This is a genomic window from Pseudomonas monachiensis (assembly GCF_047345015.1).
In the GTDB taxonomy this organism is placed as follows: domain Bacteria; phylum Pseudomonadota; class Gammaproteobacteria; order Pseudomonadales; family Pseudomonadaceae; genus Aquipseudomonas; species Aquipseudomonas monachiensis.
In genome coordinates this window covers 5,848,405-5,961,076 of record NZ_CP178857.1, presented here as the reverse complement: position 1 = coordinate 5,961,076, position 112,672 = coordinate 5,848,405, and the positions used below count along the sequence as shown (strand labels likewise).

Sequence of the window (112,672 nt, the reverse complement as noted above, 5' to 3'; positions counted from 1 at the left end):
GTCGACGCACTGGTCAGGCAAGCCCTGTCCCACGCCGAAGCCGGCGCTCAGGTCGTGGCGCCATCGGACATGATGGACGGTCGCATCCAGGCGATCCGCGAAGCCCTCGAAGTGGCCGGTCACGTCAACGTGCGGATCATGGCCTACTCGGCCAAGTACGCCAGTGCCTATTACGGCCCGTTCCGCGATGCGGTCGGTTCGGCGCTGAACCTGGGCAAGGCCAACAAGGCCTCCTATCAGATGGACCCGGCCAACAGCAACGAAGCCTTGCACGAAGTGGCGGCGGACTTGTCAGAAGGTGCAGACATGGTCATGGTCAAGCCGGGCATGCCGTACCTGGACATCCTGTGCCGGGTAAAAGAAGAATTCAAAGTGCCGACGTTTGTTTATCAAGTCAGCGGCGAATACGCCATGCACATGGCGGCGATCCAGAATGGCTGGTTGAGCGAAGGGGTTATCCTCGAGTCCTTGACCGCTTTCAAACGTGCAGGGGCTGATGGCATCCTGACGTACTTTGCCGTTCGTGCCGCTCAATTGTTACGAGAGCAAAAATAGCCCTCCCAGGAACATTCGATGAATACCGAAGTACTCACTGAAGTTGCCGTAAAAGACGCTCAACCTGTGGTGGAGCAAGTCGACGAGACCCCGCCGGAGCTGGAGCCAGCTCCGCCCGCGGCGGTCGTCGAAACCGCCGTGACAGCGCCAGCGCCAGCGCTGGCCATTCCCGGCCTGGATGACAGCAGCCTGTACATCCACCGCGAGCTCTCGCAACTGCAGTTCAACATCCGCGTGCTGGAGCAGGCGCTGGACGAGTCCTATCCATTGCTGGAGCGGCTGAAGTTTCTGTTGATCTTCTCCAGCAACCTGGACGAGTTCTTCGAAATTCGGGTCGCCGGCCTCAAGAAGCAGATCACCTTCGCCCGTGAACAGGCCGGCGCCGATGGTCTGCAACCGCATCAGGCGCTGGCGCGCATCAGCGAACTGGTCCACGGTCACGTCGATCGCCAGTACGCGATCCTCAACGACATTCTGTTGCCGGAACTGGAAAAACATCAGGTCCGCTTCATCCGTCGCCGTAACTGGACGACCAAGCTCAAGACCTGGGTCCGCCGCTATTTCCGTGACGAGATCGCACCGATCATCACCCCGATCGGCCTCGACCCGACGCACCCGTTCCCGTTGCTGGTGAACAAGAGCCTGAACTTCATCGTCGAACTCGAAGGCATCGACGCCTTTGGCCGCGATTCCGGCCTGGCGATCATCCCGGCGCCACGCCTGCTGCCGCGCATCATCAAGGTGCCGGAAGAAGTTGGCGGCGCTGGCGACAACTATGTATTCCTGTCGTCGATGATCCACGCTCACGCCGATGACCTGTTCCAGGGCATGAAGGTCAAGGGTTGCTACCAGTTCCGCCTGACCCGTAACGCCGACCTGGCGCTGGACTCCGAAGACGTCGAAGACCTGGCCCGCGCCTTGCGCGGCGAACTGTTCTCCCGTCGCTATGGCGATGCGGTGCGTCTGGAAGTGGCCGACACCTGCCCGAAGCACCTGTCCGATTACCTGCTCAAGCAATTCAACCTGAGCGAGTCGGAGTTGTATCAGGTCAACGGTCCGGTGAACCTGACGCGACTGTTCAGCATCACTGGCCTGGACAGCCAGCGCGAGCTGCAATACCTGCCGTTCACGCCGCAGATTCCGAAACTGCTGCAGAACAGCGAGAACATTTTCAGCGTGATCAGCAAGCAGGACATCCTGCTGCTGCACCCGTTCGAGTCGTTCACCCCGGTAGTCGACCTGCTGCGCCAGGCCGCCAAGGACCCACACGTTCTGGCGGTGCGCCAGACCCTGTACCGCTCCGGCGCCAACTCGGAAATCGTCGATGCGCTGGTGGATGCTGCGCGTAACGGCAAGGAAGTCACGGCGGTGATCGAATTGCGTGCGCGGTTCGACGAGGAATCCAACCTGCAACTGGCCAGCCGTCTGCAAGCGGCCGGTGCGGTGGTGATCTACGGCGTGGTCGGCTTCAAGACCCACGCCAAGATGATGCTGATTTTGCGGCGCGAGGCCGGTGAAATCGTGCGTTACGCGCACCTCGGCACCGGTAACTACCACGCCGGCAACGCCCGCCTGTATACCGACTACAGCCTGCTGACCTCCGACGACGCCTTGTGCGAAGACGTCGGCAAACTGTTCAGCCAGTTGATCGGCATGGGTAAGACGCTGCGCATGAAGAAACTGCTGCACGCGCCGTTCACCCTGAAGAAGGGCATGCTCGACATGATTGCCCGGGAAACCCAGTTCGCCCTCGACGGCAAACCGGCGCACATCATTGCCAAGTTCAACTCGCTGACCGATCCGAAGATCATCCGCGCGCTGTACAAGGCCAGCCAGTCAGGCGTGCGCATCGATCTGGTGGTGCGTGGCATGTGCTGCCTGCGGCCGGGCATCGCCGGGGTTTCCCACAACATCCATGTGCGCTCGATCATCGGCCGCTTCCTGGAGCACACCCGGGTCTTCTATTTCCTCAACGGTGGCGACGAGCAGATGTTCCTGTCCAGTGCCGACTGGATGGAACGCAACCTCGACAAGCGCGTCGAGACTTGCTTCCCGGTGGAGGGTAAGAAGCTGATCATGCGGGTCAAGAAAGAGCTGGAGTTGTATCTGACCGATAACACCCACAGTTGGAGCCTGCAGTCGGACGGTCGTTACATCCGTAACACACCGACCGGCAACCAGAACCCGCGCAGCGCCCAGGCGACGTTGCTGGAGCGTTTGGGCAGTCCGATCCTGGCGGTTCGTTAACTCGGAACCTGTGGGAGCGGCACAAAAAAGGCCTTCCGAAGAAGGCCTTTTTCAGTTTCAGCGAGCGCTCAACACGATATCGACCCGGGTCAGCCATTGCGCTTCGATTTCGAAGTCGGCCTGGGTCAGCTGGTTTTCGTCCAGCCAGTTCTCCGGGAACACCACTTCGAGGCTATTGCCGTGGGCGTTCAGCTCCACCTGGGGCATTTGCTGGGTGCCACGGATGTGGTGGAACAGGATCGCAAAGCGCAGCAGCACGCACAGGCGAATCAGCTTGATGCCGTCATCGCCGAAATCGGCGAACTTGTCCTTGGGAATGTTGCGTCGGTGGCCGCGTACCAGCAGTGCGAGCATCAACTGGTCTTCGCGGGAGAACCCGGCGAGGTCCGAGTGCTCGATCAGGTAGGCGCCGTGCTTGTGGTACTGGTAGTGAGCGATGTCCAGGCCCACCTCATGGACCTTGGCCGCCCAGCCGAGCAGTTCGCGCCAGACGCCGTCTTCCAGGTCCCAATCCTCGGCCACCTGGTCGAACGCATGTAGTGCCTTGCGCTCGACCCGTACCGCCTGTTCCTGATCGACGTGGTAGCGCTCCATCAGCGAAGTGAGCGTACGTTCGCGCACGTCTTCGTGATGATGACGGCCCAGCAGGTCATAGAGCACGCCTTCGCGCAGGGCACCTTCGCAGTGGTCCATGCGCTGCAGTTCGAGGGAGTCGAAGATGGCTTCGAGGATCGCCAGGCCCGCTGGAAAAATTGCCCGGCGATCCGGTTTAATGCCTTCGAAATCGATTTTTTCGACGTCGCCCAGCTTGATCAGTTTGCGCTTGAGCCAGGCCAGGCCTTCGGCGTTGACCTCGCCGGTGCCGTGGCCGCCGGCCTTCAGCGCCAGACCGATGGCGCGGATGGTGCCCGAGGAGCCGATGGCTTCATCCCAGGTCAGGCGGTGCAGGGCGTGCTCGATGCTCATGATCTCCAGCCGCGCCGCAGTGTACGCCTGGGCGTAACGGGCCGGAGTGATCTTGCCGTCCTTGAAATAGCGCTGGGTGTAGCTGACGCAACCCATCTGCAGGCTTTCGCGCAGCAGCGGCTCGAAGCGCTGGCCAATGATGAATTCGGTACTGCCGCCACCGATGTCGGCCACCAGGCGCTTGCCGGGGGTATCGGCGAGGGTGTGGGACACGCCGAGGTAGATCAGGCGCGCTTCTTCACGGCCGGAAATGACTTCCACCGGGTGGCCGAGAATTTCTTCGGCGCGACGGATGAATTCGGCGCGGTTGCGGGCTTCACGCAGGGCGTTGGTACCCACGATTCGCACGGCGCCGGTGGGCATGCCGCTGATCAGTTGGGCGAAGCGCTTGAGGCAGTCGAGCCCGCGCTGCATCGATTCTTCGTTGAGATGGCGCTCTTCGTCGATGCCGGCGGCCAGCTGAACCTTCTCCCCGAGACGCTCGAGAATACGGATCTCGCCGTTCTGGGCCTTGGCCACGACCATGTGAAAACTGTTGGAGCCCAGGTCGATTGCGGCGATCAGGGACAGATTCTTGGCTTTGGATTGCGGCATGGTCTGGGGTCTCGGTCGATAACCTCGACATCGTGCCACGATCAAAGGCTGGCGCCAACGCGTAGGAGCTGTCGAAGGCTGCGATCTTCTGCCGCGGGAATATTTGCGGTGCTGCTGATGGCCTCTTCGCGAGCAAGCCCGCTCCCACATTTAACCGCGTACCTCAGTAACAACGCGGTCAACTGTGGGAGCGGGCTTGCTCGCGAAGGCGGCCTTCCGGTCAACAAAGATCTATCAGCCCACAGCCTCAACCGTCCCGATGAAATTCGCCAGTTCCGCCGTCTGGGGGTTGGCGAACAGTAGTTTCGGATCCCCAACCTCATGCACCTTACCCTGGTGCATGAACACCAACTTGTCCCCAACCTCCCGGGCGAAGCGCATTTCGTGGGTGACCATGATAAGCGTCATGCCTTCGCTGGCCAGTTGCCGGACCACGCTCAGCACTTCATTGACCAGTTCCGGGTCCAGCGCCGAGGTGATTTCGTCGCACAGCAAAACCTTCGGCGACATCGCCAGTGCCCGGGCAATCGCCACCCGCTGTTGCTGCCCACCGGACAGCCGATCAGGAAAGGCATCGAACTTTTCCCCCAGCCCGACCCTTTCCAGCATCTGCCGCGCCAATTCGGCGGCCTTGGCTTTCGGCACTTTCTGCACCACTTGCGGCGCGAGCATGACGTTCTCACCCACGGTCAGGTGCGGGAACAGGTTGAACTGCTGGAACACCATGCCGACTTTCTGCCGCAGGCTGCGCAGGTCGGCGCGGGCGGCGTCGAGGTACTCGCCGTCGACTTCGATCACGCCGTCGTTGATCGACTCCAGGCCGTTGAGGGTGCGCAGCAAAGTGGACTTGCCCGAGCCGCTGCGACCGATGATCGCCACCACCTGGCCTTCCTCGATGCTCAGGTCGATGCCTTTGAGCACATGGTGATCGCCATAATATTTATGCAGGGCGGAAATTCTAAGCAGAGGCATGCAGTCTCCTTTCCAGGTAGCGCGCACTGAGCGACAAGGGGTAGCAGAGCAGGAAATAGCCGAGGGCGACGAGGCCGTAGACCATGAAGGGTTCGAAGGTGGCGTTGGCGAGCATGCCGCCGGTCTTGGTCAACTCGGTGAAGCCGATGATCGAGGTCACGGCGGTGCCTTTGACCACCTGCACCGAAAACCCCACTGTCGGCGCCACGGCGATGCGCAGGGCCTGAGGCAGGATCACATGGCGCAATTGCTCCAGAGGGGTCAGCGCCAGACTCGATGAGGCTTCCCATTGGCCGTTTGGAATCGAATCGACGCAACCGCGCCAGATCTCCGCCAGATAAGCGCTGGTGAACAACGTCAGTGCAATCGCCGCCGCCATCCACGGCGAAATCTCTATCCCGGCCAATGCCACGCCGAAAAACACCAGGAACAGCTGCATCAATAGCGGTGTGCCCTGGAACAGTTCGATGTAGGTACGGGCGAAACTACGCGGCAGGGATTTTTTCGAGATACGCATGACCATGATCAGCAAGCCAATCAGCCCGCCGCCAATGAACGCCACCAGTGACAGCGCCAGCGTCCATTGCAGTCCCATGAGCAGGTTGCGCACGATGTCCCAGAAGGTGAAGTCGCTCATCGGCTGCTCCTTGCAATGAAGCGGTGGCCTATCCAGTTCAGCAACTGGCGGATCAGCAGCGCCATGCACAGATAGAGCAAGGTAGTCAGGGCATAGGTTTCAAAGGCGCGGAAGTTGCGCGATTGAATGAAGTTGGCGGCGAAGCTCAGCTCCTCCGTCGCAATCTGCGAACACACCGCCGAGCCGAGCATGACGATGATGATCTGGCTGCTCAGGGCCGGCCAGACCTTGCCCAGGGCCGGTAGCAGCACCACATGGCGGAACGCCTCGAAGCGCGTCATCGCCAGTGCTGCCGCGGCTTCCAGCTGACCCCGGGGGATCGCCTGGATGCCGGCGCGGATGATCTCGGTGGAATAGGCGCCGAGGTTGATGACCATCGCCAGCACCGCCGCCTGCCATTCGGAAATTTGCACGCCCAGGGACGGCAAGCCGAAGAAGATGAAAAACAACTGCACCAGGAATGGCGTGTTGCGGATCAACTCGACGTAGACCGCGAAAATTCCCGCGAAAGGCCGAATGTTCCACGCCCGCACCAGCGCCCCGACGATGCCCAGTCCCACGCCGAGCACAGCGCCGATGGCGGTCAGCTCAAGGGTGAACAACGCACCGCGCAGCAACAGGTCGGTGTTGTTCACCACCGGCAGGAAATCGAACTGATAAGCCATAAAACGTCTCCAGCACGCCGAATCAGAGATCGGCCGGCAACGGCTCTTTCAGCCAGGTCAGGGCGTTCTTTTCCAGCGCGCCGTCACTCTTGGCGGTCACGAGGATCTGGTTGACCTTGTCCAGCAGCGCCGGCTCGTTCTTGTTGACGCCGACGTAGACCGGCGAATCCTTGAGCTTCACTTTCAGCGCCGGCACGCGTTTCGGGCTTTTCTCGCTGATCGCGACCATCACCACGTTGCCGCTGGCGATCAGGTCGACTTGCCCGGCCAGGTACGCGGCAATGGTCGAGTTGTTGTCTTCGAAACGCTTGATGGCCACGCCTTCGGGGGCGACCTTGGTCAGCTCGATGTCTTCGATGGCACCACGGGTGACGCTGATGGTTTTGCCCTTGAGATCGTCCAGGCCCTTGATGTCGGCGTCTGGCGGACCGAACACGGCGAGGTAGAACGGTGCGTAGGCACGGGAGAAGTCGATGACTTTTTCGCGCTCCGGGTTCTTGCCGAGGCTGGAGATCACCAGGTCGACCTTGCCGGTGGTGAGGAACGGGATGCGGTTGGTGCTGTTGACCGGGGTCAGTTCGAGCTTGACCTTGAGCTGATCGGCCAGCAGTTTCGCGGTGTCGATATCGAGGCCGCGGGGTTTCATGTCCGGGCCGACCGAGCCGAAGGGCGGGAAGTCCTGGGGCACGGCCACCTTGAGGACGCCGCGCTTGACCACATCCTCCAGACCGTCGGCGTGGGCGGGTGCCTGGTTCAGCATCAGGCTGGCAAACAGGGCGGCGAGGAGGGCGCTGTAACGCTGGGTCATGGCAAATCTCCGGATCGGCAAGAAGTGATTTCTGCGGATCGACAGAGCATGGGCCATGCCAACATGGGGTCTTGAGGGCGCCAGGGCGCGGTTTTGCTGGTGTCGTACGGTCTTACTGGTCTGAACAGTCGGGTTGCGTTTCGCACCCCGATGGCGCAGCCGTGAAAATCACCGAACCCCCATGGGGCACGACTTGCCGGGCGTCGCGAATAGCTTTACAACTGAGCGCACATTGGCCTGGTTCGTCTGGAAAACCATGAACTCGATCTCCCGCGCCGTACCTGAAGTGGCGCTGCAAGCCATCCGTAAACTGATTACCGAACAGGGCTTCGGGCCGGGGGATGCCTTGCCTTCGCAACGGGACCTGGCGGTGCAACTGGGGGTCAGTCGGGCGTCGCTGCGCGAGGCGTTGTCATCGCTGAGTGCGCTGGGGGTCATCAGCATCCAGCCGGGCAAAGGCGTATTCGTGCAGTCGCCGGTGGAGCTGCCGCGTGGCGATGCAGCGCCGGGCTGGCCGTTCGCGGCGCAGGCTTCGCCGCTGGACATCTTCCAGTTGCGCTATGCGCTGGAAGGGTTTGCGGCGGGGTTGGCGGCCGTAACCTTGAGCACCGACGAACTGGATGCGCTGGAAGACAATGTCGCCGCCATGCGTAACGAACTGAAGTCCGGCGACTTCGAAGCCGCGGCCCGCCTGGATTTCGAATTCCACCGCCGCATCCTGCTGGCCAGCGGCAATCAGGCGATGCTGAGCATCCTGACTGCCAGCGCCGACATCTTCCTGGAGAGTCAGAAGCTACCGTTCATCCGGGTCGAACGTGCCATGGAAACCTGGCAGGAACACCGTAAAATCCTTCGTGCGCTGGCCCGTCGAGCGTCTGGCGCCGCGCAAAAGGCTATGCAAGAGCACGTACGCAATGCCGCGCTGCGTACCGGAATCGCGTTCATCGCTCCCGTCGCTTCATGACCTGAGCTATACCCAAACTCATGAATCACCATAGCGAGACTCAATCATCTGCACCTTCCTGAACGAGGGAAGGACCGCTATGATGGGCCACGTTTTTTTGCTTACAACCTGGAGAATTCCATGAGCAGCGATCTTATCAAACACGTTAGCGACGCTAGCTTCGAGGCCGACGTACTCAAGGCCGAAGGCGCTGTACTGGTCGACTACTGGGCTGAATGGTGCGGCCCTTGCAAAATGATCGCTCCGGTTCTGGACGAAATTGCCGAGACTTACAAAGGCAAGCTGACCGTTGCCAAGCTGAACATCGACGAGAACCAGGAAACCCCGGCCAAGCACGGCGTGCGCGGTATCCCGACCCTGATGCTGTTCAAGAACGGCAACGTTGAAGCGACCAAGGTCGGCGCACTGTCGAAGTCGCAACTGGCTGCCTTCCTCGACGCCAACATCTAAGCGTCGCTGCAAAGTGTCCTGAAAAAGCCCCGCAAAATAGCGGGGCTTTTTGCGTATTCAGGGCTAGACGCTCCTAAACTCAGGTGGTACATTCGGCCCCGCACTGGTTTCTCCATTGCCCCCTGCTAGCCGTCGCCGACGCACTCCTTTTCGAATAAGTACGCGATCCTGTCGCCTTCTCTGCGGCGCGGCCTCATTAAGCCAAAAGCTTAATTTCCCCCCTCCATAAATGATTACGTCATTCCTATATGAATCTGACTGAACTCAAGCAAAAGCCGATTACCGAACTGCTCGAATTGGCCGAACAGATGGGCATAGAAAATATGGCCCGTTCGCGCAAGCAGGACGTGATTTTCTCCCTGCTCAAGAAGCACGCGAAAAGCGGTGAGGAAATCTCCGGTGATGGCGTGCTGGAGATTCTCCAGGACGGCTTCGGCTTCCTGCGCTCCGCTGACGCTTCCTATCTCGCCGGCCCAGACGATATCTACGTCTCGCCGAGCCAGATCCGTCGCTTCAACTTGCGCACCGGTGACACCATCGTTGGCAAGATCCGCCCTCCAAAGGAAGGCGAGCGTTATTTCGCGCTGCTCAAGGTCGACACGATCAACTACGACCGTCCGGAAAACGCGAAGAACAAGATTCTCTTCGAGAACCTGACCCCGCTGTTCCCGACCGTGCGCATGAAGATGGAAGCCGGTAACGGCTCCACCGAAGACTTGACCGGTCGTGTCATCGACCTGTGCGCCCCGATCGGCAAAGGCCAGCGCGGCCTGATCGTTGCACCGCCGAAAGCCGGCAAGACGATCATGCTGCAGAACATCGCGGCGAACATCGCACGTAACAACCCTGAAGTTCATCTGATCGTATTGCTGATCGATGAACGTCCGGAAGAAGTGACCGAAATGCAGCGCACCGTGCGCGGCGAAGTGGTTGCCTCGACGTTCGACGAGCCGCCAACCCGCCACGTGCAGGTTGCCGAAATGGTGATCGAGAAGGCCAAGCGCCTGGTCGAGCACAAGAAAGACGTGGTGATCCTGCTCGACTCCATCACCCGTCTGGCCCGTGCCTACAACACCGTGATCCCGAGCTCCGGCAAGGTACTGACCGGTGGTGTCGATGCCCACGCCCTGGAGAAACCGAAACGTTTCTTCGGCGCCGCGCGGAACATCGAAGAAGGCGGCTCGCTGACCATCATCGCCACCGCGCTGGTTGAAACCGGCTCGAAGATGGACGAAGTGATCTACGAGGAATTCAAAGGCACCGGCAACATGGAGCTGCCGCTGGATCGCCGTATCGCTGAAAAGCGCGTCTTCCCGGCCATCAACATCAACCGTTCCGGCACCCGCCGCGAAGAGTTGCTGACTGCCGACGACGAGCTGCAGCGCATGTGGATCCTGCGCAAGCTGCTGCACCCAATGGATGAAGTGGCTGCCATCGAGTTCCTGGTCGACAAGCTGAAAACGACCAAGACCAACGACGAATTCTTCCTGTCGATGAAACGCAAGTAACATCGCCCGTTGAGTTCAAGAGAATGGCGCCCCGGTGGGGCGCCATTTTTTTTGCCCGCACTTTTTTGCCCGGGCCATGGGAGGTTTTTGATTGGCCAAGGTCAGTTACTTGGCAATTCAACCAGGCGCGTTTGCAGTCATCTCCGGGGACGATGCCCAAGCGCGCTGAAAACAACGATCTGAATGGTTTAATGTTTATGAGCTCACTGGCTTATCGACGGGATATCGACGGCTTGCGCGCAGTGGCGGTGATCGCTGTCGTGCTGTTTCATTTTGGTGTTCCGGGGTTTACCGGCGGCTTTGTCGGCGTGGACGTGTTTTTCGTGATTTCCGGTTACCTGATCACCTCGATCATCTGGAATCAGCGCCAGGCCGGACAATTCAGCTTTGTCGATTTCTGGGCCCGGCGTGCGCGGCGGATTTTGCCGGCGTTGTTCGCGATGATCATCGCGGTGCTGGCGGTCGGCTGGTTTTTGCTGGCACCGAAGGATTACGAAGAGCTGGGGCGATCGGTGCGTTACCAGGTGATGTTCGTGTCCAACATCCTGTTCATGCGCCAGGACGGCTATTTCGATGTCGCCTCCGATCTCAAACCCCTGCTGCACACCTGGTCGCTGGCCGTGGAGGAGCAGTTTTACATCGTCTTCCCGTTGCTGCTGACACTGCTGTCGAGCCGTCTCAAGCATCGGCGACTGACGCTGTTCGGCGTATTGCTGCTGTCCTTTGGCTTGAGCGTGTGGGCCGTCGCCCATCATCCGGAAAAAGCCTTCTTCCTGTTGCCGATGCGTGCGTGGGAGCTGTTGGCCGGAGCGATGCTGGCGGTCGCGCCCAAGTCTGCGTGGCGTCTCAAGCCGATGGCGGCGCAGTGGCTGAGCCTGCTGGGCATGGTGCTGATCCTGCTGGCGGTGTTCGGTTATGACAAGGCCACGCCATTCCCGGGCGTTGCTGCGTTGTTGCCGGTGCTGGGTGTGGTGCTGCTGATTCTGGCCAACGGTCATCGTGAAACCTGGATTGGTCAGTTTTTGAGCAGTCGGATAATGGTCGGCCTCGGCCTGGTTTCTTATTCCTGGTACCTGTGGCACTGGCCGGTGTTCGTATTCTCCCGCTATGCCAGCGTCGGTGAGCCGAGTGCTTTCGACAGTGCCGGGTTGATTCTGCTGACGCTGTTGCTGGGTTATCTGTCCTGGAAATTTGTCGAAACCCCGTTTCGTGAGCGTCGCCTGATTGCCGGACGCCGGCAGATCCTGCTCGCCAGCGCATGCGGTGTCCTGGTGCTCGGCCTGGCCGGGCAGACCTTGCGCTGGACCGACGGCTTGCCGTGGCGTCTGTCTGACCAGGCCTTGCAATACGCCAAGGCTCGCGAATGGCGACCGGAGCTGATGGCCTGCCTGGCCGATGACAAGACGCCGGATGACAAGTTGTTCTGCCGTTATGGCGCACAAAATCGCCTGCCCCCAGCGCTTGTCTGGGGCGATAGCCATGCCACGGCGTTGATTCCGGTTTTCGACGAGGGTGCCAAGGCCCATGGCGTCAACGTGATCCTCGCCAGTTCTGCTGGTTGTTTGCCAGTCGATGGCCTGGAGCACGATGCGCGTTGTGCGCGGTTCAACCGGCGCGTTGAACAGGCCTTGATGCCGCAAGCTGTCGGCGATGTGGTGTTGGTCGCGCACTGGAGCCTGTACCTCTATGGCGACGGCAAAGGTGACTTGGGCCACGCACTGAAAAGCGCTGACGGGCACTACGACCGCGCCAGCGCCGAACAACGTCTGGCCGATGGCTTGCGTGCACGAGTCGCGCAATTGCGTGCAGGCGGGCATCGGGTCTGGCTGGTAAAAGAGGTGCCGTTGCAGGCCTTCAGCCCTCCGTATCGCCTCACCCGCCTGGCAATGCTGGACCGCCCGGTCGACGATGTCGGGCTGGCGCTCGCAGAGCACCACAAGCGCCAGGCATTCATCAGTCGATTGTTTGCACAACTGGCGCAAGACCCGGCGGTACAGGTGGTGGACCCGGCGCCAAGGCTGTGTGACGCGAGCGGCCTGTGCCGCGCCGAACGCAGCGGCTACTCGTTGTACACCGATGACAATCACCTCTCGGAAGTCGGTGCGCGGTTCGTGGCGCCGATCCTCGAACCGCTGTTTGTCAGTCTGCAGCCGGGGCAAACCCGGGGTAATGCATCCAGATAAGCAGCGATAAGCTGCCAGCGGCCAGCAGAGCAGGTAGGATGTACGCCTATTTTTCGGGTGCCATCATCAAATGAAATTCAAGGATCTTCGGGATTTCGTGCAGCAGCTTGAGCAGCGCGGAGAGTTGAAACGCATCCAGATCCCCGTCTCTCCAGTGCTGGAGATGACCGAGGTGTGTGATCGCACACTGCGTGCCAAAGGCCCGGCGCTGTTGTTCGAAAAGCCGACAGGCTATGACATCCCGGTGCTCGGCAACCTGTTCGGCACCCCCGAGCGGGTCGCCATGGGCATGGGTGCCGAGTCGGTCAGCGAGCTGCGCGAAATCGGCAAGCTGCTTGCGTTCCTCAAGGAGCCCGAGCCGCCGAAAGGCTTGAAGGATGCCTGGTCCAAGCTGCCGATCTTCCGCAAGATCATTTCGATGGCGCCGAAAGTCGTCAAGGACGCGGTGTGCCAGGAAGTGGTCATCGAAGGCGACGACGTCGACCTGGCCATGCTGCCGGTACAGACCTGCTGGCCGGGCGATGTCGGCCCGCTGATCACCTGGGGCCTGACCGTCACCAAAGGCCCGAACAAGGATCGCCAGAACCTCGGCATTTATCGTCAGCAGGTGATTGGTCGCAACAAAGTCATCATGCGCTGGCTGAGCCACCGTGGCGGCGCGCTGGATTACCGCGAGTGGTGCGAGAAGCACCCGGGCCAGCCGTTCCCGGTTTCCGTGGCCCTGGGTGCGGACCCGGCGACCATCCTCGGTGCCGTGACCCCGGTGCCCGACAGCCTTTCCGAATACGCCTTCGCCGGCCTGTTGCGCGGTAACCGCACTGAGCTGGTGAAGTGCCGCGGCAACGACCTGCAAGTGCCGGCCACCGCCGAAATCATCCTCGAAGGCGTAATCCATCCGGGCGAGATGGCCGATGAAGGCCCATACGGCGACCACACCGGTTACTACAATGAAGTCGACAGCTTCCCGGTGTTCACCGTCGAGCGCATCACCCATCGGATCAAGCCGATCTATCACAGCACCTACACCGGCCGTCCGCCGGATGAGCCGGCGATCCTCGGCGTGGCGTTGAACGAAGTGTTTGTGCCGATCCTGCAGAAGCAGTTCCCGGAGATCACCGATTTCTACCTGCCACCCGAAGGCTGCTCGTACCGCATGGCCATCGTGACCATGAAGAAGTCGTATCCGGGCCACGCCAAGCGGGTAATGCTGGGTGTCTGGTCGTTTTTGCGACAGTTCATGTACACCAAATTCGTTATCGTCACCGACGACGATATCAACGCCCGGGACTGGAACGACGTGGTCTGGGCCATCACCACGCGCATGGATCCCAAGCGCGACACGGTGATGATCGACAACACGCCGATCGACTACCTGGACTTTGCCTCGCCGGTGTCCGGCCTGGGGTCGAAAATGGGCCTTGATGCCACGCATAAATGGCCGGGCGAAACTACCCGCGAATGGGGCCGGGTCATCGTCAAGGACGATGCCGTGACCCAGCGGATCGATGCCATCTGGAATCAGTTAGGAATAGATTGATGCGTGTAACCTTGCAGCCCTCCGGAGCAGTGCTTGAGATATTGCCCGGCGAGCGGATTCTCGATGGCGCACGACGTCTGGGCTACGAATGCCCGCAAAGCTGCCGCAACGGCAATTGCCACGTGTGCGCGGCGCTGCTGGTGGAAGGCCGGGTCGAGCAGGCCGGCAATGTGCGCGACCATGGCGAGTTCTACACTTGCATAGCAGAGCCGCTGGAAGACTGCATCGTGCTGTGGGATGGCGTGCTCGCGCTGGGAGAACTGCCGGTGCGCAGCGTGTCGTGTCAGGTCATTGAGTGCAAGGGGGTGGGCGGCGACACCTGGCGCGTGCGTCTGCGGGCTCCGGCCGGTAAACCACCGCGCTACCACGCCGGCCAGTACTTGATGATCGAGCGCGAGAACGGCGAAAAGTCCGCCTTCTCCCTCGCCTCGGCCCCGCATGCGGGGCGCGACCTGGAAATCCACGTACTGGCGCGCGAATCCAGTGCGCTGAGCCTGATCGAACAGCTCCAGCGCAACAGCATGGTGCGGGTCGAATTGCCGTTTGGCGATACCCACCTGGAGGAGTTGCCGGACGGTCCTCTCGTGCTGATCGCCGCTGGTACCGGCATGGGCCAGATCCACAGTCTGATCGAGCATTGCCGGGCCTCGGGGTTCAAGCACCCGGTGCATCTGTATTGGGGCGTGCGTCGTCCTGAAGATTTTTATCAAATCGAGCATTGGGACGAATGGCTGAAGCTGCCCAACCTGTTCCTGCACAAGGTCGTCAGCGATCAATGCGGTTGGGGAGGGCGGTGCGGCATGTTGCATGAAGCGGTCTGTGAAGACTTCCCTGACCTCAAGCCGCTGCACGTGTACGCCAGCGGCTCTCCGGCCATGGTCTACGGCACGCTGGATGCGCTGGTGGAAGCGGGGATGGACGCCCACCAGATGCGCGCCGACGTTTTTGCGTATGCGCCGCGCCCTTGAGCCGCGATCTTGATCCGCGCTCTTTCGTTATAACTCTATATATAGCCAATCGGCATTTATAAACTTTTATAAATGTCGGTAGGTTATATGTCGTTCAGGCATTTAAATAAGTACGGTGCCATGGCATTCAAATTGCCTTAAAACTTATGTGCCTTATTGTTACAGCTGTGCGTTCTATTAAGTAATTCTTCACTCGCGGGGAGCTGAACGCTATTCGCCATGAGCGCCATTGAATCTGCTTTTTTGAATCTGGCTTACCCTCCGCGGCTCGATCTGGGGCCGCAGCTCACGCACGAACAACTGCTCGGCTCGATGCAATCGACCATGGCGCGCCACAAAGGTGGGCCGGTCTGGTTGTTTGCGTATGGTTCACTGATCTGGCGCCCTGAGTGCACGGCGGTTGAGCGGGTTCGCGGCCGGGTGCATGGCTACCATCGCGGGTTGTACCTGTGGTCCCACGAACATCGCGGCACACCGGAAATGCCTGGCCTGGTGTTTGGCCTGGATCGCGGCGGTTCTTGCAGCGGTTTCGCCTATCGCTTGCCCGAAGAGCAACTCGAAGCCTCGCTCTACGCACTATGGCAGCGCGAGATGCCTTTCCCTTCCTACCGCCCGCACTGGCTCAACTGCCGTCTCGAAGATGGCAGTCAGGTTCAGGCATTGGGATTCGTTCTGGAGCGACACCTGCCCAGCTATGCCGGCAACCTGCCGGACCATGTGCTGAGCCATGTGTTCGAAAACGCCTGCGGGCGCTACGGCACCACTCGCGATTATGTCGAGCAGACCGCGCACGCCCTGCGCAGCCACGCCATGCCAGACCGGAATCTGGAGGCGCGGCTCAAGCGCTGTAAATCAACGGCCGATCAAGCGAGTGCTTCGCGGCCCTGACTGGCGATTTGTTTGTGCCGTAGCGTCGGGGCCAGGAAGGCCATCGCCAGCAGGCAGGCGCCGACCAGCAGCACGAAGCCGCCGTCCCAGCCGAAATGGTCCACGGTGTAGCCCATCGCTGCACTGGCCGCGACCGAACCGCCCAAGTAGCCGAACAGACCGGTAAAGCCCGCCGCCGTACCGGCAGCTTTCTTCGGTGCCAGTTCCAGCGCCTGCAGGCCGATCAGCATTACCGGGCCGTAGATCAGGAAGCCGATGGAAAGCAGCGCGATCATGTCGACCATCGGATTACCGGCAGGGTTGAGCCAGTAAACCAGCGTCGCAACCGTCACCAGCGCCATGAACACCATGCCGGTCAGGCCACGGTTGCCCCGGAAGATCTTGTCCGACATCCAGCCGCACAGCAGCGTGCCCGGGATACCTGCCCACTCGTAGAAGAAGTACGCCCACGAGGTTTTATCCACAGTGAAACCCTTGGCCTCCTTGAGGTAGGTTGGCGCCCAGTCCAGCACGCCGTAACGCAGCAGATAGACAAAGACGTTGGCCAGGGCGATGTACCAGAGCATTTTGTTGCGCAGCACGTATTTGACGAAAATTTCCTTGGCGCTGAATTCCTCTTCGTGGCTGGCGTCGTAGCCTTCCGGGTAGTCGTTCTTGTATTGCTCGATCGGCGGCAGGCCAACCGATTGCGGGGTGTCGCGCATGGTCACAAAGGCAAACACCGCTACTGCCAGCGCCACGGCTGCCGGCACGTAGAACGCGGCGTGCCAGTCATTGAACAGGCCCATGCCGATCAGGAACAACGGGCCGATCAGGCCACCACCGACGTTATGCGCCACGTTCCACACGGACACCACGCCGCCACGTTCCTTCTGCGACCACCAGTGCACCATGGTCCGGCCACTTGGCGGCCAACCCATGCCCTGCGCCCAGCCGTTGATGAACAGCAGAATGAACATCATGGTCACGCTGGACGTCGCCCAGGGTGCGAAACCGAAAATGAACATCACTCCGGCCGACACCAATAGGCCGAACGGCAGGAAGAAGCGCGGGTTGGAACGGTCGGACACCAGGCCCATCAGAAACTTCGACAGGCCGTAGGCAATCGCGATGGCAGACATCGCCAGGCCCAGCTGGCCACGGGAGTAACCCTCGTCGATCAGGTACGGCATGGCCAGGGAGAAGTTCTTGCGCAGCAGGTAGTAACCGGCATAGCCGATGAAGATACCGGCGAAAATCTGCCAGCGCAGGCGTCGGTAGGTGCTGTCTATTTTTTCTTCAGGCAATGGAGCCTGATGTGCGGCAGGACGAAAGAAAGCAAACATTCAAGAGCTCCAGGTTTCTTGTTTTGACTGCGGATACGAATGTTACAGTTTCGTTACCGAAAATAGCACCGGTTCTCATCGGCAAAACAGCGGAAATGTTGGATATCGCGCGTTCCTTTATGAACATGTCGGTCAGATGTAAGTGAGGGGCGTTGTAGGAAGCGTTACCTGTTTGGTTGGCAGGCGCTTGATGTGCCTGAAATAGGGCAGGTCTTTAGGAAAGGCCCTTCGTTTAAAGCAGAAGTCATGGCGTTATGCCGAATGACTCAGCGCCTTAACCTTTGTGCTGTTGCCAGGTCTGGCGTTGTAGGCGAAGGGAGAGGGACATGCGGTGGTGGGTATGCGTGCTGTTGTTGGTGGTGTCCCTAGATGTCAGGGCCGGGGAGGTGTTCCTGATTCCCGAGAATAATCCGAAGCCGGTTTATCCAATGGCGCTGCATAGGGCGGGTGTCACCGGGATGGTGCGTGTCAGCATGATTGTGAAGGCCGATGGATCAGTCAGTAATGCCGTGATTGCGCAAAGTGTGCATCCCGAACTCGAAGAGGCATCATTGGCCGCAGTCAACCAATGGCGATTCAAGCCGTGGACAGTTACCAAGGATCAGCCTGCACAAATCATCGTGGTCGCACCTATGGAGTACAGGCTGGACAGAGATCATCCCTTCCACGTCAACAAGGAATTGGAGCGGCTGAAATGCAGTGCTATCGCACGGGCATCGTTGAACATCGCCACTTCCTCGTGGGTGGACCTGCCGGTTTTCAGCTGGACTCGCAGTTACCTGACCCACTCGCTTTCACCGACGCAATTGCCGGAAGAGAAACGTCTGGCTCTGATCGCCAGGCTCAATGCCAGCGTGCGTTCGATTGTGCAGCGGTGTAGCGCACATCCGGCAAGTCGGTATGTGCGGTTTTTGCCGGAGGAGATTCGGGTGTTGCTTTGACGGCAAGAAAGAGCGCGGCTAAATGGCCGCGCTTTTATTGCAGATAGAGATTCAGCGAACCTGCACCACCACTTTCCCCACCGCTTTACGCTGGCCAAGGTCATTGATCGCCTGCGCCGCATTGCTCAGCGGATACACCTGAGACACCAGCGGCTTGAGCTTGCCTTCGGCAAACCAGCCAAACAACTGCTGGAAGTTTGCCGCATTGTCTTGCGGCTGACGTTGGGCGAACGAGCCCCAGAACACGCCGAGCACCGCCGCACCCTTGAGCAGGGCCAGGTTGACCGGCAACTCGGGAATGCGCCCGCTGGCGAAGCCGACCACCAGCAGGCGGCCGTTCCAGGCGATGGCGCGGATCGCCTGGTCGAACAGGTCGCCGCCGACCGGGTCGTAGATCACGTCGGCACCCTGGCCGTCGGTCAGGCGCTTGATTTCGTCCTTGAGGCTGGTTTCGCTGTAGTTGATCAGTTCGTCGGCACCGGCGGCCTTGGCCACGGCGAGTTTCTCTGCGCTGCTGGCCGCGGCGATCACCCGGGCGCCCATGGCTTTGCCGATTTCCACCGCCGCCAGGCCGACACCACCGGAGGCACCAAGCACCAGCAGGGTTTCGCCCGGCTGCAGGTTACCGCGCTGCTTGAGGGCGTGCATCGAGGTGCCGTAGGTCATGCTGAAGGCGGCGGCAGTGTTGAAGTCCATCGATGGCGGGATCGGCAGCGCGTTGTAACCCGGTACAGCGACCTGCTCGGCAAAGCTGCCCCAGCCGGTCAGGGCCATGACCCGGTCACCGACTTTCAGGTGGCTGACCTTTTCGCCCACTGCGCTGACCACGCCGGCCGCTTCACCGCCCGGTGAAAACGGGAAGGGCGGCTTGAACTGGTATTTGCCCTCGATGATCAACGTGTCGGGGAAGTTCACCCCGGCGGCGTGCACGTCCAGCAGGATTTCGTTCTTCTTTGCGACAGGACTGGCGACGTCTTCCAGCACCAGCGATTCGGCAGGGCCGAAGGCTTTGCACAGCACGGCTTTCATCAGGGCTATTCCTTTGGGAGTGATGGCCGATAAGTGTAGGTGTGTGGGTCGATGGGTCAACGAGCATGCCCGACCCTGATAGTCAGCCATAAGCTTGTGCTGGCGTGGCGGGTCGTTATGCTAGGCCGCAAACCGGATAAGGAGCGAATTGTGAAAGCGTGGATCATGTTGATGCTGGCCCTGTCCCTGCCTGTGGCAGCGGTGGCCGAAGAAGCCAGGGAAGATGCAGCGCCGAAAGTCAGTTACATCACCCTGAGCCCGCCGTTCGTGGGTAACTACGGGCTGGATGGCACGCCGAAACTGAAGGTCTACAAGGCCGATGTGGCGTTGCGGGTAACCGGTGACGAAGCCGCCAAGGCGGTGAAGGCCAATGAGCCGTTGATCCGCAATCAATTGGTCGCGCTGTTCGCCCAGCAGACCACCGAGACGATGAACAATGTCGAGGCCAAGGAAAAGCTGCGTCAGGAAGCGTTGAAGCAGACCCAGCAGGTGATGAACGACGAAACCGGTAAGCCGGTGGTTGAGGATTTGTTGTTCAACAACCTGATCATCCAATAAGACTCTCGCTGTCCTGACGGGCCTCTTCGCGAGCAAGCCCGCTCCCACAGGGTTCCGTGGTGGACTTATGATCATGTTCCAACACAAATCCACTGTGGGAGCGGGCTTGCCCGCGAAGGCGTTCTGAAAGACGCTGCAAATCCTACGGCTTGAGCGCAACCACCGCTGCCCACTGCTCCGCCGTCACCGGCATCACCGACAGCCGCGAGCCTTTCTGCACCAGCGGCAACCCGGCCAGTGCCGTCTGCTGTTTCAGATAATCCAGTTTCAGCACCCGGGCAAAGGTCTCGACATGCTCGACATCGATCGCGCTCCAGGCGTTTTTGTCCGGGGTGGCCTTAGGGTCGAAATAATGGCTCTCTGGCTCCAGCGCCGTCGGGTCCGGATACGCGGCTTCGACAATCTTGCCGATTCCGGCGATGCCCGGCTCAGGGCAGCTGGAATGATAGAAAAAGAACTCATCCCCCACCGCCATGGTCCGCAGGAAATTGCGTGCCTGATAGTTGCGAACCCCGTCCCAGCGCGCTTTGCCGAGCTTTTCCAGCCCCTTGATCGAGAGTTCGTCGGGCTCGGACTTCATCAGCCAATAGGCCATGTCTGTTGCTCCTTGCGTGGTGATTGAGCAGCTTGTCGGCGATTTTATGACAAACCGACAGTCGGTTGACGTCAGCATTTGCGCAGCGGTTCACGTTGTCGCAAAATGCCGGCCTTTAGAGCTTGACGCTGCTGCACGGCCTACAAACGGAAACCGCTGCTGTCATCGTGTTGATGTGCCTTTGGGGGGCAATCGATGAAACGCAAACCGGATTTACTATGGATTTTGGTCATTTTGTTTGGCCTTGGCGTCGTAACCACTGGCTATGCCCAAAGCCTGTGGGCCAACAAGACCGATGCACCGGTCGAACTCGCCCAATTGCAGCAACAGTCGACCGCCTTCAAGCGCTGATCCTGTTGCCTCGGCGCCACTGATCGAAGTGGCGTCTAGCCTGCGTAATACCAGGCCTTGTCTGTCACCGTTCCTTGCAGCGGCACATCCCAGCTCGCCTGAGCCAATCGCGCCACTTTCTGACATTCATGGGCCAGCCCCAACAGCGTCGGCTTGCGCCAGTCGTTTCGTCGCGCCAGGTAGGCCAGGCTGCGGTCGTAGAAGCCACCGCCCATCCCCAGGCGCCCGCCGACATCGTCAAAACCCACCAATGGCAACAGCACCAGATCCAGTGCCCAGATCTTGCGCTGCCGGGCGAGGTTGGCCCGTGGTTCGAGAATACGGAAGCGGTTGGGTTTGAGTTTTTCCCCGGGTCGGATGCGCTGGAACACCATTTTGGTTCGCGGCCAGGCGCTCAGCACCGGTAGATAGGTGGCCTTGCCCCGGCGTTGCGCGGCGCGCAGCAACAGGCGTGGATCGATTTCACCGTCGGTGGGCAGGTAGAGCGAGATGTGCCGGGCGCGGCGGAACAGCGGTTGCTGGGCCAATTGCTTGTACAGTCCGCGAGCGGCCTGGCGTTGCTGACTGGGAGTCAGTGCGCGGCGGGCCTTGCGCAGCATGCGTCGAAGTTGCGGGCGGGGGAGCAGCGCAGGTTCGGTCATGTATTCGGGCTTCAACAATGCGGATACGTGAAGCGTACCCGTAAAAACGCCAATGCCGGTATCAAAACCGGCATTGGACTGAAATCAGGCTCCCCGAATGTGCCGCTGTCGACTTAGCCCTTGAACCCGAAAGTTCAAGGTGGAAGATGCAGTAGGCTTTAAGGCTTTCCGTCTAGCGGACATGCACACCAGCCCAACGTGCAACCTCCAGGGTATAGCAAATCGGCTCAGGGACATCGCCAACTGGCAAGCACCCCAGGGAGTTAGGGGATTATACCGCAAGCGGCGGCGCGAATCAGCCTTTGGTGACGTCCGGATCGGTGGCGAGCGCCAGATCGACGCGATCGAGCAGGTCACGCACCTGTTCGCGGGTCGATCCGCTGGCCTGGATATCCGGGCGTTCTTCCTTGTGCAGCAAGTCGTGGGTGATGTTCAGCGCGGCCATCACGGCGATACGGTCGGCACCGATGACCTTGCCGCTGCTGCGGATCTCGCGCATCTTGCCGTCCAGATAACGGGCTGCGCTGACCAGGTTGCTGCGCTCTTCCTGAGGGCAGATGATCGAATACTCTTTGTCGAGGATCTGCACGGTGACGCTATTGCTTGAACTCATGAGTCTTGCTCCAGGGCCTTGAGGCGCGAAATCATCGATTCGACCTTACGCCGGGCGATTTCGTTTTTTTCAATGAGGTGCGCGCGTTCCTCGCGCCAGGTCTTTTCCTGAGCTAGTAAGAGTGCGTTTTGACTCTTAAGTTGCTCGACTCGGGTAATCAGCAGCTCGAGTCTGGCCATCAGCGCTTGCAGGTCGGTGTCTTCCATATTGTCCACTGTGTCTGACGGGGTAGCTGGCGGACAGCCTTTAATAGTCTTGGCGAGTCTGTCGATGTAGGATACAAGGCCTTCATTCTAGACATAGCGCCGTCTGGCGCCTAGCTGCCCATGACCATTCAGAATTCCCCGTACCAAGCCTTCGCCACCCTGCTGACTTCCAGCGGTCACAACGTCTCGCCCGCTGAACTGCACGGGCTGTTGCTCGGCCGCAGCTGCGCCGGCGCCGGTTTCGACGCCGAAGGCTGGCTGATCGACGCCGCTGAACTGCTCGAAAGCGAGCCGCAGGACAACGTTCGCAACGCCCTGACCGGCCTGCAAGAGATGGTAAAAGGCGAACTCACCGGCGATGACGTGACCGTCGTTCTGCTGCTGCCGACTGACGACGCCCCGCTCACCGAGCGTGCCGCTGCACTGGGCGAGTGGTGCCAGGGCTTCCTCAGTGGCTTTGGCTTGAACTGCCGTGACAGCAGCGCCCTGAGCACCGAGGCCACCGAGGTGTTGCAGGATCTGGCGGCCATTTCCCAGGTGCAAGATGCCCTGGAAGAGTCCGACGACGGCGAAAACGACTACATGGAAGTCATGGAGTACCTGCGCGTCGCACCGCTGCTGCTGTTCTCCGAGACCAAAAAAGACGTGCAGGTCGCTGCCAAACCGTCTTTGCACTAATCGTAAGACAGGGAAAACCATCTGCCCATGATTCATATCCCGAAATCGGAATACAGCCGTCGCCGCAAGGCCCTGATGGCGCAGATGGAACCCAACAGCATCGCCATCCTGCCCGCCGCCGCGGTCGCAATTCGTAACCGCGACGTCGAGCACGTCTACCGCCAGGACAGCGACTTCCAGTACCTCAGCGGTTTTCCCGAGCCTCAGGCCGTACTGGTGCTGATGCCGGGGCGCGTGCATGGCGAATACATCCTGTTCTGCCGCGAACGCAATGCCGAGCGCGAGCTGTGGGATGGCCTGCGTGCCGGGCAGGAAGGCGCAATTCGCGACTTCGGCGCCGACGACGCCTTTCCAATCACTGATATCGACGACATCCTGCCAGGCCTGATCGAAGGCCGTGACCGGGTGTATTCGGCGATGGGCAGCAACCCCGAATTCGATCGCCACCTGATGGAGTGGATCAACGTGATCCGCTCCAAGGCCAACCTCGGTGCCCAGCCGCCGAACGAATTCGTTGCCCTGGATCATCTGCTGCACGACATGCGCCTGTATAAATCGGCGGCAGAAGTGAAAGTGATGCGCGAGGCGGCGCGGATTTCCGCCCAGGCGCATGTACGGGCCATGCAGGCCTGTCGCGCCGGGTTGCACGAATTCAGCCTGGAAGCCGAGCTCGATTACGAATTTCGCAAGGGCGGGGCGAAGATGCCAGCCTACGGGTCGATCGTCGCGGCGGGGCGTAACAGCTGCATCCTGCATTACCAGCAGAATGACGCGTTGCTCAAGGATGGGGATATGGTGCTGATCGACGCCGGTTGCGAGATCGACTGCTACGCCAGTGACATCACCCGGACCTTTCCGGTCAGCGGTAAGTATTCTGCGGAACAGAAAGCGATTTACGAATTGGTGCTGGCTTCCCAGGAAGCCGCCTTTGCCGAAATCGCCCCGAACAAGCACTGGAATCAGGCACACGAAGCAACGGTCCGGGTCATTACCGCCGGGCTGGTCAAACTGGGCCTGCTGCGGGGCGACGTTGATGAACTGATCGCCAGCGAAGCCTACAAGGCGTTTTACATGCACCGCGCCGGCCATTGGTTGGGCATGGATGTGCATGACGTCGGCGAATACAAGGTCGGCGGCGAGTGGCGCGTGCTGGAAGTCGGCATGGCGCTGACCGTGGAGCCGGGGATCTATATCGCCCCGGACAACCAGAATGTTGCGAAGAAATGGCGTGGCATTGGCGTGCGCATCGAGGACGACGTAGTGGTCACCAAAACCGGCTGTGAAATATTGACGAACGGCGTGCCGAAAACCGTTGCCGAGATCGAGGCCCTGATGGCCGCCGCGCGGACACAGGCAGCATGAGTCGAGTCAACCTGGCAATCATTGGTGGCGGGCTGGTCGGTGCAAGCCTGGCGCTGGCGCTTCAGGCCGGGGCCAAGGCCCGGGGCTGGAAGATCGTGTTGATCGAACCGTTCGCCCCTGGCGACAGCTATCAACCGAGTTACGATGCCCGTTCCTCGGCGTTGTCCTTCGGCTCGCGGCAGATCTATCAACGGCTGGGCGTCTGGCAGGAAGTCTCGCGCCGCGCCGAGCCGATCAAGCAGATTCATGTTTCCGACCGTGGTCGGTTCTCGACGGCGCGGCTGTCGGCGATGGAAGAGGGTGTTCCAGCGCTGGGTTATGTCGTTGAAAACGCCTGGCTCGGCCAATGCCTGTGGCAAGGCCTGGACAAGGACGTGATCAGTTGGCGCTGCCCGGCGGAAGTCACCCGCATGGAGCCGCTGGTCGATGGCTATCGCCTGACCCTGAATGATGAAACCACCCTGGAATGCGACCTCGCGGTGCTCGCCGATGGCGGCCGCTCCGGCTTGCGCGAGCAGTTGGGGATCGGTATCCGCAAGCGTCCGTACAACCAGAGCGCGCTGATCGCCAACATCACCCCGAGTGAAGCCCACAACGGCATGGCCTTCGAGCGTTTCACCGACGAAGGCCCGATGGCGTTGCTGCCGCTTCCGGATAATCGCTGCGCACTGGTCTGGACCCGCCTGGGCATGGACGCGCAACGCCTGGCGGCCCTGGATGAGCGCAGCTTCCTCAGCGAGTTGCAGGGTGTGTTCGGTTATCGCCTCGGCACATTGAAGCAGGTGGGTGCGCGGCATCTGTATCCACTGACGCTGGTCGAGGCTGAAGAACAGGTGCGCCCGCATCTGGCGATTCTCGGCAACGCAGCGCACAGCCTGCATCCGATCGCCGGCCAAGGGTTCAACCTGTCCCTGCGCGATGCCCAGGCTTTGGCCGATGCCTTGCTCGCCAGCGAAAACCCTTTGGGCGACTTCGCCACGTTGCAGGCCTATCGCGAACGCCAGCGACTCGATCAGGACCTCACCGTGGGTTTCTCCGATCAGGTTACGCGCCTGTTTGGCAGCACCCAGCCGCTGGTGTCCCTGGGGCGCAACATCGGCTTGCTCGGCCTGGATCTGCTGCCACCGGCCAAACGCTGGTTTGCCCGGCAGGCGATGGGGTTGGGTACGCGACCGGATGCGTGACTGGCTGATCCGCGGATTCGGCAAGGCACGATCGATAAAAATACCTGCCTGCAGGTTCGGCATTCATGACGGCTCTTGCCACTGGGTGGCGCGGGTCGGGAAAACCCTTTACGTGCGGCTCAAGCCGCAAGAGAGACAGGCTTAAAGCATGGAAATGCGCGCAGATCTGCTGATTGTCGGGGCCGGAATGGTCGGCAGCGCCCTGGCGCTGGCGTTGCAGGACAGCGGGCTGGAAGTCCTGCTGCTGGACGGCAGCCCCATGAGCGTCAAACCGTTCAACGCTCAGGCTGCGTTTGAACCGCGGGTGAGCGCCTTGTCGGCCGCCAGCCAGCGGATTCTCGAGCGCCTGGGTGTGTGGGACGGCATCGCCGGGCGGCGCAGCAGCCCCTACACCGACATGCAGGTCTGGGATGGCAGCGGCACCGGGCAAATCCACTTCTCGGCGACCAGCGTGCATGCCGAGGTACTGGGACATATAGTCGAGAACCGCGTGGTGCAGGATGCCTTGCTCGAGCGCCTGCACGAATGCGACCTGGGGTTGCTGGCCAATGCTCGCCTGGAGCAGATGCGCCGCTCCGGCGATGATTGGCTGCTGACCCTGGCCGACGGCCGCACCCTGCGCGCGCCGCTGGTGATCGCGGCGGATGGCGCCAACTCGGCGGTGCGACGCCTGGCCGGTGTGGCGACCCGCGAATGGGATTATCTGCACCATGCCATCGTTACCAGCGTGCGTTGCGCCAGGCCGCATCAGATGACGGCCTGGCAGCGCTTCACCGATAACGGTCCGTTGGCGTTTCTGCCCCTTGAGCGCGACGGCCAACAGGATTGGTGTTCGATCGTCTGGTCGACCACACCCGGCGAAGCCGAACGCCTGATGGCGATGGATGAACAAGGTTTCCGCAAGGAGCTGGAGCGGGCCTTTGAAGGTCGGCTCGGCGAGGTGCTTAGCGCTGACCCGCGCCTGTGTGTGCCTCTGCGCCAGCGGCATGCCAAGCGTTATGTGGCTGAAGGCCTGGCATTGATCGGCGACGCGGCCCACACCATTCACCCGTTGGCCGGGCAGGGGGTGAATCTCGGGTTCCTTGATGCCGCCGTGCTGGCCGAAGTGTTGCTGCAAGCGACAACACGTGGCGAACGCCTGGCGGATGTGAAGGTCCTCAGCCGTTACGAACGTCGGCGCATGCCCCACAACCTGGCGCTGATGGCGGCGATGGAAGGCTTCGAGCGCTTGTTCCAGGCCGATCCGTTGCCGGTGCGCTGGTTGCGTAATACCGGGTTGAAAATTGTGGAGAAGATGCCGGAAGCCAAGGCGTTGTTCGTGCGTGAAGCGCTGGGGTTGACCGGGGATTTGCCGGCACTCGCCAAACTCTGAGATTTTCGTTGAGGCTTATGGCCTCATCGCGAGCAAGCTCGCTCTAACAGGAATTCAGGTGTTAATGCAATTTGTGTGAACGCTGGAGAACCCTGTGGGAGCAAGCTTGCTCGCGATGGCGGCATTTCAGTCACCTCATATTCCAGCTCAAGCAACATCTGGTAACTCCTCCACGGCCAGCTTCGATTGAGAAGCTAAATGTGAGTCCTTATCATTTGTCCTCATTTTTCAATCGAGAGACCGCTCCCATGTTGGCACCGAAGCGTCTACTGACTGCACTGGCCTTGACCCTGATCGGCAGCACCGCCGCCCAGGCCGCTGACGAAGTGGTGGTCTACTCCTCGCGAATCGACGAGCTGATCAAGCCAGTATTCGATGCCTACACCGCCAAGACCGGCGTGAAAGTGAAGTTCATCACCGACAAGGAAGCGCCGCTGATGCAGCGGCTCAAGGCCGAGGGCGCGAATACGCCGGCCGACCTGCTGCTGACCGTCGATGCCGGTAACCTCTGGCAAGCCGAGCAGATGGGCATCCTCCAGCCGTTCACCTCGAAAACCATCGACACCAATATTCCCCTGCAATACCGGGCTGCCTCCCATGCCTGGACCGGCCTGAGCCTGCGGGCGCGGACCATCGCCTACTCCACTGATCGGGTGAAGCCGGGTGAACTGACCACCTACGAAGCGCTGGCCGACAAGCAATGGGAAGGCCGCCTGTGCCTGCGCACGGCGAAGAAGGTCTACAACCAGTCCCTGACCGCGACCATGATCGAAGTGCACGGCGCCGGGAAGACCGAGGAAATCCTCAAGGGCTGGGTCAGGAACCTGTCCACTGACGTGTTCTCCGACGACACCGCCGTGCTGGAAGCGATCAACGCCGGCCAGTGCGACGTCGGTATCGTCAACACCTACTACTACGGCCGCCTGCACAAGCAGAAGCCAGACCTGCCGGTGAAGCTGTTCTGGCCGAACCAGGCTGACCGTGGCGTACACATCAACCTGTCGGGTATCGGCCTGACACAACACGCGCCACACCCGGAAGCGGCCAAGGCCCTGGTGGAGTGGATGACCACTCCTGAAGCGCAGAAAATCTTTGCCGACGTGAACCAGGAGTTCCCGGCGAACCCGGCCGTGCAGCCATCGGCTGAAGTCGCCGCGTGGGGCAAGTTCATCGCTGATACCTTGCCTGTGGAAATCGCCGGCAAGCGCCAGGCCGAGGCGATTCGCCTGATGGACAAGGCTGGCTGGAACTGAGCCTGCTGTTTTAAAGGTCAAAAGATCGCAGCCTCCGGCAGCTCCTACAGGGTGATCACCAACCCAATGCAGGAGCTGCCGGAGGCTGCGATCTTTTTGCGTTTTCTCTACACTTCAAAATTTCGCGAGAGATTTTCCTTGGCCCATCCCGCCCAGCGCCGCTGGTATCCCGTCGTCTTCGCCATCGCTGCGCTGGTCCTGTTGCCCCTGAGCGTCCTGCTGCTTTCCTGGCAAACCATCGATCAACAGATCTGGTCCCATCTCTGGGACACACAGATGCCGCGGTTGCTGGGCAATACACTGACCCTGGTGCTAGGCGTCGGTGTCGGCGTGACCGCCCTGGGTGTCAGCCTGGCCTGGCTCACCAGCCTTTGCGAATTCCCCGGCCGGCGCTGGCTGGACTGGGCGCTGATGCTGCCCTTCGCGATCCCTGCCTATGTGTTGGCCTTCGTCTTCGTTGGCCTGCTGGATTTCGCCGGCCCCGTGCAAACCCTGCTGCGCGAGTGGTTTGGCAGTGGTCTGCGGCTGCCGCGCGTGCGCTCCACGGGTGGGGTGATTGTGGTGCTGGTGCTGGTTTTCTATCCCTATGTCTATCTGCTGGCGCGCACCGCCTTCCTCGCCCAGGGCAAGGGTCTGATGGAAGCCGCGCGAGTCCTTGGCCAGTCGCCCTGGCAAGCGTTCTGGCGGGTGGCGTTGCCCATGGCGCGACCAGCCATCGGTGCGGGCGTGGCATTGGCGTTGATGGAAACCCTGGCGGACTTCGGCGCCGTGTCGGTGTTCAACTTCGATACCTTCACCACGGCCATCTACAAGACCTGGTACGGTTTTTTCAGCCTGTCGTCCGCCGCGCAACTGGCCAGCCTGTTACTGCTGGTGGTGATGCTCGTGCTCTACGGCGAACGGCGTGCCCGTGGGGCCAACCGGGCGAGCAACGAGCGACCACGGGTCAAGGCGCTGTATCACCTGCGAGGCATCAAGGCACTGGCGGCCACGACGTGGTGCGGTCTGGTGTTCGCCTGCGCCTTCGTTATCCCGATGCTGCAATTGGCGGTGTGGTTCTGGTTGCGCGGGCGCTTCGATCTCGACGAGCGCTACACCGGGTTGATCGTCCATACCTTGTACCTGGGGGCGATGGCGGCGTTGATCACCGTCAGCGTCGCCTTGTTACTGGCGTTTGCCCGACGACTGGCACCCACCCGGGTCATTCGTTCCGGGATCAGTCTGGCCAATCTGGGTTATGCCTTGCCTGGTTCGGTGCTGGCGGTGTCGATCATGCTGGCGTTCAGTTACCTGGATCGCGAGCTGGTGATCCCGTTCTCGAGCTGGCTCGGTGGCGCGGGCAAGCCACTGCTGCTGGGCAGCCTGTCGGCGTTGCTGCTGGCCTATCTGGTGCGTTTCATTGCGGTGGCCTACGGTCCGCTGGAAAGCAGCCTGGCGCGTATAAGGCCATCTTTGCCCGAAGCGGCACGTAGCCTTGGCGTCAGTGGGCCACGACTGTTTTTCAAAGTGTATCTGCCATTATTGCTACCCGGCACGTTGAGCGCCGCGCTGCTGGTGTTCGTCGACGTGCTCAAGGAAATGCCCGCGACCTTGCTGATGCGCCCGTTTGGTTGGGACACGCTGGCAGTGCGAATCTTCGAAATGACCAGCGAAGGCGAATGGGCGCGGGCGTCTTTGCCGGCCTTGACCCTGGTGCTGGTCGGGCTGTTGCCGGTCATCGGATTGATCCGGCGCTCGGCGCATCGAAACAGCTAGGTGTCAGTCCTACACCTTGCGGCTACAATGCGCGGCATTCGGTGCGGTCAGTCTGACAGACCAGGTAGCTGAAATCGGCTGAAGGCCCTTTGTTTCAAGGCATTCAGTCCGTGCAGCACCTGCCCGCGCCTTCGCCACGCCCGGAAGGAGAAACCCATGGGACAGCGTACGCCTCTGTATGACCTTCATCTCGCACTCGGCGCGAAGATGGTCGATTTTGGCGGTTGGGACATGCCTCTGCATTATGGATCGCAGGTCGAGGAGCACCATCAGGTGCGCCGCGATTGCGGTGTCTTCGATGTATCCCACATGACCGTAATTGATGTCGGCGGCACCCAGGCCAAAGCCTGGCTCCGGCATTTGCTGGCCAATGATGTCGAACGCCTGCACAGCCCCGGCCGTGCTTTGTACAGCACCATGCTCAACGAGCAGGGCGGGATCGTCGATGACATGATCGTCTACCGTCTCGATGAGGGTTATCGCCTGGTGGTCAACGCCTCCACCCGCGATCAGGACATGGCCTGGATGCAAGCGCATCTCGACGGTTTCGACGTGCAACTTCGCGAGCGTTCCGAATTGGCGATGCTGGCCATCCAGGGCCCTCACGCCCGGCAGAAAATTGCCGAACTGGTCAGCCAGTCCCGCGGCAACCTGATCCAGCTCCTCAAGCCCTTCGAAGGCCTGTCCGATGGTGACTGGTTCATCGCGCGCACCGGTTATACCGGCGAAGACGGCCTGGAAATCATTCTGCCGGCCGATCAGGCGCCAGGCTTTTTCAACGATCTGGTCGGTGCCGGGATTTCTCCCATCGGCCTTGGCGCGCGGGATACCTTGCGGGTCGAAGCCGGCATGAACCTTTATGGTCAGGACATCCAGCAGGATATTTCACCCTTGGCCTCCAATATGGCCTGGAGCATTGCCTGGGAGCCCGCCACCCGGAAGTTCATCGGGCGCAAGGCGCTGGAAGCCGAGCAGGCCGCCGGCATACAGCACAAACTGGTAGGGCTGGTCCTTGAGGAGCGCGGTGTTTTGCGTGCTCATCAGGTGGTTCGTATCGCTGATGTTGGCGAAGGGGAGATCACCAGTGGTAGTTTCTCTCCTACGCTAAGCAAGTCGATTGCACTGGCGCGCGTGCCGATGGCAACAGCCGACCGCGCTGAAGTGGAAATCCGTGGCAAGTGGTACCCGGTCCGGGTGGTCAAGCCGACCTTCGTACGCCACGGCAAAACCTTGATCTAATCTTTTCCAGCGGTTAACGACCGCTGACAATTTCCTGAGGACACAGAACATGAGCAATATCCCTGCCGACCTGCGTTTTGCCGAAAGTCACGAATGGGCACGTCTGGAAGCCGATGGCACCGTCACCGTGGGCATCAGCGATCACGCGCAGGAAGCGCTGGGTGATGTGGTGTTCGTCGAGCTGACTGAAGTTGGTAAAGTCTTCAGCGCTGGCGATCAATCTGGTGTGGTGGAGTCGGTTAAAGCCGCTTCCGACATTTACGCTCCGATCAGCGGCGAAGTGATTGCGATCAACGAAGAACTGGGTGGTTCGCCAGAGTTGCTCAACACCGACCCGTACGGCGCGTGGATCTTCAAGCTCAAGCCAAGCGACAAGGCAGAGCTGGAAAAGCTGCTGGATGCCGCCGGCTACAAGGCTGCCATCGGCGAATAAGCCTGACGCAACATCCCAAAGCCCCGATCCGTCGGGGCTTTTTCATTGCGGGCTCAGGCGTCGCGCAAAACCGCTTTCACCGCCGCCACCGAACGCTCGACATCGGCTTTGCTCATCGCCGTGAACATCGGCAGCGAGACAATCAGCCGACCGACCTGCTCAGCGACCGGGAACATGCCCTCCTTGAAGCCGCACTCGCGGTACAGGCTCAACAGGTGAATCGGTGGGTAGTGATAGCCGATCCCGACACCCAATGCCTGCATCTGCTCCATGAAAGTCGCCCGCGCCGGTTTGCCATCCGTGCGTTCCGGTAATACCAGCTGGAACAGATGCCAGTTACTGTTCTCGAAATCCGCTGGCGGCAGTTGCGCTCCGTACTGCGCTTCGAAATCCTCGCCAAAACAGGCGAAATAGTGCCGGGCCAGGTCACGGCGATGAGCGGTGATGGCTTCGATATGAGCAAATTGCCCCAGGCCAATGGCTGCGGCGACGTCGGTCATGTTGAACTTGCCACCCAGCAAGTCGACATCCAGGCCATCGAAGCCGTTGCGGGTAACGCCCTGCAACCGGTATTTCTCCGCCAGTCGTACTTCTTCGGCCGTATTCAGCACCAGGCAACCGCCCTCGGAGGAGGTGACGTTTTTGTTCGCCTGGAAACTGAAGGACACGAAGTCCCCCGTCGAACCAATGCGTTGGCCGTTCCAGCTGGAGCCCAGCGCCTGGGCTGCATCCTCCACGATCCGCAGGCCGTGCTTTTTCGCCAGGGCGTACAAACGTGTCATGTCCACCGGCAACCCGGCGAGGTACACCGGGATGATGGCTTTGGTGCGGGGGGTAATCGCCGCTTCCAGTTGATCGAGATCGATATTGCGGGTCATCGGGTCGATGTCGGCAAACACCGGGGTGGCGCCGACTTCCAGGATGACGTTGGCGGTGGCCACCCAGGAAATCGGCGTGGTGATCACTTCATCGCCCGGCCCGACCCCGGCAATCCGCAAGGCGATTTCCATGGTGCAGGTGCCGGAGTTGAAGGTGCGCACCGGGCGCCCGCCAAAATACTCCGAGAGTTGAGCTTCGAAGGCCTGGACCTTGGGGCCGCTGGTGATCCAGCCCGAGCGCAATACGTCGCCGACGGCGGCAATCGTGGCTTCATCGATAGTAGGTTTGGAAAACGGCAGGAAAGGCAGTTGGCTCATGGATACAGTCACCGATCAGCGGACATTGGGCAGGCGGCGGACATGATGATCCGGATTGCTCGAGCGCGCCACGCCATCCACCGGGAGATCGACTGCTATGCTGGTTTGACCGTGTTGCATCGACGCTGAGCGCCAGTCAAGAGAGAGCCCGTCATGTCCCAGTTGCCGTCCCTGAGCCAGTTACGCGACCCCAATGCCTTTCTGCGCCGCCACCTCGGGCCCGATGCCGCCGAGCAGCAGGCGATGCTCGACAGCCTCGGCCTGGGCAGTCGGGTCGAATTGATCGAGCAGACGGTGCCGCCGGGCATCCGTCTCAACCGGGCGCTGGATCTGCCCCCGGCACTCGATGAAGAGGCCGCGCTGGCCAAGCTGCGCGGTTATGCCGAACAGAACCAGGTCTGGACCAGCCTGATCGGCATGGGCTACCACGGCACCCTCACACCGGCCGTCATTCTGCGCAACGTGCTGGAAAATCCCGGCTGGTACACCGCGTACACCCCTTATCAACCTGAGATCGCCCAAGGGCGGCTCGAAGCGCTGCTTAACTTCCAGCAACTGACCATTGACCTGACCGGCCTGGAGCTGGCCAATGCCTCACTGCTTGATGAGGCCACCGCCGCGGCGGAGGCCATGGCCCTGGCCAAGCGGGTCGCCAAGTCCAAAAGCAACCTGTTCTTTGTCGACGAAAACTGCCACCCGCAAACCATTTCCGTGGTGCAGACCCGTGCTGAAGGTTTCGGCTTCGAGCTGATCGTCGACGCTGTGGATAACTTGAAGCAGCACCAGGTGTTCGGCGCATTGCTGCAATACCCCGACACCCACGGTGAAATCCACGACCTGCGGCCGCTGATCGATCACCTGCACGCGCAACAGGCCCTGGCCTGCGTCGCCACGGATTTGCTGAGCCTGTTGATGCTGACCCCGCCAGGTGAACTGGGTGCCGATGTGGTGTTCGGTTCGTCCCAGCGATTTGGCGTGCCCATGGGCTACGGCGGGCCTCACGCGGCATTTTTTGCCAGCCGCGATGAATACAAACGGGCAATTCCCGGGCGGATCATCGGTGTTTCGAAAGATGCGCGGGGCAACACCGCCTTGCGCATGGCCCTGCAAACCCGCGAGCAACACATCCGCCGGGAGAAGGCCAACTCCAACATCTGCACGGCCCAGGTGCTGCTGGCCAATATCGCCAGTTTCTATGCGGTCTACCACGGCCCCGAAGGGCTCAAGCGGATCGCCCAGCGGGTTCATCGGCTGACCTGCATCCTGGCCGCCGGGCTTGAGCGCAACGGTATCACCCGGATCAACCGGCACTTCTTCGACACCCTGACGCTGGAAGTCGGCGGAGCCCAGACCGCGATCATCGAAAGTGCCCGGGCCGCACAGATCAACCTGCGCATTCTCGGGCGCGGCCAACTGGGCTTGAGCCTTGACGAGACCTGTGACGAAGGCACCGTGGCGAAGCTGTTCGATGTGTTCCTGGGGGCCGATCACGGGTTCAGCGTCGATGACCTGGATGCCGAGGTCTTGCCTGGCGGTATTCCCGAAGGGCTGGTGCGAACTTCGCCTTATCTGCGCCATCCCGTGTTCAGCGCCCATCACAGCGAAACCGAGATGCTGCGCTACCTCAAGCAACTGGAAAACAAGGACCTGGCGCTCAATCAATCGATGATCCCGCTGGGCTCCTGCACCATGAAGCTCAATGCCACCAGCGAGATGATCCCGATTACCTGGCCGCAGTTCGCCAACCTGCACCCGTTCGTGCCCAAGGAACAGGCCGCCGGTTATGGACTGATGATCGAGGAGCTGGAGCGCTGGTTGTGTGCGATCACCGGTTTCGACGCGATCTGCATGCAACCCAACTCCGGTGCCCAGGGCGAATACGCCGGGCTACTGGCAATCCGCAAATACAATGAGAGCCGGCAACAGGGCGGCCGCGATATTTGCCTGATTCCTTCGTCGGCTCATGGCACCAATCCCGCGTCGGCGCAGATGGCCGGGATGCGCGTGGTGATCGTCGAGTGTGACGAGGCGGGCAACGTTGACCTGGATGACCTCAAGGAAAAAGCCGCGCAGGCCGCAGACAAACTCGCCTGCCTGATGGCGACCTATCCTTCGACCCATGGCGTGTATGAGGAGGGAATCAGCGAAATCTGTGAAGTGATCCACCAGCACGGGGGGCAGGTGTACATGGATGGCGCCAACCTCAATGCTCAGGTCGGGTTGGCACGACCGGCAGATATTGGCGCCGATGTCTCGCACATGAATCTGCACAAGACCTTCTGCATTCCCCATGGTGGCGGTGGGCCGGGCATGGGGCCGATTGGTGTTCGGGCGCATCTGGCGCCGTTCGTGGCCAACCATCCGGTGGTGCCGATCGACGGCCCGCTTCCGCAAAATGGCGCCGTCAGCGCAGCACCCTGGGGCAGCGCAAGCATTCTGCCGATCAGCTGGATGTACATCGCGATGATGGGGCCGCAGTTGGCGGACGCCAGCGAAGTGGCGATCCTCGCCGCGAATTACCTGGCGCGGCATTTGTCCGGTGCCTTTCCTGTGCTCTACACCGGGCGCAACGAGCGGGTGGCCCATGAATGCATCCTCGACCTGCGTCCGCTCAAGGCGTTGACCGGCATTACCGAGGAGGACGTGGCCAAGCGCTTGATGGATTACGGCTTCCATGCCCCGACCATGTCGTTTCCGGTGCCGGGGACGCTGATGGTTGAACCGACCGAAAGTGAGTCGAAGGCGGAGCTGGACCGGTTCATCGGGGCAATGCTGAGCATCCGCGCGGAAATCAACGAGGTGCAGAACGGCAATTGGCCGGCTGAAGAAAACCCGTTGAAAGGTGCGCCGCATACGTTGGCCGATATCACCGGAGTGTGGGAGCGGCCATACAGCATCGTGCAAGCGGTCACGCCAGACGCGCACACCAAGGCGCACAAATACTGGCCGGTGGTGAACCGGGTGGACAACGTGTATGGAGACCGGAACCTGTTTTGTGCCTGTGTGCCGGTGGATGATTACCGCTGACATTTCAGGCTGTTCCCACAGGGGTATCAGTGAACATGAGGTTGTGTTCGCAAAGCAAAAAAAATGCCGCTCATATGAGCGGCATTTTTCATTCGCAACGCTTACTCCGAAGCCACGGCATTCTTCGCCAGGATCGCGTTTGCCAGCTCCATGTCCGTGGCTTGCAGGCCCGGGTTGTCGGCGCGGACTTTCTGCATGGCCGCTTCCAGGTACGGGCCGCGGATACTGCCATCACTGGCGACGAAGCTGCTGGCATCGTCCTGGGCTGCGACAACCAGCTTGTTATCCTTGGATGTCAGATAGCTCGAACCGGTGGTTGCGCCGGAGGTGAGAACGTTACGCCAAAAAGTATCGGCCATCGCCGAACCGACAGGCAAAGACAACAGCGCGACGGTAGCGACAGCAAGTTTGAAACGCATGACAGGGTGACTCCACTGGGTTGACTACGCGGTTGGATTGCCAACCCCCAATCGAGTTCCGTGGTCGCCTAATCCGCCGCTTCGACCAGCAGGATCGCGCCTTGCTGGCCGACCACCCGCACGCGACTGCCAATGCCAGCATCCGGCCCTCGGGCCATCCACACGCCGTCGGCCACCTTGATTTTGCCGCGACCGTCGACAATCGCTTCATGCACCACAAAGGTTTTGCCGATCAGATCCTGACCGCGCAGGTTCAGGTGCGGCTGATCGCTCGGGCGCGCCGCCGTGCGCTGACGTCGCCACCAGTACAACGCGGTGGTGATCGACAGCAGGCCGAACAGCAGAAACTGCCATTCCCAGGACAGGTCCGGCAGCAGGAAGGTCAAGACGCCCACGGCGGCCGCAGCCATGCCGATCCACAGCAGGTAACCGCCGGCGCCGAACACTTCGAGAATCAACAGCACCGTGCCCAGCGCCAACCAGTCCCAGAACGAAAGGTGCTGCAAAAATGCCCACATGGCGCGCCTCAGGCTTTCTTGTTATCGAAAGTGGCCTTGACGATTTCGCCAATGCCGCCCACCGCGCCAATCATCGAACTGGCCTCCAGCGGCATCAGGATCACCTTGCTGTTGTTGGCCGAAGCCAGCTTGCCCAGCGCATCGATGTACTTTTGCGCGACGAAGTAGTTGACCGCCTGCACGTTGCCGCTGGCGATGGCTTCGGACACCACTTTGGTCGCCTGTGCTTCTGCCGCGGCTTGCCGCTCGCGGGCTTCGGATTCCAGGAACGCGGCCTGGCGACTGCCTTCGGCTTCGAGGATCTGTGCCTGCTTCTTGCCTTCCGCGGTCAGGATCGCTGCGGCGCGCAGGCCCTCGGCTTCGAGGATCTGTGCACGCTTGATCCGTTCGGCTTTCATCTGCCCCGACATCGCCGCCATCAGGTCGGCGGGTGGGCTGATGTCCTTGATCTCGATCCGGGTGATCTTGATGCCCCACGGCGCGGTCGCTTCGTCGACAGTGCGCAGCAGTTTTTCGTTGATCCCGTCACGCTGGCTGAGCATGGCGTCGAGTTCCATCGAGCCGAGCACGGTGCGGATGTTGGTTTGCAGCAGGTTGCGGATGGCGTGTTCGAGGTTGTTGACCTCATAGGCCGCCTGGGCCGTGTTGACCACCTGGAAGAAGCACACGGCGTCGATTTGCACCGTGGCGTTGTCGGCGGTGATGACTTCCTGCGGCGGAATATCCAGCACGCTTTCCATCACATTCATCTTGCGGCCGATGCGGTCCATGACCGGAATGATGACGTTCAAACCCGGCTTGAGCGTGTTGGTGTAGCGACCGAAACGCTCGACTGTCCATTCAAAGCCCTGGGGCACGACCTTGAAACCCATGAACAGAATGGCGACCACCAGGCCGACAAAAAGCAAAAGCACACTACCGATCTGCATAACGATTCCTTGTTGATGTGTGGATCTGTGGAGTTTCAATCGCTGGAGTGTAGCTGTGCCGATGCCGGATAAGTACAGCCGGGTCTCAGTTCTGCTCGCTCTGGGGTGTCACGCGCAGAACCTCCTCGATGGTCGTCAGCCCGGCGCCGACTTTTTGCGCTCCTGACAGCCGCAGGCTGCGCATGCCTTCCTTGAATGCCTGGCGCCGCACGGCCAGCAGGTCGGTATCAGGACTGATCAGCGCTTTGATGCCATCGCTTAACTGCATGATTTCGTAGACCCCGGCGCGACCGCGATAACCGGTGTCGCGGCACTCCACGCAACCGATGGCTCGCTGGGCATTGGTCGGCAAGGGTGCTTGCCAGGGGCGGGTCAGGGTTTGCCAGTCGTCTTCGCCCAGCGTCAGCGGCGCCTTGCAGTGCGAGCACAGGGTTCGCACCAGTCGCTGGGCCATGACGCCAAGCACCGTGGCCTTGATCAGGTAGTGCGGCACGCCGAGCTCCAGCAGGCGGCTGATGGCGCTGGGTGCGTCGTTGGTGTGCAGGGTCGACAGCACGAGGTGCCCGGTGAGCGCGGCCTGGATCGCCATCTCTGCAGTTTCGAGGTCGCGGATCTCGCCGATCATGATGATGTCCGGATCTTGCCGCATCAGCGCGCGCACGCCGGCGGCGAAGGTCAGGTCGATGTTGTGCTGGACCTGCATCTGGTTGAACGCAGGCTCGATCATTTCGATCGGGTCTTCAATGGTGCAGAGGTTGACCTCCGGCGTCGCCAGTTTTTTCAGGGTGGTATAGAGGGTGGTGGTCTTGCCCGAACCCGTCGGCCCGGTGACGAGGATGATGCCGTGGGGCTGGCGGGTCATGTCTTGCCAGCGGCGCAGGTCGTCGGCGGAGAAACCAAGCTGGTCGAAGTCCTTGAGCAATACTTCCGGATCGAAGATCCGCATGACCATTTTTTCGCCGAAGGCCGTGGGCAGTGTCGACAAGCGCAGTTCGACCTCTCCGCCGTCCGGGGTCTTGGTTTTCACCCGGCCGTCCTGGGGTTTGCGTTTCTCCGCGACGTTCATGCGCCCCAGGGTTTTCAGGCGACTGACGATGGCCATGGTGACCTGGGGCGGGAATTGATAGACGTTGTGCAGCACGCCGTCGATGCGAAAACGCACCGTGCCTTGCTCGCGCCGGGGCTCGATGTGGATGTCGCTGGCACGCTGCTGGAACGCGTACTGGAACAGCCAGTCGACGATGTTGACGATGTGTGCGTCGTTGGCGTCGGGCTCCTGGTCGCTGGCGCCGAGGTTGAGTAACTGTTCGAAATTGCCGAGGGTACTGACTTGCGGGTCGGCGCTGTTCGCCCCAGTGACCGATTTGGCCAGGCGGAAGAATTCGACGCTGAAGCGCTGGATGTCCACCGGGTTGGCCACCACGCGCTTGATCGGCAGCTTGAGCACATGGGTCAGGTCAGCTTCCCAACCGCTGACATAAGGTTGGGCGCTGGCCACGGTGACCGCCTCGCGGTCGATCGATACCGCGAGGATCTTGTGGCGCTGGGCGAAGGCATAGGACATCAGCGGGGTCACGGCAGCGACATTGATTTTCAACGGGTCGATGCGCAGGTAAGGCTGGCCGGCCTGCCGGGATAGCCACAAGGTCAGGCTCTCGAGGTCCAGCGGTTTGCCGGGACGGCTGAGATCGTCCAGCTGTTGGCTGGCAATGAACTCCAGCGGATGCATCTGGCCAAGGGAGGCGTTGCGGCGACGGGCATTGAGCGCGTGTTCGGCCGAATCCTGACTGATAAAGCTCTGGGCGACCAGTTCGCGCAGCAGGTCATTGAGATCCAGCCAGCGGTCCTGAAAGGCGAGATGTACGGACATGCGGGCTCCTTTTGAACGACAGTGCGCAAAGGATAGCCGTGGCCCGGCTGACAGCTGGGCCACTACCCGACAAAGCCGTTTCGGCGTTTTTCAGCCCGCCGCTTGAGCCGCTTCGGCCCATGGGGAATCAGCTTCTTGCAGCTCCACCGAGCAAACGCTGATCAGGTTACGAAGTTTTTCCGCAATCACTTGCGCGCGGTGCCAGCTCAAACCGTCGATGACGATCTCGATGTTCAGCCAGTCGTCCTGGCGCTGTGCGTTGACCTGTTCCGGGGTGAGCAGTTGCAAAGCGAACAGATTGAGGGCACGACACAGCAGGTCCGGTTCTGCCTCGGCCAGCATTTGATAGCGAACCCGGCAATGGGCGTTACCGACGTTCCAGACATCGGAACGGGCAGGTGGGGTGTTTACGGCTTCGAGATACGGCATGGTCTGGCTCCAAAATCATTGGAGAAATGTTTACATCCTGTGCCGGGTATTTCTTCTCTATGATTGGCTGTATTGCAGAATTGAAGAATAAATCAATTCACTTGTTAGTCGATTAAGGGTTTTTTTATGCAAAGCGAACTGGACAGCTACGACCGCAAGATCCTCGCCTTGCTGCAAGAGGATGCTTCGCTTTCCAGCGCACAGATCGCCGAACAGGTGGGGCTCTCGCAATCGCCGTGCTGGCGGCGGATTCAGCGGATGAAAGAGGAGGGCATCATTCGCGCTCAGGTGACCTTGCTCGACCGCAAGAAAATCGGCCTGAACACGCAGATCTTCGCGGAGGTGAAACTCAATGCCCACGGGCGTTCGAACTTCACCGAATTCACCGAGGCGATTCGCGGCTTTCCGGAGGTGCTGGAGTGTTACGTGCTGATGGGGGCGGTGGATTTCTTGCTGCGGATTGTCACGGCGGACATCGAGGCCTACGAGCGTTTCTTTTTCGAGAAACTGTCGATGGTGCCGGGGATTCAGGAGGTGAATTCGATCGTGGCGTTGTCGGAGATCAAGTCGACGACCAGTTTGCCGGTGGTGCGATAAAGCAAAAAGATCGCAGCCTGCGGCAGCTCCTACATTCGGATGGAGTACACCCGTAGGAGCTGGCGAAGCCTGCGATCTTTTCGGTATTACAGGCGCAGTAACATTTTCCAGGCACGGTTCTGATACACCGCAATCGCCTGCTGCTTGCGCGCATCCAGGACTTCGTCGGTGATCGATTCGTTAGCCAGTTGCGCCAGTTTGTTCAGCTCGCCGTAGAGGCGATCCATTTCCGGGATCTCCAGCACGTTACGCGCATGGTGCAGCCAGACCTGGATGCGTTCGATGCGCGGCAGTTGCTCGGCCAGGTCTTCCGGTTGTTGCTGGTAACGTTGCAATTGCAACGAAGTGGCCTCTTCGCCCAAAAGGCGCGGCAACCAGCTGCCCAGTTGCGCAGCGCCCTGGCGATTGCCACGGGTGTTGCGGTCGGCGGCCCAGGTGCGGGCCAGCAGCCAGCGCGAGCTGGTCAGGGAGAACAGGCCCCAGCGCGGGTCTTCGAGCTCTTCGAGGAACTGCTCGGGCGCGGCTTTGCGCACGTCTTCATCTTCCAGGCCGGCCTGGACCAGCGGGCGCCAGTCTTCCAGCAAGGCATCAAGGGCGATACGCAGGTCGTGGGTCGACTGACGCGGAGCGGCCTGGCCCAGGCTGCTGATCAGCGCGCGCATTTCCGCGAGACATTCGACCCAGTCCTGCAACAGGCGCCAGTGACCATTGAAGCGATACTGCTCGGCCAGACGCTGGCTGCTGCCCAGCAAATGCCAGCTCAGCGCGGCGAACGCGTCGTCCAGCGGCGTTTCGGCGGTGATCTGCGGCGCCGGCAGGCTCAACGAATAGCTGTGGGCGTCGTACAGGCGATAACCGCGCTCGGCCTTGCTGATGTCGCAAGGCATCAGGGCCAGTTTCTCGGCCAGCTCGGCGGCCAGTTCCAGCAGGGCTGCCGGCTCGCCTTCGCGCAGTTCCAGTTCCAGCTCGCAGATTTCTTCTTTCTGCTTGCCGACCACGACGTGACCCAGGTCCAGCGCGGCTTCGATGACCACTTTGGTCTTGCCGCGACCCCAGGCGATTTCCGCGCATTCGCGGACGAAGTCGGTGGTGAAGATCGGCTTCAGGGTCTTCTTGTCCAGCTCGGCCAGTTCCTCGGGCCAGCATTCGCCGTCGAGTTTCTTCAAGTCGAGCTTGGCCTTGGGCAGGGGCCAGTTGAATTCATTACGCTCGGACAAGCCGGCGACGCTCTGGCCGCGGGTCTTGAGGGTCTGAATCACTTCTTCGCCATCCTTGCGCAGGCGCAGGGCGACTTTGGCCTGGGCCAGGTCGCGCTCGGGCGTGTCGAAGTACTGATTCATCAACTCACGGCGTTCCCAGCCACTTTTGTTGCGTTTTTTCAGTAACGGGTGCTCGCGCAGGGCGGCGAGGGTTTCGCGGCTGACGCGGAGTTTGATTTCGGTTTCTTTCTGCATGGCCGGAAAATCCAGGATCGGGAGCGCAGCCGGGGGAATGTGTGGCTGCCAAGGTCGTGCAGTGTACAGGACTCACGGTTAGTACGCGCCGAGACGGTTTATTCCTGTCATCGGTTGGTTCTATGATGGACCTCAATTCGGGTGCCGGGAGTCAGCGATGCCATTGCCATCGATGAAAGAACAATTCGCTGCGTTGATCGCCGCACCGTCGGTCAGTTGCACGCAGCCCAGTCTCGATCAAACCAACCGCCCGGTTATCGATCTGCTGGCGACGTGGCTCGGTGAGCTGGGTTTCACCTGCGAGATCCAGCAGGTCAGCCCTGGCAAGTTCAACCTGCTGGCCAGTTTCGGCTCCGGCCCCGGCGGCCTGGTGCTGGCCGGGCACAGCGACACCGTGCCGTTCGACGGCGCGTTGTGGCAAACCGACCCGTTGAAGCTGACTGAAGTCGACGGTCGTTGGATTGGCCTGGGCAGTTGTGACATGAAGGGTTTTTTCGCCCTGGCCATCGAGGCGGTCAAACCGCTGCTCGATCAACCGTTCAAACAGCCGTTGCTGATTCTCGCCACCTGCGATGAAGAAAGTTCGATGTCCGGTGCCCGCGCGCTGGCCGAAGCGGGGCGACCGCTGGGGCGGGCGGCGGTGATCGGCGAGCCGACCGGGCTCAAGCCGATCCGCATGCACAAAGGCATCATGATGGAACGCATCGACATTCTCGGGCAGAGCGGTCATTCCTCCGACCCGCGCCTGGGCCACAGCGCCCTGGAAGCCATGCACGATGCCATCGGTGAACTGCGTGGCCTGCGCCTGTTGTGGCAGCGCGAATTCCGCAATCCGCAGTTTGGCGTGCCGATGCCAACGATGAATTTCGGCTGCATCCATGGCGGCGACAACCCCAACCGCATCTGCGGCCAGTGTTCGCTGGAATTCGATTTGCGCCCGCTGCCCGGCATGGACCCCAAAGTCCTGCGCGCCGAGATCCTGCAGAAGCTCAAGCCGGTTGCCGAGCGGCATCAGGTCAAGATCGATTACGCGCCGTTGTTCCCTGAAGTGCCGCCGTTCGAGCAGGCTGAGGACGCCGAGCTGGTACGCCTTGCCGAAAAGCTCACCGGTCACAGCGCCGAAGCAGTGGCGTTCGGCACCGAAGCACCTTATCTTCAGCGCCTTGGCTGTGAAACGCTGGTGCTTGGCCCGGGTGATATCGCTTGCGCCCACCAGCCGGGGGAATACCTCGAAATGTCACGTTTGCAGCCTACGGTGCATCTACTAAGGCAGCTGATCGAACACTATTGCCTGACACCGGCCTGAGCTATTTAAATTGCCGGTACCCAAACCCGTATTCATGAGGAGAGCGCGCGTGTCGCCAAGCCTGTTCCGACGATAACCATCAGCCCGCTGTGCGTTTTCAGTTTCGCCCTTTTTTCGGCTGCTATTTATTACAGGCCCAGGTTCATGCCCGAATACGTCAATTGGCTTCGTCACGCTTCGCCTTACATCAACGCTCACCGCGATTGCACCTTTGTCGTCATGCTGCCCGGCGACGGCGTTGAGCACCCCAACTTCGGCAATATCGTCCACGACCTGGTGCTGTTGCACAGCCTGGGCGTGCGGCTGGTGCTGGTTCACGGTTCCCGCCCGCAAATCGAAGCGCGCCTCGCGGCCCGTGGCCTGACCCCGCATTACCACCACGGCATGCGCATCACCGATGCCGCGACCCTGGAGTGCGTGATCGACGCGGTTGGCCAGTTGCGCATTGCCATTGAGGCTCGCCTGTCGATGGACATGGCTTCGTCGCCGATGCAGGGCTCGCGCCTGCGGGTGGCCAGCGGCAACCTGGTGACGGCACGGCCGATCGGCGTGCTTGAAGGCGTCGACTATCACCACACCGGCGAGGTGCGCCGGGTCGACCGCAAGGGCATCAACCGTTTGCTGGACGAGCGCTCCATCGTGCTGCTGTCGCCGCTGGGCTATTCGCCGACCGGGGAAATTTTCAACCTGGCCTGCGAAGACGTCGCCACCCGCGCGGCCATTGATCTGGGCGCGGACAAGCTGCTGCTGTTTGGCGCCGAACTGGGCTTGATCGACGAAAACGGGCGCCTGGTGCGCGAATTGCGTCCGCAACAGGTGCCGGCGCATTTGCAGCGTCTGGGCAGTAACTATCAGGCGGAACTGTTGGATGCCGCTGCCGAAGCTTGTCGTGGCGGTGTGGCCCGTAGTCATATCGTCAGTTATGCCGAGAACGGTGCACTGCTGACCGAACTGTTCACCCGTGACGGCGGCGGTACGCTGGTGGCCCAGGAGCAGTTCGAAGTGGTGCGCGAAGCGGCCATCGAAGACGTCGGCGGACTGCTGGATTTGATCAGCCCGCTGGAAGAGCAGGGCATCCTGGTGCGCCGTTCCCGTGAGGTGCTGGAGCGCGAGATCGAGCAGTTCAGCGTGGTCGAGCGCGAAGGCATGATCATCGCCTGTGCGGCGCTGTATCAGATTGCCGATTCGGATGCCGGTGAACTGGCGTGCCTGGCGGTGAATCCGGAGTATCGCCATGGCGGTCGCGGTGATGAATTGCTGGAGCGCATCGAGACCCGCGCCCGGGCTCAGGGTTTGAAGACTTTGTTCGTCCTTACCACCCGTACCGCTCACTGGTTCCGCGAGCGTGGTTTTGTGCCGAGCAGCGTTGACCGTCTGCCGTCGGCGCGGGCGTCGCTGTACAACTATCAGCGTAATTCGAAGATCTTCGAAAAAGCCCTTTGAGGTTTGAACGACTTTTGTAGGAGCTGCCGCAGGCTGCGATCTTTTGATTTTGCTTTTTCAATATCAAAAGATCGCAGCCTGCGGCAGCTCCTACAGGAGCCTTGCGTTACTCCTGCACAAACTTCGCACTGACATACGGCGAATAGTCCGCCAGCACCGTCTCCACCTTCCCTTGCTCCTTCAAGAATTTCGCCGTCTCGCCAATGGCCTTGGCCGTGCCGCCGTCCAGTAGCGCGGTGCTCTGTTGCGCCTTGGCATCCGGGAATGCGGATCCGGCCAGTAACTCCGGCACATCGGCGGCATTGGCACCGGTCAGTTTGGCGATTTTCTGCACGGGCTCCGAGTCCACCGTCCAGTCGGCTTTATGCGCTGCGTAGTCGGCAAAGGCGTCGAGGGTGACCTTGGCGAATCTGGCCACCACCTCCGGGTGCTTCTCGGCGTAATCCTTGCGCGCCACCCAGACTTCAAAGGTGGGTGCACCCCATTGGCCTACCTGCGCAGCGTCGGTCAGGGTCTTGCCAGTCCTGCGGATTTCCCCCAGGGCGGGCGACCAGACAAACGCGCCATCAATATCACCACGCTTCCAGGCTGCTGCGATTTCCGCCGGCTGCAGGTTCACCACTTTGACTTGCGAACTGTCCAGGCCCCAGTGCTTCAGCGCACCAAGCAGGCTGTAGTGGGAGGTTGAAACGAAAGGCGTGGCGATGGTCTTTCCGATCAGATCTTGCGGTTTCTCGATGCCGCTGCCGTTGCGCACCACCAACGCTTCGGCCGCGTTGATCTGGGCCGAGACGATGAACGCGACAATCGGCAGGTTGCGCGAGGCGGCAGCGGCCAGCGGACTGGAGCCGAGATTGCCGATTTGCACATCACCGGAGGCAATCGCCGTGACCACTTCCGGGCCGCTGTTGAAGCGTCGCCAGTCGATGGGCTGGCCAATTGTTTTTTCATAAAGGCCATCGGCCTGGGGGACTTTGCTGGGGTCGATTCCGGTTTGATAGCCGACAGTGAGGTTTGCTGCCTGGGCGGCGAAAGAAAATGCGAGAGATACACAAACTGTAACAATTGGTCCGGATAGTGCGCGTTTGGTCGTCATGGGGCCGCCTTTCGGTAAAGGATTTGTTTCCGAATTGCGTAAAAAACTAATCGATCTAAAAAAACAAAAATAAATACTTTTTAGGAATTAGCTTATGAGCCGAGCCCTCTGTTCTGGGGGATCTGTAAATCGGGTGCTAAATTCCTAAACGGTATTAGAAAAGAATGGGGTAATTCTTTTCAGGTTCATGACGAACTCATGACCCGGCAGGGACCAAAAAACGGGGATTAGACTATGGTCGTAGACACACATGGTTACGATTGACTTGTGGGTCACGGTCTGGCGCTAATCGCGAATCTTAGGATTTCGGGCGACGACTCGAGACCAGGAATACAAGAATTAGAATCGAGAGGAGCTACACAATGAACAAGTCCACCTTGGCTTTGGCCGTGGCCGTAGGGGTTTTGGCGCAGCAGGCAGGCGCCGCAGGTTTCCTGGAAGACAGCAAGGCGTCCATCAGTTCCCGGACCATGTATTACAACAACGATAACCGTGAAGGCGGTGCGGATCAGAAAGAGTCCGCGGAAGGCCTGAAATTCGATTATCTGTCCGGTTTCACCCAAGGCACTGTCGGTTTCGGTATCGACGCCCAGGCACTGCTGGGTATCCACCTGGACGGCGGCAAGGGTCACCACCCGGACAACAACACCTTCTTCCCAAGCGACACCGATGGTTCGGCCGTACACGAATGGAGCCGTGCGGCGGCCAACGTCAAGGCGCGCTTCTCGAAGACCGAAGCCCACCTGGGTGGCGCTCTGGCACCCAACTTGCCGATCCTGGTCGCGAACGACAGCCGTCTGCTGCCGCAGACCTTTGAAGGCGGCACCATCACTTCGAAAGAAATCGACAACGTGACCTTCAACGCAGGTCAGTTGGAGCATTCGGCGGGTCGCGCTTCTTCGAACTCCACCGGCCTGGCCGTGGCTGGCGGTACAGAGGACAGCAACAAGTTCTACTACGGTGGTGCTGACTGGAAGGTCACCAAGGACCTGACCCTGCAGTACTACCACTCGAATCTGAAGGACTACTACAAACAGGACTTCCTGGGCTTGGTCCACGTGTTTGCGATCGACGCCAAGCAGTCCTTCAAGACTGATATTCGCTACTTCGACAGTAGCTCCGACGGCAAGAACGGTGATCCGGGATTCCGTTTCAACAACAACAACGGTTTCGCCAAGACCCCGGGCGAGGTCGACAACAAGACCTGGAGCGCCATGTTCACCTACACCCTGGGTGGCAATGCCTTCCTGGTCGGTCATCAGCGCGTCAGCGATGACGGTGGTTTTGTCTACCTGAACCAGGGCAACGTGGTCGATGGCAATGGCCGTCCGGAAGGGAACGGCGGCGCCAGCTTCTACCTGTTCACCGATTCCATGATCAACGGGTTTGTTCGTGCCGGTGAAAACACCACCTTCGGTCAATACTCCTATGACTTCGCCGGACTGGGCGTGCCGGGCCTGAAAACTTCGATCGCCTACCTGCATGGCGACAACATCAAGGCTACCAACGGCAGCGGCCCTGATGGCTCCGAGTGGGAACGCGACATGCGGATCGACTACACCATCCAGCAGGGTACGCTCAAAGGTTTCGGCGTAACGCTGCGTAATGGCGTCTACCGTGGCAGTGAAGTCTCCAACAACCCTGATGTTGACCAGACTCGTCTGATCTTCAACTACACCTACAGCTTCCTGTAACAAGCCTTGAGAAAAAAACCTCGCCCGCTGGCGAGGTTTTTTTTGTCCGTTCTTTTATATTCCATAAAGATCTTTGCTGATTATTTATTATTCTTTTTGGTTTTTAAATATCCCGCTTAAAGTGCGCCTGTCCGTCACTCATCCCTGAGCCCGGATTTGGCAGTTTCGTCCCTCGATATTTGCTCAGGTTCAGGATTCGGCCTTGCCGTCGATACCTCGGATCTGTCGTGGGAAGCCATATTCCTAAGCGGAATTAAAAACTACCAAAAAATTCTTTTTGGCTTTAAGGCCATGTATCCTGCGGCCCGCAAAATGACCGGCCTAGACGGTTTGCCGCGAATTAATGCATTCAGGATCCCGGGCAATCGATTCGGGACCAGGAACATCAGAACTAGAAACGAGAGGAGCGAAACATGAACAAGTCCACCTTGGCCATGGCTGTGGCCGTCGGGGTTTTGACCCAGCAGGCAAGCGCCGCGGGTTTTATCGAAGACAGCAAGGCAACACTGGGGCTGCGTAACTTCTACATCAACACCGATTACCGTGACGGTACTGGCCCGAACAAAAACGAAGAATGGGGCCAAGGCTTCGATCTACGTTTCATCTCGGGTTACACCCAGGGCACCGTCGGCTTCGGTATCGATGCGATCGGCCTGTTGGGCGTCAAACTGGATTCCGGTGGCGGCACCAACGGCGCGAGCAACAACTCGTATGGCGGCACCGTGTTCCCGAGCAAGTCCAACGGCGAAGCGGTTGATGACTTCTCCAGCCTGGGTTTGACTGCCAAAGCCAAGATCTCCCAGACCGAGCTGAAGCTGGGTACCTTGCAGCCCAAGCTGCCGGTGATCGTGACCAACGACGGTCGTCTGTTGCCGCAAACCTGGCAGGGTGGCCAGATCTCCTCGAACGACATCAAGGACCTGACCTTGATCGGCGGTCAGATCGAGCAGGTAAAAGGTCGTAACTCGAGCAACAATGAACAGTTGTCTATCTCTGGCGCCAACAGCCGTTCCGCTACAGGCCGCGACAGCAACAAGTTCATCTATGCCGGTGGCGACTACAAGATCACCAAGGACCTGACGGCCCAGTACTACTACGGCACCCTGGAAGAGTTCTACAAGCAACACTTCCTGGGTCTGGTGCACAACTGGGCCATCGGCCCTGGCGTGCTGAAGTCTGACTTGCGTTACTTCAACAGCTCCGACGACGGTGCCAACGGTCACGATCCTCTGTACTACACCACTGGCAACTACAGCGGTGCAGCCAACGGCAAGGGCAAGGTCGACAACAACCTGTACAGCGGCCTGTTCCTGTACTCCGTTGCCGGTCACACCTTCGGTGGCGGTTATCAGGTCAGCAACGGCAGCAGCGATTTCCCTTGGCTGAACCAGGGCGACGGTTCGTCGAACTACACCATCACCGATTCGCAAATCCAGAAGTTCGGCCGTGCTGGTGAGCGTACCTGGCTAGCACGCTACTCCTATGACTTCGCCAAGGTCGGCGTACCTGGCCTGACGGCTGGCCTGGTGTACCTGCGCGGTGACAATATCGATACCGTTAACGCCAAGGGGGGCGAGGCGGCCAATGGTGCCTCTGAGTGGGAGCGCGACCTGACCGTGGGTTACGTCGTTCAGTCCGGCGCGCTGAAGAACCTCGGCCTGATGTGGAAAAACGCCACGTGGCGCACCGACCTGCCGAACACCCGTTCGCAGGACGAAAATCGCCTGATCGTCAGCTACTCGATCCCGCTGTTGTAATAAGCGCACGCGTAACCGAGACAAAAAAGCCCCGCCCGGTATTGCACCGGGCGGGGCTTTTACATTTTCAAGACGGGTTCACCCCCGTAATCCCGCCTTGAACTTCCCTCTTTGCAGCAACTCAAGGCCTTCTCGAACCTTGGGGGCGATGTTCGGCCGGTTGCGCGGGCACGTCCAGTGAACAGATATTTAATATTTCTTTATGATCTAAATAAATCGATATTTATTCTTTTTAATAGATAAAAAACACAGGCACAGTTGAACCCATCAAGCACTCACAAGGAGCAGCACCATGGGTCTCAGACTTGGCGATATCGCCCCCGATTTCGAACAGAACTCCAGCGCAGGCACCATCCGTTTCCATCAGTGGCTGGGCGATAGCTGGGGCGTGCTGTTTTCCCATCCCGCGGACTTCACACCGGTGTGCACGACTGAGCTGGGCTTCACCGCGAGGCTCAAGGATGAGTTCGCCGCGCGCGACGTCAAGGCCATCGCTTTGTCGGTGGACCCGGTGGAGTCGCACCACAAGTGGATCGAGGACATCAACGAAACCCAGGGCACCGTGGTCAACTTTCCGATCCTGGATGACGCCGACCGCAAGGTCTCGGACCTCTACGACCTGATCCACCCCAACGCCAACGACACCCTGACCGTGCGCAGTCTGTTCGTGATCGACCCGAAGAAAAAGGTCCGGCTGACGATTACCTACCCGGCGAGCACCGGCCGCAACTTCAATGAAATCCTGCGGGTGATCGACTCGCTGCAACTCACCGACAACTACAAGGTGGCCACGCCGGCCAACTGGCAAGACGGTGATGAGGTGGTGATCGTACCGTCGCTCAAGGATGAAGATGAAATCAAACAGCGCTTTCCCAAGGGCTATCGGGCGGTCAAGCCTTACCTGCGTCTGACGCCGCAGCCCAATCGTTGAAGGTCAGAAGATCGCAGCCTGCGGCAGCTCCTACGTGCATACGTCGATCCCTGTAGGAGCTGCCGCAGGCTGCGATCTTTTCAAGGCACCCACAAAGCAGGGGATTTCAGGCCGTTTCGACGGCCTGTTTTTTTGCCTGGAAGAAACCGGTTTATATATTTCTTTTATGCATAACCAAATGAATAAATATGATTTATGGATATATGAATCAGCTGTTAAGGTCACTCCATCGAAGCGAGATCGCAAACCGCGAATCGCCAACACCGTGCAAGGAATCGTCTGAATGTTGGTTGTCTCACTCGGTGGCAGTCCCAGTCAGCGCTCTCGTTCCGGGGTGCTGCTGGATTGCTCCCAGCGTTGGTTGCAAGGGCAGGGCGTGGAAGTAGTGAGTTATCAGGTGCGGGACTTCCCGGCCGAGGACTTGCTGCACGCACGCTTCGACAGCCCCAAAGTGATCGACTTGTTGCAACAGATTGAAAATGCCGATGGCCTGCTGATCGCCACACCGGTTTACAAGGCATCGTTTTCCGGAGCACTGAAAGTCGTGCTGGATCTGCTGCCCGAACGCGCCTTGAGCCATAAGGTGGTTCTGCCGATGGCTACTGGCGGCAGCATCGCCCATATGTTGGCAGTGGATTACGCGCTCAAACCGGTGCTGTCGGCATTGAAGGCCCAGGAAATGCTGCAAGGCATTTTCGCCGTCGACAGCCAGATCGCCTACGGCGAAGGTAGCGCCCAGGCGCAGTTGGCACCGGAGCTGGAACAACGACTGAATGAATCGCTGGAGCTGTTTTTCAGCGCCATGGCGCGACGGCCCAAGCCGCTCGACCCAAACCTGTTGAATGATCGTTTGTTGAGTGCTCGCTGGAGCATTTGAACCTCACCAAAAAATTGAAGTACTGGCCTTACTCGCCCGCCAACGGGCAAGCAGGTGCAGCCAAAACCCAACTGCAAAAAGGAGAGCGCCATGCGCCCTGTCATTTTGCGTCGTGGTCTGGTCGCTCTGTTTGCTGCGGCTTTGACCTTCGGCGCCATTACTCAAGCTCAGGCGCTTTCTACCCGGGAAGGCGTGCTACGAATCGGCTATCAGAAATACGGCACCCTGGTGCTGCTCAAAGCCAAGGGCACCCTGGAAAAACGTCTCGCCGCCCAAGGTGTGGACGTGCAATGGACGGAATTCCCCGGTGGCCCGCAACTGCTTGAAGGCCTGAACGTCGGCTCCATCGACTTCGGTGTTACCGGCGAAACGCCTCCGGTGTTTGCCCAGGCAGCGGGTGCCGATCTGCTCTACGTCGCCTATGAACCGCCAGCGCCGCACAGTGAGGCGATCCTGGTGCCGAAGGACTCGGCGATCAAGTCGGTGGCGGACCTCAAGGGCAAGAAAATCGTGCTCAACAAGGGTTCCAACGTGCACTACCTGCTGGTGCGTGCGCTGGAAGATGCCGGCCTCAAATACACCGACATCCAGACCGTATTCCTGCCGCCGGCCGATGCCCGCGCCGCGTTCGAGCGTGGCAGTGTCGACGCCTGGGTGATCTGGGACCCGTACCAGGCCGCTGCCGAACAACAGCTGCAAGCGCGCACCCTGCGCGATGGCCAAGGCATCGTCGACAACCATCAGTTCTACCTGGCAACCAAGCCTTATGCGCAGAAAAATCCCGAGGTGATCAAGACACTGGTGGAAGAAGTGCGCGCGGTGGGCGAGTGGTCCAAGGCTAACCCGCAAGAGGTGACCCAACAGGTTTCACCGCTGCTCGGCCTGCCAGCGGACATCACCCTGACCTCGGTGAAACGCCAGGGCTATGGCGCGCTGTTCCTCACCCCGGAAGTGGTCGCCGCACAGCAGAAAATCGCCGACAGCTTCTACCAGCTCAAGCTGATTCCCAAGCAGTTGAGCATTAAAGACGTGATCTGGACGCCGCCGGCTGCCGTTGCCCAAAGCTCAGTAACCAAAGCCCAATAATTCGATTCCCCAAGGAGACCACTCCATGAGCCTCAATATTTTCTGGTTCCTGCCTACCCACGGCGACGGCCATTACCTTGGCACCGCCGAAGGCGCTCGCGCCGTCGACCACGGTTATCTGCAACAAGTGGCGCAAGCGGCGGATCGTCTGGGCTTCGGCGGTGTGCTGATTCCTACCGGTCGCTCCTGCGAAGACTCGTGGCTGGTGGCGGCATCGCTGATTCCTGTGACCCAGCGCTTGAAGTTCCTGGTTGCCCTGCGCCCGGGGATCATTTCCCCGACGGTGGCGGCGCGTCAGGCTGCGACCCTGGATCGACTGTCCGGCGGTCGTGCGTTGTTCAATCTGGTGACGGGTGGTGATCCGGAAGAGTTGGCGGGCGATGGTCTGTTCCTGAGCCACGAAGAGCGCTATCAGGCCTCGGTGGAATTCACCCGCATCTGGCGTCGGGTACTGGAAGGCGAAACCGTCGATTACGACGGCCAGCACATCAGCGTGAAGGGGGCGAAATTGCTCTATCCGCCGATCCAGCAACCGCGTCCGCCGCTGTACTTCGGCGGTTCCTCTGAAGCCGCCCAGGATCTGGCCGCCGAACAGGTGGAAATGGTCCTGACCTGGGGCGAACCACCGGCCGCCGTTGCGGAAAAAATCGAACAGGTCCGTGCCAAGGCCGCCAGGCTTGGTCGCACCGTACGCTTCGGCATTCGCCTGCATGTGATCGTGCGTGAAACCAACGCCGAAGCCTGGCAAGCGGCGGACAAATTGATCTCGCATCTGGACAACGAAACCATCGCCCGTGCCCAGGCTTCGCTGGCGCGTTTCGATTCGGTCGGTCAGCAACGCATGGCTGCGCTGCATGGCGGAAGCCGTGACAACCTGGAAGTCAGTCCTAACCTGTGGGCCGGCGTCGGTCTGGTGCGCGGCGGTGCCGGTACGGCGCTGGTGGGCGATGGTCCGACCGTGGCCGCCCGCGTGAAGGAGTACGCGGACCTGGGCATCGATACCTTCATCTTCTCCGGTTATCCACACTTGGAGGAGTCGTACCGGGTGGCGGAGTTGCTGTTCCCGCACCTCGATGTCGAGCGTCCTGAACTGCCGAAGAGCGCCGGTTACGTCAGCCCGTTCGGCGAGATGGTCGCCAACGACATTCTGCCAAAAGCCGCGTCCCAGAGCTGAGGCGCGATCATGAAGAAAATCATCCACAGCCTGGCGCCCTGGGCGTTGCCGGTGTTGTTGCTGGCGGTGTGGCAGTTGAGTGTGTCGGCGGGCTGGTTGTCGACACGAATCCTGCCGGCACCCATCGCCGTCATCGAGGCCGGCGTGAGCCTGGTGCGCAGTGGCGAAATCTGGACGCACTTGGCGATCAGTGGCTGGCGTGCCGCGCTGGGCTTCACCATCGGTGGTGGCATCGGCCTGACCCTTGGCTTCATCACTGGTCTGTCGAAGTGGGGCGAGCGCTTGCTCGACAGTTCGGTGCAGATGATCCGCAACGTGCCGCACCTGGCGCTGATTCCACTGGTGATCCTGTGGTTCGGCATTGATGAGTCGGCAAAGATTTTCCTGGTGGCGCTGGGCACCTTGTTCCCGATTTACCTCAACACCTATCACGGCATCCGCAATGTCGACCCGGCGCTGGTAGAGATGGCGCGTAGCTATGGCCTGAGCGGTTTCAGCCTGTTCTGGCAGGTGATTTTGCCGGGGGCGCTGCCTTCGATTCTGGTTGGCGTACGCTTCGCGCTGGGCTTCATGTGGCTGACGTTGATCGTCGCGGAAACAATTTCCGCGAGTTCCGGCATCGGCTATCTGGCGATGAATGCCCGGGAGTTCTTGCAGACCGACGTGGTGGTGCTGGCGATTCTGTTGTACGCGGTGCTCGGCAAACTGGCAGACCTCGCGGCCCGTGGACTTGAACGAGTGTGGCTGCGCTGGCATCCGGCGTATCAGGTTGCGAGGGGAGGTTCGATATGACTGCCCAACAGCCTCCACGCCTGCTGCGCGGGACTCCGCTGGTGGTGCGCAAGTTGCAAAAAACCTTCGGTGCGCGGCAGGTGCTGCGCGAGATCGACCTGCACATTCCGGCGGGCCAGTTTGTCGCTGTGGTCGGTCGCAGTGGTTGCGGCAAAAGTACCCTGTTGCGCTTGCTCGCCGGCCTCGATCAACCAAGCGGCGGTGAGTTGTTCGCCGGTGCCGCGCCATTGAGTGATGCGCGGGAGGATACGCGGCTGATGTTCCAGGAAGCGCGTTTGCTGCCCTGGAAAAAGATCATCGACAACGTCGGTCTGGGCCTCAAGGGGAACTGGCGGCCGCAGGCGCTTGAAGCTTTGGAAGCGGTGGGCCTGGCCGATCGTGCCCACGAGTGGCCGGCCGCGCTGTCCGGTGGGCAGAAGCAACGCGTGGCATTGGCTCGTGCGTTGATTCATCAGCCGCGCCTGCTGTTGCTCGACGAACCTTTGGGTGCGCTGGATGCCCTGACTCGAATTGAAATGCAGCAACTGATCGAACGGCTCTGGCAGCAGCACGGCTTCACGGTGTTGCTGGTGACCCATGACGTCAGTGAAGCCGTGGCGATTGCCGATCGGGTGATCCTGATCGAAGACGGCGAAGTCGGCCTGGACCTGCACGTGGAACTGCCGCGCCCTCGGGTTCGTGGTTCCCATCGGCTGGCGGCGCTGGAAACCGAAGTGCTAAATCGCGTGCTGGCGCTGCCCGGCCAACCGCCGGAACCGGAACCTGTTTCACCCTTGCCTACGCAATTGCGCTGGGCTCAATAACTCAAGTCTTATCCACGACAGGAATCAACATCATGACTATCAAGGCCATCAACGTTCGCAACCAGTTCAAGGGCTCCATCAAGGAAATCGTCCTCGGCGACGTGCTGTCGGAAATCGACGTGCAGACCGCGTCCGGCATTGTCACTTCGGTGATCACCACGCGTTCGGTGAAAGAGCTGGAACTGGCGGTCGGCAGTGAAGTGATCGCGTTTGTGAAATCCACCGAGGTGTCAATCGCCAAGTTGTAAGGCAGATGCGTAAACAACAACCCCGAAGGGTTTGAGCCCTTCGGGGTTTTTTATTCGTTAAGATCAAAAGATCGCAGCCTTCGGCAGCTCCTACTGGAATACGCATTCCGATGTAGGAGCTGCCGAAGGCTGCGATCTTTTAAAGCGCCACACGCTTGGGCAAATACGGCGGCAAATACAACCCCACATAAGCATCAAACACCCGCATCCCTTCCTCGGCCATACGCGGCGTAATCTGCCCGTGCTGCTGCACCGAGCGCGCATACACCCGGTCGCCCAGTTCCATGGCCAGGGCAAACACATCGACATCACTGGGCAACGTCGGCAGCTCGAAGTGATGGTCGAACAGCTTGTGCATCAGGTCGCCCAGTTCGATGTCGTGCTGGCGGTCGGCCTGGGTGACTTCAGTCAGACCGTGCTGGGCCAGAATGAGTTGGCGGGCGGCGGCGTCTTCTGCGTAGATGTCGAGCATGCGTTGTTCCACCAGTCGCGACAGATCGCGCCAGCCATTCAAGGCGAGATGGTCGATGGGAGCTTGCAGGCAGGCGCGGAAGGCCGCATGGACGTCGGCGGTCAAGGCTTCGAGCAAAGCCGGCACGCTGGCGAAGAAGTGGTAGACCGAGGAGGGCGGAATCTCCGCGCGCTCGGCGACGCTGTAGATCGACAGACTGGCCACACCCTCGGCAGCCAGCAGCGTGCGGGCGGCATCGAGTATCGAATCGATCCGGGCCTGGCTGCGTGCGCGGGGTTTGCGGGGGGTGGCTACGCGTGTCATTGGAGTCTCCTGCGGGGCAGCGGGCATTGTACGCAGAGCGGGCAGATGTTCCATATCCCCTGTGGCGAGGGAGCTTGCTCCCGTTGGGTCGCGAAGCGGCCCCAAAACGGCCGATGCGGTGTGCCTGACAGAACCGACTGCGGATTAAAGGGAGTCCTTCGGCCTCCAGCGGGAGCAAGCTCCCTCGCCACGGGGTTTGATGGCACCCATAAAAAAACGCCGCCGGCTTTTACAGCCGGCGGCGTTTTTTTTACTGCAACCGATTAAACGGTATGCAGGTACCAGTTGTACTCGAGGTCGGAGATGGAGTGTTCGAACTCCTCCAGCTCACTCTCTTTGCACGCGACGAAGATATCGATGTATTTCGGATCGATGTACTTGGCCATGACTTCGCTGTCGTCCAGCTCGCGCAGTGCATCGCGCAGGTTGTTCGGCAGGCTCTGCTCGTTCTGCTCGTAGCTGTTGCCTTCGACCGGGGCGCCAGGCTCGATCTGGTTGGTCAGGCCGTGGTGCACACCCGCCAAAACCGAAGCCATCAGCAGGTACGGGTTGGCATCGGCGCCGGCTACACGATGCTCGATGCGCACGGCGTCGGAAGAACCGGTCGGTACGCGAATCGCCACAGTACGGTTATCCAGGCCCCAGCACGGCGAGTTTGGCACGTAGAACTGTGCGCCGAAACGACGGTAGGAGTTGACGTTCGGGCAGAGAAAAGCCATCTGCGCCGGTAGGGTCTCGAGCACACCGCCGATCGCGTGACGCAGTGCGGCGTTCTGCTCGGGATCCTCACTGGCAAAAATATTCTTGCCGTCTTTGTCGAGAATCGAAATGTGGACGTGCAGACCATTACCCGCCTGGCCTGGGTAAGGCTTGGCCATGAAGGTGGTGTCCATTTCATGGTCGTAGGCGATGTTCTTGATCAGGCGCTTGAGCAGGACCGCGTAGTCGCAGGCCTTGATCGGGTCAGCCACGTGGTGCAGGTTCACTTCGAACTGCGCCGGGGCACTTTCCTTGACGATGGCGTCGGCGGGAATGCCTTGCTCTTTGGCACCTTCCAGAATGTCCTGGAGGCAGTCGACGTATTCGTCGAGGTCGTCGATCAGGTAGACCTGTGTCGAGTGTGGACGTTTGCCGGAAACCGGCGAGCGCGGTGGCTGCGGACGACCGTTCACGTTCTCCTGGTCGATCAGGTAGAACTCCAGTTCGAACGCGGCGCAGATGGTCAGGCCCATTTCGTCGAACTTGCGCACCACATTGGCCAGCACTTCACGCGGGTCGGCGAAGAATGGTTCGCCTTCGAGTTCGTGCATGGTCATCAGCAGTTGCGCGGTCGGGCGCTTCTGCCATGGCTCGTTGCATAGGGTATCGGGAATTGGATAGCAGATTCGGTCAGCATCACCGATGTCCAGGCCCAGGCCGGTGCTTTCCACCGTCGAGCCATTGATATCCAGAGCAAATAGAGAGGCCGGCAGGTTGATGCCTTTCTCGTAAACCTTGTGGAGGCTGGTGCGTTCGATGCGCTTGCCGCGCACCACACCATTCATATCCGCAATCAGAAGGTCAACGTACAGAACCTCAGGATGTTCCTTAAGGAACGCGTTCGCTTCGTTAAGCTGAACGGCACGCGGGGGTACCGACATGATGCAACACCTTTGTTGTTAAAAATATCAATCATTGATCTTTTCAGATTCCAGTCAACCCGAACGGCATGCCGAAGTCAAGCGAGGCCTTTTTTGCCCTAAAAAAGCGCCCGTGTGGCTTTTTTGAGGCACTTTGGGGCGTTTTTATGCCTTTGGCCTCCATGGCGCCCGCAGGCTTGAGCGGGCCGTGTTGTATTTTTTACGGGGGTGTTGTGTAAAAAAATGAACAAGGCTAAGCTCGAATCAAACCCATAACAGCAATAATACCGGGGTGCTTCATGTCTCGCCTGCCGATAATCGGCGTCACCGACTGCTCAAGACAGGTCGGTCGGCATGTTTATCACATCAGTGATGACACGTCCGTCCGTTCCGTGGCCTCAGCGGTTCTGGTGATCCTCCCATCCGTGACGGTTCAACCGTCCCCGTCCGATATTCTGGACGGTCGTGATGGCACCCCCATTACGGTTACTCCATTCAATATAGAACCGATTCACAATAGCGGCCTGACCATCGTTCAGGGCACCGCTCGCGATTCTGCACGCCCGGCTTCTGCAGCCGTGTCGGCAAGCACGATAATCTGCCGCGCAAACGCTCTACAACGCGACGCCGATGCGTCAAACAACGCCTGACCTTAAAAGGGTCAGACAACTCAAGCCTAGAGGCATTTATGAGTAACAACCTCGACCAGCTCACCGATTGGTTGAAAAACCACAAGATCACAGAAGTCGAATGCATGATCGCCGACTTGACCGGGATTACCCGGGGCAAGATTTCGCCGACCAACAAATTCATCGCCGAAAAAGGCATGCGCCTGCCAGAAAGCGTGCTGTTGCAGACAGTGACCGGCGATTACGTCGAAGACGACATCTATTACGAGCTGCTCGACCCGGCCGACATCGACATGATCTGCCGTCCCGATCAGGGTGCGGTGTACCTGGTGCCGTGGGCCATCGAGCCGACCGCCATCGTCATCCACGATACCTACGACAAGCAAGGCAACCCGATCGAGCTGTCGCCGCGCAACGTGCTCAAGAAAGTCCTGAAACTCTATACCGACAAAGGCTGGCAGCCGATCGTGGCGCCGGAAATGGAGTTTTACCTGACCAAGCGCAGTGACGACCCGGACTACCCGCTGCAACCGCCGATCGGCCGTTCCGGTCGTCCGGAAATCGGTCGCCAGTCGTTCTCCATCGAAGCGGCGAACGAATTCGACCCGCTGTTCGAAGACGTCTATGACTGGTGCGAATTGCAGGAACTGGACCTCGATACCCTGATCCACGAGGACGGCACGGCGCAGATGGAAATCAACTTCCGTCACGGCGATGCCCTGTCCCTGGCCGACCAGATCCTGGTGTTCAAGCGCACCATGCGCGAAGCCGCGCTCAAGCACGACGTGGCCGCGACCTTCATGGCCAAGCCGATGACCGGCGAGCCGGGCAGTGCCATGCACTTGCACCAGAGCATCATCGACATCGAGACCGGCAAGAACATCTTCTCCAATGAAGACGGGACCATGAGCCAGTTGTTCCTGCACCACATCGGTGGTCTGCAGAAGCTCATTCCCGAACTGTTGCCGCTGTTCGCACCCAACGTCAACTCGTTCCGCCGCTTCCTGCCTGATACTTCGGCGCCGGTGAACGTGGAGTGGGGTGAAGAGAACCGCACCGTGGGCCTGCGGGTACCGGATGCGGGGCCGCAAAACCGACGGGTGGAAAACCGCCTGCCGGGCGCCGATGCCAACCCGTACCTGGCGATTGCCGCGAGCCTGCTCTGCGGTTACATCGGCATGGTCGAAGGCCTGAACCCGAGTGCGCCGGTGGTGGGGCGAGGCTATGAACGCCGCAACCTGCGCCTGCCGCTAACCATCGAAGACGCACTGGAACGCATGGAAAACAGCGCGACCATCGAGCGGTACCTGGGCAAAAATTTCATCACTGGCTACGTTGCGGTCAAGCGGGCCGAGCATGAAAACTTCAAGCGCGTGATCAGTTCGTGGGAAAGGGAATTCCTGCTCTTTGCCGTCTGATACGCCGGGCGCCGCCGCTGCCTGGCGGCGCCTTCACCTGATTGTTTTAGGAGATTCGTATGACCAGCAACAATCCGCAAACCCGTGAATGGCAAACCCTGAGCAATGATCACCACCTGGCTCCGTTCAGCGACTTCAAGCAGCTGAAAGAGAAAGGCCCGCGGATCATCACCAACGCCAAGGGCGTTTACCTCTGGGACAGCGAAGGCAACAAGATCCTCGACGGCATGGCCGGCCTGTGGTGCGTCGCGATTGGTTATGGTCGCGATGAACTGGCCGATGCCGCCAGTAAACAGATGCGTGAACTGCCTTACTACAACCTGTTCTTCCAGACTGCGCACCCACCGGTACTGGAACTGGCCAAGGCTATCGCCGACATCGCGCCAGAAGGCATGAACCATGTGTTCTTCACCGGCTCCGGCTCCGAAGGCAACGACACCATGCTGCGTATGGTTCGTCACTACTGGGCGATCAAGGGCCAGCCGAACAAGAAAGTCATCATCAGCCGCAAGAACGGCTATCACGGTTCCACCGTGGCCGGCGCGAGCCTGGGCGGCATGACGTACATGCACGAACAGGGCGACTTGCCGATCCCGGGTATCGTACACATCGCCCAGCCGTACTGGTTCGCCGAAGGCGGCGACATGACCCCGGAAGAATTCGGTATCTGGGCGGCCAACCAGCTGGAAGAAAAGATTCTGGAAGTCGGCGTCGACAACGTCGGTGCCTTTATTGCCGAGCCGATCCAGGGCGCCGGTGGCGTGATCATTCCGCCAGAGACCTACTGGCCGCGCATCAAGGAAATCCTCGCCAAGTACGACATCCTGTTCGTGGCTGACGAAGTGATTTGCGGTTTCGGTCGTACCGGCGAGTGGTTCGGTGCCGATTTCTACGACCTTAAGCCAGACATGATGACCATCGCCAAGGGCCTGACCTCGGGCTACATCCCGATGGGCGGCCTGATCGTGCGTGATGAAGTGGTGGACGTGCTCAACGAAGGCGGCGACTTCAACCACGGCTTCACTTACTCCGGTCACCCGGTAGCCGCTGCGGTGGCGCTGGAAAACATCCGCATCATGCGCGACGAGAAGATCATCGAGCGCGTACATGCAGAAACGGCACCGTATTTGCAAAAGCGTCTGCGGGAACTGAACGATCACCCGCTGGTGGGTGAAGTTCGTGGCGTGGGTCTGCTGGGGGCCATCGAACTGGTCCAGGACAAGGCCACGCGCAAGCGCTACGAAGGCAAGGGCGTCGGCATGATCTGCCGTCAGTTCTGCTTCGATAACGGCCTGATCATGCGCGCCGTCGGCGACACCATGATCATCGCTCCGCCACTGGTGATTACACCGGCGGAAATCGATGAACTGGTGACCAAGGCTCGCAAGTGTCTTGACCTGACCCTGAGTGCATTGCAGGGCTAAGTGCTAGGCTCTGAGCGGAAGTCCAAAGTTCTGCAAATGAACCAGGAACTTTCGCTCGGAACTGGTCAGAAAGCGTGGCCGTTCCTTGAAAGACCGATGTGGATCTTGCCAGACTAGCCGCGGTTCCAGTTGCCCGGGTTCGGTCGCTGAACAAGTGGTTCAAAAAAGAAAAATTTGGAGCATTACGCATGAAGGCACTAGGTAAAAAGCTCGCTGGCAAGACCCTCCTTGCCATGTCCGTGATGGGTTTGATGGCGGGCGCGGTTCAGGCCGATGACAAAGTACTGCACGTGTACAACTGGTCCGACTACATCGCACCGGATACCGTCAAGAAGTTTGAAGACGAGTCGGGCATCAAGGTTGTCTATGACGTCTTCGACAGCAACGAAACCCTGGAAGCCAAGTTGCTGGCAGGCAAGTCCGGTTACGACATCGTTGTACCGTCGAACAACTTCCTGGCCAAGCAGATCAAGGCTGGCGTCTACCAGAAGCTGGACAAGTCCAAGCTGCCTAACTGGAAGAACCTGAACACCGACCTGCTCAAGGCCGTTTCCGTGAGCGACCCGGGCAACGAACACGCCTTCCCGTACATGTGGGGTTCGATCGGTATCGGCTTCAACCCCGAGAAGGTCAAGGCTGCGCTGGGTGCCGACGCGCCGACCAACTCCTGGGACCTGCTGTTCAAACCTGAAAACGCCGCGAAGTTGAAATCGTGCGGCATCAGCTTCCTCGATTCGCCAACCGAGATGATTCCGGTGGCGTTGCACTACCTGGGCTATCCAACCGACAGCCAGGACAAGAAACAACTGGCCGAAGCCGAAGCGCTGTTCCTGAAAATCCGCCCTTCGGTAGGTTACTTCCACTCGTCCAAGTACATCTCCGACCTGGCCAACGGCAACATCTGCGTGGCTGTGGGTTACTCGGGTGACATTTACCAGGCCAAGTCCCGCGCGGAAGAAGCCGGTGGCAAGGTGAAAGTCAGCTACAACATTCCAAAAGAAGGTGCCGGCAGCTTCTACGACATGGTCGCCATCCCTAAAGATGCCGAAAACGTCGAAGGCGCCTACAAGTTCATGACCTTCCTGCAGAAGCCGGAAATCATGGCTGAAATCACCAACGCCGTGCGCTTCCCGAACGGTAACGCGGCTGCAACTGCGTTGGTCGATAAAGACATCACCAGCGACCCGGGCGTTTACCCACCGGCGGACGTGCTCGCCAAGTTGTACGCGATTGCCGACTTGCCGGCCGCGACGCAGCGGATCATGACCCGCAGCTGGACCAAGATCAAATCCGGTAAATAAGCCGGTTTTATGCAACAACCTGTTGTCGCCACCCGCGCGGTGGCGACAACAGGTGTAATTAAATGACAGAAAGTTTTGCTGGAACGGTTTTTCGAGGGTAAGTTGCGCGCCGGTTTTGTTGCCGGGCAACCACGGTTGTCATGTAACACGGGGCAACTTGGGCCCAACTAATTTCAGAGGACCTCCACTTGCCTATTTTTTCTTTGTTGCGCAATGCCATGCTGGCGGGCGCCGGGTTGACGCTGGCTGTCAGTGCCCAGGCCGCCGGTACCGTGCATATTTATAACTGGTCGGACTACATCGGCGAGACCACCCTGGCCGACTTCCAGAAAGAAACCGGTATCAAGCCGGTTTATGACGTCTTCGATTCCAACGAAACCCTGGAAGGTAAATTGCTGGCCGGGCGTACCGGCTACGACGTGGTCGTGCCGTCGAACCACTTCCTCGGCAAACAGATCAAGGCCGGAGCATTCCAGAAGCTCGACAAGTCTCAGCTGCCGAACTATTCGAACCTCGACCCGGTGCTGCTCAAGCGCCTGGAGCAGAACGATCCGGGCAACCTGTACGCCGTGCCGTACCTGTGGGGCACCAACGGCATCGGTTACAACGTCGACAAGGTCAAGGCTGTGCTGGGCGTCGATACGATTGATTCGTGGGGCGTGCTGTTCGAGCCGGAGAACATCAAGAAGCTGCAAAGTTGTGGCGTCGCGTTTCTCGATTCCGCCGATGAAATGATGCCGACAGTGCTCAACTACATGGGCCTGAATGCCAACAGCACTAACCCTGAAGATTACAAAAAGGCCGAAGAGAAGTTGCTCGCAGTACGGCCTTACGTGACCTACTTCCACTCCTCCAAGTACATCGCGGATCTGGCCAACGGCGATATCTGCGTGGCGATCGGTTTCTCCGGTGACATCTTCCAGGCCAAGAACCGCGCCGAAGAAGCCAAGAAAGGCGTGAACATTGCCTACTCGATTCCGAAAGAGGGCGGTGCACTCTGGTTCGACATGCTGGCGATTCCGAAGGACTCGGCCAACGTCAAACAAGCCCACGCCTTCATCAACTATTTGCTCAAGCCTGAGGTGATTGCCCAGGTCAGCGATTACGTCGGCTATGCCAACCCTAACCCGGGGTCGGACAAACTGATGGAACAGTCCATTCGCACCGACGAAGCGGTTTATCCACCGCAAGAGGTGCTCGACAAGACCTACGTGTCGATCGAGTTACCGCCGAATATTCAACGTTTGATGACCCGCAGCTGGACCAAGGTCAAGTCGGGTAAATAGCCTCAAGGCTCAAACTATCCAAGGTTGGCTCACCTTGAGCGAACTGCACTCTTTTTTTCTGGGAGTTTCGTAAATGGCAGTTGCCTCCGGCGCCTATAAGAAAGCCCTCGAGGGCGACCAGCAACCTAAACAGGTGCTGGTCAAAATCGACCGGGTCACGAAGAAGTTCGACGAGACGATTGCCGTGGACGATGTGTCCCTGGAAATCAAGAAAGGCGAAATTTTCGCCCTGCTCGGCGGTTCGGGATCGGGCAAATCCACTTTGCTGCGCATGCTCGCAGGTTTCGAACGGCCCACGGAGGGACGCATTTTCCTCGATGGCGTAGACATCACAGACATGCCGCCCTACGAGCGGCCGATCAACATGATGTTCCAGTCCTACGCTCTGTTCCCGCACATGACCGTGGCGCAGAACATCGCTTTCGGCCTCAAGCAGGACAAGATTCCCGCGGCAGAAGTCGACGCCCGCGTGGCCGAAATGCTCAAGCTGGTGCAGATGAGCCAGTACGCCAAGCGCAAGCCGCATCAATTGTCCGGCGGTCAGCGTCAGCGTGTGGCCCTGGCCCGTTCCCTGGCCAAGCGTCCGAAGCTGCTGCTGCTCGACGAACCGATGGGCGCACTGGACAAGAAGCTGCGTTCGCAAATGCAGCTGGAGCTGGTGGAGATCATCGAGCGCGTCGGCGTGACCTGCGTCATGGTGACCCACGACCAGGAAGAGGCCATGACCATGGCCGAGCGCATCGCGATCATGCACCTGGGCTGGATCGCCCAGATCGGCAGCCCGATCGACATCTACGAAACCCCGACCAGTCGCCTGGTCTGCGAATTCATCGGTAACGTGAACATCTTCGAAGGCGAAGTGATCGACGACGCCGAAGGCCACGCGATCATTACCTGCAAAGACCTGGATCGCCAGATCTACGTCGGCCACGGCATCAGCACTTCGGTGCAGGACAAGTCGGTCACCTACGCGATCCGTCCGGAAAAACTGCTGGTCACCGCCGACATGCCGACCTGCCAGTACAACTGGTCCAGCGGCAAGGTGCACGACATCGCCTACCTGGGCGGGCACTCGGTGTTCTACGTCGAACTGCCAAGCGGCAAGCTGGTGCAGTCGTTCGTGGCCAACGCCGAGCGTCGCGGGCAGCGTCCGACCTGGGGTGATCAGGTCTACGTGTACTGGGAAGACGACAGCGGCGTGGTGCTTCGCTCATGAACATGCGCAAACTCAAGCGTCGACTCAATCGAATAATTCCCGGTGGCCGTCAAATGGTCATCGGGGTTCCCTTCATCTGGCTGTTCCTGTTCTTCATGCTGCCGTTCTTCATCGTACTGAAGATCAGCTTCGCAGAAGCGGACGTGGCCATTCCGCCCTACACCGAAATCTACAGCTACGCCGAGCAGAAGCTGCAGTTGCTGCTTAACCTGGGCAACTACGCGATGCTGGCCGGTGACGAGCTGTACATCGCCGCATATCTCGGCTCGCTGAAGATGGCGCTGTTCAGCACCATCCTCTGCCTGGTGATCGGCTACCCGATGGCCTACGGCATCTCCGTTGCCCGCAAGGAAGTGCAGACGGTGCTGGTGCTGTTGATCATGATGCCGACCTGGACTGCGATCCTGATCCGCGTTTACGCGTGGATGGGCATCCTCAGCAACAACGGCCTGCTCAATGGGTTCCTGATGAGCATGGGCTGGATCGACGAGCCGCTGCAGATCCTCAACACCAACCTGGCGGTCTACATCGGCGTGGTTTATTCCTACCTGCCGTTCATGATCCTGCCGCTGTACGCCAACCTGGTGAAGCACGACCAGAGCCTGCTGGAAGCTGCGTCGGACCTGGGTTCGAGCACCTTCAACAGCTTCTGGAAAATCACCGTGCCGCTGTCGAAAAACGGCATCATCGCCGGCTGCATGCTGGTGTTCATCCCGGTGGTGGGCGAGTTCGTGATCCCGGAACTGCTCGGCGGTCCGGAAACCCTGATGATCGGTAAAGTGCTCTGGCAAGAGTTCTTCAACAACCGTGACTGGCCGGTGGCGTCTGCCCTGGCGGTAGTGATGCTGGCGATCCTGATTGTGCCGATTATCCTGTTCAACCGCAGTCAGGCCAAGGAAATGGAGGGTAAAGAATGAAGCGCTTCCGTTTCTCCAGCCTGATGCTGGTACTGGGTCTGTTGTTCATCTACCTGCCGATGCTGATCCTGGTGATCTACTCGTTCAACGCCTCGAAACTGGTAACGGTGTGGGGCGGCTGGTCGATCAAGTGGTACGTCGGCCTGCTCGACAACAGCCAACTGATGGGTTCGGTGGTGCGTTCGCTGGAAATTGCCTGCTACACGGCGGTGGCGGCGGTGGCATTGGGCACACTGGCGGCGTTCGTCCTGACGCGCATTACGCGCTTCAAGGGCCGTACCCTGTTCGGTGGCCTGGTCACCGCGCCGCTGGTGATGCCTGAGGTGATCACCGGTCTGTCGCTGTTGCTGCTGTTCGTGGCCATGGCGCAGATGATCGGCTGGCCGCAGGAACGCGGCATCGTCACCATCTGGATCGCCCACACCACGTTCTGTGCGGCCTATGTGGCGGTGGTGGTTTCGGCGCGCTTGCGCGAGCTGGACCTGTCCATCGAAGAGGCGGCCATGGACCTCGGTGCACGGCCGTGGAAGGTGTTCTTCCTGATCACCATCCCGATGATCGCACCGTCGTTGGCGGCGGGCGGGATGATGTCCTTCGCATTGTCCCTCGATGACCTGGTGCTGGCGAGTTTCGTGTCGGGCCCGGGTTCCACGACCCTGCCGATGGAAGTGTTCTCGGCGGTGCGTCTGGGGGTCAAGCCCGAGATCAACGCCGTGGCCAGCCTGATCCTGCTGGCGGTGTCGATCGTGACTTTCCTGGTCTGGTTCTTCAGCCGTCGTGCCGAAGAAAGCCGTCGTCGTGCGATCCAGCAGGCGATCGAAGAAGCGGCAGCCGACTCGTGGAAGCAACCGGACGTGCGTCGCGCACAGGCACCGGAAGCGGCTTGAGTCTGAACCAGGGGTGACCACAACAATGTGGTCACCCCGATTCAAAATGTGGGAGCGGGCTTGCTCGCGAAAGCGGTGTGTCAGTCAATGTGGATGTCGACTGACACGACCCCTTCGCGAGCAAGCCCGCTCCCACATTTGCTCATGCGACCCAGGGCGATTTGCGGATGACCTCGACGAAGTTCATCGGCTTGAACCCCGGCTCCTGATCCGCCAGCACATCGGCTTTCACATTACCAAACGTGGTCTGCGGACGATGGCGCAAGCCATCGGCAAACGCGCAGATGATGCACTCCTTGAACCCTTCGCCCCGTGGATGCGCATGCACCACCGCTTCGCGCTGCACGCTGGAAAACGCTGCGTAGTCCATGCCCAGCACGTCCATCTCGACGCCAGCCGTGACCAGCGCCACGGTGGGCCGCAAATGCCGGGGCACGCCCGGCGTGGTGTGCAGGGCAATCGATAGCCAGACCTGTTCGATGTCGTCATCGCTCAACCCGTAGGGCTTGAGGAACGCCGCTGCAGCGTTGGCACCATCGACTTCGAAGCGCTCGTTGTCGCTGCGATAACCTTGCACCAGGCCCAGGTCATGGAACATCGCGCCGACGTACAGCAACTCCGGGTTGTAGGCCAGTCGCTTGCGCTCACCGCTCAGTGCGCCGAACAGGAAGACCCGGCGCGAGTGGTGGTAGAGCAGGTCGGACTCGATGTCGCGAATGTATTCGGTGGTGGCCCTGGCCAGTGCGCTGTCGGGGATCTGGATGCCGGCGATGGTGCTGCTCATGGAGTTTTCCTCGTCGTGAACGCCTTGGCGGCGCTGAGGGTTTCAGTCTGTTCCGGCCCCCGAGACCGGACAATCGATCCATGGCTGCGATCCAGGCCAATGAGCGTGCATATCGCGCCAACCTCGCTTGTTATGTGTGGATTGGCTAGGGTTGCTGGTGAGCAGCTAGAAAAGATCGCAGCCTTCGACAGCTCCTACATGGCATTGCGCTCACCTGTAGGAGCTGCCGAAGGCTGCGATCTTTTTTCAACGTTGAGGATGAACTTGAACCATGCAGAAAACCGTAGCCATCGTGGTGTTCGCCGGCGTCCAGTCACTGGATGTCACCGGTCCCATGGATGTGTTTTCCGAGGCCAATCGCTTCCTTACCCCGCAGGATCACTATCGTCTGGAGGTGATCGGCGTCGAGCGCGGGATGATGGCGTGCTCCAACGGTTTGGCACTCAATGCCCATCGGCATTTCAGCGAGGCGCTGGAGCCATACGACCTGTTGCTGGTGGCCGGCGGGCCGCAGTTGCCGTTCATGAGTTTCGGTATGGCATTCGATGGCTGGTTGCGCGATGCCTGTGCCCGGGCCAAGCGCTTTGGCTCGATCTGCAATGGCGCGTTCATGCTCGCCCGGGCCGGATTGCTGGAGGGGCGCACGGTCACCACGCACTGGCAGGACGCATCGGATCTGGCGGTGTTGTGTCCCACGTCCCGGGTGGAGGCGGATCGACTGTATGTCGAGGACGGCGAGCTGTTCACCTCGGCCGGGGTCACCGCGGGTATCGATCTGTCGCTGTATCTGTTGGGTCGGGATCACGGGTCGGAAGTGGCGCTGAATGTCGCCAAGCGGCTGGTGGTGTTTACCCAGCGTTCGGGCGGGCAGTCGCAATTCAGTCCGTTCCTCACGCCGCACGCCGAAACGGATTCAGCGGTGGCGATGGTGCAGCATTACGTGCTGGCCAACCTGACGGGCGACCTGACGATCGCCGACCTGGCCAATGCCGCCAACATGAGCGCGCGGAACTTCTCCCGGGTGTTTGCCAGGGAAGCGAAAATCACCCCGGCCGAGTTCGTCGAGCGTGCGCGAGTGGATGCGGCGAGGACGCTGCTGGAAAGTACCCGCGCGCCGCTCAAGACCGTGGCCTATCAATGCGGCTTTCGCGATGCCCAGCATATGCGCAGTGTGTTCAATCGTAGATTGGGGGTGACGCCGCAGCAGTTCAGGTTGAATTTTGCGGCGATGGTTTGAGCTGACATTTTTATTGCCTGTGAGGGACCCTTCGCGGGCAAGCCCGCTCCCACAGGGTTCTCTGGTGTTCACACAATTTGTGTTCGACACAGATCCCTGTGGGAGCGAGCTTGCTCGCGATGAGGCCAGTCCAGCCAGCAAAATCTATGGCACAGCCCGCGCCGGCAACAGCTTCAACGTACTGCGCGTGTTGGCCGTGACTTCTTCATCATTGAGATGCGCCTGGAAGTACATCCCCTCGATGTAGGCCTCGGCCTGATCATCATAGTGACTGTCGAACAGTACGCCGCTCTGGCCGACCGGGTTGACGGTCAGGCTGTGGGTCGGGTCGGCGAAGTCGATCAGGCGTCGGGTCGAGGGGCCATAAGTGACGGGCCAGGGTGCCGGGCCAATTTTCGCCGAGAGGTTGTTGGGCACTTCATGGCTGCCCGGTGCGGCGAAGGGGCCGACATTGAAGAACAGGTCCAGCGGCTTTTGCTGCCCCAGCGGATGGCCGTGGGTCAACGTGTGCGCGTTGCCCCACTGCCATTGCGAGGCGTCGGCGCCGAGTGTGCTCTTGAGGTGCGCGAGGCTGGCTTGCCAGGCGGCCTTCACCGTATCGGCACGGGTTTCCTTGCCGAGGGTGCTGCGGTTGTCCCACCACGGTGAATCGGCGCTGGCGGCCAGGCGGGGGAGCGCGGCGTCGATCACCCGGGTCGAGAGCAGCGTTTCGAAGAAGTCGTTACCCAGTTCATCGCGCATCGTCGCGTCAGCCAGGTTGAACAGGAGCTGGTTGAACAGCGTGGCGCTGGTCGAGTCGAGGGGGTAATCGCCTTGCCACTGGGCCAGTTGCTCCACCAGTTTGAGCTCGGCGGGATCGCTCACCACTTCGCGCAATACTGGCAACAGTGGTGCCAACAGGCGCGGGCCGTAGGCGGTGGTGGTGCCCAGTTGCAGCTTCTGGCTGTTTTCCAGGTCCCATTTGACCGCTTTGTCACTGAGCTGGCGATTGAGTTGCTGGCCGCGATCGGCAAGGTTGTAGTAGCCGGGAATCTCCATGCCGGTCGGCGACACTGGCTGGAAGTTGGCCGAGACGATGTAGCCCCGGGCCGGGTTTTCTTCCTGGGGGTTGGCCGTGAACGGGTAAAAGCCGTCCTTGTCCGCCTCGGCGGTGCTGCCGTCGAGGATGAACCACGGGCGTACACCCGTCGGGCGTTTAGGCAATTGCGCCGCCGCCCACCAGCCGATGTCACCCTTGGCATTGGCCCAGACAACGTTCAGGCCCGGGGCCTGGATTTTTGCCGAGGCACTGCGGGCCTTGGCCAGGGTGTCGGCGCGATTGAGCTGGTAGAAGCCCTCCAGGATCGGGTTCTGGCTTTCGAGAAACGCCCACCACATGGCAATCGGCGTTTTGCCGGCGCCGCTGCCCAAGGCATCGTTGACGATCGGGCCGTGGGGCGACTGGCGCAACACCAGGGTGACTGGCGCCTGGCCCTTGACCGCGATCTGCTGCTCGCTGGTCGTCATGTCCACCCATTTGCCGCGATACCAGACCTGATTGGGGTTGTCCGGGTTGACCTTCTCGGCGATCAGGTCGAGGTCGTCGTTCTGGAACATGGTGATGCTCCAGCCGAAGTCGCTGTTCATGCCCAGGGAGGCAAACGGCATCAGGGCCTGATAGTGGCCGTAGAGTTCAAAGCCCGGCGCCGAGAGCTGTGCTTCGTACCACACCGACGGCGCGGAAAAACGGATATGCGGATCACCCGCCAGCAACGGCTTGCCGTTTTGGGTCCGGCTGCCCGCGACGACCCAGGCGTTGCTGCCCTCGAACTGTGGCAGGCCGTTGTCAGCCAGGGCTTGCTCGCTCAGGCGGGCGAGGGCGTTGAGGTCTTTCCAGTCGGCGCTGGCCAAGGGTGTGCCGGTCCCGTTGAGCACGCCCTTTGGCTGCCAGTCGAGATCGAAGATGTTCAGGTATTCAGGCCCCAGTTGATCGCGCACGAATGTCAGCAAGGGTTCGGTACGAAATGCCGCGGCAAAACTGTAGGCCATGTAGCCGGCGATGCTGATGGTGTCCTGGGCCGTGAACGGGCGTTTTGGAATGCCCAGCACATCGAACTCCACGGGTTTGGCGTGGCTGTCCTGATACTGGTTGATGCCGTCCAGATAGGCTTGCATGGCGATGAAGGAGGGCGACTGCTTGTCGAGATTCGCCAAGTAGGTTTCGGCACGTTCGCGAATGCGCAGGCTGCGCATCAGTTTGTCGGTATCGAGCAGTTTCGGCCCCAGCACTTCGGCCAGTTCGCCACGGGCCAGGCGACGCAGGACTTCCATCTGGAACAGGCGGTCCTGGGCATGCACATAGCCGAGGGCACGGTACAGGTCGGTTTCGTTGTCGGCGCGGATGTGCGGGACGCCGCGCTCGTCGTAGCGCACGGTGACGGAGCCTTGCAGGTGTTGCAGTTCCATCATGCCCTGGCGTGACGGCTGCTTGCTGTAGAGGTACCAACCGGCCCCGGCGGCCAGCATGACGATCAACAGAGCGAGAGCGGTCAGGCTGCGTTTCATGGAGACTCCTTGTTGTTATTGTGATTCCTGGCGCCACTGTGTAACACGTTGCGCCGATTTGGCGCATCGCCCGTAGGAGGGATTCGTATTACTGCGTCTTTCCCTATTTGCTTGGCTCGACAAGCCACGGGCAGTAACACCCCACCGCCAGTGTGTGCGTGGCACTCACCGCACGTCCCTCATCCAGCGCTTGCAGGATCGGTTCGATAAAGCTGTTGCTCGAATTGCAGGTCAGGCCTTCGCTGTAGGGGCCGAAATACGCCAGTTTGCCGCTGCGATCCCAGATCGCCACGGCCGGGCTGGCGGGGATCTGTTCGGAGCCGGGCAGGACGTCGATGGTTTTCAGGCTGCTCAAGGTGCCCGGCAATTGGCCGTGGCTGCCGGGTTTTTGCACGGCATAGAATTCCACGCCATGGGGAATGTAGCGCTCGACCAGTTCGGTCAGGTGTTGTTGGTTGCCGACATTGCACGGGCAGGCCGGGTCCCAGAAGTGCACCAGGCGGATGGCGCCAGGGCCGGCGAGGGATTCGGGAAGGCGCAGCGGATCGCCGGAAAACATCGCGGTGTGCTCGCTGAACGCCCGCAGGTAACGCCCCTGGAACCAGTCGTAGGCCGCCCACAATGCGCCGGCACACACCACGGCGAGCAGGCTGGCAAACAGGGTGGCGCGAAGGGGCGAGCGCATCGGTTCAATCCTCGAAGGTCGGCTAGCTTGCCATGCTTGCCGCGACAGATGAATATCGCAGGCCTATAAAGTCCGTTTCACGTTCTGGAATCGTCCATGCCGGCTACTTTCGACCCTGATTTTCTACGTGCAAGCCTGCTGCCATTGGCGGCCGGGCAGCCGTTGTCGGCGCAGGCGCAGGCTTACCAGCGATTCTACGGGCTGGATTTTGCCTCGCGTCAGGTGCGCAGTGGCCTTGGGCGATTCGAGGTCGACGGTTATGAGCTGGTCAGCCAGTTCTGGTGGCCCGAGCGGGCAAAGGCGACGTTGTTTGTCATCCACGGTTTCTACGACCACACCGGGCTCTACCGGCATGTGATCGAATGGGCGCTGGACCAGGGCTTTGCGGTGATTGCCTGCGACTTGCCGGGGCATGGCTTGTCCAGTGGCGAACGGGCGAGCATCAAGGATTTCGCCGAGTACCAGGACACGCTGCAAGGTCTGTTCAGTGAGGCGCAGTCTCTCGACCTGCCGCAGCCGTGGCACCTGTGCGGGCAGAGCACCGGCGGGGCGATCGTGATCGATCATGTGTTGAATGCGGGGGCGAGCAGCCCGGCCCAGGGGCAGGTGATTCTGCTGTCGCCGCTGGTGCGGCCGCGGGCGTGGGGTTGGTCGCAGCTGAGTTATTACCTGCTCAAGCCTTTCGTCAAAGCCATCGCCCGACGTTTCAGCGAGAACTCCAGCGACCCGGCCTTTCTGCCGTTCCTGCAAGCCGATCCGTTGCAGCCGCTGCGTCTGCCGACGGCCTGGGTGGGCGCATTGGCGCGCTGGATCAAGCGCATCGAGGCCGCTCCCGTGAGTGCCCGCCGGCCGCTGATCGTGCAGGGGCAGGCCGACATGACGGTGGATTGGGAACACAACCTGGAAGTGTTGCGGGGCAAGTTTGATCGGCCGCAGGTGCTGATGCTTCCCGAGGCGCGGCATCATCTGGCGAATGAGACGCTGGTGATGCGAGAGGAGTATTTCGGGTTCTTGACCAGGCGGATGAGCCGGCAATATCGATGAGTCAAGATCGAAAGATCGCAGCCTTCGGCAGCTCCTACCGAACGTTTGTAGGAGCTGCCGAAGGCTGCGATCTTTTTTACTGGGTCAGGTTCGAATTACTCTGCCCCACCGCCAACCCTGCCCGGATTGCTGCCAATGCGGCTTGATAATAAGCCTGGCCTTCCGAAGATTCAGCAAAGGTCGCGAACTCTTCCAGTTCGTTGTCCGACAGGTCGCGATAGACATACAGCAGCGTGTTGTTCAGGTCGCTGCCGATCTGGTCCATCAGGCGCTGGCGTTGGCCGTTGAGCATGCCTTGGGCCTGACCGGCACCGAGCAACCCGGGGATCATCGAACTCAAGCTGTCGGCGGCGACGCCAGCAATCGCCAGGCTGACTTCCGCGCCGGCCTCGCGTGCGGGCAGGGCTTGTGCCAGGTGGCCGATGATCAGCATGCGGCTGTCACTGGCCTGCATCTTCGGCAGGCCCTTGGCGTTTTTCGCCAGTTGGTCGCGACGGGTCGCCAGCAGCTCGGCGGCGACGACTTTCTTGCCCAGGGGTGACTGGAAAAACGTCAGCGCGGGCTTGGGGTTGGCGAGGTTCTTGCGCAATTGCGCTTCGGCGCGCTGGTCCATGGCCTGGGCGGAAAAACGCTGATTGCTGTTACTGACCAGTGCCTGAAATACCGCTGGAGGCAGGCTGCCCTGGTAGCGTTGCTGAGCGGCCGAGAGGGCGTCGCTGAAATGCGCGCGTTGTTCCGGCCAGCCGGCGACCTTGTACAACAGGTCATGGCCGTCTGCCCAGGCGGGCATAACGCAGAACATCAGCAGTGATAAAAGCAAACGGCGCATAGGGACTCCTGTCAGCAGGCGACTATTCTCCGTGCGGCACTCCTGCTTGTCGAGAATTCGTATCAACCCGCTGCGCGGCTCTGTCGGATTTCCGGGCACAGGAATACTATGCGCGCCATGCAAATATCCTCTGATCACCCGCTGCTGCTACGAATCGTCGACGACCTGGCCGAGCACGGCTGGTCGCAGCAGAATATTTTCCTGCCTCTGGATCTGACCCGGGCGCTGGCGGCCGAGTGTCGCAAACGTGCTGCCGAGGGTGAACTGGCTCCGGCCGCCGTCGGCCGTGGACCGTTTTCGGAGATCCGCGAAGGGATTCGTGGCGACCATATCCAGTGGATCGACCCCGGCCAGGCCGAGGCGTGCGACAGCTACCTGAGTTTGATGAACAGCCTGCGCGAGGCGATCAATCGCGGTCTGTTTCTCGGCCTGGAGGATTTCGAAAGCCATTTTGCGATGTACCCGCCCGGTGCGTTCTACCTGAAGCACGTCGACCGCTTTCGCGATGACGACCGGCGTATGGTTTCGGCGGTGGTTTACCTCAATGACGCCTGGCTTCCCGAACTCGGCGGCCAGTTGCGCATGTACCTCGACAATGATCGCGTCCACGACGTGCAACCTGTAGGCGGCTGCCTGGTGGTGTTTCTCTCCGGAGAGGTTCCCCATGAAGTCCTGCCCGCGACCCGGGATCGCCTGTCGCTGACCGGCTGGTTCCGCCGGCGCGGCAACGAGCCGTTCTGATCATGCAGAAAATTCTCGTCAGCCGCTGCCTGTTGGGCCACCGCGTCCGTTACGACGGCGGGGCCAGCGGGCCGTTCGATCAGCTTCAGCAGTGGCTTGATGAGGGGCGGGTCGTGCCGTTGTGCCCCGAGGTGGCCGGTGGATTGCCAACACCTCGGGCGGCAGCGGAAATTCCAGGCGGGCAGGGCGTGCAAGTCCTCGATGGCCAGGCGTTGGTGATCACCACCGAGGGTGAGGACGTCAGTTCGCAGTTTCTGTCGGGGGCGTATCAGGCACTGGAGCTGGTACAAAAGCACGGCATCCGCATCGCCGTCCTCAAGGCCAACAGCCCGTCCTGCGGCAATCTGCTGACCTATGACGGGACGTTCAGCGGTGTGAAGGTCAGTGGCGAGGGCGTGACGGCGGCACTGCTCAAACGCCACGGGGTGCAGGTGTTCAGTGAGCTGGAGTTGCCGCAGGCGGCGCAGGCGTTGGCAACACTCGATTAACGAGCGACACAAGACACTGTGGGAGCGAGCTTGCTCGCGATGGCGGCCTGACATCCAACATCAATGTTGACTGGACTGGCCTCATCGCGAGCAAACTCGCTCCCACAGGTTCTGCATTTACTTCAGTTCTGCAGCTTCGGCACCACACCCGCATCCGCCCCCAACCACTTCTGCTCCAGCGCTTGCAGTCGTCCGTCATCCTTGATCCGCTGCAAGGCGTTTTCCAGGCTGGCATGGAACGCCGGATTACCCTTCTGGAACGGAATCGCCAGGCTCACGGCCGGGTTGGTTTTGGGCGTCTCTTGCGTCAGCGATTGCACCAGCAAAATGGAGCGCGGCTCTTCTTTCTGCGCGATCAGTTGCGCATGGGTTTGAATGTAAGGCTCGCTGAAGTCGAAACGATCCTTGAGATCCGGGGTCACTGCTATGTGGTTGATAGCGATGTCGTATTTGCCGCTTTCGACGCCGGTCAGCAGATCGCTGCCGTCGGTGACGACAAAGTCGGCCCGGACATCGAGTTCACTTGCCAGCAGTTGGCCCAGCTCGACTTCGAAGCCGGTGAGCTTGTCGTCATCCTTGAAGTTGAATGGGGGAGTGTTGGCTTCAACGGCAATGCGCAATTCGCCCCGGTCGTTGACGTCATCAATCAGTTCGGCATGAGCCAAAGGGCTCAGAAGGGGTAGCAGGCAGATCAGGCCAGGCAGAAAGCGCATGGTCACTCCTTTGAATTTATTATCGCGACCCTCTGATTCAGGCTCGCTTTGCTATGGTTGTCGAGTGCCTTCGACAACGAATGGCCATGAAGTTGTCATGGTCACGCGGATTTTACGGAAAAACTGGAGAAGAGAATGAAAACCTTTATGTCACGTGCTGCTTTGGCTGGCCTGTTGATGGGTGTTTCGGTGCTGGCCAGTGCTGCAACGCCGGCTCCGAAAGGCGCCGAAGTGTCCATCGTGTCTCCCAAGGATGGCGCAACGGTTCCCCAGACGGTCGTGGTCAAGTTCGCGGTCGAGAACGTTGCCTTGGCACCGGCGGGCGATACCACCAAGAACACCGGTCACCACCACTTGCTGATCGATGTCGACGAGCTGCCCGCCGCCGGTGCGCCGATTCCCAAGGATGCCAACCACATGCATTTCGGCAACGCGCAGACCCAGGCTGAAGTAACGCTCACGCCGGGCAAGCACACCTTGCAGTTGGAACTGGGCGATAGCAACCACATGCCGTTCGATCCGCCGATCGTTTCCGAGAAGATCACCGTCAACGTCAAGTAACGTTGTGGCGTGAATGAAAAAGGGAGCCCGAAGGCTCCCTTTTTTGTCGCTCAGGTCGTGATCAGAACAACACGCGACTACGGATGGTGCCTTTGACGTGTTGCAGCTTCTCTTGCGCCAGATCCGAGTACTCGGCGTCGACGTCGATTACCACGTAACCGACTTTCTCGTTGGTCTGCAGGAACTGACCGGAGATGTTGATGCCGTTTTCGGCGAAGACCTTGTTGATCTCGCTGAGCACGCCCGGGATGTTTTCGTGGATGTGCAGCAGGCGGTGCTTGCCAGGGTGAGCCGGCAGGGCCACTTCCGGGAAGTTCACGGACGATACCGAAGTACCGTTGTCGCTGTACTTGACCAGTTTTTCCGCCACTTCCAGACCGATGTTGGCCTGGGCTTCAGCGGTGGAACCGCCGATGTGCGGGGTCAGGATCACGTTGTCCAGGCCACGCAGCGGGCTTTCGAACTCTTCGTCGTTGGAGCGTGGCTCCACCGGGAATACGTCGATGGCCGCGCCGATCAGGTGCTTGTCCTTGATGGCTGCCGCCAGGTGGTCCAGTTCGACCACGGTGCCGCGGGCGGCATTGATCAGGATGCCGCCTTTCTTGATGGCGCGGATTTCCTTCTCGCCCATCATCCACTGGGTGGCGGCGGTTTCCGGAACGTGCAGCGAAACGATGTCGGACATCGCCAGCAGCTCGTGCAGGTTGCCTACCTGAGTGGCGTTACCCAATGGCAGCTTGGTGATGGTGTCGTAGAAGTACACCTGCATGCCCAAGCCTTCCGCCAGGACCGACAGTTGAGTGCCGATCGAGCCGTAGCCGACGATGCCCAGCTTCTTGCCACGGATCTCGAAGGAATTGGCCGCGCTCTTGATCCAGCCGCCACGGTGGCAGGAAGCGTTCTTCTCAGGGATGCCGCGCAGCAGCAGGATCGCTTCGGCCAGCACCAGCTCCGCTACGGAACGGGTGTTGGAGTACGGTGCGTTGAACACCGCGATGCCGCGTTCGCGGGCCGCGTCCAGGTCGACCTGGTTGGTGCCGATGCAGAAACACCCTACAGCCACGAGCTTCTTCGCGTGATCGAAGATCTCTTCGGTCAGTTGAGTGCGGGAGCGAATGCCGATGAAGTGAGCATCAGCGATCTTTTCCTTGAGCTGGGCTTCCGGCAGAGAACCCGTGAGGTACTCGATGCTGGTGTAGCCCGCCGCCTTGAGGACGTCGACAGCCGATTGGTGGACGCCTTCGAGAAGAAGGAACTTGATCTTGCTCTTATCGAGAGAAGTCTTGCTCATCTGCGTAAACCTGTGTCCCGGAGAAAAAATGGCAGGAAGTAGCCAGCAGATGCTGACCCGGACGGCAGGAAAGCCGTCACCGCAGAACAGCCCTTGGGCACTATCCTGCGGGGTCGTTATGCTAGCATATGCACCCCGCTAAACACTCATTCCTGCGACGTGAAGCGTTCTCAGGATGACCATGAATTGTTCGAGAGTTCTGTCGATGACCAATCCTGCCCTGATTGAAGAGCTGAAGACCCTGGTTGAGCCTGGCAAGGTGCTGACCGATGCCGACTCCCTGAATGCTTACGGAAAGGATTGGACCAAGCATTTCGCCCCGGCCCCGACCGCCATCGTGTTCCCCAAGACCACCGAGCAGGTCCAGGCCATTGTCCTGTGGGCGAACAAACACAAGGTGGCGCTGGTGCCGTCCGGCGGTCGTACCGGTCTTTCCGCAGCAGCGGTGGCGGCCAATGGTGAGGTCGTGGTGTCCTTTGACTACATGAACCAGATCCTCGACGTGAACCTCACTGACCGCACGGCCGTTTGCCAGCCGGGCGTGGTCACCGAGCACCTGCAGAACGTCGCCGAAGAGAAAGGCCTGTACTACCCGGTGGACTTCGCTTCGGCGGGTTCGAGCCAGATTGGCGGCAATATCGGCACCAATGCCGGCGGGATTAAGGTGATTCGCTACGGCATGACCCGTAACTGGGTCGCCGGCATGAAAGTGGTCACCGGCAAGGGTGACGTTCTGGAACTGAACCGCGACCTGATCAAGAACGCCACCGGCTACGACATGCGCCAGCTGTTCATCGGTGCCGAAGGTACCCTCGGGTTCGTGGTCGAAGCGACCATGCGCCTGGACCGCGCACCGAAAAACCTCACTGCAATGGTCCTCGGTACCGCCGATTTCGATTCGATCATGCCGGTGCTGCACGCCTTCCAGAGCAAGCTTGACCTGACCGCCTTCGAATTCTTCTCCGACAAAGCCCTGGCCAAAGTCATGGCTCGTGGCGATGTGCCGGCGCCGTTCGAATCCGATTGCCCGTTCTACGCGCTGCTGGAATTCGAAGCGACCACCGAGGAAGTGGCCAACCACGCCCTGGAAACCTTCGAGCACTGCGTCGAGCAGGGCTGGGTACTGGACGGTGTGATGAGCCAGAGCGAAACCCAGCTGCAGAACCTGTGGAAGCTGCGCGAATACATCTCCGAAACCATTTCCCACTGGACACCGTACAAAAACGACATCTCGGTCACCGTATCGAAAGTCCCGGCATTCCTGAAGGAAATCGACGCCATCGTCGGCGAACACTACCCGGATTTCGAAATCGTCTGGTTCGGCCACATCGGCGACGGCAACCTGCACTTGAACATCCTCAAGCCGGATAACCTGAGCAAGGATGAGTTCTTCGCCAAGTGCGCGACCGTCAACAAGTGGGTGTTCGAAACCGTCGAGAAGTACAACGGTTCGATCTCCGCCGAGCACGGCGTGGGCATGACCAAGCGTGACTACCTGACCTACAGCCGCTCGCCTGTCGAGATCGAATACATGAAGGCGGTCAAGGCGGTGTTCGACCCGAACGGCATCATGAACCCGGGCAAGATTTTCGCTGTTTGATTTTCGAACTTTAAGAGCCAACGAAGCAGGAGTCGGTAATGAGCTATCAGCACCAGTATGTCGACGGTACGCGCATTCACTTCCCGTTGGGGAAAGTGGTGTGCATCGGCCGTAACTACGCCGAACACGCCAAGGAACTGGACAATCCGGTGCCGACCGAGCCGCTGCTGTTCATCAAGCCGGGCAGTTGCGTGGTGCCGCTGGAAGGCGGTTTCAGCATTCCGGCCGAGCGCGGTTCGGTGCATTACGAGGCGGAAATCGCGGTCTTGATCGGCAAACCGTTGTCGACCAAGCCGAGCCGTGAAGAAGTGCTCGACGCCATCTCCGGTTTCGCTCCGGCCCTGGACCTGACCCTGCGCGACAAGCAGGCCGAGCTGAAATCCAAGGGGTTGCCCTGGGAAATCGCCAAGTCCTTCGACGGCGCGGCAGTGCTTGCTCCGTTCGTGTCCGGCAGCACCTTTGCCGACCTGACCGATATCGGCATTCGCCTGACCATCAACGGTGAAGTGCGCCAGGACGGCAACAGCAGCGCGATGCTCAACCCGATCGTGCCGATGATCCAGCACATGGCCGGCTGCTTCTCGCTGCAGGCTGGTGACGTGATCCTCACCGGCACGCCAGTGGGCGTTGGTCCGCTGAACGTTGGTGACGAGATCGTTCTGGAATTGCCCGGCGCCAGCAGTTTCACCAGCAGCGTTCGCTAGTCCAGGCACCGCCAAACCCTGTGGGAGCGGGCTTGCTCGCGAAGGGGGCGTGACAGTCGACATAAGTGTTGTCTGACACACCCTCTTCGCGAGCAAGCCCGCTCCCACATTGATTTTTCCGTGGTCTTCAAAAGGCTCACCCTGGCATTTCCCGTTTTTTTCACATCCAGTCTGGATAATTTCAGGGCTATTGGCCTCTGAGCCGGCCCCAAACTGTGCTATTACCCTAGCCTGAATTTCTGGAACGCATTCCTCGATGGCCACTCCTCCTCTTTCCACGCTTGAACCTGTTCGCCGTTCGCGCTTCGCCCTGCGCTGGCACACCTGGCTGCTGCTGGTGGCGGTTGTTGCCTACGGCGTCGCATTTGCCATGCACTGGGATTCTCGTGGCGTGCTCTGGGTGAAAGAGCAATTCAAGAGTCCGGCCGAGCGTCAGGCGAGTATCTGGCTTCCGGGCTATCGGGCGGTGATCGATGCCAAGCCGTTGCCGGGCATGGAGAAGGATGAAGCATCGGACGTGGCCTACGACCCTCAGACCAAGACCCTGTTTTCGGTCATGGGCAAGAACCCGTTCCTGGTCGAATTGAACTTGCAGGGCGATGTGCTGCGCAAAATGCCGTTGGTCGGCTGGAGCAACCCTGAGGGCATCACCGTGCTGGGCGACGGCCGGCTGGCCATTGTCGATGAGCGCGAGCATCTGATCGCTATCGTCAAGGTCGATGCCGATACCCGCGAATTGGATATGGCCGACTTCCCGAAATACGACCTCGGGCCTTCCAAAGACCAGAACAAGGCGTTCGAGGCTGTCACCTGGGACCCGAGCAATCAGCAACTGTTACTGGGCGAAGAGCGTCCGCCGGCATTGTTCGCCTGGAAAGGTGATGGCAAGGTCCTGACCGGCGACAAGCTGAAGCTGGCCAGCCATGCACTGGACATGCGCAACCTGTCTGCCCTGGCCGTCGATCCACGGACCGGCCACATGCTGGTGTTGTCCGCTGACTCGCACCTGCTGCTGGAGCTGGACAAGAAGGGTGAGCAGGTCAGTTTCATTACCCTGCTGCGTGGCTTCAACGGTCTGAAAAATACCATTCCCCGTGCCGAAGGCGTAACCATGGATGAAGCGGGCACGCTGTACATGGTGAGTGAACCGAACCTGTTTTATCGCTTCGAAAAACAGAGGTAGTGCCTCTGTGTAGGAGCTGCCGAAGGCTGCGATCTCTTGACTGATAGCTAAAGATCAAAAGATCGCAGCCTGCGGCAGCTCCTACGCTGATTGCGTATGCGTAAAAGGCTCACGGCCATTAAGCTTCAGTTCAGACGGGCGTGATATTTCATCCGCCTGTTTTGACCCGAGCCCACCCGAATGCGTCGATTTGCCCGTCCCAAATCCCTGATTCTGATTCTGTTGGTGGTCTTGCTGATCGCGTTGATAGCGATCGCCCAGTACATGCGCCTGTTCGAGCGCACCTGGTTCAATCTGCATACGCTGTGGCAGCCGGTGAGTTCCCGGTCCATGGGGTTGGACCAGTACCAGGTCGTGACCGAAGCGCAGGTGATCGATGGCCTGGCCGACAACGTTTCGGCGCTGACCTACGATCCCGTGCGCAAAAGCCTGTTCACCGTCACCAACAAACGGAGCGAGCTGGTCGAGTTGTCCCTCGACGGCAGGATCTTGCGTCGTGTGGCGCTGGTCGGTTTCGGTGATCCGGAGGCGGTGGAGTTCATCAGCGAAGACATCTACGTGGTCACTGATGAAAGCCAGCAGCGGCTGATCAAGATTCGTCTGGAGCAGGACACCACCTTCGTCGATGCGGCAGACGCCGAGCAGATGACCATTGGCGTACACATGGGCGGCAACAAGGGCTTCGAGGGCCTGGCCTACGACTCTGTGGGCAAGCGCCTGTTCGTCGCCAAGGAGCGCAACCCGATGCTGATCTACGAGGTGCACGGTTTTCCGCGCTTCAATCCTGAAGAATCCTACTCGGTGCACGTGATCAACGACCCCAAACGTGATGCCGGGATGTTCGTGCGGGATCTGTCGAGCCTGCAATACGACGAGCGCAGCGGGCATTTGCTGGCGCTGTCGGATGAGTCGCGATTGATTCTGGAGCTGGATGTGGGCGGGCGTCCGCTGAGCACAATGTCATTGAGCAAGGGGCGCCATGGCCTGCAAAAAACCGTGCCGCAAGCGGAGGGGCTCGCCGTGGACGACGACGGTGCGTTGTACCTGGTGAGTGAGCCAAACCTGTTCTACGTGTTCAAGAAACCCACGCAACTCTAACCAGCACCCCAAAACAAATGTGGGAGCGGGCTTGCTCGCAAAGGCAATCTGTCAGTTGACATCTCTATCGACTGACACGACCCCTTCGCGAGCAGGTCGGATCGCCGCACCGCCGCTCCCACAGGTATTTCGTCTGCCCGCAAACAGGTGGGCAAACTGGCTTACTCGGCGCGCAGTGTCTTCACACCTTCGCTCGTACCCAGCAACAACAGATCCGCCGGACGTGCCGCGAACAAACCGTTGGTGACCACGCCGACGATCGCATTGATCTGCGTTTCCAGTTCCACCGGATTGGTGATCTGCATGTTGAACACGTCGAGGATGATGTTGCCGTTGTCGGTCAGCACGCCTTCACGGTAAACCGGGTCGCCGCCGAGCTTCACCAGTTCGCGGGCCACGTGGCTGCGGGCCATCGGGATCACTTCCACCGGCAGCGGGAAAGCACCGAGGACCGGCACCAGTTTGCTGGCGTCGGCGATGCAGATGAAGGTCTTGGCCACGGCCGCGACAATCTTCTCGCGGGTCAGGGCAGCGCCGCCGCCCTTGATCAGGTTCAGGTGCTCGTCGCTCTCATCGGCGCCGTCGACATAGAACTCCAGGTCGCTGACGGTATTCAGTTCGTACACCGGAATGCCGTGGCCCTTGAGGCGCGCGGCGGTGGCTTCGGAACTGGCGACGGCGCCATCGAATGCACCCTTGTGTTGGGCCAGGGCATCGATGAAGCAGTTGGCGGTGGAGCCGGTGCCGACCCCGACGATGCTCTTGTCGTCGAGTTTCGGAAGGATGAAGTCGACGGCGGCCTGAGCCACTGCCTGTTTGAGTTGATCCTGGTTCATGCGGGCTCCGAGGTGCCGAGGAGGGGACGAAAGGCCGGCATTATAGGCTTCGGGGCGGGGAAGGTCATTGCCCAATTGGCAGGTCAAAAGATCGCACCTGTAGGAGCTGCCGAAGGCTGCGATCTTTTCGCTGGCTTAAAACCACCTGTTTAGTGTGGTCGCCCGCCCAAAATGCGGGTTAGACTCCTTGGTCCAGCCCAACCCGCTCAGTGATGCTTTCCGATGCTTGAACAGTACGTCAAAAAGATCCTCACCTCGCGCGTTTATGACGTTGCCGTAGAAACCCCGCTGCAGACTGCCCGCCAGCTCTCCGAGCGGCTGGGCAACAGCATTTGGCTCAAGCGCGAAGACTTGCAGCCGGTGTTCTCGTTCAAGATTCGCGGCGCCTACAACAAGTTGACCCAGTTGAGCGACGAAGAACGGGCTCGCGGCGTGGTCACCGCGTCGGCGGGCAACCATGCCCAGGGCCTGGCCCTGGCGGCCAAGGTGTTGGGCGTGAAAGCGACCATCGTCATGCCCAAGACTACCCCGGAGATCAAGGTCGAAGGCGTGCGCTCCCGTGGTGGCAAAGTGGTGCTGCACGGCGATTCGTTCCCGGAAGCCCTGGCCTACTCGCTGAAACTGGTCGACGAAAAAGGCTACGTCTACATTCACCCGTACGACGACCCCCACACCATTGCCGGGCAGGGCACCGTGGCGATGGAGATTCTGCGCCAGCATCCGCAGCCACTGGATGCGATTTTCGTCCCGGTGGGCGGCGGCGGCCTGATCGCCGGCATCGCCGCTTACGTGAAGTACCTGCGCCCCGACATCAAGGTCATCGGCGTCGAACCGGATGACTCCAATTGCCTGCAAGCCGCCATGGCGGCGGGTGAGCGTGTGGTACTGCCGACCGTAGGCCTCTTCGCCGACGGCGTGGCGGTGGCCCAGATCGGTCAGCACACCTTTGACATCTGCAAAGACCATGTCGACGAAGTGATCACCGTCAGCACCGACGAAATCTGCGCGGCGATCAAGGATATCTACGACGATACCCGCTCGATCACCGAACCTGCCGGCGCCTTGGGCGTGGCCGGGATCAAGAAGTATGTCGAGCAGCGCGGCGTCAGCGGCCAGACCTTCGTGGCCATCGACTCCGGGGCCAACGTTAACTTCGATCGCCTGCGCCATGTCGCCGAGCGTGCGGAGCTGGGTGAGGGCCGCGAAGCAATCATCGCCGTGACCATTCCCGAGAAACCGGGCAGCTTCAAGGCGTTCTGCGAGGCCATCGGCAAGCGTCAGATCACCGAATTCAACTACCGCTACAACACCGGCAGCGAAGCGCACATCTTTGTCGGCGTGCAGACCCACCCGGAAAACGACCCGCGCAGCGCGTTGATCGCCAGCCTGAGCGAGCAGGGTTTCCCGGTGCTGGACCTGACCGACAACGAACTGGCCAAGCTGCACATCCGCCACATGGTGGGTGGGCGTGCGGCGCATGTGGTCGATGAAGTGATCCTGCGTTTCGAATTCCCGGAGCGTCCGGGCGCGCTGTTCAACTTCCTCAACAAGCTCGGCGGGCGCTGGAACATCTCGATGTTCCACTACCGCAACCATGGCGCGGCCGATGGCCGTGTCGTCGCGGGCCTGCAAGTGCCTCACGACGAGCGCCACCTGGTGCCGGCGGCGCTGGAAGAAATCGGTTACCCATACTGGGACGAAAGCGACAACCCGGCCTATCAGCTGTTTCTTGGCTGAACGGCTACGCTGACGGGCAAGGCAATAAGGAAATCTGACAATGGAAACGTTAACTGCCCTGAAAGCGGCGCACATGGTGGCAACGGTTGTACTGCTGGCTTGTGCGCTGGGGCTGGGAGCCTGGGTTTTGCTTGCGCGGCGCAAGGGTGACGCGACGGCGGGTAGTCGAACCTTGCAGCGGCCAAGGGTATTTGTCTGGCTGCTGATGGGCCTGGCACTGCTGAGCATGCCGTTTACCGGCTGGTGGATGGTGCACCTGGTGGGCTGGCCGCTGGGGCAAACCTGGTTGCTGGCGTCGAGCGTGCTGTACACCGTGGCGGCGCTGGCGTGGTTTTGGCTGCTGGTGCGGCTGAACAAGCTGCGCAAGACGCCGGGTGGTGTGGGGAAATTCATCTTTGCCTTGGCGTTGTTCAGTTTTGTCTGTCTTGTGGCCATTGCCGGGTTGATGGGTGCCAAGCCTGTTTGACCCAAAAAGATCGCAGCCTTCGGCAGCTCCTACAGGTGTGTGCGCGATACCTTGTAGGAGCTGCCGAAGGCTGCGATCTTTTGATTTATCAATCGCGCAACGAAATCACCGGCCAACCCCGCTTCTCGGCCTCGGCTCGCAGATTCGGGTCCGGATCAACCGCCACCGCATGAGTCACCTGCTCCAGCAACGGAAAATCATTCATCGAGTCGCTATAGAAGTAGCTGTCTTCCAGCGTAAACCCGGTTTCCTCCAGCCAGCGATTCAAGCGCGTCACCTTGCCCTCGCGAAAGCACGGCACGTCGGTGCTGCGCCCGGTGTAGCGGCCGTCGACCATTTCGCATTCGGTGGCGATCAGGGTTTCGACACCCAGGCGCTCGGCAATCGGCCCGGTGACGAAGCGGTTGGTCGCAGTGATGATCACCAGTTTGTCGCCGGCCGCGCGGTGCTTGGCCAAAAGCTCGATGGCTTTGGGCAGCAGGATCGGTTCGATGCAGTCGCGCATGTAATCGCTGTGCCATTGAGCCAGCGTGGCCATTTCGGTGCGGCCGAGGACTTCCAGGCAGAAGTTCAGGTAAGCGGCGTTATCCAGTTTGCCGGCCAGGTAATCCTGGTAGAACGCATCGTTGCGTGCCTTGTAGGCGACGGCGTCTAGAAAGCCGCGCTCGCACAGGTAATCGCCCCAGGCGTGATCGCTGTCACCGCCCAGAAGGGTGTTGTCCAAATCGAATAAAGCCAGGCGCATTACAGTTACCCGCTGAAAAGTCAGTAAAAAGGCGACAAGAATACGGTCTTTTCACAAGAGTGCACATAAGGTAGGAACCTTCGTTGCCGCCTTCACAACCTTTGTGGAACAATGCGGCGACATGCGTTTGCGAGGTTGTTGCCGTGATCGACCCCGATGGTTTTCGCCCCAATGTCGGGATCATTCTGACGAATGACGCCGGCCAGGTGCTATGGGCTCGCCGAATCAATCAAGATGCCTGGCAGTTTCCGCAGGGGGGAATCAACCCCGAAGAGACGCCGGAAGACGCCTTGTACCGCGAGCTGAACGAAGAAGTGGGCCTTGAACGCGAAGATGTTGAAATTCTCGCCTGCACCCGGGGCTGGTTGCGCTATCGTTTGCCGCAACGTCTGGTACGTACCCATAGCCAACCGCTGTGCATCGGCCAGAAACAGAAATGGTTTCTCCTGCGCCTGATCTCCAACGAGCAGCGGGTGCGGATGGATTTGACCGGTAAACCGGAATTCGATGGCTGGCGCTGGGTCAGCTATTGGTATCCGTTGGGCCAGGTGGTGACATTCAAGCGCGAGGTGTATCGACGCGCTCTCAAAGAGCTTGCCCCGCGCCTTTTAGCGCGCGACTGACGACGGAGTTCGACCCCGAGCCATGCTCAATACGCTGCGCAAGATCGTCCAGGAAGTTAACTCCGCCAAGGATCTCAAGGCGGCGTTGGGGATTATTGTGTTGCGCGTCAAAGAGGCCATGGGCAGCCAGGTCTGCTCGGTCTACCTGCTTGATCCGGAGACCAACCGGTTCGTGCTGATGGCCACCGAGGGCTTGAACAAGCGCTCGATCGGCAAGGTCAGCATGGCGCCCAACGAAGGTCTGGTGGGTCTGGTCGGCACGCGTGAAGAACCCCTGAACCTCGAAAACGCCGCGGACCACCCGCGCTACCGCTACTTCGCCGAAACCGGTGAAGAGCGCTACGCTTCGTTCCTCGGTGCGCCGATCATTCACCACCGCCGCGTCGTCGGCGTGTTGGTCATCCAGCAAAAAGAACGTCGCCAGTTCGATGAGGGCGAAGAAGCCTTCCTCGTGACCATGAGCGCGCAGCTCGCCGGTGTTATCGCCCACGCCGAAGCCACCGGTTCGATCCGTGGCCTCGGTCGCCAGGGCAAGGGCATCCAGGAAGCCAAGTTCGTCGGCGTGCCGGGTTCGCCGGGTGCGGCAGTCGGTACGGCGGTGGTCATGTTGCCCCCGGCCGATCTGGACGTGGTGCCGGATAAGGCCATTTCTGACATCGACGCCGAGCTCAAACTGTTCAAGACCGCCATCGAAGGCGTACGCGCCGACATGCGCGCGTTGTCGGCCAAGCTCGCCACCCAGCTGCGCCCCGAAGAACGGGCCTTGTTCGACGTCTACCTGATGATGCTCGACGATGCCGCGCTGGGCAGCGAAGTCACCACCGTGATCAAGACCGGCCAGTGGGCCCAGGGCGCGTTGCGCCAGGTGGTCACCGATCACGTCAACCGCTTCGAATTGATGGACGACGCTTACCTGCGTGAGCGTGCCTCCGACGTCAAGGATCTCGGCCGTCGCTTGCTGGCTTATTTGCAGGAAGAGCGCCAGCAAACCCTGGTCTACCCCGACAACACTATTCTGGTCAGCGAAGAACTGACGCCGGCGATGCTCGGCGAGGTGCCGGAAGGCAAGCTGGCCGGCCTGGTGTCGGTGCTCGGTTCCGGTAACTCCCACGTCGCCATCCTCGCCCGCGCCATGGGCATTCCGACCGTGATGGGCCTGGTCGACCTGCCGTACTCCAAGGTCGACGGCATCCAGATGATCGTCGACGGCTACCACGGCGAGGTCTACACCAACCCGAGTGAAGTGCTGCGCAAGCAGTTCGCCGAGGTGGTCGAGGAAGAGAAACAACTGGCCCTGGGGCTGGATGCGCTGCGCGACCTGCCGTGCGTGACGGTCGATGGCCACCGCATGCCGCTGTGGGTCAACACCGGCCTGCTGGCGGATGTGGCGCGCGCGCAGAAGCGCGGTGCCGAAGGCGTGGGTCTGTACCGCACCGAAGTGCCGTTCATGATCAACCAGCGTTTCCCGAGCGAAAAGGAACAACTGGCGATCTACCGCGAACAGCTGTCCGCGTTCCACCCGCAACCGGTGACCATGCGAACCCTGGACATCGGCGGCGACAAATCGCTGTCGTACTTCCCGATCAAGGAAGACAACCCATTCCTCGGCTGGCGCGGCATTCGCGTCACCCTTGATCACCCGGAAATTTTCCTGGTGCAGACCCGCGCCATGCTCAAGGCCAGTGAAGGCCTGAACAACCTGCGCATCCTGCTGCCGATGATTTCCGGCACCCACGAGCTGGAGGAAGCCCTGCACCTGATCCACCGTGCCTGGGGTGAAGTGCGTGACGAGGGCTGCGACGTACCGATGCCGCCGATTGGCGTCATGATCGAGATTCCGGCGGCGGTGTACCAGACCAAGGAACTGGCGCGGCAAGTGGACTTCCTGTCGGTCGGCTCCAACGACCTGACCCAGTACCTGTTGGCCGTGGACCGCAACAACCCGCGGGTGGCCGACCTCTACGATTACCTGCACCCGGCGGTGCTTCAGGCGCTGCAGAATGTGGTGCGTGATGCCCACGCCGAAGGCAAGCCAGTGAGTATCTGCGGTGAAATGGCCGGTGATCCGGCGGCGGCGGTGCTGTTGATGGCGATGGGGTTCGACAGTTTGTCGATGAACGCCACCAACTTGCCGAAAGTGAAGTGGATGCTGCGCCAGATCAACCTGAGCAAGGCCAAGGAGCTGCTGGCAGAGCTGATGACCATCGACAACCCGCAAGTGATTCACAGCTCGTTGCAGCTGGCGCTGAAGAACCTCGGGTTGGCGCGGATGATCAATCCGGCAGCAATCAAGCCCCTCTAAAACGCTGACGGCCCCTGTGGCGAGGGAGCTTGCTCCCGCTGGAGTGCGAAGCGCTCCTAACTCCGGCTAATGCGGTTTTTCAGAAAAACTGTGGTAGCTGGATTGCGACTGCTTCGCAGCCGAGCGGGACGGTGCGGCGATCCGACAAGCACCCTCGCCACAGGGCCACGTCAGATCAAATTTTGAGTTCCACTTCTCCAAGATGCCCACCAAACGGCCCGAAACTCCTTTCGACCATATGCAGCGCCCCATCCGCCTGCACAATCAACGCCGTACTCGCCCGCGTTCCATAGCTCTGGCTGGCAATGAACACGCTCGACAGCAACGTCTCGGTGGCCAGTCCGACACCGGTATCCGGCAACTCGGCAAACGGCGCGGTCTGTGCATCGCTCAATAACGCCAGCAGCGCCTGCGGCTGCGGATCATCCAGCACCTCGCTCAATGCAGCCTTGGCCTTGAGCAACTTCGGCCACGGCGTATCCAGCCCGGCGTTCGACACGCCGTAGACTCCCGGTTGCAGCATCACGGCTTGCGTTTCCCGGGCGTTGAAGTGCCAGAGCTCGTTCCTGTTGCCAACCAGTAGATTGAAACCGCCATATTCAAGCGAACGTCGGACAACGTCGGCCAAATAGTCATCAATCGAGCAGTCGCCATTGAGAAATCGCGCGACCAGCTCCCCACGAGACTTGCGCCCCGGTGGCCGATGGGGGTCGCGGATGTTGGTCAGCGCCGCAAAGCGTCCGTTGGCGCCGACGCCGAGCCAGGTACCACCGGCCTCGAGGTCGCGCCCCGCATGCACATGCGGCGCTTCGGTCCATGACGCCAGGGGCAGGCTGGGGCGGGCGTAGAATTCATCGCGATTGGCCGCCACGACCAGCGGCTGGGCATGACCCGGTCGCCAGGCAAAAACAATCAGGCACATCAGGCTGTCCTTGTGTGTTTTTTGCTCACTCTACGCAGACATCGCTCATCGATCCATCGCCTTGCGCAGTGGAGCTTGAGGCCATGCATCCGTTACCATGCCGCTCCGGTTTTGGGGATGCGGGCGGGACGACCATGGAATTTCTGCTCTATCTGGCGCTCGGCGCCTGTGCAGGTGTACTCGCCGGGCTGTTTGGCGTGGGTGGCGGGATTATCATAGTCCCGGTGCTGGTGTTCAGCTTCAAGGCCCAAGGGTTCGATCCGTCGATCCTCACGCACCTGGCAGTGGGTACGTCCCTGGCGACGATCATCTTTACCTCGGTAAACGCGGTACGCGAGCATCATCGCCGTGGCGCCGTGCGTTGGCCGATTTTCATGTGGATGACCGTCGGTATTCTGCTCGGAGCCGGGTTCGGCGCGCTGACGGCCGAAGCGATTTCCGGCCCCAACCTGCAGAAGCTCATTGGTGTATTCGCCCTGGTGATCGCCGCTCAGCTGGCGCTGGAGATCAAACCCAAGGCCAGCCGAACCGTGCCGGGCAAACTCGGTCTGACCGTGGCCGGCAGCGTGATTGGCTGGGCTTCGGCGATTTTCGGCATTGGCGGCGGTTCGTTGACCGTACCATTCCTGACCTGGCGCAGCGTGCCGATGCAGCAAGCGGTGGCCACTTCATCGGCCTGCGGTCTGCCGATTGCCCTGGCCAGTGCATTAAGTTTCATGATTCTGGGCTGGCACGATCCGTTGCTCCCGGCCCATAGTCTCGGTTTTATCTATTTGCCGGCGTTGCTGGGCATTGCCCTGACCAGCATGGTGTTCGCCCGCTTGGGCGCGCGATTGGCCCACAGGTTGTCGCCGAAGTTGCTGAAACGGCTGTTTGCCGCTTTGCTGTTCTGCGTCGGCCTGAACTTTCTAGTCTGAAGCATCTGCTCTGACAGGCAACGCAATCCTGGCTTAATCCTGAGGTGGCAGCGTCGCCCGGGAATTTTTAAGATTTGAACTCTAACGAGGAGTCGCAATGCTGCCTTACCCGCAGATCGACCCGGTGGCCCTGGCCATCGGTCCGCTGAAAATCCACTGGTACGGTCTGATGTACCTGATCGGCATTGGCGGCGCCTGGCTGCTGGCGTCCCGCCGCCTGAACCGCTTCGACCCGACCTGGACCAAGGAGAAACTCTCCGACATGGTGTTCTGGATGTCGATGGGGGTGATCGTCGGCGGACGTCTGGGTTATGTGCTGTTCTACGATCTGAGCGCTTACCTGGCCAACCCGATGCTGATTTTCGAAGTGTGGAAGGGCGGCATGTCGTTCCACGGCGGTTTCATCGGCGTGATGCTGGCGGCATTGTGGTTCGGCAAGAAGAACAACAAGTCGTTCTTCCAACTGATGGATTTCGTTGCGCCGATGGTGCCGATTGGCCTGGGCGCCGGGCGTATCGGCAACTTCATCAACGCCGAGTTGTGGGGCAAGGCGACCGATGTGCCATGGGCGATGGTCTTTCCGACCGATCCGGCGCAACTGGCGCGTCATCCGTCGCAGCTGTACCAGTTCGCCCTCGAAGGCGTGGCACTGTTCCTGATTCTCTGGCTGTTCTCGCGCAAGCCACGGCCGACCATGGCGGTATCGGGGATGTTCGCGCTGTTCTATGGCATCTTCCGTTTCATCGTCGAGTTCGTCCGCGTACCGGACGCCCAGTTGGGCTATCTGGCCTGGAACTGGCTGACCATGGGCCAGGTACTGTGCGTGCCGATGATCGTCGGCGGGCTGTTCCTGATCTGGCTGGCGTATCACCGCGCCCCGGCAACTCCAGCGGCAGCCGTATAAAATTCGAACCCCGGGGCTACGGTCCCGGGTTCAAGGACACAGGTAATTCATGAAGCAATATCTCGAACTGGTCGCCCACGTCATCAAGAGCGGCACCAAACAGGCCAACCGTACCGGCGTGAACACCATCAGCTTTCCCGGTGCGATGCTGCGTTATGACCTGCAGGAAGGTTTCCCGGCGATTACCACGCGCAAGATGGCGTTTAAATCGGCCATTGGCGAAATGTGCGGATTCCTGCGTGGCGTGAACAACGCTGCCGAATTCCGCGCCCTGGGCTGCAAGGTCTGGGACCAGAACGCCAACGAAAACGCCCAGTGGCTGGCCAACCCGTTCCGTCAGGGCGAAGATGACCTCGGCGAAATCTATGGCGTGCAATGGCGCAAATGGCCTGCGTACAAGCAGATCCCGGTCAGCAACCCGGCTGCCATCGAGCAGACCCTGAAGCAAGGCTATCGCCAGATTGCCGAAGGCGAAGAAGACGGCCAGGCCTATGTGGTGCTCTACAAGGCCATCGATCAGGTTCGCCAGTGCGTCGACACCATCATCAAGGACCCGGGCAGCCGCCGCATCCTGTTCCATGGCTGGAACTGCGCCCAGCTCGATGAAATGGCCTTGCCACCGTGCCACCTGCTGTACCAGTTCCACCCGAATGTCGAGACCAGGGAGATTTCCCTGACCCTCTACATCCGCTCCAACGACCTGGGCCTGGGCACGCCGTTCAACCTCACCGAAGGTGCTGCGCTGTTGAGCCTGATTGGTCGCCTGACGGGCTACACGCCGCGTTGGTTCACCTATTTCATCGGTGATGCCCACGTCTACGAAAACCACCTGGACATGCTCAACGAACAGCTCAAGCGCGAGCCGTTCCCGATGCCGAAACTAGTGATTTCCGACCGTGTGCCGGAGTTTGCCAAGACTGGCGTGTATCAGCCGGAATGGCTGGAGCTGGTGGAGCCGAGCGATTTTTCGCTGGAAGGTTATGAACACCACGCGCCGATGACCGCGCCGATGGCGGTCTGAAACACGACGCTTAACCAATGTGGGAGCGGGCTTGCTCGCGAAAGCGGTCTGTCAGTGATATTTCTATCAGCTGACACGGCCCCTTCGCGAGCAAGTCGAATCGTCGCACCGCCGCTCCCACATTTGGTTTTGTGTTGTTTTCAGTGACCGTGACTACGGCCAACGTGGGAATGCTCCACCTCCGTCGCCGCCACCCCGCCGCTCACTTCCAGGCGCTGCAAAATCCCGCATTGATCGACTCCCGGCCCTTCGCCACAGCGTTGGCGCAGGTCGAGCAGTTGTGCCTGCAAGGCCAGCAAGCCGTCGATCCGCGCCTTGACGTGGTGAATGTGCTCGTCGATCAGTGCATTCACGCTTTCACACTGATCCTGCGGACTGTCGCGAAACGCCAGCAGGCTGCGGATTTCCTCGAGCGTCATGTCGAGGGTGCGACAGTTGCGGATGAATGTCAGGCGCTCGGCGTGGGCCTGGGTATAGACGCGATAATTGCCGTCACTGCGGGCCGGTTCCGGCAGAAGGCTCTCGCGCTCGTAGTAGCGGATCGTTTCCACGGCGCAGTCCGTGAGTTTCGCCAATTCTCCAATTTTCATGACGCCAATCTCCAAAACTCCGGAATGGGTGCTTGACCCTATAGTGGCTACAGGGTCTTTACTTGGCAACAGGCACTCTTATGGACGCAACCAATGAGCGATTCCCTGCATTCCCACAAACCCGAGGCTGGACACGAGCACAGCCACAAGCTCAAACCCGTGAAAAAACATGACCACGGCGGTCATGGCGACGCCTGTTGTTCATCTAAAGCGGCAGCGCCTGCGCTGGTAAAACTGAGCGAATTGCCGACGCCCGGGGCCCGACTGAGCCGTTTTCGCATCGAGGCGATGGACTGTCCAACCGAACAGACGCTGATCCAGAATAAGCTAAGCAAACTGACCGGCGTGCACCAGTTGGAGTTCAATCTGATTAATCGGGTGCTCGGCGTGACCCACGATTTTCCTGGAGTCGAGCCGATCGTCGAGGCCATCAAGTCCTTGGGCATGCAGGCCGAACCGCTGGAACAGGGTGCTGAAGCCCCGACGCCGACGCCTGGGAAAAAGCCGTGGTGGCCCTTGGCGCTATCCGGTGTTGGTGCATTGCTGGCAGAAGTTATCCACTTCACCGGCTTCGCGCCGAACTGGGCGGTGGCGGTTATCGCGCTGGTCTCGATCCTCAGCGGTGGCCTTGGTACTTACAAAAAAGGCTGGATCGCCCTTAAGAACCGCAACCTGAACATTAACGCCCTGATGAGCATTGCCGTGACCGGCGCGGTGCTGATCGGCCAGTGGCCGGAAGCGGCGATGGTGATGTTCCTGTTCACCGTGGCCGAGTTGATCGAAGCCAAATCCCTCGACCGTGCGCGCAATGCCATCAGCGGTTTGATGCAAATGACCCCGGACACGGCAACGGTGTTGCAGGCTGACGGGAGCTGGCTTGAGCAGGATGTCAAAAGCATCGGGCTTGGCGCGCGGGTACGGGTGCGCCCCGGTGAGCGTATCGGCCTGGACGGTGAAGTGTTGTCCGGTCGCTCGACCATCGACCAGGCGCCAATCACCGGTGAAAGCCTGCCGGTGGAAAAAACCGTCGGCGACAAAGTGTTCGCCGGGACCATCAATCAGGCCGGTTCGCTGGAGTACGCGGTGACCGCCGTGGCGGATAACTCGACCCTGGCCCGCATCATCCACGCCGTCGAGCAGGCCCAAGGGGCGCGGGCGCCGACCCAGCGTTTCGTCGACAGCTTCTCGAAAATCTACACCCCGGCGGTGTTTGTCCTGGCCTTGGCCGTGGCGGTGATCCCGCCATTGTTCATGGGCGAGTTGTGGTTCGACTGGATCTACCGGGCGCTGGTGCTGCTGGTGGTGGCCTGCCCCTGTGCGCTGGTGATTTCCACGCCGGTGACCATCGTCAGCGGCCTCGCGGCGGCGGCGCGCAAAGGCATTCTGGTCAAGGGCGGCGTCTATCTGGAGGGCGGTTACAAGCTCGATTACCTGGCCCTGGACAAGACCGGTACCATCACTCACGGCAAACCGGTGCAGACCGACTACCTGTCGCTAGACCCGACCGCCGACGACTCGGCGCCCGCCATTGCCGCCGCGCTGGCCGGGCGCTCGGATCACCCGGTCTCCCTGGCCATCGCCAAAGCGGCTGTGGATAACCAGACCGCGATGCTGATTGTGGATAACTTCGAAGCGCTTGGCGGGCGCGGGGTGCGCGGCGAGATCAACGGCCAGCTCTACCATTTGGGCAATCATCGACTGGTGGAAGATCTGGGCCTGTGTTCGCCGGCGCTGGAGGAAAAGCTGTTTGCCCTGGAAAAACAGGGAAAATCGGTGGTGTTGCTGCTCGATTCGTCCGGCCCTTTGGCGCTGTTTGCCGTGGCGGACACGGTAAAGGAGTCAAGCCGCGAGGCTATCCGGCAGTTGCATGACCTGGGCATCAAGACCCTGATGCTCACCGGCGATAACGTCCACACCGCGCAAGCCATTGCCGTGCAAGTCGGCATCGACGAAGCCCGGGGCGACCTGTTGCCAGGCGACAAATTGCAGGCTGTCGAGGAGCTTTACGCCCAAGGGCATCGGGTCGGCATGGTCGGCGATGGCATCAACGACGCCCCGGCCCTGGCGCGTTCCGAAATCGGCTTCGCCATGGCCGCCGCGGGTACCGATACCGCAATCGAAACCGCCGATGTCGCCCTGATGGACGACGATCTGCGCAAAATCCCGGCGTTCATTCGACTGTCTCGGCAGACCTCGAGCATCCTCAAACAGAACATCGCCCTGGCTTTGGTGATCAAGGCGATCTTTCTTGGGGTAACCTTCGCCGGGGTCGCTACCATGTGGATGGCGGTGTTCGCCGACATGGGCGTGAGTCTGCTGGTTGTGTTCAACGGTTTGCGCCTGCTGCGCAAGTAAAGGATGAGGGGCGGGTGTGCTGAGTGCCGAGCTGAAGGCGTTTTACATGGTGGCCCGCCTGGGCAGCATTACCCAGGCTGCCAAAAAGCTCGGCCTGAGCCAGCCGACGGTGACGACGCAGATCCGCAACCTCGAAAGTCAGTATTCGGTCGAGCTGTTCTACCGTGGCGGCCGGCGTCTCAGCGTCAGCGAGGAGGGCGCGCGGCTGCTGCCGATGGTCAAGGTGCTGATGCAGCAGGAAGCCGACATCGAGTTTTTCCTGCGTAACTGCGGTCAGGTCCAGGGCACGTTGCGCATAGCCGCCACGGCGCCGTATTACATTCTCGACCTGGTGAAAACCTTCCGCGAACGCCTGCCGCAGGTTGAGGTTTCGGTGGAAATCGGCAACTCCCAACAGGTGCTTGAAGCGCTGGAGGATTACCGGGTCGATGTCGCGGCCTCGTCGCAGTTGCTTGACGACGCGCGACTGGTTCGCCGGGTGCTCGGTAGCGATCCGCTGGTGCTGGCGGTGCATCGCAATCATCCGCTGGCGGTTCACGATCACGTGCCGCTCGGCGCCTTGGCCGGGCACACCTTGCTGATGCGCGAACCGGGCTCGACCACCCGTCGTTTGACCGAAGAGTTGCTGCTCAGCGCTGGCGTGTGTTTCGGCCCGCTGCTGGAGATCGGCAGCCGCGAATCGATTCGCGAAGCGGTGCTGCGCAACATCGGCATCAGCATCATTGCCCGACAGGAAGTGCCCCATGATCCGCAACTGCGAGTGCTGACCATCGAGAATGCACCGCAGATACCCGAATACCTGTACTGCCTCAAGGAGCGCAAAAACGCGCGGCTGCCGGCGGCGTTTCTGGGGTTGGCGCAGGAAATGGCTCCGGCCTGAATTCTGTGGTGTCTGTACCGGCGCCATCGCGAGCAAGCTCGCTCCCACAGGGATTTTGGGTGTTCACACAATTTGTGTTTCACCTCAAACCCACTGTGGGAGCGAGCTTGCTCGCGATGAGGCCAGTTCAGGCAATACAAAATTTGAACCAAAATCCTTGAATACCACTATCGGCAGTTTTTGCCTTACTGCCACATGACGGACTCATTACAACTCTAGGATTGCCCCATCTGCTAGATGAGGTCCGTCCATGAACAACCCGATTGCAACTGCCTTGACCAACCCCGGTGCACCGATGAAAGTGCGCGGCGTACAGAAATGTTTTGGCGCTTTCACGGCGCTGGATAACGTTTCCCTCGACGTGGCGGCCGGTGAGCTGGTGTGTCTGCTCGGCCCGTCGGGTTGCGGCAAAACCACGTTGCTGCGTTGCATCGCCGGTCTGGAAAAGCAGGACAGCGGCGAGTTGTACCTCGGTGATCGCGACGTTTCACACTTGGCGCCCCAGGCGCGGGACTACGGTATTCTGTTTCAGTCCTACGCGTTGTTCCCCAATCTCACCGTCGAAGCGAACATAGCCTACGGCCTCGCCGGCAGCGGTCGCGACGAAGTGCGCCGTCGTGTCGGTCAGATGCTGGAACTGGTCGGCCTGAGTGGCAGCGAGAAAAAGTATCCCGGTCAATTGTCCGGCGGCCAGCAGCAGCGGGTTGCCCTGGCTCGCGCCCTGGCCCCGGCACCTTCGCTGTTGCTGCTGGACGAGCCGATGTCGGCCCTCGATGCCCGGGTGCGCGAGCATCTGTGTACCGAGTTGCGCCAACTGCAACGCAACCTTGGCATCACCACCCTGATGGTCACCCACAATCAGGACGAGGCCATGCTGATGGCCGACCGCATCGCCGTGATGAACAACGGCAAGGTCGAGCAGTACGCCACGCCGCAGGAAATCTACAACCGCCCGGCCACGCCGTTTGTGGCGGAGTTCGTCGGCCAGGGTAATTGGCTACCCTTCCAGCGCAGCGGCGACAGCCACGCCCAGGTCGGCGGGATGAACATGCGTCTGGCCGATGGCAGCGCCAAGACCGCGTCGGGCCGCTTGTTCTGCCGTCCGGAAGCGATCAACGTCAACCCGCTGGTGCACGAGGAAAACCTGTTCCCGGCCAAGGTTCGCGAGATCACCTTCCTCGGCAACCGCTGCCGCATGAGCTTTGAACTCGATCATTTGCCGGGCCACGCCTTGCTGGCTGAACTGGCACCGGAAGCCATGCCGCGCCTGGGCGCCCAGCAGATCATGGTCGCCTTGCCGCCGCGCAGCCTGCAGGTGTTTGCCTGATGAGCGCGAACATCGCCCTGCCGCTGCCGCACAAGCAGGTTCGGCAAACCACCCGCGCCGAGGTTGGTGACCGGTTGTTCGTGGTCGGTGGCAAAGTCCTCATGCTGGTGTTGTTGGGCGTTGCCGTATTGATGCCGTTGCTGGCGATCTTCTGGCGCGGTTTCAGCGCCGAAGCCGGGCAGGGCGGTGGCTGGGTCGCAGCGAAAGAGCTGGTGAGCAGCGAGAACTTCCATTGGTTGCTCGGTAACAGCCTGAAGGTTTCCCTCAGCGTCGCGGCCATTGTCGTACCGCTGGCCTACCTGTTTGCCTACGCCCTGCAACGCACCTTGATTCCGGCCAAAGGCATCTGGCGCGGTATTTCGCTGTTGCCATTGATGGCGCCGTCGATGCTGCCGGGGATTGCGCTGGTTTACCTGTTCGGCAACCAGGGCATGTTGCGTGGCCTGCTTTCGGACAACATCTACGGCTTCTGGGGCATTGTGCTCGGCGAAGTCATCTACACCTTCCCACACGCCTTGATGATTCTGCTGTCGGCCCTGTCCCTGGCCGATGCGCGACTGTTCGATGCTGCCTCCAGCATGGGAGCCAGCCCGGCCAAAGCCTTCCGCAGCATCACCTGGCCGGCGACCCGACAGGCTGTGTTCGCTGCGTTCTGCCTGGTGTTCACCCTGACCATCACCGATTTCGGCGTGCCCGTGGTGGTCGGTGGCGACTATCAAGTGCTGGCGCTGGAAGCCTACAAGGCGGTGGTCGGCCAGCAACAGTTTGGTCGCGGGGCGTTGATCGGCATGGTGCTGTTGCTGCCGGCGCTCTTCAGTTTCGGGGTCGATGCCTGGTTGCGTCGGCGCCATGGCGACGCCATGAGCGGTCGCGCCCAAGTGTTCAAGCCTTTGCCGTCGAAGCTGCGCGACAGCTGCTACCTGGTCATCGTCCTGCTGATCTGCGCCGCGTTGCTGCTGGTGTTCGGCATGGCGGTGTTCTCGTCCTTGGTGAAGTTCTGGCCGTACAACCTGTCGCTGTCGCTCAACCACTATCAGTTCAACGAAACCGCCGGCGGTGGCTGGCTGGCCTACGGCAACAGCCTGAAGATGGCCCTGGGCACGGCGTTGATCGGCAGTCTGCTGATTTTCACCGGCGCCTACCTGATGGAAAAAACCAAGGGCCAGCGCGGCCTGAACCTGAGCTTGCGCATGCTCAGTTTCGTCCCGATGGCGGTACCGGGACTGGTGCTTGGGCTGGGTTACGTCTTCTTCTTCAATCTCACTGGCAACCCGCTGCATGTGCTGTACGGGACCATGACCCTGCTGATCGTCTGCACCATTGCTCACTATTTGACCACCGCACAAATGACCGCCACCACCGCGCTGCGTCAGCTCGACGCCGAGTTCGAAGCCGCCGCGCTGTCGCTCAAGGCGCCGCTGTATCGCCATTACCTGCGGGTCACCGTGCCTATCTGCCTGCCGGCACTACTGGACATCGTGCGCTACCTGTTCGTCTCGGCCATGACCACCGTTTCGGCGGCGATCTTCCTCTACAGCCCCGACACCATCCTCGCGGCGGTGGCGGTACTGAACATGGACGACGCCGGCAACGTCGGCGGTGCGGCAGCGATGTCGACGCTGATCCTGATTACCTCGGCGGGCGTGTCTCTGCTGCTGGCCTGGGCCTCGCGCGGTTTGCTGCGCCGCTCCCAAGCCTGGCGGCAGACCGCGCCCGGTCATTGAATCTGCACAACCCCTCAACTCAAAAACAGGAAAAGATCATGTTCAAGCCTATGGCCCTGGCCGCTGCTGTCCTCACCGCTTTCAGCCTGAACGCCTTTGCGGCGAAAACCGAGTTGACGGTGTACACCGCCCTCGAAGCCGAACAACTGAAGACCTACAAAGAAGCTTTCGAAAAGGCCAACCCGGACGTCGAAATCAAATGGGTGCGTGATTCCACCGGCATCATCACCGCCAAACTGCTGGCCGAAAAAGCCCGTCCGCAGGCTGACGCCGTGTGGGGCCTGGCAGCTTCCAGCCTGGCGATCCTCGATCAGCAAGGCATGCTGCAAAGCTATGCACCGAAAGACCTGGGCAAGATCGGCGCCAACTACCGCGACGCGGCCAACCCACCAGCCTGGGTCGGCATGGACGTCTGGGCCGCGACCATTTGCTTCAACACCGTCGAAGCCGAGAAGCAGGGCCTGAGCAAACCCGTGAGCTGGCAAGACCTGACCAAGCCTGAGTACAAAGGCAAGATCGTCATGCCGAACCCGGCATCGTCCGGCACCGGTTTCCTCGACGTCAGCGCCTGGCTGCAAACCTTCGGCGAGAAGCAGGGTTGGGCCTACATGGACGGCCTGCACCAGAACATCGGCCAGTACGTTCACTCCGGTTCCAAGCCTTGCAAGCTGGCGGCGGCTGGCGAATTCCCGATTGGTATTTCCTTTGAATACCCGGCCGTTCAGCTGAAACGCCAGGGCGCACCGCTGGACATCATCCTGCCGAAGGAAGGCCTGGGTTGGGAGATCGAAGCGACTGCGGTGATCAAGGGTGCTGCCCACGAAGAAGCGGCGAAGAAACTGGCTGACTTCTCCGCCAGTCCAGAGGCGATGGAACTCTACAAGGAAAACTTCGCCGTGCTCGCCCAGCCTGGCATCGCCAAGCCACAGACCGAACTGCCGGCTGACTACGAACAGCGCCTGATCAAGAACGACTTCGCCTGGGCCTCGAAGAACCGTGACGAGATCCTGACCGAATGGCGCAAGCGCTATGACGGCAAGTCAGAGAAAGTGGCGGCCAAGTAAGGTCTTTATCGGCTGACAGGGCCTCTTCGCGAGCAAGCCCGCTCCCACATTGGAACGCATTCCCCTGTGGGAGCGGGCTTGCTCGCGAAGACGGTTTCACATTCAGGACAAGACTCCATGACACAACACAACGACATGCTGATCGTCGGCGCCGGCATCCTGGGTTTGTCCCACGCGTATGCCGCCGCCAAACGCGGTCTGAAGGTCAGGGTTTTCGAGCGCAGCGAAACGCCTGTTGGCGCTTCGGTGCGCAACTTCGGCCAGGCACTGGTCACCGGCCAACCGCCAGGACCAATGCTGGAACTGGCCCGCGCCAGTCGCGGGATCTGGTGCGACTGGGCGCAGCTCGCCGGCCTGCAACTCAAGCGCAATGGCTCGTACCTGTTCGCCCGCAACGAGGCGGAAGAGCAGTTGCTGGAAGCTTTCTGCGACGGCCGCGCCGTCGAACACGGTTACCGCGTCGACCTGCTGCGCGGCGCCGCGCTGCGCGATTTGTACGGCGGTCAGTTCCGCCATCACCGCGCGGCCTTGCATGGTATGGACGATCAGCAGCTGTATTCCCGCGAAGCGATTCCGGCGCTGATCGATTTCCTGCGCCGCGACCTGGGCGTCGAGTTTCACTTCTCTACCCTGGTACGCGATATCGAGCCGGGCCGCCTGCACAGCACCGCCGGCAGCTTCAGTGCCGGGCAGATCATCGTCTGCTCCGGCCACGATTATCAGACGCTGCTGGCCGAACAGATCGCCGAACTCGAGCCGCAAATCTGTCGCCTGCAAATGCTTCGCGCGCGCCCGCAAATCAACCTCAACCTGCAACACGCGCTGCTCACCGGTTTGAGTTGCGTGCACTACGGCGCCTTCGCCGACTTGCCGGAGGCCGGGGCGGTACAGGCAGAAATTCTGCGGTACGCGCCGCATCTGCACGAAAACGGTATCCACCTGCTGATCAGCCCGACGCCCTATGGTGAATTGATCATTGGTGATTCGCACCATTACGGCAGCGATCCGTCACCCTTCAATGCCGAGCAGATTGACGACTGGATGATCGAGCTGGCCGAGCAGACCCTGGGCTGCAAGGTACAAGTGGTCGAGCGCTGGCAGGGGGTCTATGGTTCACGGGGACCGGGACCGTTCTCGTTTCTGCGCCCGGCAAAAGGCCTGAGCGTGGCGTTGATGCATACCGGTGTCGGCATGAGTGTCGGGCCAGCGATGGCTGAACGAAACATCGCAGCTGTGTTGGGGGAAATCTGATGGCGCGCAATGAACAAGTCGTCGCCGAAGTATTCAGTCTGTACGAGCGTTTTGGTGACAGCGATTACATCGGTGAACCGGTGTCGCAGATCGAGCACATGTCCCAGGCCGCTGAGCTGGCCATTGCCGAAGGCTTCGATGATGAAGTGATTCTGGCGGCGTTCTTTCACGACATCGGGCATATCTGCGCTGAAAGCGCGGAGAACATGGGCGGCTTCGGCGTGGTCAGTCATGAGCGTCTGGGTGCGGATTATCTGCGCCGCGCCGGTTTCAGCGAGCGCATGGCGCGTCTGGTCGAATACCACGTGCAGGCCAAGCGTTATCTGACGCTGAAAGAGCCGGGGTACTACGAGCGTCTGAGTGAAGCCAGTCGCCGAACCCTGCAGTACCAGGGCGGGGTGATGACGGAGGCCGAGGCGCAGGCGTTCGAAAAAGACCCGTTGTGCGCGGTGAGTTTGCGCATGCGCCAGTGGGATGAGCTGGCCAAGGAGACGAACGTACCGCTTCTGGATCTCGACATTCTGAAGCGCAAGGCTTTGGCCCTTTTGCCTCAGGCGGCTTAAACGACCAGTGCAGATGAAACTCCCTACGGGAAAAGGAGACCATTCGCGCAGAGTGATTCAGCGAGACGGGATAGCTTGATCGGCCCCAAATTGAAGAGAGCTATCCCTATGCGTTATTTGAAAGTCACCGCGCAGGACCGGAGCGCGAACGGCCGGGCCGATACCGTACTCCTGCATTTTTTCGAGGAAACCCACGGCGGCGAAGACAAGCTCATCCACAAGGCTTACGCGCTGGATATCACCGCCGATGGCAAGGTCGATTTCCAGGCTGGCGATGTAAACAACGACGGCAAGGAAAACACCAAGGACGAGCGTTTGCTCAAGTCGTTTGCGGACGCCTTTTTGCGGCTCAACTGGTTCAATTGCGGGAACATCTGGGCACGCTATCTGAAGATATTCGTCGAAGACTTTGCCAAGGATGGTTCGCCAGACACCGTACGCCTGCACTTTCATGACGGCGTCGGTAAACCGCAGGATGAAACCATCGCCTACACCGCTTCGGCCTACGACACCAACAATGACGGCGAATTGGATTGGTTGATCCATTTCGACATGGATAACGACGGTGATCAGGATGCGGTGGACCAGAAACTGGTTTCGTTGCTGAGCACTACATACCTGAAATTCAAATGGCGTTGACGATAAAGCGCATTAAAGTCGCTGCGCCAAAACCTCAATCTGTTCCTGCCGCTCCGCCTGATTCAATTTTGGATGAGGGTTGAGCGACGACCACTGCGGGTGCGCCCGGGCCTTGTTCAACGCTTCGGGCAGCGTGCCTTCGCGCCAGCTCTTGTCCTGGGGGGTGGCCACTTGGATGCTATCCATCGCCGCATGCCCCCGGGCATTGAGCGCTTGCAGCAATTGCCGTTGGCGCAAGGCCAACAGGCGCAGCACGTTGTCATCCACCGTCAATTCACGCTGGCCCTTGATTTTACCGAGCAAACGGCTGCCGTAACTGCGCGCGGTTTGCAGGGCGCCGCCAGCGATGGCCCCGGCGAGTGCCGCCGCGCCCAGGGTGATGCCACCCACCAGCAGATCAACCCCGGCCCCGGCGGCCGCGCCGGCTGCGATTCCGCCACCGACTCGCACGCCCAATTGTTTCAGGGTTTCCGGATTGAACAAGTCGTCGCCCCAACGGCCGTCGAGCAGCGGCAAATCACTGGCGGCGGCATCCTGTGGGCGGAAGGCGTAGAGCTTGAGCAGGGCCTCGACGCAACGCTGCTCGCGCTGGCGTACGGCTTTGCGTAGTTCGCTGATCGCCTGTTGTTCCTGCTCGGCCTCACTGACCACACTGCGTCGGCAGGCCGCGCAATCGATCAATAATTCGGCAATCAACCGCGCCGCACTTTGCTGGCGAGCCAGACGCTGGGCTTGCTGATCGGCGATCAGGCGTTCGAGCTGCGGCCGGGCGGATTCCAGCAACAGGGCGAGACTTTCATAGAGTCGACGCTCGCCATCCTCCGGCGGCGCGACGCTGTCAAAGCGCACCAAGGCATGCAAGCCAAGCCGCGCCAGTGCTTCACGCCATGCCGGCTCGCGGTGGTTGGCGCTGCTGACGAAGTTCAGTACCGGCAGCAAGGGTTTGCCACAACTGGCCAGCACTTCCAGTTCGTCGCGATACTTGGCCAACACCGGCTCCCGGGCGTCGATCACATAGAGCCCGGCGTCCGACGCCAGCAACTGGCGCAGCACCTTGGCTTCCTGTTCGAAGCGTTGCCGGGCTTCGCTGCCATCGAGGAAACGAGTCAGCCGCGCCGGGCCGTCGAGGCGTTCGCCAGGCCGCTCCAGGCGTTCGAGGTAGTCGAGCAGGGCGATGGCGTCTTCCAGACCGGGAGTGTCGTAGAGGTCGAGCAAGGGCTCGCCGTCCACCGACAACCGTGCACCTTCGACGTGCCGCGTGGTGCTGGGGCGATGGGACACTTCACCGAAGCCGACGTCGCGGGTCAGGGTACGCAGCAACGAGGTTTTGCCGACGTTGGTGTGGCCGACCACGGCGAGTTTCAGCGGCTGCTTCCAGGTATCAGTCATGACCCGTCTCCAGCCAGTTCATCGGTGCACAATCGGCAAACGGCAGCTCAAGCTGTTGCAGCGCCACGTGCCAGTCGCCCAGGCGTTCAGCGTCCAGTGCTTCTCCGGGTGGTGCCTGCAACAACCACACGCGGGTGGCGCTGGCACTGCGCGCCAGTTCGGCAATCAAGGCCAGGCTGCCGCGATCCGGCGAACGCCGTGGATCGCACGCAATGGCCAGGCGCGCGGGGGGAAAGCGACTCAGTTGTTCGAGGAGTTTGTGTCTCGATTCGCGGCTGTCGAGGATGCCGGCGTTGCTGACGGTTTTCGGCAATTGCGGTGGCCACGGGCGGTCGTCGTCCAGTTCGATGGCGACCAATAGAGCACCATCACTTTGTTGTTCACTGACGCCGCTTTCCACGCGATGCAGTTGGGCCGGTGCTGCATCGCTGACGCCGAGGCGCTCACTGGTGGGCATCAAGCGTTCGCGCAGTTGTGCGTAACCAGGCAGGTTCAAATCCAGGCGCAGCGCCGCCTGCCCGGATTTCCAGCGCCACAGGCAAAACAGCGCGAGCAGCAGGCGCGGCAAAACGCCGTAGACCAGCAGAACGCCCACCAGCCACGCGGCCCAGGCCTGGCGGGCGCTTTCGATGTTGAGGGCGGCGTCGCCACTGGCGCGGATCATCTCCTCGGTGGGCACGCTGAAGCCGAGCAGGGCCGGCAGCGCGCCGAGGGCCTGGGTCACGGCAATAAAAGTATCGGCGCCGAGTATGGTGGTTTCCCAGACGAAGCCGTAGCGCCGGGTCGCCATCAACGCCAGCAGGATCACCAGCGCGCTGAGCATCGCCAGTAACCACAAGCTGTTGACCAGCACACCGATTGCCCAGCGGTTGAGTTTCTGCCGTTGCAGCAACAGCAGCAGAGCCGGCGCCAGTTGTGCGGCTTTGGCGTCCCGGGCGAGTTTTTCGCTTAGCCACAGCCACAGGCGTCCGAGGCTGGCGCCGTGTTCACCGGCAAACACCAGGCCCAAGGCCCAGCTCAGCAGCAGGATCAGATTGAGCCCGAGCAAGCTGCCCAAGGCCCAGAACACATTCACCGGGTGCAGGCCGTCGCCCATGGCGGCAAAGGCCAGGCCGGCCCCGCTGATCACCGCCAGCACCGCCATGACGATCAGCGCCAGTCGTGCACCTTGCAGCCAGTGTTTGAGGGCCGTAACCAGGCCATCGCGTTCAGCCAGCCACAGGGCCCGGCGTTGAATGCGCAACGGTAAATCGCCGCCGGTGCTGCGGGCCAGTCGGTTGGCTTCAAGGTCTTCCAGAGGGCCGGCGTACTCTTCGCGCAGGCGGATGGTTTCTGTCAGCCAGAGGGTATTGAGTTCAGTCACGCGGCATCCCGTCGCTTAATTGAGCAGTGAGCATAACCGCTGTGGCGCTTATCGGCGAAAGCGAGGCTCTGGTATCCTCGCCGGCATGACTAAATCACTCCCCCTCAGCCTGATCGCAGCCCTCGGTGAAAACCGTGTGATCGGCGTCGACAACAGCATGCCCTGGCACTTGCCGGGGGACTTCAAATACTTCAAGGCCACGACGCTCGGCAAGCCGATCATCATGGGTCGCAAGACCTGGGATTCCCTCGGTCGCCCGTTGCCGGGCCGTTTGAACATCGTGGTCAGCCGTCAGGCGGATCTGGTGCTGGAAGGCGCGGAGGTTTATCCGTCGCTCGAAGCCGCTGTGGTTCGCGCCGAAGCATGGGCGAAGGAACAGGGCGTTGATGAGCTGATGCTGATTGGCGGGGCGCAGTTGTATGCGCAAGGGTTGGCGCAGGCTGATCGGTTGTACCTGACCCGCGTGGCGCTGAGCCCGGAAGGGGATGCGTGGTTTCCGGAGTTTGATTTGAACCAGTGGAAACTGGTGTCGAATGTGCCGAACCCGGCCGAAGGCGACAAACCGGCGTACAACTTCGAAGTCTGGGAAAAAGCCTAAAGATCGCAGCCAGCGGCAGCTCCTACAGGATCAGCGCATTCACTGTAGGAGCTGGCGAAGCCTGCGATCTTTTGATCTTTCTTTGCCACGAAAAGATCGCAGCCTGCGGCAGCTCCTACGCGTGAGCCAACGCCGAATGCTCATCCGCATCCAGCAATTCTTTATCAGTCTGCTGCATCACCTGACTGGTAATCGCCCCCGCCGTCATCGAGCCACTGACGTTCAACGCCGTACGCCCCATATCAATCAGCGGCTCGACCGAAATCAGCAACGCCACCAGTGACACTGGCAAGCCCATCGCCGGCAACACGATCAACGCCGCAAAGGTCGCACCGCCGCCAACCCCGGCCACACCGGCCGAACTCAGCGTGACAATCGCCACCAGCGTCGCGATCCACAGTGGGTCCAGCGGGTTGATGCCCACCGTCGGCGCCACCATCACCGCCAACATCGCCGGGTACAGGCCGGCGCAACCATTCTGGCCAATGGTTGCGCCAAACGAAGCGGCGAAACTGGCGATGGACTGCGGGATACCCAGGCGACTGGTCTGCGCTTCGATGCTCAATGGAATCGTCGCAGCGCTCGAACGGCTGGTGAAGGCAAACGTCAGCACCGGCCAGATCTTGCGGAAGAAGCGTAGCGGATTGATCCCGGCGGCCGACACCAGCACGCCATGTACCACGAACATCAGGCCCAGGCCGATGTAGGACACCACCACGAAACTGCCGAGCTTGATGATGTCTTGCAGGTTCGAACCGGCGACCACTTTGGTCATCAGCGCCAGAACACCGTACGGGGTCAGCTTCATCACCAGGCGCACCAGGCGCATCACCCAGGCTTGCAGGGTGTCGATGGCGTTGATCACTTTCTGACCTTTCTCGACATCATCCTTGAGCAATTGCAGGGCCGCGACACCGAGGAACGCGGCGAAGATCACCACGCTGATGATCGACGTCGGCTTGGCCCGCGCCAGATCGGCGAACGGGTTTTGCGGAATGAACGACAGCAACAGCTGCGGCACATTCAGGTCGGCGACCTTGCCGGCGTAGTCGGTCTGGATGGTTTGCAGGCGCGCCATTTCCTGGGTACCGGCCACCAGGCCTTCGGCGCTCAGGCCGAACAGGTTGGTCAGACCGATGCCGATCAAGGCCGCGATGGCCGTGGTGAACAGCAGCGTGCCGATGGTCAGGAAGCTGATCTTGCCCAGCGATGAGGCGTTGTGCAGGCGGGCCACGGCGCTGAGGATCGAGGCGAACACCAGCGGGATCACGATCATTTGCAGCAGTTGCACATAACCGTTGCCCACCAGATCGAACCATCCGATCGAGGTTTTGAGGACCGGGTTGCCGGCACCGTAAACGGTGTGCAAGGCCACGCCGAACGCCACGCCCAGCACCAGTGCGAGCAGGACTTTTTTCGCCAGGCTCCAGGTGGTGTGGCGGGTTTGCGCCAAGCCAAGGAGCAGGGCGAGGAACACCAGCAGATTGAGAATCAGCGGCAGATTCATTGGAACTCCCATTAGACTTTTGCCAACTGCCTTCCAGGACAGCTGCGAACCGGCAAGCCTAACAGCTTGAAAACTAATGAATTAATATCAAAAATGCATGGTTTCCGTCGTTTTTGGAATAAGCCGATGTCGCTGTCAGAAATGCAGCTGGCGCGAAAGGGACGCAGGCGGTCGCTGACAGACGGGGACTGTCACACTTATTTGTTAGCGTCGATCTCCTTTATTCAGGGTCTTTTTATAAGGGAAGCATGCCAATGAAGTTCGCACCGAAATTGCTGGCTGCAGCACTTTGCCTGGGCCTTGCCGGCCAGGTGCTTGCAACGGATCTGAAACACTGGCCCGCCGATCAGGCCAAGGCGCTGGAGGCGATGATCGCCGCCAACGCCAACAAGGGTAACTACGCGGTGTTCGACATGGACAACACCAGTTACCGCTACGACCTCGAAGAGTCGTTGCTGCCGTTCATGGAGAACAAGGGCCTGATCACCCGCGACAAGCTCGATCCCTCCCTGAAACTGATGCCGTTCAAGGACACCGCCGACCACAAGGAAAGCCTGTTCAGCTACTACTACCGCCTCTGCGAAGTCGACGACATGGTCTGCTACCCATGGGTCGCCCAGGTGTTCTCCGGCTTTACGCTCAAGGAGCTCAAGGGTTACGTCGACGAGATGATGGCGTCGGGCAAACCGGTGCCGGCCACCTATTACGAAGGCGATGTGGTCAAGAAACTCGACGTCAACCCGCCGAAAATCTTCACCGGCCAGCAAGAGCTCTACAACAAGCTGATGGAGAACGGCATCGAGGTCTACGTGATGACCGCTGCCTCCGAGGAACTGGTGCGCATGGTCGCGTCCGATCCGAAGTACGGCTACAACGTCAAGCCGCAGAACGTGATCGGTGTGTCGCTGCTGCTCAAGGACCCGAAAACTGGCGAGCTGACTACCGCGCGCAAGCAGGTCACCGCCGGCAAGTATGACGAGAAGGCCAACCTCGGCCTCGAACTGACCCCGTACCTGTGGACCCCGGCAACCTGGATGGCCGGCAAGCAGGCGGCAATCCTGACCTACATCGACGAGTGGAAAAAACCGGTGCTGGTTGGCGGCGATACCCCTAGCAGCGACGGCTACATGCTGTTCCACAGTGTTGATGTGGCCAAGGGCGGCATCCACCTGTGGGTCAACCGCAAGGACAAGTACATGACCCAGATCCAGGGCATGATGGCCAAGAACGCCGCGGCCCAGGCCAAGGAAGGGTTGACGGTGACGGCTGACAAGAACTGGGTGATCGTCAAGCCGGAAGATATCCAGTAAGACGACACCGCTCCCACAGTTGACCGAGTTGATAATAAAAATGCCCCGCACTTGGCGGGGCATTTTCATGTTCGACGGTTAAAACTCAGAGCCCGTCGAGCATCGCCTTGTTACGCACAGCACCCTTGTCGGCACTGGTGGCCAGCAGGGCATAGGCTTTCAGCGCAGTGGTCACTTTGCGCGGACGCACTTCCACCGGCTTCCAGCCTTTCTTGTCCTGCTCAACCCGGCGTGCAGCCAGTTCTTCATCGCTGACCAACAAGTTGATCGAGCGGTTCGGAATGTCGATCAGCACTTTGTCGCCGTTCTGCACCAGGCCGATTGCGCCGCCGGCAGCGGCTTCAGGCGAAGCATGGCCGATGGACAGGCCCGAGGTGCCGCCGGAGAAACGGCCGTCGGTGAGCAGGGCGCAGGCTTTGCCCAGGCCTTTGGATTTCAGGTACGAAGTCGGGTAGAGCATTTCCTGCATGCCCGGGCCGCCTTTCGGGCCTTCGTAGCGAATGATGACGATGTCGCCTTCTTTCACTTCGTCAGCAAGGATGCCGCGCACGGCGCTGTCCTGGCTTTCGAAGATCTTGGCGTTGCCTTCGAACACGTGGATCGACTCGTCGACACCAGCGGTTTTCACCACGCAACCGTCAAGAGCGATGTTGCCGTAGAGAACGGCCAGGCCGCCTTCTTGCGAGTACGCGTGCTCGACACTGCGGATGCAGCCGTTTTCACGGTCGTCGTCCAGGGTTTCCCAGCGGGTCGACTGGCTGAACGCGGTTTGCGTCGGGATGCCCGCAGGACCGGCCTTGAAGAAGTGGTGCACGGCTTCGTCGGTGGTCTGGGTGATGTCCCACTTGGCGATGGCTTCTTCCATGCTGCGGCTGTGCACGGTCGGCAGCTGGGTATGCAGCAAGCCGCCACGGGCCAGCGAACCGAGGATGCTGAAAATCCCGCCGGCACGGTGCACGTCTTCCATGTGGTACTTCTGGATGTTCGGCGCGACCTTGCACAGTTGCGGCACGTGACGGGACAGACGGTCGATGTCGCGCAGGTCGAAATCGATCTCGGCTTCCTGGGCAGCGGCCAGCAAGTGCAGGATGGTGTTGGTGGAACCGCCCATGGCGATGTCCAGGGTCATGGCGTTTTCGAACGCCTGGAAGTTGGCGATGTTGCGCGGCAGTACCGACTCGTCATTCTCGCCGTAGTAACGCTTGCACAGCTCGACGATGGTGCGGCCGGCCTGCAGGAACAGCTGCTCGCGGTCGCTGTGGGTGGCCAGGGTCGAACCGTTGCCCGGCAATGCCAGACCCAGGGCTTCGACCAGGCAGTTCATCGAGTTGGCGGTGAACATGCCGGAGCACGAACCGCAGGTCGGGCATGCGCTGCGCTCGTACTCGGCGACTTTCTCGTCAGAAGCGCTGGAGTCGGCGGCGATCACCATGGCGTCGACCAGGTCGAGGCCGTGGGAGGCAAGTTTGGTCTTGCCGGCTTCCATCGGGCCGCCGGATACGAAGATCACCGGGATGTTCAGGCGCAGGGACGCCATCAACATGCCGGGGGTGATCTTGTCGCAGTTGGAGATGCACACGATCGCGTCGGCGCAGTGGGCGTTGACCATGTACTCGACGGAGTCGGCGATGATCTCGCGGCTCGGCAGCGAATAGAGCATGCCGTCGTGGCCCATGGCGATGCCGTCATCGACAGCGATGGTGTTGAATTCCTTCGCCACGCCGCCGGCGCGTTCGATCTCGCGGGCGACCAGTTGGCCCAGGTCCTTGAGGTGTACGTGACCCGGTACGAACTGGGTGAACGAGTTGGCAATGGCGATGATCGGCTTCTTGAAGTCGTCATCTTTCATCCCCGTGGCGCGCCACAGTGCGCGGGCACCGGCCATGTTGCGGCCGTGGGTGGATGTTTTCGAGCGGTAATCAGGCATGAAGCACTCCGGGCGGCTAATCAGGTATCAAAAGGGAAGTGAGCTTCTATTGACGTCTGGAACACTCAGAAATGGCCGCGTGTCCGGAAGTTGCCGATAACTTTGCGGGATCGCCGCGCGCTTCAGCTTGAGCTCATAAACCCGCCGGGGATGACTGGCGATGAATGTTCGCGATTCTACACGGCTGGCGGCTGGAGGGAATGCTCGCAAGCATGGAGAGAGCGTTCACATGACGTGTGGGCAAACTCTCGGCGTCATGCCTCGCTGATCGGGTGGCGCTGACTGATCACAGTGTTCAGCCCTGCCCCCATGGCACTCAGAATCAAAAAGCACACTGCAAGGGCAGTAATCAGGTGATCACTGGCCATGTTGATCACGGCACTGATCAGGCCGCCACACATGAAAATAAACAGACTGCCGGCAGAAGTCGCGGTACCGGCATGTTGCGGGTAGAGGCCCATTGCCCTGGAGTTGGCGATGGGCCGGGAAATGGTGGTGCCGGCAGTGCAGATCAGCATGGGGATCAGCACCGTTGCGGCGGACAGGCCGAATTGCAGGTTCAGCCAGAGCATCACCAGTCCCGACAGGGCGATCAGGCCCAGGCCTGTGATGATTTGCGTGGAGCCTTCCAGATGGCGATGCAGGATGCTCGCAACAACCCCGCCGATTACATAAGCCGAGCCATACAGCAACAGCGCCCAGGCGAACTGATAGGCCGAAAGGTCCAGGTGTTCCATGAAAATGATCGGCGAAATGACGATGAACGAAAAATGGCAGGCGAAGGCGAGGGCAGAGATCAGCCAGTAGCCGGTAAATCGGATGTCGGAAAGGAGCATCCAGTACGCGCCGAAAAATCGCCGGGACTGCCGCTCGCTACTTCGGCTTTCTTTTAGCAGGAACCACGATCTCAGCCAGACAATGGCTGCCAGGGTGATGAATACATAAAAGCTGCCCTGCCAATCCAGATGCAACTGCAACCATGTACCCATCAGCGGAGAACTGGAGATGAAAATCCCGCCGGCGGTCGTCGTCCAGATGCGCAGTCGTTCCAGCTCGCGGCCGCTGAACAGATCCTGGATCAATGCCTGAGACAAGGCAAACGATCCGCAGCCCACTGCCTGAACCACTCGAAAGCCCAAAAACCAGGTGAAATCGGTGGCGAACAGGCAACCTGTTGCTCCCACCGCGGCAAGTGCCATCCCCCCCAGTAACAGCTTTTTGCGGCCGAACATGTCGGACAACGGCCCGATCAGCAGCAGTGAGCACGCCAGGCCGATGGCAAAGATGCTGACGGATAGGGCGATATCGGAAGGTGTGGTACGAAAGTGGTCGGAAAGGGCGGGGAAGGAGGGAAGGACCACGTCGAGAGGGAAAACGGCGAGCAGCGTCATGGCCATCAGCAGCAGGATGAACGACGACTTTTCTTTGGCATGCAGGGTGTTGGTCATCAATCAACGCGCTCGGTCCGTGAAGGGGGAGACGAGAGTTGATTTGATGCGGTTGCAAGTCAATGCCGGTGGCGCGGGACTTTTCTGAAACTGTTGTAGGAGCGAGCTGACTCGCTCCTGCACGCAGGTTTTGGTTAGCTGTTAGGCAACAACCGGCAAGTAATGCT

General features: G+C 60.4%; 104 protein-coding genes, 1 other RNA gene and 1 pseudogene (2 of these 106 running past the window's edge). 68 read left to right on the top strand and 38 right to left on the bottom strand.

Translation table 11 applies throughout. From position 1 onward, the window contains the following. On the top strand, positions 1 to 555 hold the 3' portion of the coding sequence (gene hemB / locus ACMDB8_RS26895) for a porphobilinogen synthase (protein ID WP_056726380.1). Its footprint begins 459 nt before the window's first position; 555 of the gene's 1,014 nt are visible here — the last part of the coding sequence; its start codon lies beyond the left edge, outside the window; the stop codon is at positions 553 to 555. Positions 556 to 573: 18 nt separating this feature from the next. Then, the gene (gene ppk1, locus ACMDB8_RS26890) at positions 574 to 2,802 is read left to right on the top strand and encodes a polyphosphate kinase 1 (RefSeq protein ID WP_056726381.1); all 2,229 of its coding nucleotides are present in this window, start codon (positions 574 to 576) and stop codon (positions 2,800 to 2,802) included. A gap of 57 nt (positions 2,803 to 2,859) precedes the next feature. On the opposite strand, the gene ppx is transcribed toward ppk1, so the two are convergent. From ppx to ACMDB8_RS26865, 5 genes are all read right to left on the bottom strand, one after another. Beyond that, positions 2,860 to 4,362: an exopolyphosphatase gene (gene ppx / locus ACMDB8_RS26885; RefSeq protein WP_056726382.1), complete on the bottom strand. Its 1,503-nt coding sequence runs from the start codon at positions 4,360 to 4,362 to the stop codon at positions 2,860 to 2,862. A 234-nt stretch (positions 4,363 to 4,596) separates the two neighbouring features. Continuing rightward, positions 4,597 to 5,334: an amino acid ABC transporter ATP-binding protein gene (locus ACMDB8_RS26880; RefSeq protein WP_056726383.1), complete on the bottom strand. Its 738-nt coding sequence runs from the start codon at positions 5,332 to 5,334 to the stop codon at positions 4,597 to 4,599. Then, a complete protein-coding gene (locus ACMDB8_RS26875) occupies positions 5,321 to 5,971 on the bottom strand; it encodes an amino acid ABC transporter permease (RefSeq protein ID WP_056726384.1) in 651 nt (216 codons plus the stop codon). The genes ACMDB8_RS26880 and ACMDB8_RS26875 overlap by 14 nt, the downstream gene beginning before the upstream one ends. Next, positions 5,968 to 6,636, bottom strand: coding sequence for an amino acid ABC transporter permease (locus tag ACMDB8_RS26870; protein WP_046039042.1), 669 nt, complete (start codon positions 6,634 to 6,636; stop codon positions 5,968 to 5,970). The genes ACMDB8_RS26875 and ACMDB8_RS26870 overlap by 4 nt, the downstream gene beginning before the upstream one ends. 22 nt (positions 6,637 to 6,658) lie before the next feature. Beyond that, positions 6,659 to 7,444: a transporter substrate-binding domain-containing protein gene (locus ACMDB8_RS26865; RefSeq protein ID WP_056726385.1), complete on the bottom strand. Its 786-nt coding sequence runs from the start codon at positions 7,442 to 7,444 to the stop codon at positions 6,659 to 6,661. A gap of 256 nt (positions 7,445 to 7,700) precedes the next feature. Here ACMDB8_RS26865 and ACMDB8_RS26860 point away from each other — a divergent pair, with 256 nt between their 5' ends. The 7 genes from ACMDB8_RS26860 (at position 7,701) to ACMDB8_RS26830 (ending at position 15,942) form a co-directional block, all read left to right on the top strand. Then, positions 7,701 to 8,408 (top strand): FadR/GntR family transcriptional regulator, encoded by a 708-nt coding sequence (locus tag ACMDB8_RS26860; RefSeq protein ID WP_056726675.1) that lies wholly within the window; start codon positions 7,701 to 7,703, stop codon positions 8,406 to 8,408. A 120-nt stretch (positions 8,409 to 8,528) separates the two neighbouring features. Then, entirely contained in the window at positions 8,529 to 8,858 is a 330-nt protein-coding gene (gene trxA / locus ACMDB8_RS26855) for a thioredoxin TrxA (protein ID WP_003206727.1), read from the top strand. 248 nt (positions 8,859 to 9,106) lie between these two features. After that, entirely contained in the window at positions 9,107 to 10,366 is a 1,260-nt protein-coding gene (gene rho, locus ACMDB8_RS26850) for a transcription termination factor Rho (protein WP_046039047.1), read from the top strand. A gap of 197 nt (positions 10,367 to 10,563) precedes the next feature. Beyond that, positions 10,564 to 12,549 carry an acyltransferase family protein gene (locus ACMDB8_RS26845; RefSeq protein ID WP_223541298.1) on the top strand — a complete coding sequence of 662 codons (1,986 nt, stop codon included), beginning with the start codon at positions 10,564 to 10,566 and terminating at the stop codon, positions 12,547 to 12,549. 70 nt (positions 12,550 to 12,619) lie between these two features. Then, the gene (gene ubiD / locus ACMDB8_RS26840) at positions 12,620 to 14,086 is read left to right on the top strand and encodes a 4-hydroxy-3-polyprenylbenzoate decarboxylase (protein ID WP_056726386.1); all 1,467 of its coding nucleotides are present in this window, start codon (positions 12,620 to 12,622) and stop codon (positions 14,084 to 14,086) included. Beyond that, positions 14,086 to 15,054 (top strand): CDP-6-deoxy-delta-3,4-glucoseen reductase, encoded by a 969-nt coding sequence (locus ACMDB8_RS26835; RefSeq protein WP_056726387.1) that lies wholly within the window; start codon positions 14,086 to 14,088, stop codon positions 15,052 to 15,054. The genes ubiD and ACMDB8_RS26835 overlap by 1 nt, the downstream gene beginning before the upstream one ends. A gap of 219 nt (positions 15,055 to 15,273) precedes the next feature. Then, positions 15,274 to 15,942 (top strand): gamma-glutamylcyclotransferase, encoded by a 669-nt coding sequence (locus ACMDB8_RS26830; RefSeq protein WP_056726388.1) that lies wholly within the window; start codon positions 15,274 to 15,276, stop codon positions 15,940 to 15,942. Here ACMDB8_RS26830 and glpT read toward each other — a convergent pair. After that, positions 15,918 to 17,267: a glycerol-3-phosphate transporter gene (glpT, locus tag ACMDB8_RS26825; RefSeq protein ID WP_008048696.1), complete on the bottom strand. Its 1,350-nt coding sequence runs from the start codon at positions 17,265 to 17,267 to the stop codon at positions 15,918 to 15,920. The two genes, ACMDB8_RS26830 and glpT, sit on opposite strands and share 25 nt — an antisense overlap. A 326-nt stretch (positions 17,268 to 17,593) precedes the next feature. Between glpT and ACMDB8_RS26820 the strand changes: the two genes are divergently transcribed. Further along, on the top strand, positions 17,594 to 18,208 hold the full coding sequence (locus tag ACMDB8_RS26820; protein ID WP_056726389.1) for an energy transducer TonB: 615 nt from the start codon (positions 17,594 to 17,596) through the stop codon (positions 18,206 to 18,208). Positions 18,209 to 18,259: 51 nt separating this feature from the next. Here the strand turns inward: ACMDB8_RS26820 and ACMDB8_RS26815 are convergent, their stop codons facing one another. Further along, a complete protein-coding gene (locus tag ACMDB8_RS26815; RefSeq protein ID WP_056726390.1) occupies positions 18,260 to 19,237 on the bottom strand; it encodes an NADPH:quinone oxidoreductase family protein in 978 nt (325 codons plus the stop codon). Between the two features lie 150 nt (positions 19,238 to 19,387). Here ACMDB8_RS26815 and ACMDB8_RS26810 point away from each other — a divergent pair, with 150 nt between their 5' ends. Beyond that, positions 19,388 to 19,795, top strand: a complete 408-nt coding sequence (locus ACMDB8_RS26810) for a flagellar basal body-associated protein FliL (protein ID WP_056726391.1) — start codon at positions 19,388 to 19,390, stop codon at positions 19,793 to 19,795. Positions 19,796 to 19,937: 142 nt separating this feature from the next. On the opposite strand, the gene ACMDB8_RS26805 is transcribed toward ACMDB8_RS26810, so the two are convergent. Next, entirely contained in the window at positions 19,938 to 20,390 is a 453-nt protein-coding gene (locus ACMDB8_RS26805; RefSeq protein WP_056726392.1) for an EVE domain-containing protein, read from the bottom strand. A 195-nt stretch (positions 20,391 to 20,585) separates the two neighbouring features. Between ACMDB8_RS26805 and ACMDB8_RS26800 the strand changes: the two genes are divergently transcribed. After that, positions 20,586 to 20,741 (top strand): hypothetical protein, encoded by a 156-nt coding sequence (locus ACMDB8_RS26800; protein ID WP_007982896.1) that lies wholly within the window; start codon positions 20,586 to 20,588, stop codon positions 20,739 to 20,741. A gap of 35 nt (positions 20,742 to 20,776) precedes the next feature. Here ACMDB8_RS26800 and ACMDB8_RS26795 read toward each other — a convergent pair whose 3' ends face one another. From ACMDB8_RS26795 to ACMDB8_RS26780, 4 genes are all read right to left on the bottom strand, one after another. Continuing rightward, positions 20,777 to 21,382, bottom strand: coding sequence for a 5-formyltetrahydrofolate cyclo-ligase (locus ACMDB8_RS26795; RefSeq protein WP_008048703.1), 606 nt, complete (start codon positions 21,380 to 21,382; stop codon positions 20,777 to 20,779). 86 nt (positions 21,383 to 21,468) lie between these two features. Further along, positions 21,469 to 21,647: non-coding RNA, 6S RNA (gene ssrS, locus ACMDB8_RS26790), on the bottom strand. A gap of 30 nt (positions 21,648 to 21,677) precedes the next feature. Further along, complete coding sequence (locus ACMDB8_RS26785) at positions 21,678 to 21,995, bottom strand: cell division protein ZapA (RefSeq protein WP_007982900.1); 318 nt, start codon at positions 21,993 to 21,995, stop codon at positions 21,678 to 21,680. Beyond that, complete coding sequence (locus ACMDB8_RS26780) at positions 21,992 to 22,201, bottom strand: TIGR02449 family protein (RefSeq protein ID WP_007940359.1); 210 nt, start codon at positions 22,199 to 22,201, stop codon at positions 21,992 to 21,994. Before ACMDB8_RS26780 ends, ACMDB8_RS26785 begins: the two co-directional genes overlap by 4 nt. Before the next feature lie 120 nt (positions 22,202 to 22,321). On the opposite strand from ACMDB8_RS26780, the gene ACMDB8_RS26775 reads away from it, so the two are divergent. The 9 genes and pseudogenes from ACMDB8_RS26775 to gcvH all read left to right on the top strand — a co-directional run bounded on the left by ACMDB8_RS26775 (position 22,322) and on the right by gcvH (position 31,477). Further along, positions 22,322 to 22,879 (top strand): YecA family protein, encoded by a 558-nt coding sequence (locus tag ACMDB8_RS26775; protein WP_056726393.1) that lies wholly within the window; start codon positions 22,322 to 22,324, stop codon positions 22,877 to 22,879. Between the two features lie 27 nt (positions 22,880 to 22,906). Beyond that, the gene (pepP, locus tag ACMDB8_RS26770) at positions 22,907 to 24,241 is read left to right on the top strand and encodes a Xaa-Pro aminopeptidase (RefSeq protein WP_056726394.1); all 1,335 of its coding nucleotides are present in this window, start codon (positions 22,907 to 22,909) and stop codon (positions 24,239 to 24,241) included. Continuing rightward, entirely contained in the window at positions 24,238 to 25,425 is a 1,188-nt protein-coding gene (gene ubiH, locus ACMDB8_RS26765) for a 2-octaprenyl-6-methoxyphenyl hydroxylase (RefSeq protein ID WP_056726395.1), read from the top strand. The genes pepP and ubiH overlap by 4 nt, the downstream gene beginning before the upstream one ends. A 58-nt stretch (positions 25,426 to 25,483) precedes the next feature. Then, positions 25,484 to 25,570, top strand: a pseudogene (locus ACMDB8_RS26760) (tetrameric acyl-CoA thioesterase); the annotation flags it as partial. A 9-nt stretch (positions 25,571 to 25,579) separates the two neighbouring features. Then, complete coding sequence (locus ACMDB8_RS26755) at positions 25,580 to 26,797, top strand: 2-octaprenyl-3-methyl-6-methoxy-1,4-benzoquinol hydroxylase (protein WP_177336486.1); 1,218 nt, start codon at positions 25,580 to 25,582, stop codon at positions 26,795 to 26,797. Positions 26,798 to 27,045: 248 nt separating this feature from the next. Beyond that, the gene (locus tag ACMDB8_RS26750) at positions 27,046 to 28,050 is read left to right on the top strand and encodes an extracellular solute-binding protein (protein ID WP_056726397.1); all 1,005 of its coding nucleotides are present in this window, start codon (positions 27,046 to 27,048) and stop codon (positions 28,048 to 28,050) included. Between the two features lie 138 nt (positions 28,051 to 28,188). Continuing rightward, the gene (locus tag ACMDB8_RS26745; protein ID WP_056726677.1) at positions 28,189 to 29,805 is read left to right on the top strand and encodes an ABC transporter permease; all 1,617 of its coding nucleotides are present in this window, start codon (positions 28,189 to 28,191) and stop codon (positions 29,803 to 29,805) included. A 156-nt stretch (positions 29,806 to 29,961) separates the two neighbouring features. Then, positions 29,962 to 31,044 carry a glycine cleavage system aminomethyltransferase GcvT gene (gene gcvT, locus ACMDB8_RS26740; protein WP_056726398.1) on the top strand — a complete coding sequence of 361 codons (1,083 nt, stop codon included), beginning with the start codon at positions 29,962 to 29,964 and terminating at the stop codon, positions 31,042 to 31,044. A 49-nt stretch (positions 31,045 to 31,093) separates the two neighbouring features. Then, positions 31,094 to 31,477 carry a glycine cleavage system protein GcvH gene (gene gcvH, locus ACMDB8_RS26735; RefSeq protein WP_056726399.1) on the top strand — a complete coding sequence of 128 codons (384 nt, stop codon included), beginning with the start codon at positions 31,094 to 31,096 and terminating at the stop codon, positions 31,475 to 31,477. Between the two features lie 53 nt (positions 31,478 to 31,530). On the opposite strand, the gene ACMDB8_RS26730 is transcribed toward gcvH, so the two are convergent. Continuing rightward, positions 31,531 to 32,673 (bottom strand): DegT/DnrJ/EryC1/StrS family aminotransferase, encoded by a 1,143-nt coding sequence (locus tag ACMDB8_RS26730; protein ID WP_056726400.1) that lies wholly within the window; start codon positions 32,671 to 32,673, stop codon positions 31,531 to 31,533. Between the two features lie 153 nt (positions 32,674 to 32,826). Between ACMDB8_RS26730 and gcvP the strand changes: the two genes are divergently transcribed. Beyond that, positions 32,827 to 35,700 (top strand): aminomethyl-transferring glycine dehydrogenase, encoded by a 2,874-nt coding sequence (gcvP, locus tag ACMDB8_RS26725; RefSeq protein WP_056726401.1) that lies wholly within the window; start codon positions 32,827 to 32,829, stop codon positions 35,698 to 35,700. 101 nt (positions 35,701 to 35,801) lie between these two features. On the opposite strand, the gene ACMDB8_RS26720 is transcribed toward gcvP, so the two are convergent. From ACMDB8_RS26720 to ACMDB8_RS26700, 5 genes are all read right to left on the bottom strand, one after another. Further along, positions 35,802 to 36,119 carry a DUF2388 domain-containing protein gene (locus ACMDB8_RS26720; protein WP_056726402.1) on the bottom strand — a complete coding sequence of 106 codons (318 nt, stop codon included), beginning with the start codon at positions 36,117 to 36,119 and terminating at the stop codon, positions 35,802 to 35,804. A gap of 68 nt (positions 36,120 to 36,187) precedes the next feature. Continuing rightward, positions 36,188 to 36,637: an NfeD family protein gene (locus ACMDB8_RS26715; RefSeq protein ID WP_056726403.1), complete on the bottom strand. Its 450-nt coding sequence runs from the start codon at positions 36,635 to 36,637 to the stop codon at positions 36,188 to 36,190. An 8-nt stretch (positions 36,638 to 36,645) separates the two neighbouring features. Beyond that, positions 36,646 to 37,566: an SPFH domain-containing protein gene (locus tag ACMDB8_RS26710; protein ID WP_056726404.1), complete on the bottom strand. Its 921-nt coding sequence runs from the start codon at positions 37,564 to 37,566 to the stop codon at positions 36,646 to 36,648. Between the two features lie 85 nt (positions 37,567 to 37,651). Continuing rightward, positions 37,652 to 39,436: a GspE/PulE family protein gene (locus ACMDB8_RS26705; protein ID WP_056726405.1), complete on the bottom strand. Its 1,785-nt coding sequence runs from the start codon at positions 39,434 to 39,436 to the stop codon at positions 37,652 to 37,654. Positions 39,437 to 39,526: 90 nt separating this feature from the next. Further along, positions 39,527 to 39,865 carry a hypothetical protein gene (locus ACMDB8_RS26700; protein WP_056726406.1) on the bottom strand — a complete coding sequence of 113 codons (339 nt, stop codon included), beginning with the start codon at positions 39,863 to 39,865 and terminating at the stop codon, positions 39,527 to 39,529. Between the two features lie 126 nt (positions 39,866 to 39,991). Here ACMDB8_RS26700 and ACMDB8_RS26695 point away from each other — a divergent pair, with 126 nt between their 5' ends. Continuing rightward, a complete protein-coding gene (locus tag ACMDB8_RS26695) occupies positions 39,992 to 40,462 on the top strand; it encodes an Lrp/AsnC family transcriptional regulator (RefSeq protein ID WP_056726407.1) in 471 nt (156 codons plus the stop codon). Positions 40,463 to 40,548: 86 nt separating this feature from the next. Here ACMDB8_RS26695 and ACMDB8_RS26690 read toward each other — a convergent pair whose 3' ends face one another. Beyond that, a complete protein-coding gene (locus ACMDB8_RS26690; protein ID WP_056726408.1) occupies positions 40,549 to 41,916 on the bottom strand; it encodes an inorganic triphosphatase in 1,368 nt (455 codons plus the stop codon). Between the two features lie 157 nt (positions 41,917 to 42,073). Here ACMDB8_RS26690 and argE point away from each other — a divergent pair, with 157 nt between their 5' ends. Next, positions 42,074 to 43,222, top strand: coding sequence for an acetylornithine deacetylase (argE, locus tag ACMDB8_RS26685; RefSeq protein ID WP_056726409.1), 1,149 nt, complete (start codon positions 42,074 to 42,076; stop codon positions 43,220 to 43,222). A 144-nt stretch (positions 43,223 to 43,366) separates the two neighbouring features. Further along, positions 43,367 to 44,665 carry an amino-acid N-acetyltransferase gene (gene argA, locus ACMDB8_RS26680; RefSeq protein WP_056726410.1) on the top strand — a complete coding sequence of 433 codons (1,299 nt, stop codon included), beginning with the start codon at positions 43,367 to 43,369 and terminating at the stop codon, positions 44,663 to 44,665. A gap of 106 nt (positions 44,666 to 44,771) precedes the next feature. Here the strand turns inward: argA and tauA are convergent, their stop codons facing one another. Beyond that, positions 44,772 to 45,761 (bottom strand): taurine ABC transporter substrate-binding protein, encoded by a 990-nt coding sequence (tauA, locus tag ACMDB8_RS26675; RefSeq protein WP_056726411.1) that lies wholly within the window; start codon positions 45,759 to 45,761, stop codon positions 44,772 to 44,774. 362 nt (positions 45,762 to 46,123) lie between these two features. Here tauA and ACMDB8_RS26670 point away from each other — a divergent pair, with 362 nt between their 5' ends. From ACMDB8_RS26670 to ACMDB8_RS26625, 10 genes are all read left to right on the top strand, one after another. Further along, complete coding sequence (locus ACMDB8_RS26670; protein ID WP_056726412.1) at positions 46,124 to 47,455, top strand: OprD family porin; 1,332 nt, start codon at positions 46,124 to 46,126, stop codon at positions 47,453 to 47,455. A 413-nt stretch (positions 47,456 to 47,868) separates the two neighbouring features. Further along, the gene (locus ACMDB8_RS26665; RefSeq protein ID WP_409078182.1) at positions 47,869 to 49,212 is read left to right on the top strand and encodes an OprD family porin; all 1,344 of its coding nucleotides are present in this window, start codon (positions 47,869 to 47,871) and stop codon (positions 49,210 to 49,212) included. A gap of 292 nt (positions 49,213 to 49,504) precedes the next feature. Next, complete coding sequence (locus tag ACMDB8_RS26660; protein WP_056726414.1) at positions 49,505 to 50,143, top strand: peroxiredoxin; 639 nt, start codon at positions 49,505 to 49,507, stop codon at positions 50,141 to 50,143. A 34-nt stretch (positions 50,144 to 50,177) separates the two neighbouring features. Continuing rightward, positions 50,178 to 50,426, top strand: a complete 249-nt coding sequence (locus ACMDB8_RS26655; RefSeq protein ID WP_223541304.1) for a hypothetical protein — start codon at positions 50,178 to 50,180, stop codon at positions 50,424 to 50,426. Next, positions 50,427 to 51,020 (top strand): NADPH-dependent FMN reductase, encoded by a 594-nt coding sequence (gene ssuE, locus ACMDB8_RS26650; RefSeq protein WP_409078181.1) that lies wholly within the window; start codon positions 50,427 to 50,429, stop codon positions 51,018 to 51,020. Between the two features lie 90 nt (positions 51,021 to 51,110). Beyond that, the gene (locus ACMDB8_RS26645; RefSeq protein ID WP_409078180.1) at positions 51,111 to 52,106 is read left to right on the top strand and encodes a sulfonate ABC transporter substrate-binding protein; all 996 of its coding nucleotides are present in this window, start codon (positions 51,111 to 51,113) and stop codon (positions 52,104 to 52,106) included. A gap of 25 nt (positions 52,107 to 52,131) precedes the next feature. Then, positions 52,132 to 53,280, top strand: coding sequence for an FMNH2-dependent alkanesulfonate monooxygenase (gene ssuD, locus ACMDB8_RS26640; protein ID WP_056726417.1), 1,149 nt, complete (start codon positions 52,132 to 52,134; stop codon positions 53,278 to 53,280). 9 nt (positions 53,281 to 53,289) lie between these two features. Beyond that, positions 53,290 to 54,072 (top strand): aliphatic sulfonate ABC transporter permease SsuC, encoded by a 783-nt coding sequence (gene ssuC / locus ACMDB8_RS26635; protein WP_409078179.1) that lies wholly within the window; start codon positions 53,290 to 53,292, stop codon positions 54,070 to 54,072. Then, positions 54,069 to 54,875 carry an aliphatic sulfonates ABC transporter ATP-binding protein gene (gene ssuB, locus ACMDB8_RS26630; protein WP_056726419.1) on the top strand — a complete coding sequence of 269 codons (807 nt, stop codon included), beginning with the start codon at positions 54,069 to 54,071 and terminating at the stop codon, positions 54,873 to 54,875. Before ssuC ends, ssuB begins: the two co-directional genes overlap by 4 nt. 32 nt (positions 54,876 to 54,907) lie before the next feature. After that, positions 54,908 to 55,123: a TOBE domain-containing protein gene (locus tag ACMDB8_RS26625; protein WP_007967989.1), complete on the top strand. Its 216-nt coding sequence runs from the start codon at positions 54,908 to 54,910 to the stop codon at positions 55,121 to 55,123. Positions 55,124 to 55,262: 139 nt separating this feature from the next. Here ACMDB8_RS26625 and ACMDB8_RS26620 read toward each other — a convergent pair whose 3' ends face one another. Beyond that, the gene (locus ACMDB8_RS26620) at positions 55,263 to 55,898 is read right to left on the bottom strand and encodes a TetR/AcrR family transcriptional regulator (protein WP_056726420.1); all 636 of its coding nucleotides are present in this window, start codon (positions 55,896 to 55,898) and stop codon (positions 55,263 to 55,265) included. A gap of 263 nt (positions 55,899 to 56,161) precedes the next feature. After that, on the bottom strand, positions 56,162 to 57,538 hold the full coding sequence (locus ACMDB8_RS26615) for a glutamine synthetase family protein (protein ID WP_046039110.1): 1,377 nt from the start codon (positions 57,536 to 57,538) through the stop codon (positions 56,162 to 56,164). A 667-nt stretch (positions 57,539 to 58,205) separates the two neighbouring features. Here ACMDB8_RS26615 and ACMDB8_RS26610 point away from each other — a divergent pair. From ACMDB8_RS26610 to ACMDB8_RS26580, 7 genes are all read left to right on the top strand, one after another. Next, the gene (locus ACMDB8_RS26610; RefSeq protein WP_056726421.1) at positions 58,206 to 59,564 is read left to right on the top strand and encodes a glutamine synthetase family protein; all 1,359 of its coding nucleotides are present in this window, start codon (positions 58,206 to 58,208) and stop codon (positions 59,562 to 59,564) included. Between the two features lie 59 nt (positions 59,565 to 59,623). After that, positions 59,624 to 60,988: an aspartate aminotransferase family protein gene (locus tag ACMDB8_RS26605; protein WP_056726422.1), complete on the top strand. Its 1,365-nt coding sequence runs from the start codon at positions 59,624 to 59,626 to the stop codon at positions 60,986 to 60,988. Between the two features lie 188 nt (positions 60,989 to 61,176). Continuing rightward, positions 61,177 to 62,289 carry a polyamine ABC transporter substrate-binding protein gene (locus ACMDB8_RS26600; protein ID WP_056726423.1) on the top strand — a complete coding sequence of 371 codons (1,113 nt, stop codon included), beginning with the start codon at positions 61,177 to 61,179 and terminating at the stop codon, positions 62,287 to 62,289. A gap of 188 nt (positions 62,290 to 62,477) precedes the next feature. Next, positions 62,478 to 63,575: a polyamine ABC transporter substrate-binding protein gene (locus ACMDB8_RS26595; protein WP_056726424.1), complete on the top strand. Its 1,098-nt coding sequence runs from the start codon at positions 62,478 to 62,480 to the stop codon at positions 63,573 to 63,575. Between the two features lie 73 nt (positions 63,576 to 63,648). Next, positions 63,649 to 64,791: an ABC transporter ATP-binding protein gene (locus ACMDB8_RS26590; RefSeq protein WP_008048747.1), complete on the top strand. Its 1,143-nt coding sequence runs from the start codon at positions 63,649 to 63,651 to the stop codon at positions 64,789 to 64,791. A gap of 35 nt (positions 64,792 to 64,826) precedes the next feature. Next, positions 64,827 to 65,708: an ABC transporter permease subunit gene (locus ACMDB8_RS26585; protein WP_172435394.1), complete on the top strand. Its 882-nt coding sequence runs from the start codon at positions 64,827 to 64,829 to the stop codon at positions 65,706 to 65,708. Beyond that, positions 65,705 to 66,595: an ABC transporter permease subunit gene (locus ACMDB8_RS26580; protein ID WP_056726426.1), complete on the top strand. Its 891-nt coding sequence runs from the start codon at positions 65,705 to 65,707 to the stop codon at positions 66,593 to 66,595. Before ACMDB8_RS26585 ends, ACMDB8_RS26580 begins: the two co-directional genes overlap by 4 nt. A 142-nt stretch (positions 66,596 to 66,737) precedes the next feature. Here the strand turns inward: ACMDB8_RS26580 and ACMDB8_RS26575 are convergent, their stop codons facing one another. Further along, the gene (locus ACMDB8_RS26575; protein WP_056726427.1) at positions 66,738 to 67,379 is read right to left on the bottom strand and encodes an HD domain-containing protein; all 642 of its coding nucleotides are present in this window, start codon (positions 67,377 to 67,379) and stop codon (positions 66,738 to 66,740) included. A gap of 271 nt (positions 67,380 to 67,650) precedes the next feature. On the opposite strand from ACMDB8_RS26575, the gene ACMDB8_RS26570 reads away from it, so the two are divergent. Then, positions 67,651 to 68,616: a GlxA family transcriptional regulator gene (locus tag ACMDB8_RS26570; RefSeq protein WP_223541306.1), complete on the top strand. Its 966-nt coding sequence runs from the start codon at positions 67,651 to 67,653 to the stop codon at positions 68,614 to 68,616. 144 nt (positions 68,617 to 68,760) lie between these two features. Here ACMDB8_RS26570 and ACMDB8_RS26565 read toward each other — a convergent pair whose 3' ends face one another. Beyond that, on the bottom strand, positions 68,761 to 71,160 hold the full coding sequence (locus tag ACMDB8_RS26565; protein ID WP_223541307.1) for a penicillin acylase family protein: 2,400 nt from the start codon (positions 71,158 to 71,160) through the stop codon (positions 68,761 to 68,763). Between the two features lie 103 nt (positions 71,161 to 71,263). Then, positions 71,264 to 71,845, bottom strand: coding sequence for a DUF6436 domain-containing protein (locus tag ACMDB8_RS26560; protein WP_409078178.1), 582 nt, complete (start codon positions 71,843 to 71,845; stop codon positions 71,264 to 71,266). Between the two features lie 96 nt (positions 71,846 to 71,941). Between ACMDB8_RS26560 and ACMDB8_RS26555 the strand changes: the two genes are divergently transcribed. Then, positions 71,942 to 72,889, top strand: coding sequence for an alpha/beta hydrolase (locus ACMDB8_RS26555; RefSeq protein WP_056726431.1), 948 nt, complete (start codon positions 71,942 to 71,944; stop codon positions 72,887 to 72,889). Between the two features lie 76 nt (positions 72,890 to 72,965). On the opposite strand, the gene ACMDB8_RS26550 is transcribed toward ACMDB8_RS26555, so the two are convergent. Next, positions 72,966 to 73,718 carry a DUF2059 domain-containing protein gene (locus tag ACMDB8_RS26550; protein WP_056726432.1) on the bottom strand — a complete coding sequence of 251 codons (753 nt, stop codon included), beginning with the start codon at positions 73,716 to 73,718 and terminating at the stop codon, positions 72,966 to 72,968. Between the two features lie 108 nt (positions 73,719 to 73,826). Here ACMDB8_RS26550 and ACMDB8_RS26545 point away from each other — a divergent pair, with 108 nt between their 5' ends. Together ACMDB8_RS26545 and ACMDB8_RS26540 are read left to right on the top strand one after the other, a co-directional pair. Beyond that, entirely contained in the window at positions 73,827 to 74,459 is a 633-nt protein-coding gene (locus tag ACMDB8_RS26545; protein ID WP_056726433.1) for a 2OG-Fe(II) oxygenase, read from the top strand. 2 nt (positions 74,460 to 74,461) lie between these two features. Then, on the top strand, positions 74,462 to 74,947 hold the full coding sequence (locus ACMDB8_RS26540; protein ID WP_409078177.1) for a DUF523 domain-containing protein: 486 nt from the start codon (positions 74,462 to 74,464) through the stop codon (positions 74,945 to 74,947). Between the two features lie 122 nt (positions 74,948 to 75,069). On the opposite strand, the gene ACMDB8_RS26535 is transcribed toward ACMDB8_RS26540, so the two are convergent. After that, on the bottom strand, positions 75,070 to 75,660 hold the full coding sequence (locus ACMDB8_RS26535; protein ID WP_056726435.1) for a transporter substrate-binding domain-containing protein: 591 nt from the start codon (positions 75,658 to 75,660) through the stop codon (positions 75,070 to 75,072). A 135-nt stretch (positions 75,661 to 75,795) separates the two neighbouring features. Between ACMDB8_RS26535 and ACMDB8_RS26530 the strand changes: the two genes are divergently transcribed. Continuing rightward, complete coding sequence (locus ACMDB8_RS26530; protein WP_056726436.1) at positions 75,796 to 76,221, top strand: DUF4399 domain-containing protein; 426 nt, start codon at positions 75,796 to 75,798, stop codon at positions 76,219 to 76,221. 61 nt (positions 76,222 to 76,282) lie between these two features. Here the strand turns inward: ACMDB8_RS26530 and serA are convergent, their stop codons facing one another. Continuing rightward, positions 76,283 to 77,512, bottom strand: a complete 1,230-nt coding sequence (gene serA, locus ACMDB8_RS26525) for a phosphoglycerate dehydrogenase (protein ID WP_007976393.1) — start codon at positions 77,510 to 77,512, stop codon at positions 76,283 to 76,285. A gap of 205 nt (positions 77,513 to 77,717) precedes the next feature. Here serA and ACMDB8_RS26520 point away from each other — a divergent pair, with 205 nt between their 5' ends. From ACMDB8_RS26520 to ACMDB8_RS26505, 4 genes are all read left to right on the top strand, one after another. Beyond that, complete coding sequence (locus ACMDB8_RS26520) at positions 77,718 to 79,112, top strand: FAD-binding oxidoreductase (RefSeq protein ID WP_033052123.1); 1,395 nt, start codon at positions 77,718 to 77,720, stop codon at positions 79,110 to 79,112. 38 nt (positions 79,113 to 79,150) lie between these two features. Further along, positions 79,151 to 79,816, top strand: coding sequence for a fumarylacetoacetate hydrolase family protein (locus ACMDB8_RS26515; RefSeq protein WP_409078176.1), 666 nt, complete (start codon positions 79,151 to 79,153; stop codon positions 79,814 to 79,816). A 256-nt stretch (positions 79,817 to 80,072) separates the two neighbouring features. Beyond that, positions 80,073 to 80,999: an SdiA-regulated domain-containing protein gene (locus ACMDB8_RS26510; protein WP_409078175.1), complete on the top strand. Its 927-nt coding sequence runs from the start codon at positions 80,073 to 80,075 to the stop codon at positions 80,997 to 80,999. Between the two features lie 180 nt (positions 81,000 to 81,179). After that, on the top strand, positions 81,180 to 82,097 hold the full coding sequence (locus tag ACMDB8_RS26505; protein ID WP_056726439.1) for an SdiA-regulated domain-containing protein: 918 nt from the start codon (positions 81,180 to 81,182) through the stop codon (positions 82,095 to 82,097). Between the two features lie 161 nt (positions 82,098 to 82,258). Here ACMDB8_RS26505 and rpiA read toward each other — a convergent pair whose 3' ends face one another. Beyond that, entirely contained in the window at positions 82,259 to 82,933 is a 675-nt protein-coding gene (gene rpiA / locus ACMDB8_RS26500) for a ribose-5-phosphate isomerase RpiA (protein WP_409078174.1), read from the bottom strand. Between the two features lie 222 nt (positions 82,934 to 83,155). On the opposite strand from rpiA, the gene ilvA reads away from it, so the two are divergent. Together ilvA and ACMDB8_RS26490 are read left to right on the top strand one after the other, a co-directional pair. Then, on the top strand, positions 83,156 to 84,670 hold the full coding sequence (ilvA, locus tag ACMDB8_RS26495; protein WP_008048261.1) for a threonine ammonia-lyase, biosynthetic: 1,515 nt from the start codon (positions 83,156 to 83,158) through the stop codon (positions 84,668 to 84,670). 40 nt (positions 84,671 to 84,710) lie between these two features. Beyond that, positions 84,711 to 85,136, top strand: coding sequence for a DUF2269 domain-containing protein (locus tag ACMDB8_RS26490; RefSeq protein WP_409078173.1), 426 nt, complete (start codon positions 84,711 to 84,713; stop codon positions 85,134 to 85,136). A gap of 88 nt (positions 85,137 to 85,224) precedes the next feature. Here the strand turns inward: ACMDB8_RS26490 and ACMDB8_RS26485 are convergent, their stop codons facing one another. Continuing rightward, positions 85,225 to 85,881 carry an HAD family hydrolase gene (locus ACMDB8_RS26485; protein WP_056726442.1) on the bottom strand — a complete coding sequence of 219 codons (657 nt, stop codon included), beginning with the start codon at positions 85,879 to 85,881 and terminating at the stop codon, positions 85,225 to 85,227. Positions 85,882 to 86,024: 143 nt separating this feature from the next. On the opposite strand from ACMDB8_RS26485, the gene ACMDB8_RS26480 reads away from it, so the two are divergent. Together ACMDB8_RS26480 and ptsP are read left to right on the top strand one after the other, a co-directional pair. Continuing rightward, the gene (locus ACMDB8_RS26480; RefSeq protein ID WP_003229203.1) at positions 86,025 to 86,504 is read left to right on the top strand and encodes an RNA pyrophosphohydrolase; all 480 of its coding nucleotides are present in this window, start codon (positions 86,025 to 86,027) and stop codon (positions 86,502 to 86,504) included. A gap of 22 nt (positions 86,505 to 86,526) precedes the next feature. Beyond that, positions 86,527 to 88,806 carry a phosphoenolpyruvate--protein phosphotransferase gene (gene ptsP, locus ACMDB8_RS26475; protein ID WP_056726443.1) on the top strand — a complete coding sequence of 760 codons (2,280 nt, stop codon included), beginning with the start codon at positions 86,527 to 86,529 and terminating at the stop codon, positions 88,804 to 88,806. Between the two features lie 175 nt (positions 88,807 to 88,981). Here the strand turns inward: ptsP and ACMDB8_RS26470 are convergent, their stop codons facing one another. Further along, complete coding sequence (locus ACMDB8_RS26470; RefSeq protein ID WP_409078172.1) at positions 88,982 to 89,728, bottom strand: NRDE family protein; 747 nt, start codon at positions 89,726 to 89,728, stop codon at positions 88,982 to 88,984. Between the two features lie 134 nt (positions 89,729 to 89,862). Here ACMDB8_RS26470 and ACMDB8_RS26465 point away from each other — a divergent pair, with 134 nt between their 5' ends. The 3 genes from ACMDB8_RS26465 to ACMDB8_RS26455 all read left to right on the top strand — a co-directional run bounded on the left by ACMDB8_RS26465 (position 89,863) and on the right by ACMDB8_RS26455 (position 92,570). After that, complete coding sequence (locus tag ACMDB8_RS26465; RefSeq protein ID WP_056726445.1) at positions 89,863 to 90,645, top strand: sulfite exporter TauE/SafE family protein; 783 nt, start codon at positions 89,863 to 89,865, stop codon at positions 90,643 to 90,645. Between the two features lie 97 nt (positions 90,646 to 90,742). Further along, a complete protein-coding gene (gene lgt, locus ACMDB8_RS26460) occupies positions 90,743 to 91,549 on the top strand; it encodes a prolipoprotein diacylglyceryl transferase (protein ID WP_056726446.1) in 807 nt (268 codons plus the stop codon). A gap of 49 nt (positions 91,550 to 91,598) precedes the next feature. Further along, positions 91,599 to 92,570 carry a thymidylate synthase gene (locus tag ACMDB8_RS26455; protein ID WP_409078171.1) on the top strand — a complete coding sequence of 324 codons (972 nt, stop codon included), beginning with the start codon at positions 91,599 to 91,601 and terminating at the stop codon, positions 92,568 to 92,570. A 140-nt stretch (positions 92,571 to 92,710) separates the two neighbouring features. On the opposite strand, the gene cadR is transcribed toward ACMDB8_RS26455, so the two are convergent. Further along, complete coding sequence (cadR, locus tag ACMDB8_RS26450; protein ID WP_056726448.1) at positions 92,711 to 93,160, bottom strand: Cd(II)/Pb(II)-responsive transcriptional regulator; 450 nt, start codon at positions 93,158 to 93,160, stop codon at positions 92,711 to 92,713. A 93-nt stretch (positions 93,161 to 93,253) separates the two neighbouring features. Here cadR and ACMDB8_RS26445 point away from each other — a divergent pair, with 93 nt between their 5' ends. The 8 genes from ACMDB8_RS26445 (at position 93,254) to ACMDB8_RS26410 (ending at position 102,963) form a co-directional block, all read left to right on the top strand. Continuing rightward, positions 93,254 to 95,515, top strand: a complete 2,262-nt coding sequence (locus ACMDB8_RS26445; protein ID WP_409078170.1) for a heavy metal translocating P-type ATPase — start codon at positions 93,254 to 93,256, stop codon at positions 95,513 to 95,515. Positions 95,516 to 95,531: 16 nt separating this feature from the next. Then, positions 95,532 to 96,395 carry a LysR family transcriptional regulator gene (locus ACMDB8_RS26440; RefSeq protein WP_056726450.1) on the top strand — a complete coding sequence of 288 codons (864 nt, stop codon included), beginning with the start codon at positions 95,532 to 95,534 and terminating at the stop codon, positions 96,393 to 96,395. A gap of 250 nt (positions 96,396 to 96,645) precedes the next feature. Continuing rightward, positions 96,646 to 97,722 carry a putative 2-aminoethylphosphonate ABC transporter ATP-binding protein gene (locus ACMDB8_RS26435; protein WP_409078169.1) on the top strand — a complete coding sequence of 359 codons (1,077 nt, stop codon included), beginning with the start codon at positions 96,646 to 96,648 and terminating at the stop codon, positions 97,720 to 97,722. After that, positions 97,722 to 99,446 carry a putative 2-aminoethylphosphonate ABC transporter permease subunit gene (locus ACMDB8_RS26430; protein WP_056726452.1) on the top strand — a complete coding sequence of 575 codons (1,725 nt, stop codon included), beginning with the start codon at positions 97,722 to 97,724 and terminating at the stop codon, positions 99,444 to 99,446. Before ACMDB8_RS26435 ends, ACMDB8_RS26430 begins: the two co-directional genes overlap by 1 nt. 38 nt (positions 99,447 to 99,484) lie before the next feature. Further along, positions 99,485 to 100,510 (top strand): putative 2-aminoethylphosphonate ABC transporter substrate-binding protein, encoded by a 1,026-nt coding sequence (locus ACMDB8_RS26425; protein WP_056726453.1) that lies wholly within the window; start codon positions 99,485 to 99,487, stop codon positions 100,508 to 100,510. 117 nt (positions 100,511 to 100,627) lie between these two features. Beyond that, positions 100,628 to 101,761, top strand: a complete 1,134-nt coding sequence (locus tag ACMDB8_RS26420) for a TIGR03364 family FAD-dependent oxidoreductase (RefSeq protein ID WP_056726454.1) — start codon at positions 100,628 to 100,630, stop codon at positions 101,759 to 101,761. Further along, positions 101,761 to 102,324, top strand: coding sequence for a phosphonate degradation HD-domain oxygenase (locus ACMDB8_RS26415; protein WP_409078168.1), 564 nt, complete (start codon positions 101,761 to 101,763; stop codon positions 102,322 to 102,324). Before ACMDB8_RS26420 ends, ACMDB8_RS26415 begins: the two co-directional genes overlap by 1 nt. 108 nt (positions 102,325 to 102,432) lie before the next feature. Next, on the top strand, positions 102,433 to 102,963 hold the full coding sequence (locus ACMDB8_RS26410) for a hypothetical protein (RefSeq protein WP_409078167.1): 531 nt from the start codon (positions 102,433 to 102,435) through the stop codon (positions 102,961 to 102,963). Between the two features lie 12 nt (positions 102,964 to 102,975). Here ACMDB8_RS26410 and ACMDB8_RS26405 read toward each other — a convergent pair whose 3' ends face one another. Both ACMDB8_RS26405 and ACMDB8_RS26400 read right to left on the bottom strand, forming a co-directional pair. Next, a complete protein-coding gene (locus tag ACMDB8_RS26405; protein WP_409078166.1) occupies positions 102,976 to 104,352 on the bottom strand; it encodes a GTPase/DUF3482 domain-containing protein in 1,377 nt (458 codons plus the stop codon). Further along, positions 104,345 to 105,715 carry a DUF2868 domain-containing protein gene (locus tag ACMDB8_RS26400; protein ID WP_409078165.1) on the bottom strand — a complete coding sequence of 457 codons (1,371 nt, stop codon included), beginning with the start codon at positions 105,713 to 105,715 and terminating at the stop codon, positions 104,345 to 104,347. The genes ACMDB8_RS26405 and ACMDB8_RS26400 overlap by 8 nt, the downstream gene beginning before the upstream one ends. Positions 105,716 to 105,800: 85 nt before the next feature. On the opposite strand from ACMDB8_RS26400, the gene ACMDB8_RS26395 reads away from it, so the two are divergent. Then, entirely contained in the window at positions 105,801 to 106,313 is a 513-nt protein-coding gene (locus ACMDB8_RS26395; protein WP_056726458.1) for a dihydrofolate reductase, read from the top strand. Positions 106,314 to 106,428: 115 nt separating this feature from the next. Here the strand turns inward: ACMDB8_RS26395 and ACMDB8_RS26390 are convergent, their stop codons facing one another. Then, positions 106,429 to 107,820, bottom strand: coding sequence for an L-cystine transporter (locus tag ACMDB8_RS26390; protein WP_409078164.1), 1,392 nt, complete (start codon positions 107,818 to 107,820; stop codon positions 106,429 to 106,431). Positions 107,821 to 108,074: 254 nt separating this feature from the next. On the opposite strand from ACMDB8_RS26390, the gene ACMDB8_RS26385 reads away from it, so the two are divergent. Further along, entirely contained in the window at positions 108,075 to 109,130 is a 1,056-nt protein-coding gene (locus ACMDB8_RS26385) for a phosphorylcholine phosphatase (protein WP_056726460.1), read from the top strand. An 85-nt stretch (positions 109,131 to 109,215) separates the two neighbouring features. On the opposite strand, the gene ilvD is transcribed toward ACMDB8_RS26385, so the two are convergent. From ilvD to ACMDB8_RS26370, 3 genes are all read right to left on the bottom strand, one after another. Further along, the gene (gene ilvD / locus ACMDB8_RS26380; RefSeq protein WP_409078163.1) at positions 109,216 to 111,057 is read right to left on the bottom strand and encodes a dihydroxy-acid dehydratase; all 1,842 of its coding nucleotides are present in this window, start codon (positions 111,055 to 111,057) and stop codon (positions 109,216 to 109,218) included. Between the two features lie 254 nt (positions 111,058 to 111,311). Continuing rightward, a complete protein-coding gene (locus tag ACMDB8_RS26375) occupies positions 111,312 to 112,454 on the bottom strand; it encodes an MFS transporter (protein ID WP_409078162.1) in 1,143 nt (380 codons plus the stop codon). A 185-nt stretch (positions 112,455 to 112,639) separates the two neighbouring features. Continuing rightward, positions 112,640 to 112,672: the final stretch of a class I SAM-dependent rRNA methyltransferase gene (locus ACMDB8_RS26370; RefSeq protein WP_046039197.1), read on the bottom strand. It continues 1,164 nt past the right edge of the window; only the last 33 of its 1,197 coding nucleotides appear in the window; the start codon falls outside the window, past its right edge; it ends in the stop codon at positions 112,640 to 112,642.

Coding starts and splice junctions, on each gene's coding strand:
- rho (WP_046039047.1), top strand. CDS start 9,107: ATGAATCTGACTGAACTCAAGCAAAAGCCGATTACCGAACTGCTCGAA.
- ACMDB8_RS26515 (WP_409078176.1), top strand. CDS start 79,151: ATGAGCTATCAGCACCAGTATGTCGACGGTACGCGCATTCACTTCCCG.
- ilvD (WP_409078163.1), bottom strand. CDS start 111,057: ATGCCTGATTACCGCTCGAAAACATCCACCCACGGCCGCAACATGGCC.
- ilvA (WP_008048261.1), top strand. CDS start 83,156: ATGCTTGAACAGTACGTCAAAAAGATCCTCACCTCGCGCGTTTATGAC.
- pepP (WP_056726394.1), top strand. CDS start 22,907: ATGATTCATATCCCGAAATCGGAATACAGCCGTCGCCGCAAGGCCCTG.
- ACMDB8_RS26415 (WP_409078168.1), top strand. CDS start 101,761: ATGGCGCGCAATGAACAAGTCGTCGCCGAAGTATTCAGTCTGTACGAG.
- ACMDB8_RS26605 (WP_056726422.1), top strand. CDS start 59,624: ATGACCAGCAACAATCCGCAAACCCGTGAATGGCAAACCCTGAGCAAT.
- ACMDB8_RS26660 (WP_056726414.1), top strand. CDS start 49,505: ATGGGTCTCAGACTTGGCGATATCGCCCCCGATTTCGAACAGAACTCC.
- tauA (WP_056726411.1), bottom strand. CDS start 45,761: ATGACGACCAAACGCGCACTATCCGGACCAATTGTTACAGTTTGTGTA.
- ACMDB8_RS26845 (WP_223541298.1), top strand. CDS start 10,564: ATGAGCTCACTGGCTTATCGACGGGATATCGACGGCTTGCGCGCAGTG.
- ACMDB8_RS26465 (WP_056726445.1), top strand. CDS start 89,863: ATGGAATTTCTGCTCTATCTGGCGCTCGGCGCCTGTGCAGGTGTACTC.
- gcvT (WP_056726398.1), top strand. CDS start 29,962: ATGGGACAGCGTACGCCTCTGTATGACCTTCATCTCGCACTCGGCGCG.
- ACMDB8_RS26490 (WP_409078173.1), top strand. CDS start 84,711: ATGGAAACGTTAACTGCCCTGAAAGCGGCGCACATGGTGGCAACGGTT.
- gcvP (WP_056726401.1), top strand. CDS start 32,827: ATGTCCCAGTTGCCGTCCCTGAGCCAGTTACGCGACCCCAATGCCTTT.
- ssuC (WP_409078179.1), top strand. CDS start 53,290: ATGAAGAAAATCATCCACAGCCTGGCGCCCTGGGCGTTGCCGGTGTTG.
- glpT (WP_008048696.1), bottom strand. CDS start 17,267: ATGTTTGCTTTCTTTCGTCCTGCCGCACATCAGGCTCCATTGCCTGAA.
- ACMDB8_RS26620 (WP_056726420.1), bottom strand. CDS start 55,898: ATGACACGCGTAGCCACCCCCCGCAAACCCCGCGCACGCAGCCAGGCC.
- ACMDB8_RS26395 (WP_056726458.1), top strand. CDS start 105,801: ATGACTAAATCACTCCCCCTCAGCCTGATCGCAGCCCTCGGTGAAAAC.
- ubiD (WP_056726386.1), top strand. CDS start 12,620: ATGAAATTCAAGGATCTTCGGGATTTCGTGCAGCAGCTTGAGCAGCGC.
- ACMDB8_RS26520 (WP_033052123.1), top strand. CDS start 77,718: ATGACCAATCCTGCCCTGATTGAAGAGCTGAAGACCCTGGTTGAGCCT.
- ACMDB8_RS26570 (WP_223541306.1), top strand. CDS start 67,651: ATGCAGAAAACCGTAGCCATCGTGGTGTTCGCCGGCGTCCAGTCACTG.
- ACMDB8_RS26870 (WP_046039042.1), bottom strand. CDS start 6,636: ATGGCTTATCAGTTCGATTTCCTGCCGGTGGTGAACAACACCGACCTG.
- ACMDB8_RS26540 (WP_409078177.1), top strand. CDS start 74,462: ATGCAGAAAATTCTCGTCAGCCGCTGCCTGTTGGGCCACCGCGTCCGT.
- ACMDB8_RS26720 (WP_056726402.1), bottom strand. CDS start 36,119: ATGCGTTTCAAACTTGCTGTCGCTACCGTCGCGCTGTTGTCTTTGCCT.
- ACMDB8_RS26385 (WP_056726460.1), top strand. CDS start 108,075: ATGAAGTTCGCACCGAAATTGCTGGCTGCAGCACTTTGCCTGGGCCTT.
- ACMDB8_RS26390 (WP_409078164.1), bottom strand. CDS start 107,820: ATGAATCTGCCGCTGATTCTCAATCTGCTGGTGTTCCTCGCCCTGCTC.
- ACMDB8_RS26715 (WP_056726403.1), bottom strand. CDS start 36,637: ATGTGGGCATTTTTGCAGCACCTTTCGTTCTGGGACTGGTTGGCGCTG.
- ACMDB8_RS26435 (WP_409078169.1), top strand. CDS start 96,646: ATGAACAACCCGATTGCAACTGCCTTGACCAACCCCGGTGCACCGATG.
- ACMDB8_RS26860 (WP_056726675.1), top strand. CDS start 7,701: ATGAACTCGATCTCCCGCGCCGTACCTGAAGTGGCGCTGCAAGCCATC.
- gcvH (WP_056726399.1), top strand. CDS start 31,094: ATGAGCAATATCCCTGCCGACCTGCGTTTTGCCGAAAGTCACGAATGG.
- ACMDB8_RS26600 (WP_056726423.1), top strand. CDS start 61,177: ATGAAGGCACTAGGTAAAAAGCTCGCTGGCAAGACCCTCCTTGCCATG.
- ACMDB8_RS26805 (WP_056726392.1), bottom strand. CDS start 20,390: ATGGCCTATTGGCTGATGAAGTCCGAGCCCGACGAACTCTCGATCAAG.
- ACMDB8_RS26550 (WP_056726432.1), bottom strand. CDS start 73,718: ATGCGCCGTTTGCTTTTATCACTGCTGATGTTCTGCGTTATGCCCGCC.
- ACMDB8_RS26545 (WP_056726433.1), top strand. CDS start 73,827: ATGCGCGCCATGCAAATATCCTCTGATCACCCGCTGCTGCTACGAATC.
- ACMDB8_RS26510 (WP_409078175.1), top strand. CDS start 80,073: ATGGCCACTCCTCCTCTTTCCACGCTTGAACCTGTTCGCCGTTCGCGC.
- ACMDB8_RS26425 (WP_056726453.1), top strand. CDS start 99,485: ATGTTCAAGCCTATGGCCCTGGCCGCTGCTGTCCTCACCGCTTTCAGC.
- ACMDB8_RS26800 (WP_007982896.1), top strand. CDS start 20,586: ATGAAACGCAAACCGGATTTACTATGGATTTTGGTCATTTTGTTTGGC.
- ACMDB8_RS26705 (WP_056726405.1), bottom strand. CDS start 39,436: ATGTCCGTACATCTCGCCTTTCAGGACCGCTGGCTGGATCTCAATGAC.
- ACMDB8_RS26580 (WP_056726426.1), top strand. CDS start 65,705: ATGAAGCGCTTCCGTTTCTCCAGCCTGATGCTGGTACTGGGTCTGTTG.
- ACMDB8_RS26455 (WP_409078171.1), top strand. CDS start 91,599: ATGAAGCAATATCTCGAACTGGTCGCCCACGTCATCAAGAGCGGCACC.
- ssuD (WP_056726417.1), top strand. CDS start 52,132: ATGAGCCTCAATATTTTCTGGTTCCTGCCTACCCACGGCGACGGCCAT.
- argA (WP_056726410.1), top strand. CDS start 43,367: ATGCCCGAATACGTCAATTGGCTTCGTCACGCTTCGCCTTACATCAAC.
- ACMDB8_RS26700 (WP_056726406.1), bottom strand. CDS start 39,865: ATGCCGTATCTCGAAGCCGTAAACACCCCACCTGCCCGTTCCGATGTC.
- ubiH (WP_056726395.1), top strand. CDS start 24,238: ATGAGTCGAGTCAACCTGGCAATCATTGGTGGCGGGCTGGTCGGTGCA.
- ACMDB8_RS26375 (WP_409078162.1), bottom strand. CDS start 112,454: ATGGCCATGACGCTGCTCGCCGTTTTCCCTCTCGACGTGGTCCTTCCC.
- ACMDB8_RS26830 (WP_056726388.1), top strand. CDS start 15,274: ATGAGCGCCATTGAATCTGCTTTTTTGAATCTGGCTTACCCTCCGCGG.
- ACMDB8_RS26670 (WP_056726412.1), top strand. CDS start 46,124: ATGAACAAGTCCACCTTGGCTTTGGCCGTGGCCGTAGGGGTTTTGGCG.
- trxA (WP_003206727.1), top strand. CDS start 8,529: ATGAGCAGCGATCTTATCAAACACGTTAGCGACGCTAGCTTCGAGGCC.
- ACMDB8_RS26665 (WP_409078182.1), top strand. CDS start 47,869: ATGAACAAGTCCACCTTGGCCATGGCTGTGGCCGTCGGGGTTTTGACC.
- ACMDB8_RS26610 (WP_056726421.1), top strand. CDS start 58,206: ATGAGTAACAACCTCGACCAGCTCACCGATTGGTTGAAAAACCACAAG.
- ppk1 (WP_056726381.1), top strand. CDS start 574: ATGAATACCGAAGTACTCACTGAAGTTGCCGTAAAAGACGCTCAACCT.
- ACMDB8_RS26815 (WP_056726390.1), bottom strand. CDS start 19,237: ATGAAAGCCGTGCTGTGCAAAGCCTTCGGCCCTGCCGAATCGCTGGTG.
- ACMDB8_RS26865 (WP_056726385.1), bottom strand. CDS start 7,444: ATGACCCAGCGTTACAGCGCCCTCCTCGCCGCCCTGTTTGCCAGCCTG.
- ACMDB8_RS26470 (WP_409078172.1), bottom strand. CDS start 89,728: ATGTGCCTGATTGTTTTTGCCTGGCGACCGGGTCATGCCCAGCCGCTG.
- ACMDB8_RS26420 (WP_056726454.1), top strand. CDS start 100,628: ATGACACAACACAACGACATGCTGATCGTCGGCGCCGGCATCCTGGGT.
- ACMDB8_RS26690 (WP_056726408.1), bottom strand. CDS start 41,916: ATGCAGAAAGAAACCGAAATCAAACTCCGCGTCAGCCGCGAAACCCTC.
- rpiA (WP_409078174.1), bottom strand. CDS start 82,933: ATGAACCAGGATCAACTCAAACAGGCAGTGGCTCAGGCCGCCGTCGAC.
- ACMDB8_RS26775 (WP_056726393.1), top strand. CDS start 22,322: ATGACCATTCAGAATTCCCCGTACCAAGCCTTCGCCACCCTGCTGACT.
- ACMDB8_RS26835 (WP_056726387.1), top strand. CDS start 14,086: ATGCGTGTAACCTTGCAGCCCTCCGGAGCAGTGCTTGAGATATTGCCC.
- ACMDB8_RS26625 (WP_007967989.1), top strand. CDS start 54,908: ATGACTATCAAGGCCATCAACGTTCGCAACCAGTTCAAGGGCTCCATC.
- lgt (WP_056726446.1), top strand. CDS start 90,743: ATGCTGCCTTACCCGCAGATCGACCCGGTGGCCCTGGCCATCGGTCCG.
- ACMDB8_RS26645 (WP_409078180.1), top strand. CDS start 51,111: ATGCGCCCTGTCATTTTGCGTCGTGGTCTGGTCGCTCTGTTTGCTGCG.
- ACMDB8_RS26535 (WP_056726435.1), bottom strand. CDS start 75,660: ATGCGCTTTCTGCCTGGCCTGATCTGCCTGCTACCCCTTCTGAGCCCT.
- ACMDB8_RS26445 (WP_409078170.1), top strand. CDS start 93,254: ATGAGCGATTCCCTGCATTCCCACAAACCCGAGGCTGGACACGAGCAC.
- ACMDB8_RS26615 (WP_046039110.1), bottom strand. CDS start 57,538: ATGTCGGTACCCCCGCGTGCCGTTCAGCTTAACGAAGCGAACGCGTTC.
- ACMDB8_RS26695 (WP_056726407.1), top strand. CDS start 39,992: ATGCAAAGCGAACTGGACAGCTACGACCGCAAGATCCTCGCCTTGCTG.
- ACMDB8_RS26530 (WP_056726436.1), top strand. CDS start 75,796: ATGAAAACCTTTATGTCACGTGCTGCTTTGGCTGGCCTGTTGATGGGT.
- ACMDB8_RS26565 (WP_223541307.1), bottom strand. CDS start 71,160: ATGAAACGCAGCCTGACCGCTCTCGCTCTGTTGATCGTCATGCTGGCC.
- ACMDB8_RS26505 (WP_056726439.1), top strand. CDS start 81,180: ATGCGTCGATTTGCCCGTCCCAAATCCCTGATTCTGATTCTGTTGGTG.
- ACMDB8_RS26590 (WP_008048747.1), top strand. CDS start 63,649: ATGGCAGTTGCCTCCGGCGCCTATAAGAAAGCCCTCGAGGGCGACCAG.
- cadR (WP_056726448.1), bottom strand. CDS start 93,160: ATGAAAATTGGAGAATTGGCGAAACTCACGGACTGCGCCGTGGAAACG.
- ACMDB8_RS26755 (WP_177336486.1), top strand. CDS start 25,580: ATGCGCGCAGATCTGCTGATTGTCGGGGCCGGAATGGTCGGCAGCGCC.
- ACMDB8_RS26730 (WP_056726400.1), bottom strand. CDS start 32,673: ATGAGCCAACTGCCTTTCCTGCCGTTTTCCAAACCTACTATCGATGAA.
- ACMDB8_RS26785 (WP_007982900.1), bottom strand. CDS start 21,995: ATGAGTTCAAGCAATAGCGTCACCGTGCAGATCCTCGACAAAGAGTAT.
- ACMDB8_RS26880 (WP_056726383.1), bottom strand. CDS start 5,334: ATGCCTCTGCTTAGAATTTCCGCCCTGCATAAATATTATGGCGATCAC.
- ACMDB8_RS26410 (WP_409078167.1), top strand. CDS start 102,433: ATGCGTTATTTGAAAGTCACCGCGCAGGACCGGAGCGCGAACGGCCGG.
- ssuB (WP_056726419.1), top strand. CDS start 54,069: ATGACTGCCCAACAGCCTCCACGCCTGCTGCGCGGGACTCCGCTGGTG.
- serA (WP_007976393.1), bottom strand. CDS start 77,512: ATGAGCAAGACTTCTCTCGATAAGAGCAAGATCAAGTTCCTTCTTCTC.
- ACMDB8_RS26575 (WP_056726427.1), bottom strand. CDS start 67,379: ATGAGCAGCACCATCGCCGGCATCCAGATCCCCGACAGCGCACTGGCC.
- ACMDB8_RS26430 (WP_056726452.1), top strand. CDS start 97,722: ATGAGCGCGAACATCGCCCTGCCGCTGCCGCACAAGCAGGTTCGGCAA.
- argE (WP_056726409.1), top strand. CDS start 42,074: ATGCCATTGCCATCGATGAAAGAACAATTCGCTGCGTTGATCGCCGCA.
- ACMDB8_RS26875 (WP_056726384.1), bottom strand. CDS start 5,971: ATGAGCGACTTCACCTTCTGGGACATCGTGCGCAACCTGCTCATGGGA.
- ACMDB8_RS26555 (WP_056726431.1), top strand. CDS start 71,942: ATGCCGGCTACTTTCGACCCTGATTTTCTACGTGCAAGCCTGCTGCCA.
- ACMDB8_RS26560 (WP_409078178.1), bottom strand. CDS start 71,845: ATGCGCTCGCCCCTTCGCGCCACCCTGTTTGCCAGCCTGCTCGCCGTG.
- ssuE (WP_409078181.1), top strand. CDS start 50,427: ATGTTGGTTGTCTCACTCGGTGGCAGTCCCAGTCAGCGCTCTCGTTCC.
- ACMDB8_RS26485 (WP_056726442.1), bottom strand. CDS start 85,881: ATGCGCCTGGCTTTATTCGATTTGGACAACACCCTTCTGGGCGGTGAC.
- ACMDB8_RS26780 (WP_007940359.1), bottom strand. CDS start 22,201: ATGGAAGACACCGACCTGCAAGCGCTGATGGCCAGACTCGAGCTGCTG.
- ppx (WP_056726382.1), bottom strand. CDS start 4,362: ATGCCGCAATCCAAAGCCAAGAATCTGTCCCTGATCGCCGCAATCGAC.
- ACMDB8_RS26750 (WP_056726397.1), top strand. CDS start 27,046: ATGTTGGCACCGAAGCGTCTACTGACTGCACTGGCCTTGACCCTGATC.
- ACMDB8_RS26710 (WP_056726404.1), bottom strand. CDS start 37,566: ATGCAGATCGGTAGTGTGCTTTTGCTTTTTGTCGGCCTGGTGGTCGCC.
- ACMDB8_RS26820 (WP_056726389.1), top strand. CDS start 17,594: ATGCGGTGGTGGGTATGCGTGCTGTTGTTGGTGGTGTCCCTAGATGTC.
- ACMDB8_RS26795 (WP_008048703.1), bottom strand. CDS start 21,382: ATGACCGAACCTGCGCTGCTCCCCCGCCCGCAACTTCGACGCATGCTG.
- ACMDB8_RS26405 (WP_409078166.1), bottom strand. CDS start 104,352: ATGACTGATACCTGGAAGCAGCCGCTGAAACTCGCCGTGGTCGGCCAC.
- ptsP (WP_056726443.1), top strand. CDS start 86,527: ATGCTCAATACGCTGCGCAAGATCGTCCAGGAAGTTAACTCCGCCAAG.